Source organism: Deinococcus sp. NW-56 (genome assembly GCF_002953415.1).
Classification (GTDB): Bacteria; Deinococcota; Deinococci; order Deinococcales; family Deinococcaceae; genus Deinococcus.
The window spans coordinates 1-106,785 of record NZ_CP026516.1; the positions used below are offsets into that span (position 1 = coordinate 1).

Sequence of the window (106,785 nt, forward strand, 5' to 3'; positions counted from 1 at the left end):
GTGCGCCTTATCACGCAGGAAATCTGGGCGGACGTGCTGGGGTACGTCCGCAAAAACATCTCGGAAGTCGAGTACCACACCTGGTTCGCGCCCATGAAGAATCTGGGCGTGCAAGGCGGCTCGCTGGTGCTGGGGGTCCGCAACTCCTTCGCGCAGGAATACGTGCGGCGGCAGTACCAGGTGCTGCTGGAAGACGCCCTGCGCGACCTGGGCGCGGAGAATCCACAGGTCACCTTTCAGGTCCTGCCCGCCGTGCAGGAGGCGATGATCCTGCCGCAGGACCCGCCCCCGCCGCGCCCTGGCCCGGCCGGACGCTCGGCGCCGGACCCCGCCCCCGCCGAGAACCGCAAGTCCCTGAACCCCAAGTACACCTTCGAGAATTTCGTGGTCGGCCCCAACAACAACCTCGCGCACGCGGCGGCGCTCGCCGTGGCCGAGTCGCCCGGCAAGGCGTACAACCCCCTCTTCATCTACGGGGACGTCGGCCTGGGCAAGACCCACCTGATGCACGCGGTGGGGCACTACATGGCCGAGCGCTTCCCCGACAAGCGCATCGAATACGTCTCGACCGAGTCCTTTACCAACGACCTGATCAACGCGATTCGCGACGACAAGATGACGCAGTTTCGCAACCGCTACCGCTCGGTGGACCTGCTGCTCGTGGACGACATCCAGTTTCTGGCGGGCAAGGAGCGTACGCAAGAAGAGTTCTTCCACACCTTCAACGCGCTCTACGAGAACCACAAGCAGATCATCCTGAGTTCGGACCGGCCTCCCAAGGACATCCAGACGCTCGAAGGCCGGTTGCGCAGCCGCTTCGAGTGGGGCCTGATCACCGACATCCAGTCCCCCGAGTTCGAGACGCGGGTGGCGATCCTGAAGATGAACGCCGAGCAGAGCCACACGGCCATCCCGCAGGAGGTGCTCGAACTCATCGCGCGGCAGGTCACCAGCAACATCCGCGAGCTGGAGGGGGCACTTGTGCGGGTGGTCGCCTACGCCAGCCTCAACAACGTGCCCCTGTCGCGCGTGGTGGCGGCCAAGGCCCTCAGCAACGTCTTCGCGCCGCAAGAGGTCAAGGTCGAGATGATCGATGTCCTCAAGGCGACGGCCGCCCACTTCGGCCTCTCGGCCGACCAGGTGCGCGGCTCGGGCCGTGCCCGCGAGGTCGTCGTGCCCCGGCAGATTGCCATGTACCTCGTGCGCGACCTGACCGGGCACTCGCTGCCGGAAATCGGGCAGTTCTTCGGCCGCGACCACTCCACCGTCATGCACGCCGTCTCCAAGGTGACCGAACAGATGGGCAAGGACGTAGAGCTGACTGCCGCCGTCCAGACCCTGCGGGGCCAGCTAAAGGATGTGGAAGATGAGCGAAAAGGGGCGTAATCTCATGATCGGTTACGCCCCTTGGCAAATAAGTTCCAAATTTCGTTCCAAAAGGGTGTGCCACCTTTCACGATCTGTGGACAACATTGTGGATAACCCCCAGAACCTGTGGATAAGTCGCCGTTTTCTGTGGATAAAATTGTGGATAAGTGGGGTAGTTTTCCACAGGGGGAAAGAGCCTGTGGAAAACCCCCCGAGTTATCCACAGGTTATCCACAGGTTTTCGAGTTTTCCACAGGTTGCTTGTGGATAACTTTTCCGCGCTGGGCGCACTTCCAGATGAGTTTTCCACAATATCCACAGGCCCTACTACTACTACTACTGGTTTTTAAATTACTAGAAGACAGAAAAAGATAGACCCCTCCAGGGGGAAAGGTGGACGATGAGAGCACACGTCACCAAAAAGATTCTCAGTGAAGGCCTGGGCCTGCTGGAACGGGTCATCCCCAGCCGCAGCAGCAATCCGCTGCTCACGTCCCTGAAGGTCGAGGCGAGCGCCGAGGGCCTGACCCTCAGCGGGACCAACCTCGAAATCGACCTGTCGTGCTTCGTGCCCGCCGAGGTGCAGGAGCCGCAGAACCTCGTGGTGCCCGCGCACCTGTTCGCGCAGATCGTGCGGAACCTGGGGGGTGAACTCGTCGAGCTGGAACTCGCGGGCAACGAACTCGCCGTGCGGGCAGGTGGCAGCGATTTCAAGCTTCAGATCGGGGACTTCGACGCGTACCCGCCGCTGTCGTTCCCGACCCATGCCGACGTGAGCCTCGATGCCGCCGAGCTGTCGCGGGCGCTGGGCAGCGTGCGCTACGCGGCGAGCAACGAAGCCTTTCAGGCCGTCTTCCGGGGCATCAAGCTGGAGCACCGGCAGGAATCGGCCCGCGTGGTCGCCTCGGACGGGTACCGGGTGGCCCTGCGTGACTTTCCAGCCAACGGGGATGGCCGCAACCTGATCATCCCCGCCCGCAGCGCCGACGAGCTGATCCGGGTTCTCAAGGACGGCGAGGCCCGCTTCACCTACGGCGAGGGCATGCTCAGCGTGACGACCGAACGGGTGCGGATGAATCTCAAGCTGCTTGACGGCGAGTTCCCGGACTATGAGCGGGTCATTCCGAAGGACATCCGCCTGCAGGTGACCCTGCCCGCCACCGCCCTCAAGGAGGCCGTGGGCCGCGTGGCTGTCCTGGCCGACAAAAACGCCAACAACCGGGTCGAGTTCCTCGTCTCCGAGGGCAAGTTGCGCCTCGCCGCCGAGGGCGACTACGGCCGCGCCCAGGACACCCTCGACGTGGTGCAGGGCGGGATGGAACCCGCCATGAGCCTCGCGTTCAACGCCCGGCACGTGCTCGATGCCCTGGGGCCAATTGAGGGGGAAGCTGAACTCCTCTTCTCGGGCTCTACAAGCCCCGCCATCTTCCGCGCGAGTGGGGGGGGCGGGTACATGGCGGTCATGGTCACGCTGCGCGTTTAAGGGGCCTCTGCGGGGCGGCACGGGGCATTCCCCGAGTGCCGCCCCGCCCCCACCCGAGTCCCTCGACCCGTCAGCCGTATAGTGTCAGCGATACACCTTCCCCCAGCAGGGGAAGTGCAGGCCAGGAGGTCCCAGCATGAACATCGAGAAAGTGATCGCCCGTGAAGTGCTCGACTCGCGCGGCAACCCGACGGTGGAAGCCGAAGTGCACCTCGACAGCGGCTTTTCAGGCCGCGCCATCGTGCCCTCGGGGGCCAGCACGGGCACCCACGAGGCCCTCGAACTGCGTGACGGCGGCGACCGCTACGGCGGCAAGGGCGTGTTGAAGGCCGTGCAGAACGTGAACGAGGCCCTCGGTCCCGCCGTGGTGGGCCTCGACGCCTCCGAGCAGGGCGCTGTGGACGCCGCGCTGATGGCGGTGGACGGCACCCCCAACAAGGGCCAGATGGGGGGAAACGCGATCCTGGCGGTCAGCCTCGCGACCGCGCGGGCCGCTGCCGCTGAACTCGACGTGCCCCTGTACCGCTACCTCGGCGGCAGCAACGCCAAGACGCTCCCGGTCCCGATGATGAACCTGATCAACGGCGGGGCACACGCCGACAACTCGGTGGACTTTCAGGAGTTCATGGTGATGCCCGTCGGGGCGCCCTCCTTCCGCGAGGCGCTGCGCTACGGCGCCGAAACCTTCCACACGCTGAAAAAGGTGCTCTCGTCGCGCGGCTACAACACCAACGTGGGCGACGAGGGTGGCTTTGCCCCTGACCTGAAAAGCAACGAGGAAGCCCTGCAAGTCCTGCTCGAAGCCATCGAGAAGGCGGGCTACGAGCCGGGCAAGGACATCGCCATCGCGCTGGACCCCGCCGTGACCGAGCTGTACAAGGACGGCCAGTACCACCTGGAAAGTGAGGGGCGTACGCTCTCGACCGCCGAGATGGTGGATTTCTGGGCGGACTGGAGCTCGCGCTACCCCATCGTCTCCATCGAGGACGGTCTCGCGGAAGACGACTGGGACGGCTGGCGGATGCTGACCGAGCGCATCGGGGACCGGGTGCAGCTCGTCGGGGACGACCTGTTCGTGACCAACCCCGAGCGTCTCGCGCGGGGCATCGAGACGAGCGTGGGCAACGCGATTCTGGTGAAGGTCAACCAGATCGGCTCCTTGACCGAGTCGATGGACGCCATCGAACTCGCCAAGCGCAGCCGCTACGGGACCATCATCAGCCACCGCTCCGGCGAGTCGGAAGACGCCTTCATCGCGGACCTCGCCGTCGCCACGAACGCCGGACAGATCAAGACCGGCTCGGCCAGCCGCTCGGACCGCATCGCCAAGTACAACCAGCTTTTGCGGATCGAGGACGCGCTCGGAAGCTCGGCCGTGTACCTCGGCCGCAGGGCGTTGAGGTAACCCGCAGTCCAGCGCTGGGGATCAGGTCTCAGGAAGTGCCCTCCCCTGACGCCTGATCCCCCGACGCTTCACCCCTGGAATTGATTCCAAGCCAGAAAGCAGGCAGCCATGAAACATTTCGACAGAGCCACCAAGATCGTCGCCACCATCGGCCCGGCGAGCCGCGATCCCGAGACGCTGGGGCGGATGATGGACGCGGGCCTGAACGTGGTCCGCATGAACTTCAGCCACGGCGACCCCGAGGACCACCGCCAGACGGTGCAGATGGTGCGCGAACTCGCCGCCGAGCGGGGGTTGACCATCGGCATCCTGCAGGATCTGCAAGGCCCCAAGATCCGGGTGGGCCGTTTCGCGGGGGGTCAGATCACGCTGGAGGCTGGGCAGCGCTTCACGATCACGATGGAGGACGTGGAGGGCAACGAGGAGCGCGTGGGCAGCACCTACAAGGGGCTGGCGCAGGACGTCTACCCCGGCCTGACCCTGCTGCTCGACGACGGCAACCTCGCCCTGCGGGTCGAGCACGTGCGGAACCACGACATCCAGACCACCGTGTTGATCGGCGGCGTCCTGAAGAACAACAAGGGCATCAACGTGCCGGGCGCCGACCTCTCAGTGCCTGCCCTGACCGAAAAGGACGTGCAGGACATGGAGTTCGGCGCCGCGCTGGGCGTGGACTGGGTGGCCCTGTCGTTCGTGCGCTCGCGTGACGACCTGCTGCTCGCCCGGCACTACCTCGCCCGCTTTGGCAGCCGCGCCAAGCTGATGGCGAAGATCGAGAAGCCGCAGGCGGTCGAACGCTTCGAGGACATCCTGCGCGAGGTCGACGGCATCATGGTCGCCCGCGGGGACCTCGGGGTGGAGATGCGCCCCGAGCAGGTGCCCACCATCCAGAAGCGCCTGATCCGCCTGTGCCGCGAGGCCGGGAAGCCCGTGATCACCGCCACCCAGATGCTGGAGAGCATGATCAACCTGCCCCGCCCCACCCGCGCCGAGGCGTCGGACGTGGCGAACGCGATCTACGACGGCACCGACGCCGTGATGCTCTCGGCGGAGTCGGCAGCGGGGCAGTACCCGGTCGAGGCGGTCAGCATGATGGACCGCATCGCCCGCGAGGCCGAGGCCAGCGAACACTACGAACTGCTTCAGCGGCAGATGATCGTGGAAACTGAACTCGCGCAGGACTCCATTGCCTTTGCGGCCTGCTCCATCGGGGAGAAGCTGGAAGCCCCGGCCATCGTGACCTTTACCAGCACGGGGGGCGCGGCGACGCGCGTCGCCAAGTACCGGCCCCGGCTCTCCATCCTGGCCCTGACCCCCAACGAGCAGACCCGCAACCAGCTTGCCCTGACCTGGGGCGTCTCGCCCATGCTCAGCGAGGACCCCCACGACACCGACGACATGGTCCGCATCGCCAACGACGAACTCCGGAAAAGCGGTCTGGCCGACGTGGGCGACCGTTACGTGATCACGGCGGGCGTGCCCTTCGGCGTGCGCGGCACCACCAACATGCTGCGCGTCGAGCGGCTGCGCGAGGAGGACCTGAGTACCCGGGTCTGACCCGTCGCCCCACCGTCATCCCACTGCCCCTGTCAAGCTGAAGCCAGGGGCAGCGGGATTTTTATCCACAGGGCGCGGGTTTTTCCACAGGGAGGGTGTGGATAACTCGGGACGGCTGGCCCTTGCGGCCTAGCCTTGCGGCAGCACCCGCACGAAGCGGTCCTTGCCCTTCTGAAGGACGAGGCCCCCCGCCGGAAGCTCCAGGGCCGCCTGGGGGTCGGTCAGCGTCTCGCCGTCCACCTTCAGGCCCCGGTTCTGGATCAGCTTCTTGGCCGCGCCGTTGCTGGGTTCCAAACCGGCGAGGACGGCCAGCCGCACGGCGCTGTAGTTTCCCTCCTCGCCCGCGAGGTCGGCGGGGACGGGCACGCTGGGGATGTCGTCGGGAATCGCGCCCTTCGCCACCGCCTTGAAGCGGGCTTCGGCGGCGTCCAGATCGGCCTCCGGGTGCAGCCAGCGCACGACCTCGCGGGCGAGTTCGCGGTGGGCGGCGACGGGGTGCCCGGCGAGAAGCTCCTGAATGCGGGCCTCGGGCAGGTCGGTCAGCAGGGTGAAGTAGTTCTCCAGCAGGGGGTCGGGCACCTTCATCAGCCCGGCGAACATGGCGTGCGGCTCGTCGGTCAGGCCGATGTAGTTGTCGAGGCTCTTGGACATCTTCTCGGTGCCGTCCAGCCCCACCAGGAGGGGCAGCGTCATCACGACCTGCGGTTCCTGCTCGTAGTCGCGTTGCAGGGCGCGGCCCACGAGGTTGTTGAACAGTTGGTCGGTGCCGCCGAGTTCCACGTCTGCCCGGAGGGCCACCGAGTCGTAGCCCTGGGTGAGCGGGTAGAGCAGCTCGTGCACGGCGATGGGCACGCCGCCCTCGAAGCGCTTCTTGAAGTCGTCGCGCTCCATGATGCGGGCCACCGTGTAGCGGCTCGCCAGCCGGATCACGTCGGCGTAGCCCATGGGTTCGAGCCACTCGCCGTTGAAGCGCAGCTCCAGCACCTCCGGGTCGCTCCGCAGAATCAGCCTGCACTGGTCGAGGTAGCTTTGCGCGTTGGCGCGGGTTTCTTCCAGCGTGAGGGGCGGGCGCGTCTTGGACTTGCCGGAGGGGTCCCCGATCATGGCGGTGAAGTCCCCGATCAGCATGATGACCCGGTGCCCGAGGTCCTGAAACTGCCGCATCTTGCGCAGGATGACCGCGTGCCCGAGGTGCAGGTCCGGGCGCGTGGGGTCGGCCCCCAGCTTGACGCGCAGCGGCGTGCCCGTTTCCAGGCTGCGGGTGAGCTTGCGGCGCAGGTCGTCCTCGGACACGAGGTCCACGACGCCGCGCTTCAGGACGGCGAGCTGTTCGTCTACGGGCAGGTTCTGGCGAATTTCATTCATGGGGACTCCAAAAGGAAAGGCGGCGCACTCGCTCTGTCGCAGGTGCGCCGCTTCGGGGTTGGATTTCAGGCTGTGACTGACCCTCCCACCTTAGCGGCGGGGTGGATATGCACGTCGGGTCAGACGCCTCATGCGGTGCAGCATAGCAAGCCGCACGGCCTCCCGTACTCTGTCCCCCGTGAAGACGATCCACGAGCTGCGGGCCACCTTTCCCCGCCCCGGTCGCCTGGAGTGGATCGGGCTGCGCGAGGCCCGCCGCGCCCCGGTGCGGAGTGTGCCGGGGGCCGAACTGCACCCCCTCGTCGGCCTGATCGGGGACCACGGCAAGCTGGCCCCGCCCCGGCTGCGGGCGCTGAGCGGCGAGCCGGGCGAGGGGGCGACCCCCAGCCAGACTCCGCCCATTCCCGGTGGCCCCGGACGGCGGCAGGTCACGCTGATTCAGGCCGAGCACCTGCCCGTGATTGGCGCCCTCGCGGGCCTGGAGACCGCCACGCCCGAGCAACTCCGCCGCAACCTCGTCGTGAGCGGTATTCCGCTCCTGGCGCTCAAGGAAGCCCGCTTCCGGGTGGGCGAGGTCGTGCTGGAGGGCACCGGGGAATGCCACCCCTGCTCGCGGATGGAGGAGACGCTGGGGGAGGGCGGTTACAACGCGGTGCGCGGGCACGGCGGGCTGACCGCGCGGGTCATTCAGGGCGGCGTGATCCGGGTGGGCGACGTGGTGGCCCCGCTGTGAGCCACCCCCCGCTGGACGCCCGGCTGGAGGCGGTCCTGTCGCTGATCCGAGCCGACACGCACGCCGATATCGGCTCCGACCACGCCCATCTGCCCATCCGCCTGATTCGGGAGGGCCGCATCGGGCGCGGCGTGATCGTCGAGCTGAATCCCGGTCCCCTGGCCCTCGCCCGGCGCAACGTGGCGAGGGCGCGGCTGGAGGGGGTGCTGGAGGTGCGCGAGGGTGACGGCTTCGGTCCCCTGGCCCCCGGCGAGGTGGAGAGCGCCAGCGTGACCGGCATGGGCGCGGGGACCATCGCGGGCATCCTGCGCCGGGCAGGAGAACGGCGGCCGCCTGCGTTGGTCCTCCAGCCCAACGATTCGCCCGCGCCCATTCGGACCTGGGCACGGGAGCACGGCTACCACCTGCGGGCCGAGCGCCTGATTCCGGGCTACTGGCCCTATCCGGTGCTGCGGCTGGAGCAGGCCGGGGGAGAGGACCCGGCCTATGCTGGGTTGCCCCTCCTCGCCGCCTTGCGCTACGGCCCCCACCTGCTGCGCGAAGGCTCCCCCGTACTACGACGCCAGGTCTGGAACGACGTGGTGCGCCTGACGCCGCTCGCCGCCCCTGGCCGCACCGCCCAGACCGAACTGGACACGGCGCGAGCCGCACTCGACGTGCTGAGCGAATCCGAGCAATAAAAAAGCCGCCTCATCGGGCGGTGATGCTGCAAACTATAGCTCGGTATGCATGGGTGGTCAAGACCCGGCAGGGCAGTCGCGGTGCCGCCTCTGTTGCATCTGTCCCATGACGCACGCCAGCAGGCTGATTTTCGGTTACCGGTGGCCCCTCCGGCCTCTGCTGCTGAGCGGCTGAGGTATACAGTCACCCGCCCTCTAAATTATGTTTTTAACAGAAAATATGCTAAGATATTCGCATGAAGACCGTTCCTCACACCCTGGAATTCGGCACGCATCGGCTGCCCGCCAGCGCGGACGGCCTGCTGCATGCCGCCACTGCCCTGACCGCCCTGGGCGTCCCGATGCCCGCAGACTGGGCGACCTTTGCCGCCGAGCACGACCTCGAAAGCCCCGAGCGCGACTTCGGCGCGGGGCCGGAAGCCACCCTGGACGCGGGCGAGTTCGCCCGGCTCGCCTTCACCCTGGACACCCCTGCGGCGCGGCGCTGGCGCAAGCGGGCACAGACGCTGCTGGCCCGCGCGATGACCGGCGACGTGCGCCTGGCCGCCGAGATCGCCGAGCGCAACGCCAATCCCGAGGCCCGGCGCTGGCTGGCCGCCCGGCTGGAGAGCACCGACGCCCGCCGCGAGCTGATGAGCACGGTCGCCCGCCACGGCGGCGAGGGCCGGGTGTACGGCCAACTCGGCTCCATCAGCAACCGCAGCGTGCTGGGCACCGACTCGGCCACCATCCGCCGCGAGCGAGGCGTGCGGCAGACCCGCGACGGCCTGCGCAGCGACGAACTGCTGCGCCTCGCCTACCTCGACACCGCTACCGCCCGCGCCATCGCCGAGGCGGGTGCCCACGGCAACGAGGCCATCCTTCGCGTTCACGAGGGAGTCGCCCGCCGCGAGCGCGACCTGTGGCGCGACTCGCCCCGCGCGAGCTGAAGTTCCGCTTACCCTCCGTACGCGTCCCTCCCACGGGGCGCGTGTTCTCATTGAGGTGGGGCAGATGGGGCGGGAGGGCTGGTCTAGAATGCCGCGCGTGCCGCCCCTGCGCCTGATACGAATTCCGGTTGAACAGTTAGAAGAACTGTTCAACTCGAGCAGACTGGTACAGCTCCGCAGGAGAGCGAGCAGGAACAGAACGGTTGCCGGGAAAGGAGTTCTCCCCTCGGCGCCTTCCCGAGGGGAGAACGGATTGGACGGCAACCGTATGACTCCCGCCCCGTGCGCCCCCTGGGGGGAAGCGGCATGACCCGGCCGGTGCCCGGCACGCGAGAGGTGGCTCCGGCCCGGCGGGGGGGAGGACCGCCCCGGACCCTGAACCGCGCGGTGCTGTCGGAGGTGCTGCGCTGGTACGCGGCGGGCGTGGCGCTGTTCCTGATCCTGCGGCTGACCGACATCCTCAGCACGAGCGTCGGGGCCTTCCTGACCTATGGAGCCACGCCGGGGCAGGCGCTGGCGGTGTTCGGGGCGCTGGCCCCCCACACGCTGAACGAGGCGCTGGTGCTCTCGGTGCCCTTCGCGGTGCTCCTGGCCTTCGGGCGGATGCAGGGGGACAGCGAACTCAAGGCAGCGGCGGCGGGGGGCGTGCGGCCCCTCTCGCTGGTGTGGCCGCTGGCGCTGCCCTTCGTGCTGGTGGCGGCGCTGGCCTACTGGAATGCGGGATACGTGGCTCCGGCGGGCCTGGCCCGCTTCGATGCGGCGTGGTACACGATCTACGGTGGCCCGCAGCCCACGCCCACCCAGGACAACTACACCTATGCCTCGGAAGACGGCCTCTTCTACGCCGGGCGTGTCCGCAACGAGGTGGGCGGCCCGGTCGCCGCGCTCGACGGGGTGCTGGTGCAGCGCGGCGACGAGACGGTCACGGCCACGGGCGGCACCTGGGACACGGCCGCGCAGACGTGGACGGTCACGGGCGCGTGGATCACCCGCCCCGGCCAGGACCCGCAGCCCGCACCCGGTCCCCTGGTCTTCCGGCAGACCGACCAGCCCCGGCCCCCGGCCCCCCCGCCCAGCAGGTCAGCACGCCCGAGCTGCGGGCGCGGCTGGCGAGCGGCGAGGGCACCCCGGAAGAGCGCCGGGTGGACGCGCACCAGCTCGCCGCGCGGGTGGCCGATCCCCTCACGGCGGTGATTTTCGCGCTGGCGGCGGGGGCGCTGGGGCTGCTGCTGCGCAACCGGGCGGCGGCGTTCGCGGCGGTGGTGGTCTTCGTGGCCCTCTTCTACGCGCTGTGGGCCACCGCACCGCAACTCGCGCGGGTGGGGGCGCTGCCGCCCACGTTCGCGGCGTGGCTGCCCAACCTGTTTTTCCTGCTGGTGGCGGGCGTGCTGGCCTGGAGGCTGCGGTGAAGCGCTTCGAGCGGTACGTGGTCGAGGAGATCCTGCCGCCCCTCGTCGGGGCGCTGCTGGCGATCATCCTGCTGCTGCTCCTGCTGCTGCTCGAAGAGGTCATCGCCCCGCTGCTCGCCAAGGGGGCCAGCGGGCTGCTCGTCGCGCGGCTGGTGGCGCTGAATATCCCGGAGGCGGTCGCGCTGGGGCTGCCCATCGCGCTGATGTTCGCCACCCTGCTGGGCCTTTCGCGCCTCGCCGCCGACTCGGAGATCAAGGCAGCGCTGGCGAGCGGGGTTCCGGCCTCGCGGCTCTTCCGGCCCGTGCTGACGCTGGCGGCAGTGGTGGCGGTGGTGGCGTTCGGACTCAACGAACTGGTGGTCACCCGCGCCCGTGTGCAGGCCCAGGGCGTGCAGCGCGAGATCGTGCTGGACAACCCCCGCGTGATCGGCCTGGGCGACCCCGGTCAACCGGGGCTGGTACTGCGCGACGCTCTCAACCGGGCGATCAGCGTGGGGCAGGCCCTGCCCGGCGGCGAGCTGCGCCACCTGCGAATCGTGACCATGCAGGCTGGACTGCCCCCCCGCGAGGTCATCACCGCCCGTGAGGGCCGCCTGCGCCCCGGCAGCAACGTGCTGGAGCTGACGGAAGGCCGCCGCGTCACCTTCGAGAACGGGCGGCCCGTGACGGTCCTCTCCTTCGCCCAGGGCACCCTGCCCGTGCAGGACGTGCAGGCGAGCTTTGACGGGTCGGGCGCGGCTCTGGCGCCCTTCTACCTCCCGCTGCCCGACCTGCTGGCCCGCACCGGGGCCTACCGCGCCCAGAACGTGCCCGCGCCCGCCGACTTCACGGCACTCTACCGCAAGTTCAGCGAGCCGCTGGCCGCGCTCGCGCTGGCCTTCTTCGCGGTCAGCCTCGCCGTGTACACCTTCCGCAGCGGCCTGAACCTGGGGTTGGTGTGGGCGCTGCTGCTGACCTTCGCCTATTACGCCACCTGGAGCGTGTTCAAGGTGATGGGCGAGAACGGCGCCGTGCCGCCCCTGCTCGCCGCCGCCGCGCCGGACATGATCGCGGTGCTGGCGGGGGGGGTGCTGCTGTGGCGGGCGAACAGGCGGTGAAGGCGTTCAAGGCGTCATTGTGTAGATTCCGAGCATGGGGACGGACATTTACGAACGTTTCGAGATTCGTAGAAATGGAGTCTGGGAGCTCACGGAGCTGCTGCCAGACTTTGACCCCGGCACGGCCACAGAAGATAAGTTCACAGCTTACGGAAACCACCCTGCCTTTGTAGACCGCAACTACGCTTTGTTTTCGGTTTTGGCAGATGTTCGCAACACATTTGGAATCCGACCCATAGTCCATCCGCGTGGCCTACCGGAGGACGCCTCGCCACAAGTCGAGGCCTATTTCGACGGCGACTGCACCGTTTCATGGGTGACGCTGGATGAACTCCAGGACTACGACTGGGATCAAATTATTACCGATAGCCGACGGCCTCACGCCAACCCTGAAAGTCTGCGTGAGGCTGTGGAGCCGTTTCTTAGCCGAAACCTTCCCTATCTGTTGGCACAGGTGGAAGACCCCAGCGATTTTCGGATTGTTTTCAGCTTTGGTTAGAAGCTGACGCGTACATCCACCTTAGTTTGCCTTCGCCTGTGTCGCCTGAATCGCCGTCAGCGCAATCGTGTACACGATGTCGTCCACCAGCGCCCCGCGCGAGAGGTCGTTGACCGGCTTGCGCAGGCCCTGCAGCATCGGCCCGACGGCGACCACCCCCGCCGAGCGCTGCACGGCCTTGTAGGTCGTGTTCCCGGTGTTGAGGTCGGGGAAGATAAAGACGGTGGCCCGGCCCGCGACCGGGCTGTTCGGGGCCTTCTGGCGGCCCACGCTGAGGACAGAAGCGGCGTCGTACTGCAGCGGCCCGTCCACCGGGAGGTCGGGGCGGCGCTCGCGCACGAGGCGGGTGGCCTCCTTGACCTTCTCCACGTCCTCGCCCGTGCCGCTCTCGCCGGTGGAGTAGCTCAGCATGGCGACGCGGGGCGGAATCCCGAAGGCCCGCGCGGAGTCGGCCGACTGGATGGCAATGTCCGCGAGTTCCTCGGCGTTCGGGTTGGGGTTGATGGCCGCGTCCCCGTACACCAGCACCTGCTCGGGCATCAGCATGAAGAAGATGGACGACACCAGCGACGAGCCGGGCGCCGTCTTGATGAGTTGCAGCGCCGGGCGCACCGTGTTGGCGGTGGTGTGGACCGCGCCGGAGACCAGCCCGTCCACCTCGTCGAGCGCCAGCATCATGGTCCCCAGGACCACCGTGTCTTCCAGTTGGGCCTCGGCCTGGGGTGCGGTCAGGCCCTTGTTGCGGCGCAGCTCGACCATCGGTTCGACGTACTGCCGCCGCACGCTCTCGGGGTCGAGCACCTCCAGCCCCTCGGGAAGGGTGAGGCCCTGGCCCTCCGCGACCTGCCGCACCCGCTCGGGGGGGGCGAGCAGCACGGGCCGGGCGATCCCCTTTTCCACGCAGCGAATGGCGGCCCGCACGGTGCGCGGTTCGTCGCCCTCAGGCAGGACGATGCGCTTGTTGGCGGCCCTCGCCTTCTGAATCAGCTCGTAGCGAAAGGCGCTGGGGGGCATCCGGCGGTCGCCCTCGGCCTGCGGGGTCTTCAGGCGGCCTCTGAGCGGCACGGTGTCGAGGCGGTCCGCGATGAAGTCCAGCGTGCGCTCCATCCGTTCGAGGTCGTCGTGCGGCACGCGCGGGTCCAACCGCGAGAGGGCTGAGGCGGTGTGAAAGGAGTTCGTCTCCACCCGCAGCACGGGGAGCGAACTTGTCAGCGCGGCGCGGCACAGCCGCTCGATGGAGGGCTCAGGGCTGCTCCCGGAGGTGTACAGTAGTCCCGCGAGCGGCACCCCACTGAGGTGCGAGAGGGCCGCCGCCATGACCACGTCCTCGCGGTCGCCCGGCGTGACCACCAGGGCCCCGGAGGCGAACAGGCCCGCGTCGGCCATCTTGGGGACCGTGCGGGCGGTGACCACCGTGCTCGTGACCCGGCGCATCCCAGCCTCGCCCTCGTTGAGAATCTCGGCCCCGAGGTGCCGGGCCACGTCCAGGGTGCGCGGCGCACTCAGGGCCGGGGACTGCGCGATCACGCCGAGCAGGGGCAGCTCGCCCCCGGACAGCACCCGGCTCCGCGCCCGCAACTCGGCCAGGAGTCCGCCGAAGTCCAAACTCACGGGCGCAAAGTTCAGCACGTACCCCGCGAGGCCCGAGCCGTCCGAGCGGCGGTAAGCCTGCGCCGCGATCTCCAACTCGTCCGCGAGCGCCCCCGCCGTGACCCCGGCGAGGCTGGAGACGAGGACCACGTCGGCCTCCAGGTTGCGGGCGAGGCTGGCATTCAGCGCCCCGGCGTAGGTGTTGCGCTCGTTCAGCGCGAGGCCTTCCGCGATCAGCACGTCGGCCCCCCCCGGTCCCCCGGCGGCCTGCCGGGAGAGGGCGACCACCTCCTCCATCAGGTCCTCTTCGGCCCCCTGGCTGAGCTGTTCCTCGGCGTGCGCGAGGGCGATGGGGGTGGGCGGCTGGAGGTGGGCGAGGGTGCGGGCGAAGTGCACCGAGTCGTCGGTGGTCGTCTCGTGTGTCTGCGCGATAGGCTTGAGAAAGGCGACCCGCAGGCCTTGCCGTTCCAGGGCGCGGGCGAGGCCCAGGGCGGTGCTGCTCAGGCCCACGCCGTTGCGGGTGGGCGCGACAAAGAGGGTATGCATGGGGGGGCTCCTTCGGGGAAAACGTGGGGGGTGGAACGTGGACCGTGGGAACTTCGGGCGGGGGCAGGCTGCCTACGTTCTACACGCCACGGTCCACGATCCGGGCTGTCTCCCGCGCGATCATTCGTTCTTCGTTGGTGTTCACGACGAGGGCGGGCAGGCTCTCCGGCGTGGTGATGAGGCCGCCCTGTCCGCGCACGGCCCTCGCGTTCGCCTCCGGGTCCAAGCGGAAGCCCAGCAGCCCCAGCCGCTCCAGGGTGGCCGAGCGCACGGCGGCGCTGTTCTCCCCGATGCCGCCCGTGAAGACCAGCCCGTCGAGGCGTCCGAGGGCCACCGCCATCCCCGCGACGGTCTTGGCGAGGCGGTAGACGAAGACCTCCACCGCGAGGCGTGCCCCGGCGTGTCCCCGCCCGGCGGCCTCCTCCAGCTCGCGCATGTCGTTGCTCAGGCCCGAGAGGCCCAGCAGCCCGCTCTCCTTGTTCAGCGCCGCCGTGACCTGGGTGAGACTCAGGCCCGCCTGCCGCGCGATGAAGTCGTGCAGGCCGGGGTCCACGTCGCCGCTGCGGGTGCCCATGACGAGGCCCTCCAGCGGGGTCAGGCCCATGCTGGAGTCTGCGCTGCGCCCGCCCGCGACCGCACACACGCTCGCCCCATTGCCCAGGTGCGCGGTGACGAGGTTCAGGTCTTCCAGGGGCCGCCCCAGCATCCGCGCGGCCTCGCCCGCGACGTAGGCGTGGCTGGTGCCGTGGAAGCCGTAGCGCCGCACCCCATGCTGGCGGTACCACGCCTCCGGCACGGCGTAGCGGTAGGCGACTTCCGGCATGGTCTGGTGAAAAGCGGTGTCGAAGACGGCCACGTGCGGCACGTCCCCGAAGGCCGCCTGCGCCGCCTCGATCCCCGCGATATTGGCCGGATTGTGCAGCGGCGCGAGGGGCACGCAGGCCCGCACCGCGTCCAGCACCTCCGGCGTCAGGAGGGCCGGGGCGCTGAAGCGCTCGCCCCCATGCACGACCCGGTGTCCCACCGCGCCGACCTGCTCGCGCAGGCCCAAAGCGTCCAGTTCGGCCAGCACCACCCCGAAGGCGTCCGGGTAACCTCCACCGGGCAGCGGCACCGTGACGCGCTCCCCCGCGCGGTCCACCCGCACCGAGGCGGCGTCCGTACCCAGCCGCTCGGCGAGGCCCGCGAGGGGTACGTCTGTGGTCTCAGGATCAAGCAGCGCGAACTTCAGGCTGCTCGACCCGCAGTTGACGACAAGGGTCCACATGGGGGGCATTCTGGCCCAGACCGGCAGGGGAGGGCGTCCCGGCTTCCTGGAGGGTGGGCACTCACCGCACCCGCGTCACCCGCCGAACCTCCGCCTCGCCCTCCACATGCTCCAGCCGCAGCACGGGGGCCGCCGGATAATCCGCGTACAGCCCCTCGCCCCACTCGACCACGCTGAGGCGGCTGCCCGCGACGAGGTCTTCGAGGTCCATCTCGTACAGCTCGGCCACGTCCCGCACCCGGTAGGCGTCCACGTGCAGGACGCGCCCAGCCGGGGTGGGATAGGCGTGCATCAGGGCGTAGGTGGGGCTGGTGACGCCCTCCGAGAAGCCGTAGGCCCCCACCAGCCCCCCCGTGAGCGTGGTCTTGCCTGCCCCCAGCTCGCCCTCCAGAAAGAGAAGCGAGCCGGGCGGCAGCGCGTGGGCGAGGGCGGCCCCCAGCGCCCGCTGCTCGGCCGTGCCCCGCAGGAGCCGCGATTCGCCGGATGAGAGGGGCAGATCAGTCATGGGGGCAGGATAGGGGAGGGAAGCCCCACCCCCTCAGCCTGCCCCGGCCAGCCAGCCTCCCACCCGGTCGTCGATGGCTCCGGCGTTGGGACCCCGCGCCAGCCGCCACACGCCCGCGCCCTCCAGCCGGGCCGCCCACGCCGCGCGGTCGTCGGTCAGGCGCAGGGTCAGCCCGCCGAGGTCGTCGGCTTGCGCGAGCAGGGCCGCGACCCCCTGGGCGGCGGCGTCGGCCGGGCCTTCCACGAGCTGCCCGCCCCGCACCCGCCAGGCGTCGTAGGGCAGCTCGGCCCCGGTCGGCTCAGCCGTCTCGGCGGTCGGGGTGCCCCCCAGCAGGCCCGCCGGGAGGGTGAAGGCCGGAACAGCCGGGACGGTCGGGGCAGGCTCCGGCGCGGGCAGGGGCGCTTCCGGCTCCCCGCCGCCGAAGTCGAACACATCGAGCAGCCCGCTCAGGGCGTCCGCGCCGAAGCTGGCGGTGACCTGCTGGGCGGCCTCGTACTCGGCGTGGGCCTCGGCGAGCAGGGCCTCGGCATCTGTCAGGGTCTGGGCGTAGCGCTCGCGGGCCAGGGCGGACATCCGCCCCAGGCGGCGCTGGGCGCGGAGGGTATCGGCCAGCCGTCCCAGCTTCTGGGTGGTCTCGCCCGCGAGGTGCCGCACCGTGTCGTACTCGCGGATCACGTGGTCGGCGCGGGCGTCGAAGTCCTCGCGCTGCTGGGCGGCCTGGGCCATGCGGCGTTCCAGGGCGCTCCACAGGGCCGCCACGTCGGGCGTCTCGCCCCGTTTCAGGGCGTCGCGGGCCGCGGCCAGGCCGGGGGCCAGCTCATCGGCGGCACCGGGCACGTCGCGGGCGGCGCGTTCCAGCTCCGCGAGGTCGCGCTGGAGTTCCAGCCGCCGGGCCGCCACCTCGGGGGCCGCCTGGAGGGCGTCGAGGGTGGCGTGGAGGTCGCGCAGTTCGTCGGTGGCGAGGCCACCCCCGTCCAGGGTCAGGCGGGCCACGCCCAGCGCCACCCGCGCTTCTTCCCGCGCCGGGCTGGGGGGCAGGGCGGCGAGGCCCCCCTCCAGCGCCGCGAGGTCGCTGCGCTGCCGGGTGAGTTCGGCCTCCCGGACCTCCTCCAGCTCGCGCCGCCAGGTGTCCAGGGCTTCGGCGCTGAGGGTGCCCGCCGCCCCCTGAGCACGCAGGGCCTGTAAGCGGGCCTCCAGCTCGGGGCGGGCGCGGCGCAGCGCCTCGGAGTCGCGGGCGAGGTCCGCGAGCTGCCGCGAGGCGTGCTCCTGCTCCAGCGCGAGCACGCGGGCCTGCGCCTCCGGGTCCACGGGCGCGGGCACCTCGCCGGACGGCAGGGGCTGCACCACCGACGACTCGAGCAGCCGCCGCAGGGTGAAGGTGATGGACCGCGCCCGCTCGACCTCGGCAGGCTGGAGGACGCCGCCCTTCTGGGCTTCCTCGACCTGCGCGATCAGGCTCTCCAGGCGGCGCACGTCCTTGCCGCCCATCCCTTGCACGCGGCCAAAGGCGGCCTTGAGTTCAGCGAGGTCCTGCGCCTGCGCGACCAGCCCTTCTTCCAGGCGGCGCTCCATCAGCGCGATCAGGTCCTGCCCCTCGCGCACCAGCGGCGCGAGGTCGGCTCCCGCCGCCTGCTGCTGCCGGGCCACCCCCAGAATGCCGCGCAGGCGCTGGGTTTCCGGCCAGTCGAAGTAGAGGGTAAAGCGCCGGGCGCCCTCCTCCAGCGTGCCCAGATCCTCGCCCGAGGTCGCGGCGGGGGCGCTCGGGGCCGCTTCCATCAGCGCCCCGATCACCTCCGAGACGCGGCGCTTGGCGAGGGCAGCGGGCACCGAGAGTTGCAGGCGCTTGAAGACCTCGCGTTTGAGGATGTCTTCGAGGTCACCCGGCACCAGCGTTTCCGGCGTCTTGCCCCGCGCCTGCGCCCCGTCGGCCAGGATGCGTTCCAGGGCGCGGGGCGAGACGAGGTCGCCCAGCAGCCGCACGGGAAGGCGGTGCAGGGGTTCCTGACGGGCGGCGGTGTCGGGGCTCACAGGGCTTCCTCCCACTCCACGGTGGTCGCGGGCGCGAGTGTGGCCTCACGGCGATTTCCCAGCAGGCCGAACTGCACGCACAGGCCCCGGAAGCCGTAGATCGCCAGCCCCAGCGCGGCGGCCGTGAGCAGTGCCCGTAGGGGCAGCCCGAAGGGCGACGACCACGGCGAAAGCGCCGGAGCCGCCCGCAGCGCGGCCACCCCGATCAGGTCGCCCAGCCAGCCCACGGCCCCCATCACCCCCTCCACGAAGGTGGGCAGCAGCAGCAGCGCCAGCGCCGCCGTGATCGCCCGCCAGAAGGGGTTGCGCCCCCCGAAGGCGAGGTTCAGCAGATACAGCGGCACAGGGGCCAGCAGCGCGAGCAGCAGCAGCAGCCCCGCCCGCAGACCCCCGCCGAAGGTGCCCGTCGCCGCCAGCGAGGCCGCGTCCACCGCCGGAAGCGAGCCGCGTTCCAGCCCGGCCAGCCCCGAGATCAGGGCCTGCACGCTGTCGGGCCGCAAGCCGCGCCGCTCCTGCGCCGCGCCGAGGGCCGCGAGGTAGGCCTCGAAGTCGGGCGCGGTGCGAAGGGTTGCGGGCGCCGCTTCCAGCGCCGTGCGGGCGCGGGCGAGTTGCTCGCGGGCCGTGACCGGGTCGCCGTGGCCGCTGGCACTCAGGGCACGGCCCAGGGCGGCGTAGGCGCGGTCCACGGCGTCCACGTTGGAGGATGCAGGGGCGGCGGGCGTGGGGGTTTCCGCTGGAGCGATGGGCTCCACCGGGGCCGGTGCCGGAGTCGGGGTTGGGTCGCTCGGCTCGGGACTGGGTGTGGTCGCAGGTTCGGTCACCGCTGGGGCCGTCGCCAGCGCCCGCGTCAGTTCGGTGCTGCCCTGGCGGAGGGCCGCCAGCGAAGCCGTCAGGCCCGCCCGGTCCCCGGCGGTGAGCTGGGTCAGCGCCCCCGTGAACTGCTCAGCCCGCAGGCTCCCGGCCCCGGCCTCCTGCACGGCAGTGAACCAGCCTGCCGCCCGCGCCAGCGCGAGGTAGGAGGCGGTGGTGCGCTCGGGCTGAGCCTCGCCCAGAGCGGCGCGGACCTTGGCGGCGGCCGCCCGTTGCAGCCGCCACGCGACCCGCTCGGCCCGGCCCGCCTCGGCGTCGGCTCGCAGGGCCTGGGTGGCGGCGGCACTCAGGCCGAATTCCTGACCGAGCAGCCGCACCTGATTGGTGTTGGGGGTCGTGCCTTCCCCGAACCCATTCAGCGTCTGGGTGTAGAGCGCTCCCCGAGCCAGCCCCCGTGCGAGCAGCACCTGAGCCTGGAGGTCGGCCGGGGTGCGGGCCAGCGCGGCGCGGGCCTGTCCCAGCGCTCCCTCCAGCCCCTCCACCAGCGGACGGTTGCCCAGGGTGGGAGCCAGGCGGTCCAGGGCAGCTTTGGCGCGGTCGAGCTGGGCCAGGGCACGCTCCCCACTTTGCGGACGGGCGGAAGCCGCCGCGTCGAGGCTGCGGGTCAGCTCACGGTAGGCGGCGAGGTCCTGGGCGGCGGCCCCTCCCACATTGGACAGGGCTGCCCCCAGCAGGGCGGCCAGCAGCACGGCCCGCCTCATACCAAATTGCGATGATTCCTTGGAATCATCCGAGCGGACTTGTAAAGCTGCGAAGCAGAGCGAGTGGCAAAAAGGACGGGGTTGCGGCGATGGAAGAACATCCGGCGATTTTCCGGATGGTCTGGAATCAGAGCAGTCCCGTCTCATGCCGCGGCCCCGGCCTCGACCTGTCCGAGTTCGGCGAGCAGCCGCCCGACGTTGACCCCGGCCCCGGCGACGACCGCCACGCAGTAACCCCCCAGCGGGCGCATGCAGACCGTGCGGTCCCCCATGTCGGCCGACATCAGCCGCAGCGAGCGGGCCTGAAACAGCATCGCGGTGGCAGCGACCACGCCGCCCAGCCCCCCCCCCCCGCGCAGCGCCCGCTCTCGCAGGACCTCGCCGTTGGCGCGGCACACGAGCACGCCCTGCACCCCCTGAAGGCGTCCGAGGTCCTGAATCAGGGCCTCCTGCCCCTCAGCGGTGTCCAGCGCGTAGGTGCGCCCGCCCACGGGCGCGGCGTACTCGGGGTCGTCGAACTCGAAGTCGTCGGCGCTGAGGGTGGTGTCCACAGGGTCCTCCCAGGCGGGCGCGGTCCAGGCCTGCTCGGGGCTGTTCTCGGCCCAGGCGGCGGCGGGCGGCAGGAAGAGGGTGGGGGCCTTGGGGTAACGGGCCTGCACCTCGGCGGCCAGCGTCTGCAACTCGGCGCGGGCGCGTTCGGGGGGCAGCAGCCCGGAGAGCCGCGCGAGGAGGGGGCCGCGCAGCACTGCCTGCATCTGCGCCGCCGTCACGGTGTCGGGGCTGAGGCCGCTTTCGCGCAGGGAGGCCCGCAGCATGGTGTCGGCGGCCCGGTCGGACACGATGCCGGACAGGGCGCGCACGATGAGGGTGTACACGGCATTCGTCATGGATAAACCTGCCGGGAGTGTAGGTGGGGGGGGCTTACACTTTTCTTCTTTGCGCCCACGCCCCGGCTCACGGTCCCCGGCCCGCGTCACTCGGGACGGCGCTCCCCAGCCGTTGCCGCATGCCTCGGGCGGCCACTCCATTCCGCGCCGCCCTTTCACGGTTTCTCACTCCGTTCGGCTCAGAAAGGGTTCTGAGCGCCGCTATAGACTGCCCTCCATGACCCTCACCCTTCCCGAGCGCCTCAGCCGCGAACTCGCGGGCCTGCGCGAGCAGGGGCTGCTGATCTCCCCCCGCGTCCTCGAGACCGCCAACCGCGCCCGCACCCGCGTGGACGGGCGGGATGTGGTCAACCTCGCGTCGAACAACTACCTCGGCTTTGCCGACCACCCCGAAATTAAGGCCCGTGCGGAGGAGTACCTGCGCGAGTGGGGCGCTGGGGCCGGAGCGGTGCGGACCATCGCCGGAACGCTCACCATCCACGAGGATTTCGAGCGCCAGCTCGCCGAGTTCAAGCACACCGGAAGTGCGCTGGTGCTCCAGAGCGGCTTTACCACCAACCAGGGCGTGCTGGGCACCCTGCTGCAGCCCGGCGACCTCGTGGTGAGCGACGAACTGAACCACGCCAGCATCATCGACGGCCTGCGGCTGACCAAGGCCACCAAGAAGATCTACCGGCACAGCGACCCCGACGACCTCGACCGGGTGCTGGCCGAGAACCCCACCGACGGCCTGAAGATGGTCGTGACCGACGGCGTGTTCAGCATGGACGGGGATATCGCGCCCCTCGACCGGTTGATCGAGGTGGCCCGCAAGCACGGGGCCGTGACCTACGTGGACGACGCCCACGGCTCGGGCGTGCTGGGCGAGGCCGGACGCGGGACCGTCCACCACTTCGGCTACGAGCACGCCGAGGACGTGATTCAGGTCGGGACGCTCAGCAAGGCCTGGGGCGTCGTGGGCGGCTATGCGGCGGGGCACGCCGACCTGCGGCAACTCCTGATCAACCGGGCGCGGCCCTACCTCTTCTCCACGGCCCACCCGCCCGCCGTCGTGGGCGCCCTCTCGGCGGCGCTGGACCTCGTGCAGCGCGACCCCTCCTTCATGGAGCGGCTGTGGGACAACACCCGCTTCTTCAAGGCCGAACTCGCCCGGCTGGGCTTCGACACGATGGGCAGCCAGACGCCCATCACGCCCGTGTTGTTCGGGGAGCCGGAGGCCGCCTTCGAGGCCAGCCGACGGCTGCTGGACGAAGGGGTCTTTGCGGTCGGTCTGGGGTTCCCGACCGTGCCGCGCGGTCAGGCCCGCATCCGCAACATCGTGACCGCCGAGCACACGCGGGACGACCTGGAGCACGCGCTCGCGGCCTATGAGCGGGTGGGCCGGGCGCTGGGCGTGATCGGCTGACCGGACGGGGCCGGGCCACCCGCCGCCCTGGCTCCCCCTATCATCCCTCCATGACGAGTTCCCGCCCGCCCGTGGGCGACAAGCAGGACCGGGGGCGTGAGGTGCAGGCGATGTTCGCCTCCATCGCGCCCCGCTACGACCTTCTCAACCGGGTGCTGAGCCTCGGCGTGGACCGCGCGTGGCGGCGGGAGGCCGCGCGGGAGGCGCTGGCCCTGTCGCCCCGGCGCATCCTCGACGTGGCGACCGGCACCGGGGACTTCGCGCTGGAGCTGAAGGCCCGTGCCCCGCACGCCGAGGTTGTGGGCAGCGACTTCGTGCCCCAGATGCTGGAGATCGCCCGCGAGAAGGCGAGGGGACGGCATCTGGAACTGCGGCTGGAGGAGGGCGACGCCCTGAACCTGCCCCACCCCGACGGTTCCTTCGACGCCGTGACCTGCGCCTTCGGCTTCCGCAACTTTGCCGACTATGCGCGGGGCCTCTCGGAGATGTGGCGGGTGCTGACGCCGGGCGGGCGGCTGGTCATTCTGGAGTTCCCGCCGCCCCGTCCGGGCCTCTTCGGGGCGCTGTTCCGCTTCTACTTCCGGCAGATTCTCCCGCGCGTCGGTGCACTCGTCAGCGGCAACGCGGGGGCGTATACCTACCTCCCCGAAAGCGTGCTCGCCTTTCCCGACCCCGAGCGCCTCGCGGGGCTGATGCACGCGACGGGTTTCCGCACGCGCTACCGACTGCTGACCTTCGGCATCGCGGCGATCCATGTGGGGGACAAGGGGTAACGGCCCCGACCAACGAAAAAGGCTCCCACCAGGGGAGCCTCTTTTACTTGTACTTTGACTTGCTGCTGCTCAGACCGCGAGGACCTGACGGCCCGCGTAGGTGCCGCAGCTCGGGCAGACGTGGTGCTGGAGCTTCTTGGCGTGGCACTGGGGGCACTCGACGAGGTTGGGGGCGACAAGGGCGTGGTGGCTGCGGCGCATGTCGCGCTTGCTCTTGCTGGTCTTCTTCTTGGGAACGGGATGCTTCGCCATGATCTTTTCTCCTGGGGCCGCACGGCGTCTCCCGCCGGGGCGCTCGGTTCCCGTCTGCCCGCTGGGGCCAGGAACGAGACAACAGCCGGGAGTATAGCATAGGGCGGCTCCTGCTCACCTCTCCTGCGGGATCACGGCCACAGGCTCATGACCAGCAACCCTGCGCCCGCGAGGCCCGCGCCGCCCCCCAGCACGGCGCCGACCAGCCCGCGCAGCCACCTCAGCACCGGCCAGTCCTGCTCGCCCTCCTCGGTCCAGAAGGCATGCAGGCCGGGTTCCCGGTACTCCCGCCAGAACAGCCAGGCCAGCGCCAGACAGCCCAGGCCTGATCTGAAGGTCACGGCGCGGTTCACGCACCGCAGTGTACCGGCGCCCTGTACGGTGGGGACGTGCAAGAGCTGGCCCTGCCCCCGATCTCCCCGGCCACCCTGGAAACGGGGCTGCGGGTGCTCGACCTCACGGGCATTCTGGCCTTCAGTCTGTCGGGAGCGCTCCTGGCGGTGCGCAAACGCTTCGACCTGTTCGGCGTGCTGGTGCTGGGCTGCGTGACGGCGGTGGGCGGCGGCGCGATTCGCGACACGCTGACCGGGCAGGCCCTTCCCCTCTTCCTGCGCGACGAGACGTATCTGTGGGTGGCCCTCGCGGGCGCCGTGACCGCCTTTGCCTTCGGGGAACGGCTGGCCCGCTTCGAGAAGGCCCTCAGCGTGTTCGACTCGGTGGGGTTGAGTCTCTTCGCCGCGTCGGGGGCGCTGGGGGCCATCGCGGCGGGGCTGGGGCCGCTGGGCGTGATTTTTGCGGGTGCACTCAGCGGGGTGGGGGGCGGCATCATCCGCGACCTGATCGCCAACGAGGTTCCGGAGGTGATGTACCGCCGCGACCAGCTCTATGCCACCGCCGCCGCCGCCGGTGCCCTCACCGTGTACCTGCTGTACCCGCACCTCACGCCCTTTCAGGCGCAGCTCAGCGGCGCGGCCGTGGTGCTGCTGCTGCGCTGGCTCTCGCGCCGGGGCTGGGCGCGGCTGCCGGTGCGGCGGTTGCCGGAGGGGTGAGGGGAGGGCAACAATACCCCTCAGTCCGCTTCGCTGACAGCTCCCCTCAAAGGGAGCCTTGAAGCGTACGAAACTGGAGGGACGCTCCTCATGAAAGCCTCCCTTTTAAGGGGAGGTGCCCCCGGAGGGGGCGGAGGGGTAGCGCACGCGACTCTGCTTTAAATCACCCCCCTCCCCCATGCCCTACACTGTCCCCACCATGTCTACACAAGCTGACCGGCCCGCCGGATTCCGTACCCGTGCCGTCCACGCGGGGCACGGCCTCGACCCGGTGACGGGCGCCCACGCGGTGCCCATCTACGCGACCTCCACCTTCGGCTACGGCACGGCCGAGCGCGGGGGGCGGCTCTTCGCGGGCGAGGAAAGCGGCTACTTCTACTCCCGGCTCTCCAACCCCACCGTGACCGCCTTCGAGGAAAAGGTCGCCAGCCTGGAAGGGGCGGGGGCCGCCGTCGCCTTCGGCAGCGGCATGGGCGGGGCGAGTGCCATCGCGCTGACCCTGCTCAAGACGGGGGACGAGGTGGCTTTCGTCGGCCCGCTGTACGGCGGCACAGAAGGGCTGCTGCGCGACATCCTGGGCCGCTTCGGGGTGACCGTCCACGAGGCAGCGGACGTGGAGGCGCTGCGCGGTGTGGTGACGGAGCGCACCCGGCTGGTCTGGCTGGAAACGCCCACCAACCCCACCGTGGGGATCGTGGACCTCGCGGCGGCCTCGGCGGTCGCGCACGCGGCGGGGGCGCTCGTCGTGGTGGACAACACCTTCGCCACGCCGTACCTGACGCGTCCGCTGGAGCATGGGGCCGACCTCGTGATGCACTCGGCCACCAAGTACCTCGGCGGGCACGGGGACGTGGTCGCGGGCGTGGTCGTGGGGTCGGCGGACCTCGTGACCGAGCTGCGGCTGCATGGGCTGCGGCACGTCGGCTCGGTGCTCGGCCCCTTCGAGGCCTACCTGCTGCTGCGCGGCCTCAAGACCCTGCCGCTGCGGATGGAAGCCCACTGCCAGGGCGCGATGGCGCTCGCGCGGGCGCTGGAAGGCCACCCGGCCCTGAAAGCCCTGCACTACCCCGGCCTCCCTTCTCACACCGGCCACGCGGTCGCGGCGCGGCAGATGCGCTCGTTTGGGGGCCTGCTCAGCATCGACCTGGGGACCCAGGAGGCCGCCTTCGCCTTCCTGAACAACCTGAAGCTGTTCACCCAGGCCGTCAGCCTCGGGGATGTGGAGAGCCTCTCGTGCCACCCGGCCAGCACCACCCACCAACTGCTGGGTGAGGAAACGCTGCTGCGTCAGGGCGTCACGCCGGGCCTGGTGCGCCTCTCGGTGGGCATCGAGGACGAGGCCGACCTGATCACGGACGTGCTCGGAGCGCTGGAGCGCGTGCCCGTGGGCGCGGGGGACTGAGGGCCGGGAGGGGCGGGTTCGGCAGCATCGCCTACCGTCCCGGCGGCTTGGGACAGGGTAGAACCCGGCCATGATTCAGCCCGAGCGGGTGGAATGGTTGCGGCGGGGAGAGCCGGGGCGGGGCGGCTTCGTGCTGCTGTGGGTGCAGTCCAGCGTGCGGACGGTGGGCAACCACGCCCTGGAATACGCCGCCCTGGAAGCCCGGCGCCTCGGCGTGCCCCTCGCCGCCGTCTTCGCCCTGAACCCCGCCTACCCCGAGGCGAACGCCCGCCACTTCCAGTACCTGCTGGAGGGGCTGCGCGACCTGCGGGCCGGGCTGGCGGCGCGGGGCATTCCCCTCGCCATCCGAATCGGTGACCCACCCCAGGAGGTCTGGCAGGCCGCACGGGGGGCCAGCCTCGTCGTGACCGACCGGGGGTACCTGCGCCCCGGCCGCCAGTGGCGGGCGAGCCTGGCGGAGCGGCTGGAGGTGCCCTTCGTGCAGATTGAATCCGACGCGGTGGTGCCTGTCCGCCTCGTTTCCTCACGGCAGGAGGTGGGGGCGCGGACCCTGCGGCCCAAGCTGCACCGCGTGCTGGAGCGCTTTCTGGTGCCGGTGGAGGTGCAGGAGGGCGCCCAGGGCCAGCCCGATTGGGATCCCGGTCTGGACGTGTCCGACCCCGCGCTGACCGTGCGGGCGCTCGGCGTGGACAACAGCGTGCCCCCCGGCGAGGAGGAGGGCGGCGAGATGAAGGCTCTCTCCCGGCTGGAGCACTTCGTCACCCGGTTGCTGCCCGGCTACGACTCCGGGCGGCGCGACCCCAACGTGGACGGGGGCAGCCGCCTGAGCGCCTACCTGCACTACGGGCACCTCTCGCCCCTGACGGCGGCTCTTGCCGCGCGGGAACATTCGGACGGCGGCCCCGGCCTCGACACCTTTCTGGAAGAGATGATCGTGCGGCGCGAACTCAGCTTCAATTTCTGCGAGTTCAATCCCGACTACGACCGCTACGAGGGGCTGCCGAGGTGGGCGCGGGAGAACCTGGAGGCCCACGCTGCCGATCCCCGCCCGCACCTCTACACCCGCGAGCAGTTGGACGCGGCGCAGACCCACGACCGCTACTGGAACGCTGCCCACACCGAGATGGTCCGCACCGGCCGGATGCACAACGCCATGCGGATGTACTGGGGCAAGAAGATTCTGGAGTGGAGCGCGACCCCGCAGGAGGCCTACGCCACGACCCTGTGGCTGAACAACCGCTACCAGCTCGACGGCCGCGACGCTAACTCTTACGCCAGCGTGGGCTGGATTTTCGGCCTGCATGACCGCCCCTGGGCACGGCGCCCGATCTTTGGCACGGTGCGCTACCTCGCGGCGAGCGGCCTGAACCGCAAGTTCGACGCCGACGCCTACGCCCGGCGCTGGACTGAGAGCATTTGACGAAAAACTTGTCACCCTGAGCGACAGCGAAGGGTCTCGCCAACGGGGTTGAGGGACGCTTCGCTCGCGCTCATCATGACCATTGTCGTGTCGAGTGCTTTAAAGCATTTGACAGAAAAACGTTGTCACCCTGAGCGCCGCGAAGGGTCTCACAGACGGGACCGAGGGATGCTTCGCTGGCGCTCAGCATGACACTTCTTGTGTCAAATGCTCTAGGGCAAGCGGGCCTCCGGTGAGGCTCGTACACATTTCACTCATGCGCGGGGGCCGGGTGCTATGCTCGGCCCGAACCGCTGGTGTCCGGTTCCCCTGATTGAGGGCAAACAGCAACAGGGCAGCGCAAGGTCTGCTTCTCCTTCCTGGGGGCAGAAGACGAGGTGGAGGTCAGCGAGAGTTTCTGCGGATGCCTCCAGGCCCCGGCACGGGCCTACCCGACCGCTCATGCGGTGAAGCGCGGCGATAAGCTTCTGCGGCGACGCAGGGATAAGGCCGCGCGGTGCGATCAAATCCAACCCAGACACCGCCTGCCCTGGCCTGAGTGCCGGGTGCGGGAGAGGAGTACCCATGTGCGGAATCGTCGGTTATATCGGCAGCAGGCAGGCGCAGGACGTCCTCATCTCCGGTCTCGCCAAGCTGGAATACCGCGGCTACGACAGCGCGGGCGTGGCGGTCGCGGACGGCGGCCAGATTGAAGTGAAGAAGAAGGCCGGGAAGCTCGCCAACCTCAGCGGAGAGCTGGAGCACGCGCCCTTGCCGGGCACCCTGGGCATCGGGCACACCCGCTGGGCCACCCACGGCCTGCCCAACGACACGAACGCGCACCCCCACGCCACCGAGGACGGGCGCATCGTGATCATCCACAACGGGATCATCGAGAACTATCTGTCCCTCAAGGCCGGGCTGATTGAACGCGGCCACACCTTCAAGAGCGAGACGGACTCGGAAGTGCTCGCCCACCTGATCGAGGAAGCCTACGCGGGCGACCTTGAGGCGGCGGTCCGCACGGCCCTCTCGCAGGTGCGCGGCGCTTACGGCATCGTGGTGACACACGTGGACCACCGCGAGATCGTCGCGGCCCGGACGGTCAGCCCGCTGGTGATGGGCGTGGGCGAGGGCGAGATGTTCCTCGCGTCGGACGTGCCCGCGCTGCTGCCCTACACCCGCAACATGGTCTTCCTGCACGACGGCGACATGGTGGTCCTGCACGACGACGGTTACCGGGTCACCGACCTGGCCGGGAACCCCCAGGAGCGCCCCATCGACCGCATCGACTGGGACGCCGAGGCCGCCGAGAAGGGCGGGTTCGACACCTACATGCTCAAGGAGATCTACGAGCAGCCCACCGCCCTGACGAACACCCTGATCGGCCGCCTGCACGACGACACGGGCGAGGTGAACCTCGACATCAACCTCGATCCGTCCTCGTTCAAGCGCATCTCGATCATCGCCTGCGGCACCGCGTACTACGCCGGGCTGGTGGGCGAGTACCTGATCGAGCAGCTCGCCCGCATTCCCGTCGAGGTGGACGTGGCCTCCGAGTACCGCTACCGCAATCCGCTGGTGAGCGAGAACACCCTCGCCATCGTGGTCAGCCAGTCGGGGGAGACCATCGACACCCTCGAAGCCCTGCGCGAGGCCAAGAAGGGCGGCGCCAAGACCCTCGGGGTGATCAACGCCAAGGGCAGCTCCATGACCCGCGAACTCGACGACACGCTGTACATCCACGCCGGGCCGGAGATCGGGGTGGCGAGCACCAAGGCCTACACCTCCATGGTGGGCGCGTTCGTGATGCTCGCGCTGTGGCTGGGCCGCGCCCGCGGCACCCTGACCGATGCGCAGGCGCAGGACCTGCTGCACGCGACCCGCGAACTGCCGCGCCTGGTGGAAGAAGCGCTGAACCCCGCCCGCGTCGCCGAGATCAAGCGGGTGGCCGAGAAGTACGCGCAGGCCCGCGACTACCTCTTCCTGGGACGCGGCGTGAACGCGCCGACCGCCTTCGAGGGGGCGCTGAAGCTCAAGGAGATCAGCTACATCCACGCCGAGGCCTACGCGGCGGGCGAGATGAAGCACGGCCCCATCGCCCTGATCGACTCCAACCTGCCTGTCGTGGTGGTGGCCACCGAGAGCTTCCTGCTCGAAAAGACCATCTCCAACGTGCAGGAGGTCCGTGCCCGCTCCGGCAAGGTGATCGCGCTGCTCTCCGACGGCGACACCGAGAACGCCCAGCACGCCGACGACGTGTTGTACGTGCCCCGCGCCCACGAGATGGTCAGCCCGGTGGTGAACGCGGTCGCCCTGCAACTGCTGGCCTACTTCACGGCGAGCTACCTGGGCAAGGACGTGGACAAGCCGCGCAACCTCGCCAAGAGCGTGACAGTCGAGTAATCCGGTCAGCGAGAACAAGGGGGCAGGGTTCAGGCGGCTCTGCCCCCTTGGCGTCGTGCCCCCGGCCTCCATGAAGGCTGTCTTCTGGCGCGGCTTCAGGACGGCGTCCCCGGACCCCTCAAGATGAACGGGTGACCCGGACCCGCTCCTCCAACCCACCCCAAGGCGAACCCTCCCGGCGGGAGTGGTTCAGTGAATTGATCGGCCGCACGCGCTTCGTGGTGCTGATCGCCGTGATCGCCGTGCTGCTGGTCGCCTTCAGCCTGTTTCTCCAGGGAACCATTCTGGCGCTGAACACCATCTACCAGACCTGGCGCGAGATGTTCGCCCAGGGCATCGACAGCCAGTCGGGTACGCTGGCGGTCGAGTTTCTGGAGGTCGTGGGCACCATGCTCAAGGCGGTGGTGTTCTACCTGATCGGGGTGGGGCTCTACTCGCTGTTCATCAAGCCGCTCAACCTGACCTCGGCGCTGGGGGTCGAGAGCCTCAGTGACCTTGAGCAGAAGGTCGTGTCGGTGGTCATCGTGATTCTGGGCGTGACCTTCCTCGAACACTTCATCCGCTGGGAGGAGCCGGTCGAGACCCTGTACTTCGCGGGGTCGCTCGCGCTGGCGGGCGGAGCGCTGGTCTTTTTCCAGCGGGTGCACAAGGGCAGCGGCAGCGACCTCCAGCAGCCCGGTTCCAAGCTCAAGGCCCGGCGCGACCTGTTCGAGCGCGACAGCGAGCAGCGCCACATCGACGAGGAGGACGTGGCGATCGCCGAGCGGGCCACCGAGGCCAAGGCCGAGGGCAAGGTGCCCGCCGGGGGCGGCGGCGAGTAGGGGAAACCGGGGGAGGGTTAGCCGCCCACCACCCGCAGCAGGTGCCGCTCCATCTGCCTCACGCTCTGGCGGGCGGCCTGGGCGCTGTCCATGCCCAGCGCGTGGACGTACAGCGAGCCCCGGTCGGGCGAGAAGGCCAGCGCGACCGTGCCGGGCAGCAGGCCCGTCAGCGACGCCAGCAGGGTGAGCGGCAGGTCGCCCGTGAGGCGCAGGGGCACCTCCACGATCATCGGGTTGAGCCGGGGCCGGGGCTGCAGCGCCATCAGCGCCATGTGGATGTTGGCCCGCACCAGCTCGGCCAGAAAGGCGAGGATCAGCGACAGCGCCGCCGTGACTCCCCGGACATAGGCGGTCGTTCCCAGCGCCCGGCGAAACAGGGTCAGGACCAGAAAGCCGATGCCCCAGCCCAGCGCCAGGGTCCGCAGGCTGACCTCGCCCAGAAACAGTGCCCACACCAGCCCCAGCAGCAGGTTGAACCCCGCGCCCCTCATGGCCCGCCGCTCCCGCCAGGGGAAGAAGCGGCCGGTTCGGGCGGGCAGAGGAGCGGCGCGGCAGACATGTGGTCAGAATACGGGGTCCCCGGTCCCGCCTCCGTCCTGCAAGTAGGCGGCTCAGGACACCGCGTCGGGCCAGCTCGTCAGCCGGGCGCGGGTCCAGAACTCCAGAAAGCCCTCGACCTGGGCCACGAAATCCTGAAAACTCAGCGATTTGATCAGGTAGGAACTGGCGTGCAGGGTGTAGGCGCGGGTGATGTCGTGGTCGTGGTTGGAGGTCGTCAGCATGACCACCGGGATCTGCACCAGCCGGGGGTCGGCCTTCATCGCCTCCAGCACCTCGAAGCCCGACATGCCCGGCATGTTCACGTCCAGCAGGACCACGTCTGGCAGGGACGTGCCAGAGGTCCGCAGGTATTCCAGGGCCTCCTGCCCGCCCCCCACGGTCGTGACCTCACACAGGTGGGCGTATTCCGCGAAGACCTCTTCGGCGAGGTGGCGGTCCATCAGGCTGTCGTCGACGAGCAGCAGGCGCAGGGGACGGCTCATGGCCGCACCTCCCCCTGAACGCAGGTGGGCCGGATCAGGGTCGGGGGCTTTAGCAGACGCATAGCTGAGGCTCATCTTAGCGGGCCGGGTGGGCGGAGGCAGCCACACTTCTGATTCCAGCGGCTTAAAAAGTCTTGAATCCATTCGGGGGTCACTCCTTAAACACATGAATGAGGCGTCAAGAGCCTGACGGGGGGCGGGCGAGGGGCACAGTCGCGCTAGCCTGCGCCCCATGACTGGCCTGTCTTCCTCTCCCCGGCCCCGTATCCTCGTCGCCAACGACGACGGCATCTTCTCGCCCGGCATCAAGGCGCTGGGGCTGGCGCTGGCCGAGGTGGGCGACGTGGTGGTCGTCGCGCCCGACGTGGAGCAGTCGGCGGTGGGGCACGGCATCACCATCCGGCGCCCGCTGCGCTTCAAGCACACGGCGTCGGCAGGCTTCGGGACCCTGCCCGCCTACCGGGTGGACGGCACGCCCGCCGACTGCGTGGTGCTGGGCGTGCATCTGCTGGGAAGGCCCGACCTGGTGGTCAGCGGGATCAACGTGGGGCCGAACCTGGGCGACGACCTCACGCACTCGGGCACGGTCGCGGCGGCCATCGAGGGGCTGGCGCTGGGGCTGCCTTCCATCGCCTTCAGTGCGCGGGCGAATGCGGACGGCGAATACGGCTTCGCGGCGGGGGCGGCCTACGCCGCGCGGCTGGCCCGCGAGGTGCTCTCAAGGGGATTGCCGCCCCGCGTGCTGCTCAACGTCAACTTTCCGGCGGGGACCCCGCGCGGCGTGCGGGTCACCCGCGTGGGCGAACACCGCTGGGAGGACTCCATCGTGACCCGCCAGGACCCCGAGGGCCGCGAGTACCACTGGGTCGCGGGCCAGAGCACCGCGCCCGACGCCGACGACCCGGCGACCGATTACGGGGCGGTGGAAGCCGGATTCATCAGCGTCACGCCCGTGCGCCTCGACCTGACCGCCCGCGACCTGCTGGACGAGGTGGAAGGCTACGTGCCGGGGGTGTAACCCGGCCCCAGGCTCCGGCGCACCTCGAACGCCCAGGCCCGCACGCCGTCCGGCACCGCCAACGGCGGCCCCTCGCCCGCCCAGCGGCTGGCGACGAGGGCGAGGCCGGGCTGCTCCGGGCTGGTCAGCAGTTCCGCGCCGAGAAAACCCGGTTGCCCCGGCAGGGTGTCCAGCCACGCGGCGAGGGCAAGTCCGGCTTGCTCTCCCTTCGCCTCGGCGTAGTGGACCCGCAGGGGGACGCTCATTCGTACAGGCTCAGCGGATTTTTGGGATTCCAGCGCAGGTAGGTGCCGAAGTGCAGGTGGGTGCCCGTGCTGCGGCCGGTGTTGCCCACCCGGCCGACGACCTGTCCCTGCGCCACCGTCTCGCCCGCCCGCACGAGGTTGGCGCTCAGGTGCGCGTAGCGGGTGATCCAGCCGCCTTCGTGCTCCAGCACGACCGTCCAGCCCCAACCGCGCTTGAAGTCCGCCCGCGACTCGATGACCCGGCCCGAGCGGGCGGCGCGGACCGGCGAGCCGTGCGGGGCGAGGATGTCCACTCCATAGTGCATCTCGCGCTCGCCGTCCATGACGCGCTGGCCGAAATCGCTGCTGATCCCCGCGTACCCCGCCACCGGCCACAGCCACCCGCGCGAGGAGGCGGGCGCCGCACTCACCCGCACCGACGCTGCCCGCACCACCGCGCCGCCCGTTCGGGCTGGGGTCGCCTGGAGACGCGAGGCCACGGTGCGGGGGGGAATCCGGACCGTGGCCCCCACCCGCAGCACCTTGCCGCCCCGGTAGCCCGGATTGGCCCCCAGCAGCCGCGCGAGGCTGATCCCGTAGCGCCGCGCGATCACGCTGAGGTTCTCGCCGCCCCTGACCCGGTGGGTGCGCCCCGCCAGCACCCGGTCGGGAATGCTGAGCACCTGCCCGGCCCGCACGTAGTTCGCGTTACGCAGGGCCGGGTTGGCCGACTTCAGGGCCGAGATGCTCACGCCCGCCCGCCCCGCGATCACCGTGAGGTTGTCGCCCGGCTTGACCCGGTAGCTCCCCGCCTCCGCCATGCCCCCAGGAAGGAGGCCGGGCAGCAGGAGGGCGGCGGCGGCCAGCAGGCTCCGCGCCACCGGGCGACGGGAGCGCCGGATGAGAGTGGGATTCACGTCACTTAGTGTAATGGTGGGATTGAACTGCGGATGTGAACAAACCTGTCGCGCGTTACCTTGCGGATATGTCAGGGCCTCCGTACACTCCGCCCCCCGGTTCCCGGCGGCTGCGCCTGCTGCTTGCCTGGGACGGCTCGGGCTTCGCCGGGTGGCAGTCGCAACCCCACGCCCCCAGTGTGCAGGACACCCTTCACGCCGCCTTCGCCCGACTGGGAGCGGAGGAAGCCGCCCGCCCGGTCGCCGCCGGGCGCACCGACGCAGGAGTCCACGCGGAGGCGATGCCCGCGCACATCGACGTGCCGGAAGGGTTCCGGGTGCCCGCAGAGCGGCTGGCCCGTGCCCTCAACGCCCACCTCCCGGAGAGCGTGGCGGTGCTGGAGGCGGGGGAGGCCCCGCCCGGCTTCCACGCTCGCTTCTCCTGCACCGAGCGGCGCTACATCTACCGGCTGCTCCACTCACCCCAGCGCCACCCGCTGTGGGCGGGCCGCGCCCTGCACGTGCCGGGACCGCTGGACGTGCCCGCCATGAATGCCGCCGCCCTGCCCCTGATCGGCACCCACGACTTCGCCGCCTTCGCCACCCAGGAAGACCGGCAGACGGTGCGCGAGTTGCGGGCGCTCTCGGTGCGGCCCGGTCCCCCCGTTCACGGTGGTCAGATCTGGGAGGTCCATGTCGCGGGCGAGAGCTTCCTGCGGCACATGGTGCGGGGGCTGGTGGGCACGCTGCTGCTCGTCGGCCAGGGCAAGCTGCGCGGGGAGGACCTGCCCGCCATCCTCGCCGGACGCGAGCGGGCGCGGGCGGGGGCGAACGTGCCCGCGCAGGGGCTGACCTTTATGGGGGCAAGTTACGACGCTCCGGCAAGGACGATGTAACGTTCCTCGCGGTAGGAAAGGCCGCGTGGGGTCGCCCGCTGGTCCCACTCCTCCAGCCTCGCTTCTTCCTCCATCCACTCGCAGCGGGTCGCCCAATCCTGCGGGGTCGGCGCCCAGGCCCGCACGGAGACCCGCCACTCGCCCAGGGGCTCCCAGCCCACCGCCCGCAGGCGCCCCGGCACCTGGGGCACCTCCAGCCTCGGCCCCACGTACAGGAACCGGGCACCCGGCGCGGCGAGTTCGGGCAGCCGCAGAATCACGCCCGTCGGCCCCCGCCGCGACACGATCAGGTCGAAGGGGCCGCGCAGGGCCTCCGGCACCGCGCCCTTGCCGTTCCAGAGGTGGAAGTCAGCGTGGGGGGCGTTCTCGCGGGCCTGTTCCAGCAGTTCCGGCACCGCGTCGTAGGCAGCCCAACGGTCAACCTCGCCCCCGAACCGGGCCGCGTCGGGGCCGTGGCCGCAGCCTGCCTCCAGCACTCGCGCCCCCGGTCCCAGCCGCCCTTGCAGCAGCGCGTCGAAGGTCAGTTCGGGGTCGGGGCCGTCCAGCTCGCGGGTCCAGGGATGGCGGTAGCCGCCGGGCTCACGGGCCAGGCGGGCATACCACTCGCGGGAATGGGGACGGTCGGGCATCTGCCCAGGCTAGGGCTGGGAGGCGGGGCGTGCGTCGGCCGAATGGCCGGGGGTGGAGGAGCTTGCCTTCGCCGCCGCATACCCCGCGTCCAGTTCCGGCCCCAGGTCCAGCAGCGCCGTGATTCTCCGCACGACGCTCTCCAGCCAGTCGGCGTCGTCCAGGGTGAGCCTGCGGCCCCGGCGGTATTCCACCCAGTTTTTCAGCACCGGATACCCGCCCAGCGTGTAGGCCCAGACCCGCCCCGGCACCCCGGCCAGTTCCAGCGTCTCCGACAGCACATACACCTCCCGCGCCTCGTCATAGCGGGGCTTCGGGCCGATGCTCAGGTCGCTTTCCTGGGCCTCGGTGTCGCGGCCCGCCCGCACCAGTCGGCCCACCCCGCCCGGCAAGGTGGGCCGCGCCCCCGGATCGAGCAGCGCCGCCACCCGGCGTCCTGCCTCGCTGCTCTGGGCCAGCACCGCCCGTTCCTGCGGCATCGGCACGCGCGGCCAGTCCTCGGCCAGATACTCGGCGTGTTCCTCGCGGTAGGCGGGCGCACTCAGCACCGCCAGCGTGTGATAGAAGACCTGTTCCGCCAGTTCCCACGCCAGCGCATTCGGTTTCCCGTCTGCCCCGCGCACCGCCCCATACCGCGCCAGCACCGGCCCCGGCCTGGGCAGCGGCTCGCACGCCGACCCCGCTTTGGGGGCCGCCACCTTCAGCACCCCCGCCCGCGCCAGATCGTCGTAAAAGTCGGCCAGATTGGGCAGGTACTGGTATTCGGTATCGGACACGAAATGCTTGAAGCGGAGGCGGAGGGGGAAGGCCACAGCATCTGGGTCGAACAGGTGCAAATCCGAGAGGGTGCGTCCGGCAAAGGGTGGACTGTAGCCGCGACGCATCGTTTGCGTTGAATACAAGAAGACGTTTTTGTCGTCAATCTGACGTTTGAAGTTCAGATTTTTACGCTGTACGAGCTTCGATTCTTCCTCGTACCAAATCCACCGCAGATCAAAGGGCCGGTATTGATACGGCGTCGAACGGTCCTCGAAGGCTTGTTTGATGAGTGTCGCTCGCACTGCGCCCGGATCGCTGTATTCATTGGCAGGCGTCATTAAGCGTGGCTGCTGTGTGGCGATTTCGGCATCAGAAAGCTCGGCGTCGTAATAGCGGGTGAATCTCTCAACAAGTTCGGCCTGCGAAAAGCCAGTCACCGCCTCATCCTTGCCTGTATGAACACCGATGAATTGAACGGGGAACACTTCCTCCAACGTCGGCCATTCCCAGTAAGCATCCTCACCCTGAAGGGGTTTCAGGATGTAGCGGTGGGCGCGGCTTGGGGTGAAGGCCGGGGCGTAGGGATTGTCTTCCCCCAGCAGGGCGGCCCTTTTCTGTGCGCCGCTGCCCCGATATTCGCGGTAATGCACCTTGGCACAAGGTGCATCCCGCTCCGTCCCGCTCCGTCCCGCTCCGTCCCGCAACTTGACGAACGTTCCCACCGCCACGCCCACGCGGATGCCGCCGCTGGTGCCGGTGGTAAAGACGCTGCCGTCGCCCGCCTTGTGGGCACGCTGGTTGCCGTGCAGGTCGTCGATATAGATGTGGTCGAAGCGGGTCAGCAGGTGCTGACGCATGACCGGATGGCTGATGCCCGTGAGGTAGCTGCGGTTGGTGATGAAACTGACGACGCCTTCCTGGCCGTGCTCGGCCACCCGCCACTCGGCCAGCCGCAAGAAGCGGATATACAGGTCGTCGAGCAGTTGCTTGCGGACGCCCCAGCTCTCGCGCAGGCAGGCCTTGTAGGGGGCGATCAGGGCCAGTTCCTCGGGGTGGTCGGGCATGTCGGCAAAGCGGGCGTAGGGCGGGTTGCCGATCATGACCATGATTCGCCGGGCCTGCTTGACGCCCTCGGTCCGTTCCTGTTCCTCGGCCAGTTCGGGGTACAGCGTGGCGGGCTTGTTGGGGTTGGGTGCCCAGCCGTTCAGGCTGTTGGTCAGCAGGACGTTGACCCGCTCGTCGTCGCCGCCCGGAGTCTGCCCGAGGGGAGCGCCCGCCTCGGCCAGCAGCAGCGCGAGTTGCAGGTGCGCGATGGCAAAGGGGGCGGGCAGCAGCTCGAAGCCGAAGATGCGCGTCTGGAAGGCTTCCTTGAGCCGTGCGCCGACGCGTCCCCGGCCCTCCTTGTGCAGCTCGGCGTGCAGGAAGCGGCCCAGTTCCAGCAGGTAGCCGCCCGTGCCGGTGGCCGGGTCGAGGATGGTCACGCCGGGGTCCAGCAGGCCCAGGGGGAGGTTGAGGTGCGTTTGCAGCAGCCGGTGAACGTGCCCGATCTGGTAGCGGATGATCTCGGGCGGCGTGTACCAGATGCCCAGGTCTTTCTTGAGGTCGCGGTCGAACGCTTCCAGAAACGGCTCGTAAAAGTAGGTGACCGCCTCGCCGTTCTGGAAACTTTGCAGGAAGGGCTCGGCGTCCACCCGGCGCAGCAGTTCCACCGCGCGGTCCACGGGTGCCCGCAGGTCCAGCCGGGTCAGCTTGCGGGAGGTGTTGACCTCGTCGAGCAGCAGCGTGATGACGGGGATATGCAGGTCGTCGGCGATGTTCTCGCGGGTGACCTGTGCGCCCTTGCCCGCCCGCGCCGCCGTGACCCACCCGGCAAAGAGGCCGTAAAACAGCGCCTGCACCAGGCTGGAGCGGAAGAAGTGGTTCAGCTCCGCCTGTTTCGCGGCCCAGTTCGCCTCGTCGCGGCGCTGCTGTTCGGCGCTGCGCCTTCCCTTCTCGAGTCTCGGCAGGCTGAAGCTGGTGCCCAGCGCGTCCTCCATCGCCTTTCGCAGCGGCGCGAGCGCGTCGTCGTCCTGGCCTTCCAGATTGTCCAGGGCCTGCCGGGCGTAGTAGGCCAGCAGCCCGGCAATCTTCTCCGGGCGGCTCAGGCTGCCCCGCGCCGTGGCCCACACGTTCAGCAGCCCCGCGAGGCCCTCCAGGTGCGCCGCCACCAGCGCGGCAGGTTTGCTGTCCCCTGTCAGCTCGGCGTGGGGAATGGTGTAGCGCCCCAGCTCGGCCGGGCCGTCCAGCACCACGAACTCGTGAAAGTTGGTCAGCAGGGTTGGGGCCTGTGCGGCGTACCGCTGCGCCTGCCCCTGGCCGTGCGCGTTCCTCGCCAGCGGGGTGTCCAGGGCCTCGGCCTCCCCCAGCGCGACATTCTCGGCCCCGCCCCTTTCGCGCAGGGCGAAATCGGGCAGGCCGCCCTCGTCCTTGCCCGGATGGGTGATGACCTCGTAGTCGGGCAGCAGGCTGTCCAGCAGCGCCACCAACAGCGGCAGGTAGGTATTTTCCGGTGTTCCCTTGCCGTGCGCCTTGCGGATGGCCTTGACGTACTCGGAAAACGCCGCTTTGGGGGTGCTGGGAGCCATGTGGGGCCACTATTCCACGCGCCCCACCCGGCCCGCTCCCCAAACCTCTAACCCCGCTTGGTCACCCCGTCTGTCGTCATCAGCACGCCGTACAGCTCCGGGCGGCGGTCGCGGAAAAAGCCCATCCCGGCGCGGAACTTTCTCGCCTCCGCAAGGTCGAGGGTGTGCAGCAGCGGTCCTTCCTCCGTCTCCCCGAACTCGGCCACGATCTCGCCCGTGTAGTCGGAGATAAAGGAATGCCCGTAGTAGGTCTGCGTCAGGTCCCCGACCCGTTCGGTGCCGATGCGGTTGGAGGACCCCACGTAGGTCGAGTTGCTCACCGCGTGCCCGACCATCGCCCGCTGCCACATCTGGTAGTTGTTCGGCGTCTCGACCTCGGCGGGTTCAGAGCCGATGGCGGTGGGGTAGAGCAGGAAGTCCGCGCCCATCAGCATCATCGCGCGGGCGGTCTCGGGGTACCACTGGTCCCAGCAGATGCCCACGCCCACGCGCCCGAAGCGGGTCGGCCAGACCCGGAAGCCGGTGTCCCCGGTGGCGAAGTAGTACTTTTCCTCGTAGCCGGGGCCGTCGGGGATGTGGGTCTTGCGGTAGTTGCCGAGAATGGCCCCGTCCGCGTCGATGCACACCAGCGAGTTGTAGTGCGCCTGCCCCGCCCGCTCGAAGTACGAGAGCGGCAGCACCACCCCGAGTTCCTGCGCCAGGTTCTGGAACCGCCCCACGAAGGGATGGTCGTCGAGCGGATGCGCCAGCCCAAAGTAGTCCTCGCGCTCGACCTGACAGAAGTAGAGATTTTCGAACAGCTCGGGCAGCAGCACGACCTGCGCTCCCTGCCGGGCCGCCTCGCGCACGTGGGCCTCGGCGCGGGTGAGGTTGTCCTCGAGCTGGTCGGTCATGTGCATCTGGATCACGGCCAGATTGACGTTCTGGGTCATGGGTGGTCCTCCTGTGGGGTCATTCCGAGGCGCCGGGCCACTTCCCCGGCAGGCCGGGTCAGGCCGCTGCGGGCGTCCATGTAGGCACGGTACACGGGGTCGAAGGCGTGAATGAGAACGGCGGTCACCCCGTGTTCGTCCACCTGCATCCCCTGAAGGCAGAACCCCGCCCGCAGCTTGGGCAGCAGCACGGCGGTGTTGGTGGCGTGGTGGTGGCTGCGGACGAGCGCGTAGCCCTGCCCCCGCAGGAAGTCCAGCACGACGGGCAGCAGCCGCGAGTACGCGCCCCGGCCCCGGTGCCCCGGCAGCAGCGCCGTGTTCACCATGTACGCGGTGCGGGTGTCCCACTGCCGCGAGAGCTGCCAGCCCACGACCTCGCCCGCGTGGACGACCAGCCAGGCGTAACGGGGCACGTCCAGCGGCGGCAGGGGCGCGGGGGCACGCCAGTCGAAGCTGACAGTCGCGTAGGCGGCGGCCTCCAGCTCGGCGTAGACCGCGCGGAAGATCGGCTCCGGCACGGGGTGGAGGGTGTAGCCGTTCCCCAGGTCCACCCCGGCTCCTGCCTCAGGGGGCAGGGGGAGGTGGGGGGGCATGGGCGCGGCGTGTTCGGCCAGTTCGCCCAGGCCCAGCCGCCGCGCCGCCTCCCCGCTCGCCTGCCGTAAGCCGCTGCGGACGTGCATCGCGTCCCGGTAGGCCGGGTCCAGACTCAAGGTCAGGGCCACGTTCAGGCCCCCCTCGTACAGGTTCAGGCCCTGCACGAAGAACCCCGCCCGCAGTTTGGGGATGATCACGCGGTTGTTCGTCGCCCGGTGGTGGCTGGTCACCAGCGTGTATCCGGCGTCCCGGTACACGTCCAGCACGTGCGGCAGCAGCCGGGTGTAGAGGCCCTGTCCCTGGTGCTCGGGCAGGATTCCCGTGTCGGCCATGTAGACGGTGCGCTCGTCCCGCGCGTGGGCGTGGTGCCAGCCGACCAGCCCGTCCCCGTGGTACAGCCCCCACTGGAATGTCTCCCCCAGTGGCGGTGGGGGCTTGGCGGGTGGGTCGAAGGCGTAGCCCCAACCGCCGCCGAAGATGCGACCCTCCAGCCGGGCGCAGGCGTCGCGGTAGGCGGCGTAGGAGAGGGGGCGGGCCTCGTCCCCGTCCCCCAGCGCGATCACTCCCCGGTCCACAGCGTCCCGGCGGGCTGCTGTTGGGTCAGGCAGTGGAAGGACCCGCCGCCCTCGATGATGTTGCGGCTGGGCAGGCCGATCACCTCCCGGTCCGGGAAGAGGGGCCGCAGCACCTCCAGCGCCCGCTCGTCGTTGGGGTCGTTGTAGAGCGGCACGGCCACGAAGCCGTTGCCGATGTAGAAGTTCGCGTAGGTGGGCGGCAGCCTCCCCTCGGCCCCCTCCAGCCGGGTGGCGGGCAGGGGCAGTTCCACGATGCGGAAGGGTTCGCCGCTGAGGTCGGTCATCTCCCGCAGCTCGGCCAGATTCTTCGCCATAACCGCAAAGTTGGGGTCCGACTCGTCCTCGGCCACGCTCGTCACGATGGTCCGCTCGTCCACGAAGCGGGTGATGGTGTCGATGTGCCCATCGGTGTGGTCGTTTTCCAGGCCGCCGTCGAGCCACAGCAGCTTCTCGACTCCCAGCGTGTCGCGCAGCAGCGCCGCGTACTCGGCTTCCGTCAGACCGGGATTGCGCGTGTCGGTGAGCAGGCACGAGCGGGTGGTCAGGCCCACACCCGCTCCGTTGACCTCGATGCCGCCGCCTTCAAGGACCTCCGGGCGGTCCCAGTGAGGGAGCTTCAGGTGGGCGGCGACGTGTTCGGGAATCCGGTCGTCGTTCTCCCACTCGAACTTGCCGCCCCAGGAGTTGAAGCGCCAGTTCACCAGCGAGACGCGGCCCTGCCCGTCGCGCACGAAAATCGGGCCGTTGTCCCGAATCCATGAGTCGTCCAGCGGAACTCGGTGGTAGGTCACCCTCGCTCCTCCCAGCCGCCCCCGCGCGTCCGTCTCGCTCTCCTCGTCGCGGACCAGCAGGTGCACCGGCTCGAAGCGGGCGATGGTCCGCACCAGCTCGGCGTAATCGCCCCGCACCCCGGCGAGGTGGCCGAACCACAGTTCGTCGTCGGCGGGCCAGCTCATCCACGTCGCGGCGTGTTCGGCCCACTCGGCGGGCATGACAAAGCCCCGCTCGCGCGGGGTGGGGTCAGTGGGGGAGAAGTGCTGCATGGCCGGTATTAAAACAGACCCGGCCTGGGCCGCAGGGTGACGGGGGCCTGGGCGCCCCTGGCTTCAGCGGAAGTTCAGGCCCACCCGCAGGCCCGGAGAGAAGAGGTTCAGGCCCTCGCCCTCGCCGGGCAACAGGAAGCTGTACCCCAGGCTGCCTTCTGCGAACGCCGTGACCGAGCGGGCCACGCGCACTTCCCCATTGATGAGCAGGTGGGGCCGCACCACCGTCAGGATGCCGTTATGACGCTCAATCCCCAGCCCGGCGCCCGCCTGCACCCGGCTCGGGGTGTTGGGCGTCCCCGTCAGCGGAAAGAGCACACTCGCATCCGCCCCGAAGCCCAGGGTGTAGCCCACCAAGCTGCGCACATCCACGCCCGCCCGCAGCGCGTACCGCTCGGCGTCGTAGGTGGCCTGCACGCCCACACCGAAGTCCAGCGGCGTGTCCACCGAGAGCCGCACGCCGTAATAGGTGGTTGGCGCCGCCTGCGCCACGCCGGAAGCCAGGGCCAAGAGGCCGCCGCACATCAGGAGTTTGTTCATCGGCTCAGCATAGGCGGGAAGTCGTCATCAGCAAGGCGCAAACCGGCGGCGTGTTAGAGCCTGTTTGAAAAGTCGGACGAGGTTTCTCATCGCCACGATGAACACGCGGTTTTTGCCCCTCCCCCCTTGTGGGGGAGGTCGGGAGGGGGGTGGACGGCGGTGCCGTCCCAGTGCAGCAGAGGCACTCCCTGGTCCCCTCTGTGAGACCCTTTTCAAACACGCTCTTAGGACTGACCGTCGGTGAAGGTCAGACGCGGCAGCCGCTCGAAGGTCGCTTCCCGCAGCCGCACGGGCAGATACCAGCCGTCGATGGCCGACGTGACCCGCGGCTCCGGCAGCGTCATATGCAGCAGGGCGAGGCGGTCCCCCCGGCGCACCAGCACCGACGCCCTGAGCTCCCCCGCCTGAATGCACTGCACGTCCGGGCGGCAACGGCTGTCCTGCACCCGCAGCACGGTCAGGGTGAACTCACCCAGCCGCCCGGTTTGCCCCGGCTGAAGCTGGAGGGTGGCGGCACCCGCCGTACCCGCGAGGGCCAGCAGAAAGGTGGTCAGGAGGCGGCGCACGACTCGCTCCGCTCAGCCTCAGCCCAGCAGCGGCCCGCCCTCCGTGCACGCGAGCGCCCGGAAGTGCCGGGCCTTGTCGGGCAGGCCCATCGCGTCGTAGCACTCGGCGAGCTTGAGCGCGAAAAACTCGACGGCGCGGCAGTCTTCGCGGCGCTCGGCGGCCTCCAGACACTCGCGGTAGTGCAGCACGGCGAGGTGGTACTGGGCTCCAGCGGCAGCGTGTTCAGCTCGGCAGTGGCTCATCCGGAGGGACACGATGTCGGTGCGAACGCCGTTCATGGGGCTGAGTGTAGACAGCTCGCCGGGCAGATGAATGAAAGATGAAGCGGATTCGGCCATGCAGACGCTGTTCTCTGAACTGGGTCAAATCCCACCAACAGCGAGAATCGCGCTGGGCCAGGGCTTACCCGACGACCCGTGCCCGCACGCTCAGCGCGGGCAAATTCACGTCACTCAGCCGCACTTTCAGAGCAGTACCGGGAGCGGCGGGGGTGCTGACGGGCACGTCGAAGGCGAGTTCCGGAATCAGCAGGGTGGCCTGCGGTCCCCGGCGGTCCACGACGACCGCGTCCCACTCGCGCTCCGGCTGGGCGGCGACAAAGCGCAGGGTGTGGTGCCTTCGGCTGAGGCGCTCGGCCTGCCGGGTGGCGTCGGCGTTCATGCCCGCCTGCGCGACGCGGCCCGCGACCGCCTTGCCGCCCAGGGCCTCGCCCCCGGTGAGGTGCGCCCGCAGTTGCTGGTGCACCACCAGGTCGAGGTAGCGCCGCATCGGGCTGGTCGCCTGCGCGTAGAGGTCGAGGCCCATCCCGTGGTGCGGTCCCGGCGCGGGCTGAAAGCGGGTGCGGGCCAGGGTCTTGCGCCGCGCCCACTGGGCGGGCAGGGTATCGCCGCACACCTCCCGCGTGGGGGCGTCCTGGGTGGCGAAGGGCAGCGCGAGGCTGTGGTCGTCGGCATAGATGGCCGCCCCCCACCCCGCCAGCGTCATGCACTCCTGCACCACGAAGCGCATCTCCGGCTTGGGCAGGGGCAGGACGGCCGCGCCGTGTTCGTCGGCCTTGACCCGCACCTCGGGCAGGTCGATGGAGAGTGCCCCCTCCCCCTCGCGCAGCTCGCGGCTCGCGCGGGCGAGGCGGGCCAGCGAGACGAAGGGTTCCTCGCCCGCCTCCAGCCGTTCCTGGGCCTGGGTGTAGGTCAGCCGGGTGACCCGCACGGTGGTCAGGTGAACGTCCACCGCGTCGGCATTTCCGTCCGCGTCGAGGTCCAGCGCGATGGACAGGGCAGGTGAAGTCTCGTGCAGTCCCAGGCCCGCCCGCTCGACCACCCCGTCCGGCAGCATCCCCACTGTGCGGTCGGGGAGGTAGAGGGTCGCGCCCCGCGCCCGCGCTTCCTGGTCGAGCGGGCTGTCCGCCGGAACGAGCGCGGCCACGTCCGCCACATGGACCCACAGCCGGGTCAGCCCCCCGCCGAGGTCTTCGAGGCCCACCGCGTCGTCGGGGTCGCGGTTGCCCTCGTCGTCGATGGCGAAGGCGGGCAGGTGGGTCAGGTCCAGCCGGGGCTCCGGGGCGAAGTCGGGGACAGGCAGCGCCACGTCTTGCAGCGCGGCCCCCAGGCGGTCGGCGTAGGGCGTCCGCGCCTCATCCCACAGCCCCAGCCGCAGCAGCAGGGCGTGGGCGGCTTCCGGTGTTTCTGGCTGTCCCAGGTCGCGCAGGGTCCGGCTCTTTTCCGCCTTGCCCCGCGCGAGCAACTCCACCTCCGTCCGCTGGGCAGGCGTGAGGTCCGGCAGGGCAGGCGAAGGGCTGGTCATGGGGATGAGGATACGGGGCGGCGGCCTTGGAAGCGGACTGGAAAGCCGAGGTTTCTAAATCCCGAAGTGGGGCGTTGAACTTAGTGCAGACAGTTGGAGCTTGGGAACAGGGACTGGACCCGAAGAGGTTGTTGTTGTCGAAAGATTTTCGGATCGACTTCCTCGCCCCTATATCCAACCTGGAAATCTAGTCTTGACAATCATGGATATGGATGTTTCTATTTCGTCAAAGGAGGAGCGCATGAATGAGCAGGCGAACGAAGGGTTTCGCGCACAGGTGGAGCGTCTGGTGGCCGAGGGCAAACTCACCCCCGAGGAAGGGCAGGAGTTGCTGGGGGAACCGGAGGGCATGGAGGCCGAGGCCGCGCCGGAGCACATGGCCGCCCACTCCACGGCGTCCGGCGAGGACACGCCGCCCGACCTACAACTGGACGTGAGTGGCTTTACCCTGCGTGTCGTGCTCGACTCGGGCGTGGTCAGCCCGCAACTGCACGCCAGCGAGGACGGCAAGCTGCTGCTGGAAGCCCGCCCCGACGGCTGGCGGGTGGCGCGGCGGCCGGGGCAGGAGCACCTGGGCTGGAGTTCGGTCAGCGCGGTGCTGAGCTTGCCCTTTTCCCCCCGGCATGTGCGGGCGCGGGTCAGCGGCGGCAATGTGACCCTGCCCGACCTCGGCGGCGAACTCGTCGCGCAGGTCAGCGGCGGCAACCTCCGGGCAGGCCGGGCGGCGAGTCTGCGGGCGGAGGTCAGCGGCGGCAATCTCACGGCGGCCGAACTGAGCGGCCCCACCCAGGTCAGCGTGAACGGCGGCAACCTCTCGCTGGAGGGTGCTCGCACCCTGAACGCCACCGTCAACGGCGGCCACCTGAAATGGGCCGGATGCCGGACGGGGGGCGAGCACCGGGTGGAAGTCAACGGGGGAGGAGCCACCCTGCGCCTGCTGCCGGGCAGCAGCGTGACCGTGGAGGCCGACGTGACCGTGGGCAGCTTCAAGGCCGATTTCCCGACCGAGCGCCGGGGCAGTTTCATGACCACGCAGCACACCGGACGCCTCGGCTCGGGCGAGGCCCACCTCTCCTGCAGAGCGACGGCGGGGCAGATCAAGGTGGTGACCGAATGAGAGAGAAAGTCCGGCGGATTCTCGACCTCGTGCGGGCGGGCAAGCTCACGCTGGAGGACGCCGCTCCGCTGCTCGCCGCCCTCAGCCCCCGGCTGGCGATGACCGACGCCGACCGCGAACTGATCGCCTCGCTGCTCTCGCGCGGCGAACTCGACAGCGGGCAGGTGGCCGAACACTTGCTGCTGCTGCGCGGGGTCAAGGACGTTCCCCAGCCGCCACAGCCACCACGTCCGCCGCAGTTTTCCGGCAACTGGGTGTGGGACGGGCGCGGGCGCCGTGGCCCCGGCCCGGTGAATATTCCCGTGAACATGGAGGGCCTCATGGACAGCGTGGGTTCCGTGCTGGAACGGGTGGGCGAGGTCGTGGACGCGACCCACGGCCCCGGCCCGGCGCACCGTCAGTCCCCTTCCGCCGCGCCGCGCATCCTGCGGATCGAGGTGGAATCCAGCGAGGGCGACAGCTACAACGCCAACCTCCCGGTCAGCCTCGCGCCCCACCTGGGCAAGCTGATTCCCCGCCACGGCATCGAGGCGCTGGAGCGGGCCGGATTTACCCTCGAAGCCCTGCAGCTCCTGCTGGAGGCCAGCCCCCCGCCCGGCAACCTCATCAGCGCCGAGGACAGCGAGGGCAACAGCGTCACCATCACCCTGAAATGAGGCCGGGGGAGGGAGGCGGGGAAGCCGAACTGGCCCCCGCCTCCCCCCGCGCCCCGTACCCTGACCCCATGCCCAGACCCCTGCCCCTGCCCTTTCCCGACGAGACGGAAGCGCCGCTCGTCACCGAACTGCGGTTTCCCACCAGCGGCGTGACCGTGCGCGGCGTGTTCGATCTCAACGAGTTCGCCACCCTGTCCCCCGAGAATCTGGAGTTCCTGAGGCTGTATATCCGCGTGCGCGGCAACCTCAAGGAAGTCGAGCGGGTGCTGGGCCTGAGCTACCCGACCGTCCGCGCCCGCTTCGACACCCTGCTCCGCGCCATCGGCTACGAACCCGAACCCGCCGACCCCCAGAGCGAGGTGCTGCTGAGCCTGGAGCGCGGCGAGATCACCCCCGACGAGGCGGCGCGGAAGCTGCGGCGTTAAGCTTCGCCGCCCTTCGCGCATAGGCCGCCGCGTGCGGGGCGTGGGTGGGGACGTGGGCGGTGGCGGCGGCGTGCCCGGCGGCGCGGGCAGCGGCTTTCGCGGCCTCGCCCGGAGCTTCCCGCGCCGCCGCGTGTGCGGCAAAGGCGGATTTCCGCGCCTGGGGCACCGTGATCTCACCCCGCGCCCACGCCCGCGCCGCCTCGATCGCCTCACGGGGCCGGGGGTCAGTCGGACAGGCCGCCTCGAACAGTGGCAAGACCCGTGCGGCCTCGTCGGCGGCGGCCAGGGCGAGGGCGCGGTGGGCCGGGTCGGTGGGGAGCGGGACCACGGTCTGGGTTACGCGAGCTGCCGCAGGTCGTCCCACACCAGCCGGACCTCGCGCAGTTCACCGCCGGGGATGGGGACCGTTTTCGCACCGTCCTCGCGTCCACCCTGCCGCACGTACCACTGCCGGGTGGGGTTGACGTCCAGCACCCACAGGGCGAGGGAGCGGTGCCCCTGGGCTGTGAGCTGCTCGGCAACTTCGCTCAGCAGCGCCCGACCCAGCCCCAACCCTTGCGCCTCCCTGAGCGCATAGAGGGTGTACAGCTCGGCGTCTGCGCCCGGATGGTCGCGCGGCGGCCCGGCCGAGGCGAAGGCGACGACCTTTCCCTCCCGCTCCCCGACGAGGACGATCTCCCGCCCCTCCGAGATCGTGTTCTGCCAGTTTGCCTCCCGCCGCTCGCGCATGTGGTCGTCCGTCATCCGGGCCAGGAAGTCGTCCGGCAGCAGCCCGGCGTAGGTCTCACGCCAGCTCGTGACGTGGACCTGGGCCAGCGCGGCTGCGTCAGTGGGCGTGGCGGACCGCAGGCGCAAGGGGAGGGGCGGGGTCATGCCGCAGCCTAGACGACCCCGCCGGGTGGGGGTACCCCCAGGGGCTGGCGGCGGCCCCCGCCGGGCGGGTAGCCTGCCCGCCGTGACATGGAGGGCGCCGGGGTCCCTGGCGAGCAGTCCGGAATTCCGGTTCCGGTACGGCTCGCTGCTGGTCGTGCTCGTCGGGGTGATGGTCACGTCGGTGGTCACGCTGCTGCTGTCGCCGGGCTGGAACTTCTCGGTGTCCGACCGGCTGGGGCTGGGGGGGCTGGCCCTCAAGAACGTGGCCCTCACCGTGTGGCTGTGGCGGCGACCGGACCACTTCACCCGGATCGGCCTGATCGAGCTGGTGCTGGAGGGCCTGGGCGGACTGGTCAAGCTGTGGAGTGCGCTGCTGGTCGAGCAGACGGCCTACGGCCTGGGCGGGTACGTGTACTGGCTCTCGCTGAACTACTTCGTGGCGGCGCTGGTGCTGCGGCCCCGCGCGGCGCTCACGGTCTCGCTGGGCTGGTTCGCGGCGCTGCTGGGCCTCGGGGTGGCGTACGGGCTGACGCCGGGCATTCCCGCCGAGCGCCGTGTTCTGTGGGCCAACGCGCTGCTGCAACTGTACCTGTCGCACCTCACCCTGATCGCCTTCCTGACGGTGCAGGGGCGGCTGCTGCGGCGCTACCTGGGAGCCATCATCCGCGCCGAGCGGCAGGCCCGCTTCGCGCACGTGGACGGCCTGACCGGACTGCCCAACCGCCGCCAGCTCGACGCCTGGCTGGAGGGGGCCGGGCGCGGCACGGGAGCCTGGAGCGTCATCCTTTTCGACCTTGACCATTTCAAGGCGATCAACGATGCCCACGGCCATGTGGTGGGTGACCGGGTCCTGCAGGCGGTTGCGGGGGCGGCCCGCAAGGCCCTCGGTCCCGGCGAGCAACTCGGGCGCTGGGGCGGCGAGGAATTTCTGGTCGTGTTGCCCGGACGGACCCAGGCGCAGGCGGCCGAACTCGCCGCGCGGCTCTCGGAGGCCGTCGCCGGGCAGGAGGTGCCGGGGGTCGGCCGGGTCACCGTGAGCTGCGGCCTCGCCCAGGCCTGGCCCGGCGAGGCAGCCCAGGACGTGCTGCGCCGCGCCGATGCGGCCATGTACCGCGCCAAGGACGAGGGCCGGGCGCGGGTGCGGCTGGCGGGGTAAGGCGGGCTCATACGGTTTCCGTCCAATCCGTTCTCCCACCGGAAGGGCGCCGATGGGAGAACTCCTTTCCCGGCAACCGCTTTGTTCCTGCTCGCTCTCCTGCGGAGCTTTGCAAGTCCGCTCGGGTTGAACAGTTTGTGTCACTGCTGGGCCGGAATCCGTCTCAGCCTTGCCCCCCCTCGCCCCGCCCCTCCCGCCACTGGGCATAGGTCATCCGGTCGATCTGGAAGGTGTCGCGCGTGCGGGTGTAGGTGCCGCGTCCGCCCATGCGCCCGATCAGGTCCAGCGCCGCCGTGTCCACGTACAGACGCTCGGGGTCGGCCAGCGCGTCCGCGTGCAGGTGCAGCCCCAGCACCTCCCCCAGCACGATGCGGGTGCGGCCCACGGTCACCGTCTGGACCTCGCGGCATTCCAGCGCGGCGGGACTCGCGGCCACGCGCGGCACCGCCACCCGCACGCCGGGCGCGAGACTTAGCCCCACCGCCCGCGCCTCGCCCATCCCGTGCGGAAAGTCGGTCGACGTCTCGTTCATGACTTCGGCCAGCGCTGCGCTTACCAGATTCACCGTGAACTCGCCGCCGGAGCCGATGTTGAGCGCCGTGTCCTTGGGCGTTCCGTCCGCGCGGTCGCCGGGGGCAAAGGCCACCACGCCGGGGTCCGAGCCCATCAGGCCGAAAAAGGAGTAGGGTGCGAGATTGACCTCGCCGCCCGGCCCCAGGGTGCTCACCCAGGCGATGGGCCGGGGCACCACGACGGCGGTGAGCAGCTTGTAGCGCTCGGGGGCGGACAGGGCGGCGAAGTCGAAGTGCCGGGTGTCGGGCGTCGGGGCCTCGGGGGTCATGGGGCCAGCCTAGCGGCGCTATCCTGCCCGCGTGCCAGGCGACCCCCTCACCTACCGCGAGGCCTACGCGCGGCTCTCGCGCATCGCCGCCGAACTCGAAACCGGCGAGGCGGACCTCGACCGGGTGCTGCCGCTGCTCGAAGAGGCCCGCGCCGCCTACGCCGCCTGCCGGGAGCGCATCGCGGCGGTGCAGGCGGCCCTCGCGGGCGACTGGGGCGAGGACGAGGCTAGGCCGGAAGAAGAGGACGCTGCCCAGGCCCCCGACCCCGACGACGATCCTTTTTAAGCGGCCTTCCCCGGTCCCGCCGGGTATCCTCCTCTCATGAGTGACGCCCGCCGCGCCCCCCCCGACGCCGCCGGAGCGGCCCCCCGCGTGAGTCCCCTGGTGTACCGGGCCGTCGTCTTCGTGATGGGCCTGCCGCTGCGCCTGCGGGGCGAGCGGGTGGAGGTGCAGGGCCAGGGGCACGTGCCGCCCCCCGGCACCCCGCTGATCGTGGCGGCGAACCACCGCACGGCGCTCGACCCCTTCATCATCGCGGCGAGTCTGCCGCCGGGCCGCTTCCTGCAGTTCATGGCGAAAAAGGAGCTGTTCGTGCCTGTGATCGGCCACATCATCCGCGCCGGGGGGTCTTTTCCAGTGGACCGCAGCACGAACGACCTCGGGGCGGTGCGGACCAGCCTGCGCATCCTGCAAGCGGGGGGCACGCTGGGCATCTTTCCGGAGGGCACGCGCGGCGGCGGCGAACTGCACGGCGGGGTCGCGCTGCTGGCCCTCAAGGGGAAGGCCCCGATCCTGCCTGTCGGCCTGCGGCGCGAGGGCAAGCGCTGGCTCGTGCGCTTCGGCCCCCCCCTGCCGCCCACCGGGGGCATCAAGGCCCTCACCGCCGAGGTGGGCGACCGCCTCGCGGAACTCGCCGGGGAACCGCTGCCCAGCCGGGTGGACGAGGGAGCGCTGTAAAGCCCCCATTCCCCGCCCCCCGGTTTGCCCTATAGTGCCCCCCGACGGAGGCAGGGAAAGCCGGTGGAAGTCCGGCACTGTCGCGCAACGGTAACCCCCACACGGGAGGAAGTCCGAACACCGGCCCCGTCCCGGCCTGCCCCAGGGTAGGGCCGGTTGGCCTGACCTCTCGCGGACTGGAGGAACCGCCCTGGCGCAGCCCAGCGCCCCCCTGGGGGCAGGAAGCCGCCCCCGGACGTGCCGAGACCCCCCATTCCGCCCCCACCGGGGCGGTTTCGTCGTTTCCGGCCCCCACACGCGGAGGAGAGCCCGAGAAGGAGCCCCACCCATGAAGACTCTCCCTGCCAAGACCGTGCTGGCCGTGTCCCTGCTCGCCCTGCTGCCCACCGCAGCAGCGACGACCTACCCCCTCACTCTGACCGACGACCTCGGCCGCAAGGTGACCCTCAAGGCGGAACCGGGGCGCATCATCAGCATGGTGCCCAGCCACTCCGAGACGCTGTGCGCGATCGGCGCGTGCGGCAAGCTCGTCGGGGTGGACAAGTACAGCGACTACCCCCAGCAGGTCGCGCGGCTGCCCAAGGTGGGCGACCTCTTCGCCCCCGACGTGGAAGCGATGGTGGCCCTGAAACCCGACCTCGTGCTGGTGAGCAAATACAGCAAGCTCGACGGGCCGCTGACCCAGGCGGGAATTCCCACCATTGCGCTGGACATGGAGAAGTACGAAGAGGTCTTCTCCAAGACGCTGACCCTGGGCCGCATCGTGAACCGCGAGGCGCAGGCGAAGAACGTGGTGCTGAACCTCCGGCGCGAGATCGCCCGCGTCGAGATTCTGACCAAGAACGCGGTGCGCAAGCCCACGGCCTATTTCGAGATCGACCCCACCCCGTACTCCATCGGACCGAACTCCTTTATGGGCGTGCTGCTGACCAAGGCGGGTGCCCGCAACGTCATCCCCGCCTCGCTGGGCGACTTTCCCAAGGTGGACCCCGAGCTGATCGTGAATGCCAACCCCGAACTGATGCTGGGCCTGACCCGGCAGGCGGCGGCGGCCCGGCCCGGTTGGAGCGGCCTGAGAGCGGTCAAGTCGGGCCGGGTGATCGACATCCCGAAGGACCTCAACACCATCCTCAGCCGCCCCGGTCCCCGGATGGGACAGGCGCTGCGGGGGCTGGCGCGGCTGATTCACCCGGAACTGTTCCGGTGAGGCTGTGGGCTCTGAGCCGTGAGCCTTGAGCGGAGCGCTGCCGTGACGCCGCCGCGTCTCTGGCGGGTGGGGCGCACCGCCGCACTGGTGGCCGCCTTGTGCGCCGCTGTCGTGCTGGCGGTGGGCCTGGGCAGCGTGACCATTCCCCCTGGCGAGGTGCTGGGCGCCCTGGGACGCGGGGTGGCGAGCCTCTGGACGGGCGCGGAGCTGTCCCCGGAGGACGTGATCGTGTGGCAACTGCGGTTGCCGCGCGTGGCGATGGGTGTGCTGGTGGGGGCGTGTCTGGCGGTGTGCGGGGGGGCCTTTCAGGGAGTCTTTCGCAATCCGCTGGCCGATCCCTACCTCCTCGGCGTCGCAAGTGGGGCGGGGTTGGGGGCGACGGTCGCCATCGTCGCGGGGTGGCCGCGCCCGCTGGTGCCGGTGGCCGCGCTGCTCGCGGCGCTCGCGGCGGTCGGCCTGACCCTCACCCTGGCCCGTGAGGGCCGCCGCCTGCCCCCCACCCGCCTGATTCTGGCCGGGGTGGTGGTGGGCAGCATCCTGAGCGCGGTGTCCACCTTCCTGATCCTGCGCGGCGAGGACCGGGCGCGGCAGGTGCTGGCCTACACCCTGGGCGACCTGGGTTTCAGCGGGTGGGGAGACGTGCTGACCGTGCTGCCCTACGCGCTGGCGGGCGGCGGATTGCTGATGCTGCTGGGCCGGGCGCTGGACACCCTGCAACTGGGGGACCTGACCGCCCGGAGTCTGGGCGTTCCGGTGGAGCGGCTGCGGCTGCTTGTCGTGCTGGCCGCGAGCGTGGCGACCGCTGCCGCCGTCGCCTACGTGGGCATCATCGGGTTTGTGGGGCTGGTCGTGCCGCATGTGGTTCGGCTGGCGTGGGGGGCGGGGCACCGGGTGCTGCTGCCCGTCTCCGCGCTCGCGGGGGGGACCCTGCTCGTGCTGGCCGACCTGCTGGCCCGCACCACGCCGCTCTCGCAGGTGGGCGTGGTGACGACGCTGCTGGGGGGGCCGTTCTTCCTGTGGCTGCTGCGGCGGGGGGGCCATGACTAGTTCGGTGGTCGGCACGGGCACCCTGGAGGCCCGCGACCTCCATGTCCGTGCGGGGAGTTTCCCGGCCGTGCAGGGCGTCACGGTGACCTTCCGGGAGAGGGAGTTCAGCGCCGTCATCGGGCCGAACGGGGCGGGCAAAAGCACGCTGCTGCGGGCGCTGCTGGGGCTCGCGTCGGCAGAATCGGGTGAGGTGCGGTTGCTGGGCCGCTCACTCCCGCAGTGGACGCGGACCGAGCGGGCGCGGACGCTGGCCTATCTCGCGCAGGGGGAGGGGCTGCCGGAGGCCGCGCGGGTGCGCGATGTGGTGGCGCTGGGGCGCGGGGCGGGGGAGTGGACCTGGGGCCTGCTGCCGCGCCGTCCCTGGACCGCCGAGGACGAGGCGGCGGTGGACCGCGCCCTGGACCGCACCGACACGGCCCGCTTCGCCGAGCGGCGGGTGGGCGAACTCTCGGGCGGCGAACGCCAGCGCGTGAGCCTCGCCCGTGCCCTGGCCGCACAGCCCCGCTTCCTGCTGCTGGACGAGCCCACCAACCACCTCGACCTCGCCTACGGCCTGGAGATCATCCGGCATGCCCGCTGCGAGGCCGCCGGGGGCCTGGGGGTGGTCGCCGTGCTGCACGACCTCAACCTCGCCGCCCGCGCCGACCGCCTCGTGCTGCTGGCCCAGGGCCGGGTGCTCGCGCAGGGCACCCCCGCCGAGGTGCTCACGCCCGCGCACCTGCATGCCGCCTACGGGCTGCGCGTGCGCGTGCTGCACGACGGGGACCGTCCCCTTATCCTTCCGGAGGATTGATGCCCGCCAAGTACTTCAAGACCAATGGCCACCTGCTGGTCTGTCAGGGCCAGAACTGCCAGGCCAGAGGCTCCGTGCTGCTGCACAAGGCGCTCTGGAACCACCTGGAGCGGCAGGCGCTCGCCTATTACAAGACGGGCGGCACCGTGCGCCTCACCGAGAGCGGCTGCCTGGGGGCCTGCTCGTTCGGCCCTGCCCTCTGCGTCTACCGCGCTTCGGAGGGAGGGCTGGAGGAAGGCTGGTACGCCGCGGTGGATTTCCCGCTGGCGACCCGTATCGCCCAGGCCGTGCAGGACGGGGCGGCGTTGCCGACAGAACGGAAGTACGGGCCGGAGTAGGCCGCCGCCTCTGACCAAGAGCTTCCCGTTTCCAGCAACCGCCCCCGGCTTCATAGGCCGGGGGCGATGCTTGATGTGGATGGAACGCTGGACCCTGTTCAGGCGGCGTGCGGTTCTCCAAGTCTCTCCCGTTACCCCGGCAAGTCGGCCAGCGCGTCGAGGATCAGGAAGTCCGGCCGTCCCACCGTGCCGCTGGACTGCATCGTGGTGCGGACCTCCGGGTCATTCAGAAAACCCTCGAAGGCCTCGCGGCTCTCCCACTCGAACAGGACCCGGACCTGACTCGGGGTGCCCGGCACGGTAAAGACGTGGCTGCGGCGGCTGCCGTGCTTGCGGCGTGCCCTGGCCCCCGCCGTGGCGAAGACGCCGATGAACTGCTCAAGGTCGCTGATCTCGACGGTCGCCCAGATCTGGATCATGACGTTCCCCTTTTCTCCGGCGGGGCAGACCTCAGCCCCGCACCACTTCCAGCAGCTTCTCGCCGTACTTGCGCAGGCGCTCCGGTCCCATGCCGCGCACGGCCTTCAGGTCGTCCATCGTGTAGGGCACCCGGCGGGCGATCTCGGCCAGGGTCGCGTTGCTGGCGATGATGAAGCGGCTGACCTCCTGACGCTTGGCCTCCGCGTTGCGCCACTCACGCAGCCGGGCGTAGATGGCCGCCTGCTCGTCGGTAAGGTCGGCGGCGGGGTCGGGGGCCGCACCTGCCTCGGTGGTCACGGGCAGGTCCGGGGCGAGGTCGGGCGTGGCGGGCACGGGGTCCGGCTGGGGTTCGGGCGCCGCGTCCCCCATGACGGGAGCCTCGTCGGTGGCTGGCTCCTCGGCAGGCTCGGCCTCCGGTCCGGCCAGGGGCGGCTGGACCTCCAGTTCGGGTTCGTCGGGACCAGCGCTCACCGGGATCGGCAGCGGGGCAGGGTCCTCGTGGCCGCTGCCGCTGAAGACGATCTCGGGAGTCCAGACTTCTTCCTCGGGTTCGGCGGGCGTGGGGGCCTGGGGTGCCGGAGCGTCGGGCGTGGGCGCCTCGAAGGTCACGCGGGTGGGGGCGCTGTCGGGCTGCGGCTGGTCCGGGCGGGCGGCGTCCGGCTCGGGACGGTCAGGCGCGGGCGGGCGGCTGGGGCGTGGCGCCTCGGCCCCCACCCCGTCGGTTGACCTCCCCGAACGGTCGCCCCGGTCGCGGCCGAACCGGTCCCGGTTCCGGCGAAAGCGCGACTCGTCCTCGCGCTCGGGGCGGCGGTCTTCCGCCTGTTCCCTTGCCACGGGGGCCGGGGCAGTGGGCGCCCCGCCGCGCAGCAGGGCCAGGGCCGTCTCAGTGTCCTGAAGGCCCGGCGTAAACACCACCCCGCCGTCCACGCTGCGGGTCGCGGCCAGCACGCCGCCGGGAACCCAGGGGGTATCGGGGGCGCTGTCGGGCGGCAGCAGCAGCGCGGTGGGGCCGAAAGGCAGGGCACCGCCCCCCAGCCGCTCGGCCAGGGCACCCACCGTGCGGGCCACTCGCGCCAGCCGCAGCGGGAGGGTCGCCACATCGCGCAGCGCGAGGGCCACGGCGGTGTCCGAGGGAGCCGGGGCGGCGGGCGTGGGCGCCTCCCCCTGTCCGAACAGCAGCGCGAGGTCGGTGTCCCCGAAGCCTGTGAGGGTGACTCCGTGGCGGTAGACCACGTAGGTCGCGCCCTGGGCGAACCAGCCGCCGCCAGGAGCCAGGGTCGCGTCCACGATCACGGGCACGCCTGCCCGCTCGGCGCGGCGCAGCAGCCGCTCGTCGGGTTCGGCCAGCCACACGGCCCGCGCTCCGGTCCAGTCGGCATCCAGCCCGGCGGCGGCCAGCCCGAAGTTCGCCAGCGCCGCGCGGCTCACGCCCAGGCGCTCGTCCACCCGCACGGTGCCCGGCCCCAGCAGCGTTCCGAGTTGCCGGGCCAGCGCGGGTTCGCCCGCCAGGGTCAGGCCCCACCCGGCGCCCTCCAGATCGGCCAGTGCCCCGGCCAGCCGCGCGTGGGGATCGCCGCGCTCGGCGTGCAGGGCCACCAGCCGGGCGTCGGGGCGGGTGGGGGGAGAGGGGAAGTCAGCAGTCATGCCGTCCATTGTGCCGCACCGGACCGCACGCGCGGCCCCCGGATGGAGGGGACCGTAAGGGGGAACGCCGCGCCGCTAGCGCCCGAAGCGCCGGTCCCGCCCCTGAAAGTCGCGCAGCGCCCGCAGGAAGTCCACCCGCCGGAAGCCCGGCCAGTACACGTCGCAGAAGTAGAACTCCGAGTAGACGCTCTGCCACAGCATGAACCCCGAGAGCCGAATCTCGCCGCTGGTGCGGATGATGAAGTCGGGGTCGGGGGTGCCCGCCGTGTACAGGTGGGCGCTGATGTGGTCAGGCTCCAGCTCCGCGATCACGTCCTGCAGGCTGCTGCCCTCCTCCGCCCGGCGCGAGAGGTGGCACTTGATCGCGTCCACGATCTCCTCGCGGCCCCCGTAGCCCACGGCGATGTTCAGGGACATGCCGTCGTACCCGGCCGTCTTTTCCTCCAGCTCGCGCAGGGCGTCGAGGACGTGGGGCGGAAAGGCGTCGTGCTGCCCGATGGCCCGCACCCGCACCCGGTTGGCGTGGATGCGGGGATCGGTGGCGAGGTTCCGGGCCTCGCGCTCCAGCAACCCCAGGATGTGCGCGAGTTCGCCGGGGTCGCGGCTGGTGTTGTCGGTGGAGAGCACCCAGATCGTCGCTGCCGGGATGCCCAGTTCCAGGCACCACTGGAGGACCTCGTGCGCCTTGTCCGCCCCGAAGGAGTGCCCCAGTTCGCGCTGCATCCCGGCGGCGCGGGCGTAGCGGCGGTTGCCGTCCAGAATCAGGCCCAGGTGCCGGGGCAGCTTGCCGTGTTGGCGGACCTCGCGGGCCAGCCGCTGCTCGTAGCCCCACAGCAGCGCCCCCCGCCCCGCGTCCCGGACCTTCTGGACGGTGCGCAGCGCGGTGTGCAGGGCAGGGCGGCTCATGTCGGGGGGCAGTCTAGCGCCTGGGGTCCGGGGGCGGGGTCCCTCCAAAGGGGGAGGTCATACGGGACGGCTCTGATTCCAGAACATCCGGGAAAGCGCCATAGGGTCTTCCGTCGCCGCCCCATCCCGTACTTTGTGCTTCTCGCTCTGCTTGGCAGCTTGACAAGTCCGCTCGGATGATTCCTGGGAGTCATCGCAAGTTGGTCTCAGCCCGGTGCGAACAGCGACTCGGCCCGCCGCCGCCAGAGTTCCAGCGCCTTGTGGTCCAGCCGCGAGAGCGCCTCAGCCGCGACTGGAACCGGGGCCGGGCCGCCCGCCCCCGCGTAGACGGTCAGCCGCACCCGGCGGTGGGTCATGGTGTGGGTGACCTCGCCCAGTTCGCCCGTGACGGCCGCGCCGAGACGGGCGCTCAGGCGGGCCAGCGCGTCGGCTTCCTCCTCGTCCCCGCGCACCTCCTCGGTGGGGAGGCCCATCAGCCCGCCCAGCAGTGAGCCCCCGCGCCGCTCCAGCACGGCCCGCTCCGCGTCTCCGATCAGGAGGGCCACCGCCCGCACCTCGCGCACCGCCGCCCGCACTTTGGGAGCCGGAAAGCCCGCCGGGTCGCCCGAGGCCCGCGCCACGCACCACTCGGCCAGTGGGCACTCCGGGCAGCGCGGCGCCTTCGGGATGCAGACCGTCGCGCCGAGGTCCATCACCGCCTCGTTCCAGGCGCCGGGGCGGGCGGGGTCCAGCAGCTCGTCGGCGCGGGCCTGCACCCAGGGCTCGGTGGGCTGGCGCTCGCCCCACAGCCGCGCGAGCACCCGCCGCACGTTGCCGTCGTTCACCGCCCGCGCTTCCCCCAGCGCGAGGCTGCTGATCGCCGCCGCCGTGTACGGCCCCACCCCCGGCAGCGCCCGCCAGCCCTCGTAACTCTGCGGCCAGCCCTCCCGCGCGATGGTCCCCGCCGCCCGGTGCAGGTTGCGGGCACGGGCGTAGTAGCCGCAGCCCTCCCAGGCCTTGAGCACCGCTTCGACCGGCGCGGCGGCCAGCGCTTCCACCGTCGGGAAAGCCGCCAGGAAGCGCTCAAAATACATCCGGCCACGAGCAACCTGCGTCTGCTGAAGCAGCACCTCCGACACCCACACCCGGTAAGGGTCGCGCCGACCTTCCGGCCCTACCCGCCACGGCAGGTCGCGGCCCCGCCCGCCAAACCAGGTCAGGAGCGCGGGGCGCAGGGCAGGGAAGTCGGCGGGAGCGGGCGTCACCGGGGGAGGATAGCGGCGCCGCGCCCGTCCAAAGGCGGCGGGAGGCGCACTCCGGGCCGGGCCTTGAGCTGGGCTTGAGCGAACTCGGCCTGTGGCAAAAGCTGCTGCCCAGTCCGCTTGCGGCGGGCACAGTGATTCCATGATCGCCTTCCATCCCCAGATGTTCGTGCGGGTCGAGCAGCTCGAAGGCCCGCGCTCCCCGGTGCCGCGCCCGCTGGACAGCGGCTTTCAGGAGGGGCGCCTGTACCGGGTTCTCGGCGTGTACAACCCCTCGGAGACCTCGGACGCCTACTTCATCCTCGCCAACGACCGCGAGGAGCTGTGGTTCATCTGCCAGCGGCACCTGCGCTTCGCGGGCCTGCACGACACGGCGGCCCACCACCTGCCTGGCCCCGACCCCGTACTGGGCAGCGCGGCCGACTGAGCGCGGGGTGACTCAGGCTGGGGAGGATGAATTTCATTCAGGCCCTCGCGCTCGGATTGGTCGTCTCCGGGATGGCCGTGCTCTACGCCCAGACCATGCAGTGACGGCTGTTCCCCAAAGCGGAGACGGGCGCCCCCGCAGGAACGCCCGCCTTCTTCCCCTTCCGACCGCTACTGCAAGCCCTTCACGTAGGTATGAATGGCCTCGATGCGCTCCGGGGTGGCTTCCTCCCCGTTCAGGCCCGACTCCGCGAACCGGGGCATGACGGGCGCGAGGGTGCGGCCTCCGGGAGCCTGACCGTGCAGGACGGCGGCATTGAAGTCGGGTTCCGACCACGCGGCGCTCTCGGCCAGGCTGGGGCCGACCCCGCCCTGCGCCTGACCCCCGTGGCAGCCCGCGCAACTGCTGGCATACAGGGCCTGCCCGTTGACGGTGGTCTCGCCCGCAGCGGCGGTGACGATGGCGCCCCCGCCCGTCTCGTGCGCCACGCCCACTCCGGCGCGGTACGACCCGATGCCGATGGCGGCGGCGAGCGCGGCGAACACCACCACGGCCGTGATCTCCCGGCGGGTAAAGCCTCGGTCGCCCGACATCAGTAGAGCCTCCAGCCAGGAACGAGTTGCATGTTGGCGAACATCCGCGCCAGCACCGGGCCGTACATCAGAATCACGAGTACCAGCGACACCGCCCACAGCGCCATCAGCGGCTCGGTGGCCTTGACCAGCTTGCCCGCCGTGGCGAGGCTGGTTCCGGCGGGGCTGATCGGCTCGGAGTAGGGAATGGGCGCGGCCGTCTCCCCGTTGTCCACCCGCTTGGACAGCAGCATCCGGAACAGCACGTAGAAGTACAGAATCGCGCTGACGAGCAGAATCACGCCGCTGATCGCGGTCAGCAGGGTGGGCAGGGCGATGGGCAGGTCCCCGAAGGTGTCGGCCGCCGCCGCGCTGATCTGCGAGCGCCGGGGCACCCCGTACAGCCCCTGCCAGTGCATGCCGAGCGCGAAGACCATCATGCCGATAAACCACGTCCATACCGCCGCCGAGGCGATCTTCATGGAGGGCAGCCGCTTGCCGGTCAGGTGCGGAATCAGCCACAGGGCGATGCCCATGAAGCTGAGGGTGGTCGCCGTCCCCACCGTGATGTGGAAGTGCCCCGGAATCCAGGCCGTGTTGTGGACCACACCCGAGAAGGTCGAGCTGGCGTTCACGACGCCGCCCGCGCCCCCGGCGATAAAGGAGATCATCGCCAGCACCTGGGCGCTGAAAATCGCGTTGCCCCAGGGCAGCTTGCCGACCCAGCCAAAGAGGCCCCGGCCGCCGCGGGCGCGGGCCGCGTCTTCGAGCGCCGCCCCCACGCTGAAGGCGGTCAGCAGGCTGGGCACCGCGATCAGGAAGGTCAGGAACATGTGGATGTTCTTCCAGAGGTTGGAGATGTTGGGGTCGGCGTACTGGTGGTGAATGCCCACCGGCACGCTGTTGAGCAGGAAGATCACGAAGACCAGCCGGGTCAGCGGCTCGGACACGAGGCGCCCGCCCGCGTGCCGGGGCAAGAAGGCGTACCACGAGATGTAGGCCGGAAGCACCCAGAAGTACACGATCGCGTGCCCGGTCCACCAGAACAGCGTCTTGGAGATCAGCGGGTCCACGCCGCCCACCAGCCCCAGCGACCAGGGAATCAGCAGCCCGACGACCTCGATCACGATGCCCAGCGACGCGACTGCCCACATCATCCAGGTCGCCACGCTCATAAAGGCGACGAGGGGCGTGACCTTGCCGGGGTTCTCGCGCTTCCAGCGCAGCCACATGTTCACGACCTGCCCGACCACGAACAGGCTGGAGCCCACCATGATCGCCGCGCCGATGTAAAAGAGGGCGTCGCCCTGCATGGGCGGGTAGAAGGTGTACAGCAGCGTGGCCCCGTTGGTGAGCAGCGGCACGGCGGCCATCAGCAGCCCCAGGGTCATCACGACGTACGTGAACCAGGCGAACTTCATGTTGATGCGCATCCCGAGGTCGCGCACCGGGAGGTACAGCATCCAGCCGGAGATGAAGAACTGGGTGAACACCAGCGCGTTCAGCACCCCGTGCAGCGAGAGGCCCTGGTAGTAGGACCCCAGCAGGTTGCGGATGATCGGCCACTCGTAGACGTTGATGCCGCCGTAGTTCAGCGCTTGCAGCGGCCCGATCATCACCCCGATGAACAGGGCGAGAAAGGCGGTCACGATGTAGTACTGGGTGACCTTTTTCAGGGAAGCGAGGTAGGCCGCGTCGCCCACGGCCGGGACCTCGCGGATGGGATGGACCAGCGGCGTGGCCCGTGGGGGAGAGATCGTCACAGGGTTACTCCGTTCCGTCCTGGGTTCGGGCCTGGGTCTGGGGTGCCTCCACGATCACCGTGTTGATCATGTTGTGGTGGCCGGTGCCGCAGTACTCGTTGCAGATCAGGCTGAGGGTGCCGGGGCGCCGGAAGGTCGTGGTGAAGCTCGCCACCTGCCCCGGAATCGCGGTCGCGTTGATGTTGGTGCCTTCGACCTGATAACCGTGCATCACGTCGGCGGAGGTGATGTGGATGGTCACCGGGCGTCCGGCGGGCACGCGCAGCGCGGCGGGCTGGAAGGCGAAGGCGCGGGCGACCACAAAGGCTTCGAGCGTGCCGTCGGGGTTCTCGCGCAGGCCCGGCTCGCCGAAGGGCGTAGCGGCGAGGTTACGCGGGTCGAGGCGGCCATTGTCCACCCCGGTGATGTGGTGGCCGCCGCCGCCGGTGCCCTCGATGACGGTGTAGGTGCCGCTGATAAAGCTGGCGATGGCCGAGACAAAGAGCAGCAGCACCATCACGACGGCAATGCCGAACCAGATGTTCTCGTAGCGCTCCAGGGTGTGGTGTTCGAGCCGGGGGGAGGGAACAGGGGCGCGGGCCATCTCAGCCCCGTCCCTGCTGAATGCCGAGCACCAGCATCCACAGCCAGATCAGCGTGAGCATCAGCACGGCGATCACCATCAGGGTGCCGATGGGGGCCGCGCCGGGCCGGGAGTGAGGCTCGTGGGCGGCGTCCTGCGCCGGGGGGGTGCGGTCGGGGGGGGTGGGGGGGGGCGTCATGCAGTTTGCTCCTGGGTACGGGCCGGGGAGGTTGCGGCGTAGTCGCGCAGCAGGTCGGTCACGGTGACCATGCCGACCACCTCGCCGCGCTCCCCCACCACCGGCATGCCGCCGATCCGCCGCTGCAGCAGGGTGCGGGCCACGTCGCGGGCATCGGCGCCTGGGGTGGTGGTGATCACGCTGCGGCGCATCACGTCGGAGACGCGAATCCCGGCAAGCTGGGTGGTCGCTTCCCACATGCTCAGGGTGGTCACGCGGCCGGGCATGGTCTCGCGCAGGTCGCGGTCGGTCACGATGCCGACCAGCGCCCCGCCGTCCACCACGGGCAGGCGGCGAATCCCGTGCTGGCGAAGGAGGTGGGCCGCGTCCGGAACACTCAGGTCCGGCGCGGCGCAAACGGGGGGATGGGCCATCAGTTCCGAAACAAGCAAGGCAAAAACCTCCTTCCCTGGAGGTTCTCGCCGGGGCATTACGGGGTCATTACCGGATCTGGCTGCCCACGGGCCAGCCCCAGCCGGGTAGCCGAAACCTGGCAGGAGGCCAAGTCTGGACCCAGGCGCAGACGCGCGCCCCCTCAGTGCACCTCCGGTCCCCGCAGGGCACTCAGCAGGGGAGCGCGGCGCTGCTGCTCGGCCTCCTCGGCTTCGCGGCACAGCAGTTCTCCGGCCTTGAGGCGCTCGGCCAGCAGCACGGTGTCGGGCATGGGCGTATCGCCCACCTCGTCGCGCAGGAAGCGGCGGTAGCGGCGGTAATGCTCGACCGCCTCGAAGCGCCCCCGCGTCTGGGCGAGGCAGGTCATCAGCCGCTGGTGGTGGTCTTCCCCGATGTAGGGGTCGGACCCCACCGCCTGCCCCAGCGCCTGAACGGCGAGCGGGCACTCCCGGCGCAGGCAGTGCAGGGTGGACAGCGCCACGTAAGCCCTGACCCGCAGCGAGCGCCAGTACAGCCGCGCTTCCTCGACCCAGTCGGCGCGGATCTGCGGCAGGTACTCGCCGTCCACGCAGGACAGCGCCCGGCGCAGGGCCTCCTCGCGTTCCGCATCGTCCTTGGCGTGGACGGCGGCTTCCATACCCGATTGCAGGATCGCGGTGTCGCTCGCGGCCAGCAGTTCGGGGTGCAGCAGGTAGCGCCCGCGCACCTCGGCCACCGCGTCGGGGCGGCCCAGGGCCGTCCGCAGGCGGTGCAGGGCCACCCGGAAGCGGTTGGCGGCCGCCGGGCCGTCGTCCAGGCCCCACAGGTCGGCGAGCAGGTCGGCGCGGTAGGCTCCGTCGGGGTGGGCGTGGAGGTACCACAGCAGTTCTTCGGCGCTGCGGGCGGGCCAGGACAGCGGCTGTCCGTTCACGGTGACCAGCGCGTCACCGAGCGTGCGCAGGTGCAGGGCAGGGGGGGCAGAACGTGGGCTCGTCATCTCTCGTGACTCCCTTCACGAACAGGATGCGCCTCGTGGGGAAGGCAGGTGTCCCGGTTGGGTCGGCACAGCGGGAGGGATGGACCTGACCTGACTGTACCACCGCTCGCAATCTTGCGTGGGCCGGCGTACTCGCGCAGCATGGCCGCATGAGAGACCTGCACCCCGCCCGCCCGGAGTTCCTCGACCTGTTTCCGGCCGAGGCCCGCGTGACCCGCCTCGCCGGGGGCTTCACCTGGGCGGAGGGGCCGACCTATGTGCCTTCGCGCCGCGCCGTCATCTTCAGCGACGTGCGCCAGAACCGCACCTGGCGCTGGACGGACGCGGGCAGGCTAGAGGCGGAATTGCACCCCAGCGACCACCAGAACGGGCACTGCCTAGACGCGGCGGGGCGACTCGTCGCCTGCTCGCATGGCCAGCGGGCACTGCTGCGGCAGGAGCCCGGCGGGGAGTGGACCGTGCTGGCCGACCGCTTCGAGGGCCGCAAGCTGAACAGTCCTAACGACGTGGCCCTGCATCCGGACGGCAGCCTGTGGTTCACCGACCCCACCTACGGCATCGACAAGCCCGAGGAGGGCTACGGCGGCGAACGCGAGCAGTCCGGCAATTTCGTCTACCGCCTCGCGCCGGACGGCACCCTGACCGCACCCATCCGCGACCGGAAGATGCCCAACGGCCTCGCCTTCCCGTCGCCCGACCTCCTGCTGCTGGCCGACACGGGCAAGGACGACGGCCATATCCACGCCTACCGCGTGACCCCGGACGGCGAGGCCACCCACGACCGCATCTGGGCCACCGTCCGCCCCGGCAAGACCGACGGCCTGCGGGTCGACGAGGCCGGGCGCGTCTGGAGCAGCGCGGGGGACGGGGTGCATGTGCTGTCGCCCCAGGGGGAGGAACTCGGCCGCATCGCTGTGCCCGAGACCGTCGCCAACCTGTGCTTCGGGGGACCAGAAGGAACAAACCTCTACATGACGGCGAGCACCGGGCTGTACCACATCCCCACGCGGGTGCGCGGCCTGGGTTGACACGGTCCTTCAACGCGAGAGGGACGGAGCCACGCGCCCCGTCCCCCCAGTCCCGGCTCGCCTCAGCGCAACCGGGCCTTGTCGTGCAGCTTCCTGGCGATTTCCATGATCTCGCCCATGTCCCACTCGGGAGAGAAGGCCCCCGAGTCGTGGCCGCCGTCCACGTTGGGACCGCCTTCGATGGAGGTGTACTCGTCCACGAAAACCTCCGAGCCGTCTTCCGGGTGGGTGCCCTGCCAGATCGTGCTGAGCTGGGTGAAGTCGGTGTCGCTGAAGCGGTAGAGCTTGCGGTGGATGCCCTGGTCGATGATCCGCTTGGACTCGGGAATCAGGGCCGTGGGGATGTTGGGCATGGGCAGCATCTTTTCCATGTTCACGCCCGTCAGCGACTCCAGCGCCTTGGCGTAGGCGATCTGGTGCACGCCCCCGCGCACCAGCAGGTAACCCACCAGCGCCTTGGCAGTGGGGTCGTCCACCATCTCGTAGACGCGCAGCTTGTTGTGCCGCGCCGCGCCCTCCAGGAAGAAGTTGTGGGTCAGGTCCAGCATCAGGTTGCCGCTGGAGTACACGTAGTCGCCGCTCCAGGCCTTGCCGTGCGAGTCCGCGATCATCGCGCCCGGCCCCGCCGCGATGAAGTGCTTGGCGTAGCGCACGTCCTGGGCAAAAGAGAAGGGGTGGGTGGTGGGGTCCACCGGGGCCTCCTGATCCTTCACGTCCGGCCCGGCGAGCAGGCTGTTGATGGTGGCGGCGACCAGTTCGATGTGCCCCAGTTCCTCGGCGGCGATGTTGGCGATCAGCTCGTAGTAGGGCCGCAGCGTGTCCTTGCCCCGGAAATTGAACGACTGGGTCATGTAGTTCATCAGGGTGGACATCTCGCCGAATCGTCCGCCCATCAACTCCTGCACGGCGGCGGCGCCGTTGGGGTTGGCTTCCTTGGGAAGCGGGAGATCGAACTGCAACTTGTCGATGCGTAGGAACATGGGAACCCTCCTGGGGCTGTGGGGCACAGGGGCGGACACGCTGGGCTGACCCATCTATCTCACGGGGCGAGCTCTGCCGCAGGCGTGAGCCACCCCACCATGTAAAGGCCAGCACAAGGAGGGATGCTTCGCCAGGGGGAGGCTCGGGCAATCCGCCTTAACCCAGCTATCAGCGGCGCGGTCCCGGCGCGGGGATACTGTGCCGCCGACGACAGGAGGTTGGATATGGGCATGTTGGACGGCAAGGTGGCCTTTATCACGGGCGCGGCGAGCGGCATCGGAGCAGGCACGGCGCGGCGGTTCGCGCAGGAGGGCGCCCGCGTGATCCTCGCGGACGTGCAGGACAAAGAGGGGCAGCAGGTGCTGGATGAGATCACCGGGGCGGGGGGACAGGCCCTCTACGTCCACTGCGACGTGTCGGACGCCGACTCGGTGCGGGAGGCGGTGGAGGCGGGGGTGCAGGCCTTCGGGCGGCTCGACATCGTGTTCGCCAACGCCGGGATCAATGGGGTGTGGGCGCCCATCGACGAGCTTCAGCCCGAGGAGTGGGAGAAGACCATCGCCATCAATCTGCGGGGCACCTACCTCACGGTCCACTTCACGGTGCCGCACCTCAAGCGGGCGGGTGGCGGCAGCATCATCGTGACGAGCAGCGTGAACGGCAACCGCACCTTCTCCAGCCCCGGCGCGAGCGCCTACAGCACCTCCAAGGCGGGGCAGGTGGCCTTTACCAAGATGATCGCGCTGGAACTCGGCCGCGAGAACATCCGCTGCAACGCCGTCTGTCCGGGGCTGATCCACACCAACATCGAGCAGCGCACCGAGCACCGCGACACCGAGAAGCTCGGCATCGAGGTCGAGCTTCCCGAGGGCAGCCCCGCGCTCAACGAGGGCGAGGGCGAACCGGTGGACGTGGCGGACACCTGCCTCTTCCTCGCCTCGGACCTCAGCCGCCACGTCTCGGGCGTCGAGATCTACGTGGACGGCGGGGCGTCCTTGCTGCGCTGATTCCCCCCGCTCCCCTCCGTCTGGAATCCTCCCCGCTCGGGCGACGGAGGGTTCCAGGTTTTGCCTGAAAGGACCGACATGGGCCTGATCGTCGTTTCCAACCGTGAACCCTACGCGCCGAAGAAGGGCGAAGGCGGGCAGCTCACCTGGGTGCCCTCCATCGGGGGTCTGACCGCTGCGCTCGACCCGGTGCTGCGGCGCGTGGGCGGCACCTGGATCGCCTGGGGGGAAGGGCAGCCGGAGGTGGAGGAGGTGGCGCTGCCCCAAGGCGGCCCCCGCTACCGCCTGAAGCGCGTCCCGCTCTCCGAGGCCGAGGTCCGCGACTACTACCACGGCTTTTCCAACCGGGCGCTGTGGCCGATGAGCCACTACTTCATCGAGCGGACAAAGTACCTCTCGGCCCAGTGGGGGGCGTATGTGGAGGTCAACCGCCGCTTCGCGGGGGCGGTGCTGGAGGGCGGGGAGCCGGGCGACCCGGTCTGGGTCCACGACTACCAGCTCGCGCTGGTGCCCCGGCTGATCCGGGACTCGCGGCCCGAGGCCCGCATCGGCTTTTTCTGGCATATCCCCTGGCCGTCCTCCGAGGTCTTCCGCACCCTGCCCTGGGACCGCGAACTGCTGGAAGGCCTGCTGGGGGCCGACCTGATCGGGATGCACACGCCCGACTACGTGCGCCACTTCCTCTCGGCCTGCCGCCGGGTGCTGGGGGCGGAGACCCAGGGCGACACGGTGCACTGGCAGGGCCGCGCCGTGCGGGTGGTGGACCGCCCCATCGGGATCGAGGTGGACGAGTACGGGGCGCTGGCCTCCAGCCCGGAGGTCGAGGAGGCCGCCGACCGCATCCGCCGCACCCTGCAAACCCAGTTGCTGCTGGGGGTGGACCGTCTGGACTACACCAAGGGGATTCCCGAGCGGCTGGAAGCCTTTGGCGATTTCCTCGACCGCCACCCCGAGGCGCGGGGCCGGGTGACCCTCCTCCAGATCGCGGTGCCCAGCCGCGAGCAGGTCGAGTCCTACCGCCAACTGCGCTCGCGGGTGGAGGGGCTGGTGGGGCGTATCAACGGCAAGCACACGCAGGGGGGCTGGGCGCCCATCCAGTATGTCTACCGGGGCGTGGGGCGCGAAGAACTCGTCGCCCACTACCGCGCCGCCGACGTGATGCTGGTCACGCCCCTGCGCGACGGCCTGAACCTCGTCGCCAAGGAGTTCCTGGCCTGCTCGCGCGACGGGGTGCTGGTGCTCTCGCGCTTCGCCGGGGCCGCCGACGAACTCCCCGAAGCCGTGCAGGTCAACCCCTACAACCCCACCGGGCTGGCCGAGGCGCTCAATCAGGCCCTCGGCATGTCGCTGGAGGAGAAAAAGGCCCGCCTGACCCGCTTGCAGGAGCGGCTGCGCGGCAGCGACCTGCGGGCCTGGGCGGACGGCTTCGTGGCGGAGTTGACCGGCGCATGAACGTGCCCCCCGATCTGCTGACCCTGGGCGAGCGTCCCCTCCTCGTCCTGGCCGACTACGACGGCACCCTCGCCCCGATCGTCCCCCGCCCGGAGGAGGCGTGGCCGGAGCCGGGAGCGCGGGAGGCGCTGGAACGCCTGCTCGCGGGGGGACGGCACCGCGCCGCCGTCGTGACCGGGCGCCTGGCCGAACAGGTCCACGCGTTCCTGACCCTCCCCGACCTCCCCGTCGTCGGCCTGCACGGGATGGAGTGGCCCGGCGAGGAGATCGACCCCGCCGACGCCGGGGCCATGCGGCACCTCGCCGCGCACCTGCCCGCCGTGCCCGGCCTGCGGGCCGAGGACAAGGGCTGGACCCTGGCCGTTCACTACCGCGAGGTAGCGGGAGATCGGCAGCCCGACGTGGAGGTCGCCCTCGCCGCGATCCCCCTCCCCCCCGGCTGGGAGGCCATCGCTGGGAAGAAGGTCCGCGAGTTCCGCCCCGGCGGCTTCGGCAAGGGCCGCGCGGCGGGGCGGCTGGCGCAGATGCACCCGGAGCACCTTCCCGTCTTCCTGGGCGACGACGTGACCGACGAGGAAGGCTTCGTGCGCCTGCGGGCGCTGGGCGGCGTGACGGTCAAGGTGGGAGGGGGCGACACCGCCGCCGAGTACCGGGTGGACAGCCCCGCCGACGTGGTGGCGCTGCTGCGGGCCTGGGTGGGCGCCTAGCCCTGGGCGCCGACGACCGCCTGCACCCGACCCACCTGCCCGGAGGTCAGCCGCACCTTCATGCCGTGCGGGTGGGTGGGCGACTTGGTGAGCAGCGCCGCGACTACCCCGCGCGTGAGCTTGCCCGTGGGCTGGTCCTGCTTCTGCACGATGTCCACGGTGAGGCCGGGGCGAATCTGGGAACGGGACGGGGGCATGGGGGGAGGATAGGGGAGAGTGGGTGCCCGCCCTACCCAACTACCACCCGTTTGCCTCGAAGGTTCGCCTGGCGGCTTCCGTCTCGAAGGAAGAACCCCACCCCCCAGCCGCTCCAGATGTCCGGCACCGCGTACAGGCACACGCCCAACTGATCGCCCATGCTGAATGCCGCGCCCCGGCAGCTCACGCGCCCGCGTTCCACGCTCGCCCCCCACGCCAGCGTGAACGACCCGGCCGACGAGGGCGCCCCGTGGTCCCCCTCCACCGCCGCCCGCACCCGCTCGGGCGTGGCTTCCTGCACGTCGTACCGCATTCGGAACCACCGATACCCCACGTCCTGCACCAGCACCACGCGGCCCCAGCCCGAGCCGCTCAGCAACTCCGTAGAGAGGGACAGCCACCACGCCCGCACGCTGGGCGGCACGTTCTCCCACCCGTCGGGCCGGGAGTCGGCGGCCCAGATGCAGGAGAGGTGGGCGTCGGCCGGGGGCGTCACCCGTGCCAGCGCCCACTTGAGTTCGGGAGAGGACAGCGGAAGGTCGAGGGGAGTGATGTAGCCTCACAGCTCGGAGCATGGGTTGTCTGCCCGTACTCAAACCTCCAGCGCCAGCTTGTCCACGTCGTTCAGTAGCGGTGTCCCCGCCGGGTACTCCCCGGTAAAGCACGCCCCGCACAGGCCGGAGCCGCCGATGGCCTCCCGCAGCCCGCGCTCGCTGATAAATGCGAGGGTGTCCGCGCCGATGAGCGCCCGGATTTCCTCGACGCTGTGGGTGCTGGCGACGAGTTCCTTGCGGGCAGCGGTGTCGATGCCGTAGAAGCACGGGTGCGTGATGGGTGGGCTGGACACCCGGAAGTGGACCTCGGTGGCCCCCGCTTCACGCAGCAGATTCACGATCTGGCGGCTGGTGGTGCCGCGCACGATGGAGTCGTCCACCAGCACGACCCGGCGGCCCCGCACCGCGCTGGTGGGCGAGAGCTTCATCTTGACCTTCAGCTCCCGCGCCTCCTGGGTGGGGGCGATAAAGGTGCGGCCCGCGTAGGGGTTCTTGTACAGGCCGTAGTCAAAGGGGATGCCGCTCTCGCGGGCGTACCCGATCGCCGCGCCGATGCCGGAGTCGGGAACGGGGACCACGATGTCGGCCTCGATGGGCTTCTCGCGGGCAAGCTGGGCGCCCATTCGGATGCGGCTCTCGTGAATGTCCACCCCGTCCAGAGCGCCGTCGCTGCGGGCGAAGTAGATCCACTCGAAGGAACAGGGGGTGGGCCGCTTGGGTTCCACCATCAGCGAGTGCAGCCCGTCGCGGTCGAACCACACCAGCTCGCCGGGCTGCACGTCGCGGATCAGGCGGGCACCGACGGCGTAGAGGGCACACGGCTCGGAGGCCAGCACCCACGCGCCGTCGTCGCGCTGCCCGATCACCAGCGGCCGGACCCCGTGCGGGTCGCGGAAGCCGAGAAGCTGGGTGCGGCTCATCAGCACGCAGGCGTAGCCGCCCTTGAGCTCCTTCATCGCACTCGCCGTCGCCTCCACGAGGTCCATGTGCGACTCGCGGGCGATCAGATTGAGCATGACCTCACTGTCGTTGGTGGTCTGGAACAGCGCCCCTTCCATCAGCATCCCGCTGCGCACCTCGCGGGCGTTCACGAAGTTGCCGTTGTGGGCGAGGCCCAGGATGCCCTTGTTGGTGCGGGTGGTGAGCGGCTGCGCGTTGAAGCGCAGGTTCGACCCAGTGGTCGAGTAGCGCACGTGCCCGATGCTCACGCGGGCGTTGGGCAGGCGCAGGCCGTCGAGCCGCCGCTCGTCGAAGACCTGGGTGACCAGCCCCAGGTCCTTGTCCACATGAAAGCGGTCGCCGTCGCTGACGCACATGCCCGCCGCCTCCTGCCCCCGGTGTTGCAGGGCGAAGAGGCCCAGGTAGGTCAGCCACGCGAGATCGTTGGGGTGGGGCGAGTACAGCCCGAACACACCGCACTCGTCCTGCGGCTTGTCGGTCGCCGGGTCGAAGATCATCCCAGAATCTCCCGCAGGGGGGTTTCATGGGCGGTGCGCAGCGTCTCAAGGTTCACGCTCAACTGTACGTTCGCCCCACTCACCGCAATGGTCACCCGGTCACTCCCCGGCAGGCTCTCGCCCAGCGCCGTGAAGGGCACGCCGAGGCCCTCCAGCACGTCCTGGGCCTCCTGCTCGTGGCCCACTGGGACTGCCACGATCACCCGGCTGTGGGCCTCCCCGAACAGCAGGGCGTCGGGGCGCACCCCTTCGGGCGCGGCCAGCGTGACCTTCAGGCCCTGCCCGCCCGCAATCGCCATCTCCGCCAGGGCCACCGCCAGTCCGCCCTCCGAGGCGTCGTGCGCGGTCGTGGTCAGGCCCGCGCGAATCAGGGCCAGCGTGCCCGCGATGACCTTCGCCTCCAGCCCCAGGTCGAGGTCCGGCACCCGCCCGGCCTCCAGCCCATGCACGGTTTCGAGGTACTGCGAGGCCCCGAGGGTGGTCGCGTGCTCACCCAGTAGGTAGAGGACGTGCGGCCCCGGCTTCAGGTCCAGCGTGGCCCGCACGGTCACGTCGGGGAGCACGCCCACCATGCCGATCGTCGGCGTGGGGTGGATGGCGACCTTGTGATCGCCTTCTGCATACTGGTTGTAGAGGCTGACATTGCCGCCCGTGACCGGGGTATTCAACGCCCGGCACGCGTCCGCGATGCCCTGCACCGCTTGCTGAAGCTGGTAGTACACGCCCGGCTCGTGCGGGTTGCCGAAGTTGAGGTTGTCGGTGATCGCCAGCGGCGTCGCCCCCACGCAGGCGAGGTTGCGGGCGGCCTCCGCGACGGCGGCGGCGGCCCCCGCATACGGGTCCAGATACACGAAGCGCGGATTGCAGTCCGAGGTCGCGGCCACGCCCATGCCGCTCCCCTTGACCCGCAGCACGGCGGCGTCGGCCGCGCCGGGCACGACCACCGTGTTCGTCATGACCTGATGGTCGTAGCGCTCGAAGATGGGCCGCTTGGAGGCAATCGTGGGGTGCGAGAGCAGGTCCACCAACACCGCGCCGAGGTCGCCGGGCACGGGCACGCCACTCAGGTCGCGCTCGCGCTTGGCCCGGATGTCCGGGGACTCCACGCCCTTGCGGGTGTACTTGGGCGCCTCGTTGAGCAGGGCGACGGGCAGGTCGCACACCACCTCGCCGCGCCAGGTCAGGCGGTAGCGGTCGTGGGCCTCTACCTCCCCGATAGTCACCACATCGAGTTCCCACTTGGCGAGCAGGTCGAGCAGTTCCTGTTCCCGGCCCGGCACGGGGACCAGGATCATGCGCTCCTGCGACTCCGAGAGGCACAGCTCCATCGGCACCATGCCCTCTTCGCGGGTGGGCACGAGGTCGAGGTCCATCGTGATGCCGAGGCCCGCACGGTAGGCCATCTCGCAGGTGCTGGACACCAGCCCCGCCGCCCCCATGTCCTGCACGCCCGCCACCAGCCCGGCCTGAATCGCCTCCAGGGTGGCCTCCAGCAGCAGTTTTTCCATGAATGGGTCGCCCACCTGCACGGCGGGGCGGTCCGCCTGACTCGCCGCGCTGAGGTCCGCCGACGAAAACACCGCGCCGCCCAGCCCGTCGCGCCCGGTCTTGGAGCCGACGTACACGATCTGGTTGCCGACCTCGCCCATCGTCCCTTTCGCGAGGTCCTCGTGGCGCAGCAGGCCCAGGGCCATCACGTTGACGAGCGGGTTCTCCTGGTACGACGGGTGAAAGGTCACCTCGCCGCCCACGGTGGGCACCCCGATCGCGTTGCCGTAGTGGGAGATGCCCTCCACCACGCCGTTCACCAGAAAGCGGGTGCGGGGGGAGTCGGGGTTGCCGAACCGGAGGGAGTCCAGCACCGCGAAGGGCCGCGCCCCCATCGCGAAGATGTCGCGCAGGATGCCGCCCACGCCCGTCGCCGCGCCCTGCACGGGTTCGACGGCGGAGGGATGGTTGTGGCTTTCCATCTTGAAGGCCACGCCCCACCCTTCGCCGATGTCCACCACGCCCGCGTTCTCGCCGGGGCCTTGCAGCACCTGCGGCCCGGTCGTGGGAAAGGCGGAAAAGAGGGGCCGCGAGTTCTTGTACCCGCAGTGTTCGGACCACATCGCGCCCACGATGGCGGCCTCCAGCGCGTTCGGCTCGCGCCCGATGCCCGACACGAGGAGGTCGTATTCGCCCTCGGTCAGGCCGAAGGTGGCGGCCTGGGAGCGGAGAGAGTTCACCTGCGTCACTTAACCAGCGCCCCTTTCAGGCTCTCGAAAATCCCCAGACCGTCCTCGCTCCCCAGCAGCGCCTCCACCGCCCGCTCGGGGTGGGGCATCATGCCCAGCACGTTGCCGCCCTCGTTCACGATTCCGGCGATGTCGTTCAGCGAGCCGTTGGGGTTGTCCACGTAGCGGAACACGACGCGGCCCTCGGCCTCCAGCCGGGCGACCGTCTCCGGGTCGGCGTAGTAGTTGCCCTCGCCGTGCGCGATGGGAATCTCGATAATCTGATTTGCCTCATAGGCGCCCGTGAAGGCCGTGTGCGCGTTCTCCACCCGCAGGTGCACCGGGGCGCAGTGGAAGTGTAGGTCGCGGTTGCGCGACAGCGCTCCGGGGAGCAGCCCCGCTTCGGTCAGCACCTGAAAGCCGTTGCACACCCCCAGCACGAAGCCGCCGCGCTCGGCGTGGGCCTTGACCGCCGCCATGATCGGGCTGCGGGCGGCGATGGCGCCCGAGCGGAGGTGGTCGCCGTAGGAAAAGCCACCCGGCAGGAACACCAGCTCGGTGCCCTCCGGCAGCCCCGCTTCGGTGTGCCATACGAACTGCGCGTCGGAGTCCAGGGTCAGGCGGGCGGCGTGCAGGGCGTCGGCGTCGCAGTTGGAGCCGGGGAATTGAATAACGGCAGTCCTCATAGGCGCTCCAGCTCGGTTACGGTGCGTTCGCCGCCCGCTGTGCCGGTGTTCACGGTCGAGGCGGGTTCGAATAGCATGACCCAGACTTCTTCCGTCTCCGCGACCGGCTGATGTTCCACGCCGCGCGGCACGATCAGGAATTCCCCCTCACGCACCCGCACCTCGCGGTCGCGAAAGCCCATTCGCAGCGTTCCCCGCACAACGAGGAACAGTTCGTCCTCATGCTCGTGGGCGTGCCAGATGAACTCGTCCCGGAACTTGGCGAGCTTGACCTGCTGGCCGTTCAGCTCTCCCACGAGCTTGGGACTCCACGCCTCGGCGAAGAGGCCGAACTTCTGCTCCAGATTGACGGGCTGGGGGGTGGTCATGCCTCCTCCAGCTCCCAGCGGGCATCCTCCATGATGGGGTTGCTCAGCACGTCCCGCGTGATGCCCGCGAGCTGCGCTTCGACCTCGGGGCGCTCGCCCGTCAGGGTCAGTTCGATCAGCTTGCCCACGCGCACGCCGGAGACGTTGGTGTGGTCGAGGTGCGACAGCGCCCGCTCGACGGTGCGGCCCTGCGGGTCGAGGATGGACGGCTTGAGGGTGACGAAGACTTTGGCTTGGTACTGGGGCATGGGAACTCCGTGGGGGTGCGGGGACAGGTTCAGGCGGGGGCCGTCACGCGGCGCAGCATCTCGGCGTAGGCATCCTCGACGCCGCCCAGATCGCGGCGGAAGCGGTCCTTGTCGAGCTTTTCTCCGGTCGCCGCGTCCCAGAAGCGGCAGGTGTCGGGGCTGATCTCGTCGGCCAGCACGACCTGACCGTCGTGGGTGCGGCCGAATTCCAACTTGAAGTCGATCAAGCGGATGCCCCGCGCGGCGAAATAGGGCACCAGAAAGTCACGGACCTTCAGGCTCAGCTCGCGCAGGCGCCGCAGTTCCTCCTCGGTCGCCCAGCCCAGCGCCACCGCCGTGTCGGTGTTGATCAGGGGATCGCCCAGCGCGTCGGACTTGTAGCAGTATTCGACAACCGGGCGCGAGAGCTGCGTGCCTTCCTCCAGCCCTAGCCGCTTGCAGAAGCTCCCGGCGGCCACGTTCCGCACGATCACCTCAACGGGGATGATCTCGACCGCCCGCACCCGCTGTTCCCGGTCGCTCAACTTCTCCAGAAAGTGCGTCGGAATCCCGGCCCCCTCCAGCAGGGGGTAGAGGTGCGCCGTGATCGCGTTGTTGATCTCGCCCTTGCCCCCGATCTGGGCGCGTTTGACACCGTTGAAGGCGGTCGCGTCGTCCTTGTACTCCACGACGTACTCATGCGGGTTCGCGGTCGCGTAGACCCGTTTGGCCTTGCCCTCGTAGCGCTGCTCAAGTTTCATGCCGGGACTCCAAAAAAAGAAGCGAGCGGCTCCCGGCCATCGGGAAAACGCTCGTGGGATGGGCGTGGCTGGACCTGTGGGTGGTCATTCGGGGGCCTCCATCGCCGCCTCTCGGGCGGGCTTACCGCGCCGGGGGAGGACACGGGGCGTCTCGCGGGACGCGGGTGGAAGGGAAGAGGAGAGGGAACGCAGCCGGGAGGGGCTGCCGTGCTCCACCTTAACACCGTGTTAAGCCGTGTGGGTCAGCCGTCCCCGCCGCGCGGACGCGGCACAATGCCCCCATGAACCGTACCGAGGCCACCCTGATCGCCACCGGACTCAAGTTCGCCGTCGTCAGCACGCGCTGGAACCACTTCATCGTGGACCGGCTGGTGGAGGGGGCGCAGACCGCCTTCGTGCAGCACGGCGGGGACAGCGCCGACCTCGACCATTACCTCGTGCCCGGCTCCTTCGAGGTGCCGCTCGTGGCGCGGCGGCTGGCCGAGAGCGGGCGATACGACGCGGTGATCTGCCTGGGGGCCGTCATCAAGGGGGCGACCGACCACTACGACTTCGTGGCGGGCGCGGCCACGAACGGCATCCTGAACTCGATGCTGCACACGGGCGTGCCCATCGCCTTCGGGGTGCTCACCACCGACACCACCGAACAGGCGATCGAGCGGGCTGGGACGAAGGCGGGGAACAAGGGCGGCGAGGCCGTCCTCGCCATGATCGAGACCGTCAACCTGCTGCGCCAGATTCCCGAGCGGGGCTGACTCCGGGCGGCGGGAGAGTGGCCCGCACGAAGCGTTCGCGTCCGGTGAGGTCGGGGAGTACCTCGGCCTCCCACCCCTGCGCCCACAGTTCCCCGGCCAGCGTGGGGGCATTGCGGGGGTCGAGTTCGAGGAGCAGGACACCCCCCGGTGCAAGCGCGGCCCCCGCCTGCGCCGCGAGGGGCCGCGCCACGTCCAGCCCGTCCGCTCCCGCATACAGGGCGAGGTCGGGGTCGTGCCTCACCTCCGGGTCAGCCTCGGCGCGGTCTCCGTCGGGGAGGTAGGGCGGGTTACTGAGCACGAGGTCGAAGGGGCCGGGCCGCCCGGCGAGCAGGCTCCCCTCCACAAAGGCCACGTCCAGCCCGTTCAGCGCGGCATTTTCGCGGGCCAGGGCCAGCGCCTCTGGGCTGAGGTCGGTCGCGGTGACGCTGGCGTCGGGGCGGGCCGTCTTCAGCCCCAGCGCGAGGGCACCCGTTCCCGTGCCCACGTCCACCACGCGGGGAGCGGGGACACCGCGCAGGGCCTCCAGCGCGAGGTGCAGCAGCAACTCGGTTTCCGGCCTCGGGACGAGCGCCCGCCCGTCTGTCCGCAGCCGCACGCCGCCCCACTCGACCTCGCCCAGCAGGTGCTGGAGGGGCACCCGCGCGGCCCGCTCCTCCACCAGCGCCCGCAGCCGCGCGGTGTCAGCGTCCGGCACCGCCTCCCCCGCACGGGTCAGCAGCGCGGCTCCGGTCAGGCCCAGCGCGTGCAGCACGAGGGCGCGGGCGTCCGCCTCGGGGGAGGGGACGCCCGCCGCCCGCAGCCGCTCTCGGGCCTCGGTGAGCAGGGTGCGGAGGGGAGGCATGGGCTAGGGGCGCCGCCTCACGCCCCGTAGCTTCTGGGCTTGATGATGAGGCGCCGCGCCGAGCCCTCGCCCACCGATTCGGTGGTCACGTCGGGGTGCTCCTTGAGGGCGATGTGCAGCACGCGGCGGTCGGCGGCGGGCATGGGCTGGAGTTCATGCGGCTCGCCGCTCTTGGCGACCTGCACGGCGAGGCGCTCGGCCAGCCGGGTCAGTGTGTCGGCCTGCCGCTTGCGGAAGCCGCCCACATCCACCCGCACCCGCAGGTCGGTGCGGCCCGCCTGCTTGGCGAGCACCGTGTACGCCAGCACCTCGATGGCCCCCAGCGTGCGCCCGTCTCGGCCCGCGAGCCGGGCGGCGTTCTCGCCCGTGATCTCCACCTCCAGGGCGCCTTCGCCCTCGCGCACACTCACGGAGAGGCCGGGGTCGATGCGGGCGGCGAGGCCGGTCAGAAAGCGGTCGAGCACCGCGCGGGGGTCCTCGTCGGGGTCAGGCACCAAGGCGGGGCCAGCGGCCACCTCCGGCGCGGGCGGCGGCGCCTCGGTCTCGTCCGCGCCCGCGATGCCCAGCCCGGCGAGGTAGTCGTCGAGGTTCGTGCGGTTGTCCATGAGAACAGTGTACAGAGCAGGGGGCAGAAGCCGCCGCCTCTGCCCCCCTGCCCATCCGCCGCGCTCAGCCCCCCGCGTTCTTCTCCACCAGATACGCCCGCTCGATCACGTCCGGCGTGCCGGGCATGCCCGGCTGGATGCGGGTGAGGCGGTCGAGCACGTCCAGCCCCTCCACCACGCGCCCGAAGACGGTGTGCCGCCCGTCGAGGTGCGGGGTCGGCCCGAAGGTGATGAAAAACTGTGAGCCGTTGGTGCCCGGCCCCGCGTTCGCCATGCTCAGCACACCCTTGCCGTCGTGGCGATGATGGCTGAACTCGTCCTCGAACTTGTAGCCTGGGCCGCCCGTACCCGTACCGGTGGGGTCGCCGCCCTGCGCCATGAAGCCGTCGATGACGCGGTGAAACTTGATGCCGTCGTAGTAGTGGTGGCGAATCAGGTACGCGAAGGAGTTCACGGTGACGGGCGCATCGTCCGCGAAGAGGTCGATCACGAGGCGGCCCTTGCTCGTTTCCAGCACGGCGCGGTAGGCCTTGCCCGGCTCGATGCCGTCGCCGAGTTCAGGCACCTGCGAGAAGCGGGTCTGGCGCTCGCTCGACAGCTCCGGGGTGGGGGAGAAGCCCTCGGCCTGGTAGGTCTGGTCGCTGGTCATGGGGAGCATTGTAGCTCTCGGGGGTCAGCCGTCAGCCGACCACCCACTCTCCCCCGCGCATCAGCGCCTCGCGCTCTCCGTCCGCCGTCACACCGTCCACGTCGGTCCCCGCCGTGCCGATCATCCAGTCCACGTGGATCAGCGAATCGTTGCCGCCCGCCGCGAGCAGGGCCTCGGGGTTCTCGCCGTGCTGCACGTTGGTGGGGTAGCAGCGCCCCAGGGCGATGTGCGAGGCCGCGTTCTCGTCGAAGAGGGTGTTCAGGAAGAGGGTGCCCGTCCGCGACACGGGAGCACTCGCTGGGACCAGGGCGATTTCCCCCAGCCGGGCCGCGCCTTCGTCCGTCTCGATCAGGCCGCGCAGGGTCTCCTCGCCCTTCTCGGCGCTGACCTCGACCGCGCGGCCGCCCTCGAAGCGCACCCGGATGCCCTCGATCAGTTGCCCACGGGCCGAGAGCGGCTTGGAGGCGACCGCCACGCCGTCCACCCGCTCGCGGTGCGGAGCGGTGAAGACCTCGTCGGTGGGGAGGTTGGGCACGCCCCGCACGCCGTTTTTGGCCGTCTCCGCGCCGCCCTGCCAGATGTGGTTCTCCGCCAGCCCCACGGTGAGGTCGGTCCCCAGCTCGGAGCGCAGGTGAATCGCCGCGTACTGCTTCTCGTTGAGGAGGGCGGTCAGGCGCTCCAGCCGCCCCAGGTGCGCGTCCCAGGCCGCGACCGGATCGGGCTGGTCGGCCCGCGTGACGGCAAAGATGTCGTCCCACAGCCGGGCGACGGCCTCGGCCTCGGGCAGCTCGGGGTAGACGCGGGCGGCCCAGGCGGGGGTGCTCATCGCGGCGACGGTCCAGTTGACCTGAAAGCCGCCGGTGGCCTCCGAGACGGCCTTCATCGCCTGCGCCACCCGCTTGGAGCGCCGGGCGATGCGGCTGGGGTCCACCCCCGCGAGCAGCGAGGGGTCCTCGCCCACGATGCCGATGGAGGCGTAGCCGTCCGCGACCATCGCCTCGCGCTGCGCCGCGTGCCAGTCGGGCAGGAAATCCACCGCCTCGTCGCTGCCGTCCTCGAACAGCGCCAGGCCGAGGTGCGCGTCGTTGTAGTTCACACGCACGTCGAGCGCCCCAGCCCGGTACGCCGCCCGCGTCACCAGCCGCACCAGGGGCGCGGCCTCGATGGGGGCCTGCACCAGCAGCTTGCCGCCCTGGGGCAGATTCACGCCCGTCCGCACGAGGAGGTCGGCGTAGCGGGCGAGCTTGTCGTCGAACGAGAGGGTCATGGGCGTCACTCTACGGTCCCCGGCAGCCGCAGGGTGAAGTCGTCGGCCATCTGGGGGGTGCGCGGTGCGACCCCTTCCGTGACCCGCCAGTACACGCCCTTCTCCCGCGCGAGCAGCCCCAGCCCCACGAGTTCGCGGCGCAGGGTGAAAAAGTCGGGATGATACTCCGCGAGCGCGTCGCTGACCTCGCGCTCGGTGTAGGTGCGCCCCGGCTCGAAGAGGGCGGCGAGTTCGTGCAGGATCACGTCGCGTTTCTTGCGCTGGGCGGGAATGCGGGTGAGCTTGCCGTCCCGCAGGAAGGCCCGCAGCACCCGCGCCCGGTAGGGGTCTTCGGGGGTGGGCGGGGCCGCCTCGCCGCGCACGAGGGCGCTCAGCGTGAGGTCGAGGGCGGGGCGGTGGGTTCCAAAGAGGCGGTGGTGCCCGTCCTGCCGCACGGTCATCAGCCCGGCTTCGGTGAGTTGCGAGAGGTGGTGGCTGACCGTCGCGGGCGCGAGGTTCATCAGCCGGGCCAGCGTCTCGCCGGACAGGGCCTCTTCCCAGGCCAGCCGCAGCAGGGTCACTCGGGCCGGATGGGACAGGGCGCGGAAAAGGGCCGCCTGATCGTTCGCGGACGCCCTCACCGCGCCACCTCGCGGGGCCAGGGCCGCTCCCCGTGGGCGTGGAAGTGACACGCGGCGTAGATTTCCAGCGCAGCCCGCAGAGTCTCCAGCCGGGCCTGTGCTTTCGCCGTCCCTGCCCGGTCCCCCTCTGCCCGTGCCAGCCGGACATCCCGCTCGGCGTTCGTGCGCAGGCCGTCCAGAATGCAGCGGTATTGCGCGTTCATCTGCTCCTGACTCATTTCGACCTCCTTCGAAACAGATCTTAGGTTGTTCGAAGAACGTCGAAATGATTCGAATGGCCTACCGCTCGCCGTGCGGGGGCAGAGGGCTCACCTGTTCCCTCACCAGCCCTCGATCTGCCGTCCGGCCTCGAACGCCGCTATTCCCGCCGCCACCGCCAGATTCAGGCTGCGGCCCCCGCCGGGTTGCGGCAGCCTCAGCGTGGGGAGGCCCTCCCGCAGCCAGCTCGGTAGCCCGCGTGACTCGGGGCCGAACAGCAGGTGGTCGCCGCGCCGAAAGCCCGCCCGCGTGTGCAGCGTGGTGGCGTGGGTGGAAAAGGCCCAGACCCGCGCGTCAGGGGGCAGGCTGGCCTGATACGCGGTCCAGTTCGCGTGCTCGTGGAGCGTCACGCCCTCCAGGTAGTCCATCACCGCGCGGCGGAATTCGCAGTCGTGCAGGTGGAAGCCGAAGGGCCGGATCAGGTGCAGCTCGGCCCCCAGCACGGCGCAGGTGCGGGCCACGTTGCCGACGTTCCCGGCCTTCTCTGGTTCGTACAGGACGACGTGCAGGAGGGGGCCAACCCTGGGAAGTTCAGTCACGGTCGCGCACCAGCAGCGCGGTCACGCGCACCTGCACATGGTCGGGGGCCAGCCCCTCGGAGGTCTTGAAGCTCACGCCGACCTCCGTTTCGGGGAGGCCCAGCAGCCCCGCCACCGTGCGGGCGATCTCGGCCCGCAGCGGCCCCAGCTTGGGGCGGTCGAGGGTAACGACCAGGGCCACATTTGCCGGGCGGTACTTCCACTCCCGCACCAGGGTGAGGCTGTCCCGGAGGATCACCCGCGAGTCCAGTCCCGCGTGCTCGGCGGCGGTGTCCGGGTAGTAGTGCCCGATATCCCCCAGCGCGAGGCCCGAGAGCAGGGCGTCCGCGACCGCGTGCAGCACGGCGTCGCCGTCCGAGTGGGCGACTGCGCCGCGTTCGGCGTGCGGAATGGGCACGCCGCCGAGGACCAGGGGGCGGCCTTCTTCCAGTCGGTGCGCGTCCTCGCCGTAGCCGATGCGGTAGGGAAGGGGGGAGGTCATGGGGGGAGGATAGCGGGGAGCAGTCAGTCGTCAGCCCTCCACCTCTCCGGCTCCCCGAGTCCCGTCCCGCAGCGCCGCCGCAAAAGCCGCCGCGTCCTCCGGGTAGACCTCCACGGTCAGCTCGACGCCGGAAGCCGTGTACGCCTCCTCGCCCCGCGCGGTGTCGAAGGTGCCCAGCAAGTGATACAGCACGCTGAGGTGCTCGAAGGGGACCCGCACGGTCAGCGGCTGCCGGGGCCGCACCTCCAGCCGGGGCGCGGTGCGGAGGCACTCGGCGGCGGTGCCCCCGTAGGCGCGGACCAGTCCGCCCGTGCCCAGCTTGACGCCGCCGTAGAAGCGCACCACGACGACCATCACGTGGTCTACCCCCTGTCCCTCGATGGCCCGCAGGATGGGAGCGCCCGCCGTCCCGCCCGGCTCGCCGTCGTCGCTGAAGCGGTAGGCGGGGCCGATGCGGTAGGCCCAGCAGTGGTGGGTGGCACCGGGGTAACGCTCCCGCAGGGCGGCCAGGTGCGCCAGCGCCTCCTCCGGGGTGTCCGCCCGGTGGGCGAAGGCCAGGAACTCGCTGTTCTCGATCACCGCGTCGTGACGGTGCTCCCCGGCGAGGGTGGTGAAGGGGGCGGGCAGCGCGGTCACAGCAGGCCGCGCTCCACGAGGTGCCGCCGCGCGTGCCACAGGGTCAGGCTGCTGGGGCCGTCGTGAATCTCGCCCGCCTCCAGCATCCGGTAGACCTCGGGGAGGGGCAGGGTCACCCGCTCAATCACCTCGCCGTCCTCGTGCGCGGTGTCGCCTAGCCGCACGCCCAGCGCCAGCATCGAATAGAACACCACCCCGCTGATGCTGGGTTGTGGGTAGAAGCCGGGGAGGGGGACCCACTCCCCCGCCACGCCGCCGACCTCCTCCGCGAGTTCGCGGGCGGCGGCCTCCAGCAGGTCCTCGCCGCGCTCGACGCCCCCGGCCACGACCTCCCAGACGGTCGCCCCCAGCGGATAGCGGAACTGCCGGATCAGCACGGCCTCGCCCTCCGGGGTCACGGGCAGCACGAAGGTGGCGCGGGGACCACGCGGGCGGTACTGGTAGCGCACTTCCGCGCCCGAGGGAGTCTGCACCCGGTCTTCCAGGACCACCCGGAATCCGTCCACGAGCACCCGCGAGGAGAGCGTCTTCCAGGGCTGTACCCCGCCGGGCACGAGCGCGGCCCAGTTGGGATGTTCCGGCGGTGGGGGGGTCATGCGGGCAGGCTACCGCAGAGCGCCTCCCGCTAGACTGCCGGGGTGATCGTCAAGTACGGCGGCAACGCCATGAAGAGTGAGGCACTGCGCCGCGCCGTTGCCCACGAAATCGCCGCCCTCCGCGCCGAGGTGCCCGTCGTGGTGGTGCACGGGGGCGGCCCGGTCATTGAGCGCGAACTGGGCGCACGGGGGATTGCCTCCGAGTTCCGGGGGGGGCTGCGGGTGACTTCGCCGGAGGCGATGGACGTGGTCGAGATGGCGCTCTGTCAGCTCAACAAGCAGCTCAGTCAGGAGGTCGGGGCCGCCGTGGGACTGATGGGCCGTGACGCGGGGCTGCTGCGGGCTGAGGTGCTTGACCCCGCGCTGGGACGGGTGGGCCGCGTGACCGGGGTGAATGGGGCGCTGCTGCGGACCCTGATCGGCGCCGGACTCACGCCAGTGGTGGGCTGCGTGGCGGTCGGGCCGGACGGCGAAGCGCTGAACGTCAACGCGGACACAGCGGCTGGGGCGGTCGCCGGAGCGCTGGGCGAGGGCATCGTCTTTCTCACCGACGTGGACGGCATCTACCGCGCCTACCCCGACCCGCAGAGCCTCGCCGGACACCTCACCCGCGCCGAGGCGGAAGCGGGCATCGCGGAAGGCTGGATCGCGGGCGGCATGATCCCCAAGGTGCGGGCGGCGCTGGACGCGCTGGACGCCGGGGCACCTTTCGCCGTGATCGCCAGCGGCATGCGGGGGGGGGTGCTCGCGGCGGCCGCGCGGGGCGAGGCGGGGACGCGGCTGACGCCCTGAGGGGCCTTTAGCGCACCCGGCTGAAAACCAGCGTGTCGCGCAGCTCGGCGGGATTGTCCGCCGCCACGTCGTCATTTTTCAGCGTCGCGTCGAGCGTGTACCCCAGGGCGCGGGGAATGCAGGCACTGCGCCCGTTGCGGGCGTCCGTGCGGATTTCGAGGCGGCGAAACCCCAGGCCACCGTCCTCCTGCGGGCGCAGGGCGAAGTCGGTCAAGGCCCCGGCCACCTCGGTCGCGTAGCCCTGTCCGGCGTGCCCGGTGGCGATCCAGTACCCGATCTCGCCCTTGGGAACGCGCCAGTCCAGCGCGTGGTAGCCGCTGCTGCCGACAAAGTCGCGCCCGTCCGCGCTCCAGACATGCAGCCGCAGATTTTCGCCCGCCGCGTAGTCCGCCGCCGCGCGGGTCAGGTTCTCCACCGTCCCGGCGAGGTCGAGGGGGTCCTGCGCCCAGACCATCCAGCGCTGCAATTCGGGCAGGGAGGCTTGAATCGCGGCGTGAAGGGCGGGGGCGTCGTCGGGGTGGGGCGGGCGCAGGAGCAGACGGGGGGTGCGGAGTTCGCTGGGGAGAAGCGGAGGCTTCACGGAATCAGCGCCTCCAGTCGCCCCAGCCGGTCCCGCAACGTGCCTACATCGGGCGCGACGAGGTTCACGTGCCCCACCTTGCGCCCCGGCCGCGTGGCCTTGTGGTAGAGGTGAATCCGCGTGCCCGGCAGCGCGTCAATGGCCGCCCAGTCGGGTTCTCGCCCGTCTGGGGTGCCCACCACATTCACCATCGCCGTGGGGTGGAGGGGCGCCCAGTCGGTCAGCGGCAACCCCAGCACCGCCCGCACCTGCGCCCCGAACTGGCTGACCCCGCCCCCGTCCTGGGTGAGGTGCCCGGAGTTGTGGACGCGTGGGGCGACCTCGTTGGCGAGCAGCTCGCCGCCCGGCAGCGCGAAGAATTCCAGGGTCAGCAGCCCTTCCAGGCCCCAGGATTGCGCGACCGCCCCAGCCAGGGCGCGGGCCTGTTCCTCCGTCCCGGCGGGCAGGGCGGCGGGCCATACGCTCGTCCGCAGAATCCCGTCCCGGTGCACGTTCTCCACGAGCGGCCCGAACGCCACCTCGCCTGCCGCATTGCGGGCCACCGCGAGGCTGACCTCACGCTCGAAGGGCACCAGCCCCTCCAGCACGCAGGGCACGCCCCCCAGCTCGGCCCACGCCGCCCGCAGCTCCTCCTCGCTCCCCACCCGGCGCTGCCCCTTGCCGTCGTAGCCGAGTTCGGAGGTCTTCAGCAGGCCACGTCCGCCCACCCCTGCGAGTGCCCCGGCGAGATCAGCCTCCCCCTGCACCTCCACGAAGGGCGCGGTGGGCACCCCCGCTGCCCGCAGCGCCTCCTTCTCGCGGGCGCGGTGCTTGGAGCGGGCCAGCAGGGCACCGCCGGGCCGCACGGGAACGCGGCCCTCCAGCGCGGCGAGGGACTCGACGGGTACATTCTCGAACTCCAGCGTCACCGCGTCGCAGGCCGCCAGCCGCTCCAGCCCGGCGGGGTCGGTGTAGGGGGCCAGCAGGTGCTCGGCGCACAGGCGGGCGGGGGCCTGGGGGTCGGGTTCCAGCACGACGCAGCGCACGCCCAGCGGTAAGGCGGCCAGGGCCAGCATCTGCGCGAGCTGCCCGCCGCCCAAGATACCGAGGGTCCGGCCCGGAGCGCTCACTGTGCCCCTGCCTGCGGGTGTCCCTCAAAGAAGGGATCGTCCAGCACCGCCTGGGTCTGGGCCGCGCGGAAGGCGTCCAGCCGTGCCCGCACCTCGGGGTCGGTGGTGGCGAGCAGCCCTGCGGCGAAGAGGGCCGCATTTTTCGCCCCCGCCTCCCCGATGGCGAAGGTGGCGACCGGAACCCCGGCGGGCATCTGCACGATGCTCAGCAGGCTGTCCTGGCCCGACATGGCCCGGCTCTGCACCGGCACCCCCAGCACGGGCACCCGCGTGAAGGCCGCCAGCATCCCCGGCAGGTGCGCCGCGCCCCCCGCCCCCGCGATGATGCAACTCAGGTTCAGGCGCTCGGCCCGCGCCGCGTAGGAGGCCAGCAGCCCCGGCGTGCGGTGCGCCGAGAGCACCCGGACCTCGTAGGGCACCCCCAGCCGGGCGAGCAACTCCAGCGCCCCCTCCATCGTCCCGAAGTCGCTGCGCGACCCCATCACCACGCCCACGCGGGGCCGCCCCGTCTCGCCTGTCGCCGGAAGGTCCGTCACGGCCCGCATCCTACCCGCTGGGCCGGAGGCGGCACTCCGCTTCGTCGCCGCGTGTCCTGGGCGGCCACTCCACCCCGTGCCGCCTCCCTCCTGGCTTCTCACTCCGTTCGGCCCAGAACGCAGGCTTCTGGGCAGGCCCTATCCTGCCCCATGCGCGTACAGGACCTGAACTGGGAGGGCGTGGAAGCCTTCCTCCGCCGCGATGACCGCGCCGTGCTCCCGCTGGGCTGCACCGAGCAGCACGCCCGCCTCAGCCTCGCCACCGACACCTTGCTCGCCGAGCGGGTGAGCGTGGAGGCCGCCGAACCGCTGGGCATTCCCGTCTTCCCGACCTTGCCCTACGGCATCACGCCGACCTTCACGGCGTACCCCGGCACCGTCAGCCTGCGGGTGGGCACCTACCTCGCCCTGCTGGACGACCTACTCTCCGGGCTGTACGCGCAGGGGTTCCGGCGCCTGCTCATCGTGAACGGGCACGGCGGCAACAGCCCCGGCCAGGGCTGGCTGGGCGAGTGGCTGGCGCGGCACCCGGGCGCGCGGGTGCAGTGGCACAACTGGTGGAACGCCCCGCGCACCTGGGCGGCGGTGCAGGCGACCGACCCCCTCGCCAGCCACGCGAGCTGGATGGAGAACTTCCCCTGGACCCGGCTGGAGGAGGTGAGCAGCCCCGCCGAACGCAAGCCGATGGTGGACCTCGCCCGGATGCGGCAGCTTCCCCCGGCGGAGGTGCGGACGCTGCTAGGGGATGGCAACTTCGGCGGCTTCCCCCAGCGCCCCGACGCCGAGATGGAGGCGATCTGGCAGGAGGCAGTGCAGGAGACGCGGGACCTGTTGGAAGGTGGCTGGGCCTCCTGACGGGCGCTACCCTCCCCCCATGACGCCCGACTCACCCGATTACGACTGGTTATATGGCCGCACCCGCGCGGGCCGTGAGCGGGGACCGGGGGGAGCGCGGGCGCTGCTCGAGCGCCTGGGCCGCCCCGACGCCGCCTTCGGAAGCGTGCGGGTCGTCGGCACCGATGGCAAGGGCAGCACCTGCGCGATGCTGGAGGCCGGGCTGCTGGCCGCCGGGGTCCACGTGGGCCGCTTCACCAGCCCGCACCTCCAGCGCTACGAGGAACGCGTCCGGGTGGGAGGAGAGGAGATGGACCCCGCCCGCACCGCCGCCTTTATCGAATGGGCGAAGGTCCACGTGCCGGACGCGGCCTTCTTCGACCTCACCCTGGCGCTGGCGTGTCAGGTTTTCGCCCAAGACGGGGTGGAGATCGCCGTGATGGAAGCTGGAGTGGGCGGGGCCTCGGACGCGACGGCGGCGCTGACGGACGTGCGGGCGGTGGCGCTGACGAACGTGGCCCTCGACCACGTCGCCACCCTGGGGCCGACCCTGGCGGACATCGCCCGCGACAAGGCGGGAGCGGCCCGGCCCGGCGTGCCCCTGCTGAGCACCGCGACGGGCGGGGCGCTGGCGGTCGTGTGCGAGGTGGCAGGGGGAGTTGGCGCCCCCCTCTTCACTCCGGACACCCACCCCGACCTGTTCACCCTGCCGCATCCGCCTCGCCTGCCCGGACCGCACCAGCACGCCAACGCGGCTCTCGCGGCGGCCACCCTGCGAACGCTGGGCCACCCGGAGGGCGTCGAGGCTGCCCTGAGGGCCACCTTCCCCGCCCGGCTGGAACGCTTCGAGGTGGGAGGCAAAACCATCTGGGTAGATGGGGCGCACAACCCCCACGCGGCCCGGGCGCTCGCGGCCAGCCTGCCGGGAGGCGCGGACGTGCTCCTCTTCGGCGGCCTCGCCCGCAAGGACACGGCGGCCACGCTGGAGCCGTTGCTGGAGCTGGCCCCACAGCGCGTCTTCACGTCCCCCGGCGACCCGGCTGCCCCGCCAGAGGAACTGGGTGCCCGCTACGGCGGCGCGGCCGTGCCCGACGTGGGAGAAGCCCTGGCCCTGGCCCTGGCGCAGACGCCCCCCGGCGGCACCCTGCTGGTGGCGGGGAGCCTGTATCTGGCGGGAGCGGTGCGGGGCCTGCTTGACAGGAGAGGAGCGGGCCGCTAGACTCCTTTCCGCTCTGGGTCGTTAGCTCAATTGGCAGAGCAGCTGACTCTTAATCAGCGGGTTGTAGGTTCGATTCCTACACGACCCACCAGACCGGAAGCCCCGCACGGAGCGGGGCTTTTTCTATGCCTCGGCGGGGCGGGGCTGGGTCACTCGCGTCAGCGGCCCCGGGGCCTCCTCAGGCCCTGTGGAGCGAGCAGGGCGAGAGACCGCGCCGGACAGCGGCCTGCGTGGAGTGGATGGGGGGCTGCCGTGCCCGGGGAGACACCGACCCCTGCGGTCAGTCTGCGGCTAGGCTCAGGGTTCGGCGGCCAGCCTGACGAGCGGGCACGGGCAGCGTCCTGGCATACCACGTCATCACCGGGCGGGCGTCGAGCGCGAAGGTGTAGCCCAGGCGCTCCCAGAATCTGGCGCCGCGCGGGTTGTCGCCCAGCACGCTCGCCAGCACGCGGGTGATGCCGGGGGGCACCCGGCCTTCCAGGTCGCGCACGGCCCGCTCGCCCAGCCCCTGCGACTGCCGGTCTTCGCGGATCAGCAGCAGGTTGATGGTGAGGTCGCCCGGTTCCGGATAGTCCAGCTTGTAGTCCAGGCTGCCCACGAACTCGCCCGCGTCGTCGTGCAGCAGCTCCAGGCGGCGCCGGGGATCAAGCAGGGCGATCTCGACGTCCCGCGTGACCTCGGCGGGAGTGGGGACGCGGGTGCCGAGCAGGGCGAAATAGCCGGGGGCCGCGGCGTACAGGGCATGCAGCAGCGGCGCGTGCTGGAGGGCAAGGGGAGTGGCGTTCAAGGTGGATGCCTCCCGTCCGGTGGGCGGGACCAGAGTGGAGCAGGGGAACCGGACAGGTCGCAGCATACGCCCGCTCTGCCTCCCCGAAGCGTGAAATGCCCTCCAGACCCCGCTTGAGCCTCGCTTCACCCGCCGGGGGAGGGGGGTGCGCTACCCTGCCGGGATGACCTCCGGTTTCTACGCCCGGCGACTCCAGGCCCCCGGCGCCGTCCTCGCGCCGATGGCCGGGTACAGCGACGCGCCCCTGCGCCAGCTCGCCGCCGAGCAGGGAGCGCTGTGGACCGTCAGCGAGATGATCAGCTCGCGCGGTCTGGTGCTGGGCGGCGAGTCCGAGAAACTCACCCTGGGCCGCCCCTACCCCGGCGAGCAGAACCGGGTGGTGCAGCTCTTCGGCGCCGAGCCGGACATTCTGGCCGAAGCGGTGCGCCGCGCCGAGGCGTGGTTCACCCCCGCTGCCATCGACCTCAACATGGGCTGCCCGGTCCCCAAGGTGCGTGGACGCGGTGGGGCCTGTCTGCTCCAGACGCCCGAGGTCGCCTACGACCTGATCACCGCCATGCGCGGCGCGACCCGGCTGGACGTGAGCGCCAAGATTCGCCTGGGCTGGGACGAGAACCGCAGCGTGGAGATCGCGCAGGGCCTCGCGGCGGCGGGAGTCAGCCTGATCACCGTGCATGGCCGCACCAGCGCCCAGCGCTATACCGGCGAGGCCGACTGGGAGGCCATCGCGCGGGTGGCGGCGGCGGTTCCGGTGCCGGTGGTGGGCAGCGGGGACGTCCTGTCGGCGGCGCAGGCCCGCGCCCGGCGGCGGGAAGCGGGGGTGGCCGCCGTGATGATCGGGCGCGGGGCGGTGGGCAATCCCTGGCTCTTCCGGGCGCTGGCGACGGGCGACGACGCCCTCCCGCCCGCCGCCGAGCGTGCCCGCACCGCCCTGCGGCACGCCGAGCTGCACGTCGCCTTCTACGGCCTCGACCGCTTCGGCCTCGCCAGCGTGCGCCCGCTGCGGAAGGTCTTGCCCCGCTACCTCCCCGATTACCCCGAGCTGCGTGACGCGCTCGTGCAGGTGGATACGGTGGCGGACGTGGCGGCGGCGCTCTCGCCCCTGCTGGACGGGTCCTCATGGTCGCCCGCGCCCGTGGGGGTCAGCGCGTATGCTGGGAGGCGTTCATGAACGTCCGCGAGTACTACACCTACCTGTCCGGCGCACGCGAGGAGTTGCAGAACTTTCTGCGGGCCTTGCCGGAGGCCGAGCTGAACCGCCCGCTGATCGAGGGCGGCGACCGCTTCCGGTCCATCAAGGACCTGCTGCTGCATGTCGTGGACGTGGAGGACCACTGGATTCACGACGTGGCGCGGGGCGGGCAGGGGGTGTCCTCCCGCTACCCCCACGACTGGGTGCGCCCCCAGGCCGAGGGCTACGCGCTGAGCTGGATTCTGCAGTACGGGAGCGAGGTGCAGGAGCGCACCCGCGCCTTTCTGGCGACCGAGCCGGATCTGGAACGCCGGGTGGCGCTGATTCAGGACGATCCCGGAAGCGAGACGGTCACGCTCGACGCCCTGCTGTGCCACGTCCTGACCCACGAGGTGCGCCACACCGCCCAGATCGCCCTGCTGATCCGGATGCTGGGACACACCCCACCGTGGCTGGATTTCCTGCGTTTCGTGCGGCCCCAGCCTGCCCCGGCCCAGGGCTGAACCCGCCCCGAGTGCGGCCCCCGTCCCGGCTGCCCGGGGGGCTTGCCCTTATACTGCCCAGGTTATGCGGACGGTGACGGTAGGCACGCGCGGCAGCACACTCGCGCTCGCGCAGACGCGGTGGGTGGTGGCCCGCCTGAAGGAGGAGTGGCCGGAGACGGACTTCCGCATCCAGACCATCAGTACCCAGGGGGACCGCAACCGCGGCAGCCTGGAAGCGATGGCCCAGAAGGGCAACCGGGGCTTCTGGGTCAAGGAGATCGAGGAGGCCCTCCTCGGCAGCCGCATCGACATCGCGGTGCATTCCCTCAAGGACCTGCCCACCGAGCAGCCCGAGGGCCTGGAGGTGTCCTCCATCCCCAAGCGGGTGGACGCCCGCGACGTCTTGATCGGCAAGGAGGGCATGAAGCGCCTCGCGGACCTGCCCGAGGGTGCCCGCGTGGGCACGAGCAGCATCCGCCGCAAGGCCTTCCTGCGGGCCTACCGCCCCGACCTGCAGGTCATCGACCTGCGCGGCAATATCGACACCCGGCTCGCGGCGCTGGGCACCCCCGACTACGACGCGATCATCCTCGCGGCGGCGGGCCTGATCCGCACCGAGATGCGCCACCGCATCGACGAGTTCGTGGAGCCCGACCTGCTGTTGCCCGCGCCGGGGCAGGGCGCCCTGGCGCTGGAAACCCGCGCCGACGACGACCTCACCATCGAGGTGGCCTACGCGATCCACGACCACCTCACCGACGACCGGGTGACCGCCGAGCGCGAGTTCCTGGCCGGGCTGGGGGCAGGCTGCATGGCCCCGGTGGGCGCCCACGCGACCGTGGGGGGCGGCGTGCTGACCCTGGAAGGCTGGGTGGGCGCGGTGGACGGCTCGAAGGTGATCCGCGCGACCAGCTCCGGCGACCCCGCCGAGTGTGCCGACCTGGGGGCCGAACTCGCCGCCGACATGCTCGCGCAGGGGGCGGCGGCCCTGATCGACGCCGCCCGGCCCTGAGGCCCCGCCTTTGAAAACGTGGCCCCGCGTCCTGACCGTCGCCCTGCTCGCGGCAGCGGTGTGGTTCGGCATCGGCGTGTGGCAGCGTACCCGCGCGGGAGTGGACTTTGAGGCGGCGGCCCGCGCCGAGTTGCCTCTCACGCTGGTGATCTTCGTGGTTGCCGCCGGGTGGGTCCTCGTCTCCGACCGGGTGCGGGGCCGCAAGTGAGCCTGGCGGGGCGCCGCCTCGCGGTCATCCACACCGGCGGCACCATCGCCAGCCGCCCCGATCCGGGCGGGCCGGGCCTGACCCCGCAGGAGGCGCCCGCCGTGCCGGGGCTGCCGGGGGTCATGGTCACCGCCCACCAGCCCTTTCGCCTGCCGAGCCCCCACGTCACGCCGGGGCACATGCTGGAGCTGGCCCGGCTGATCGAGCGGCTGGCCCCGGACGCCGACGGCATCGTCGTCACCCACGGCACCGACACGCTGGAGGAGACGGCCTTTTTCCTGCACCTCGCGCTGACGACCGACACGCCGGTCCTGCTGACGGGTTCGATGCGCCACGCCGAGGAGGTGTCCTGGGACGGTCCCGGCAACCTGCTGGACGCGGCGCACGTCGCCCTGCATCCAGACTCGCATGGCCGGGGGCCGCTGGTCGTCTTCGGCGGCGACCTATTCGACGCCCGCACGGTTACGAAGGTTCACACCAGCGCGGTGGACGCCTTCGGGGGCTATCCCGGTCCCATCGGGCGCATCGACCGAACGGGGGAGACGGCCCACCTGCGCTTCTTCGCCCGGCCGGAAGCGCGGCCGGTGTACGCGCCCGCACGGGTGGAGGCCCGCGTGGAGATTCTCTACGCCTACGCGGGCTGGCAGGGCGAGGGCTACGCCGAGGCCGCTGCCCGCGCCGACGGGCTGGTGATTGCGGCGCTGGGCACCGGCAACCTGCCCGCCGAACTGCTGCCCCTCGTCGCCGCGAGTGCCGGGGCCGGGCAGCCCGTCGTGATCGCCACCCGCACCCACGCCGGGCCGATTCTGCCCGTGTACGGTTATCCCGGCGGCGGGGCGACCCTGGTGGCCGCCGGGGCGATTCCCGCGAGCTTCCTCAACGCGCACAAGGCCCGGCTGCTGCTCCTGCTGCTGCTCAGCCTGGACTATGGGCTGGAGGAGATCCGTGGGGTCTTCGGGGAGGGACAGTTCTGAGGAACGGGCGTGGCGGTCCGCCTCACAGGTTCCACCCACCCGCCACCTCCAGCTCCTGCCCAGTCACGTAATCGCTGGCCCGCACGAAGTACAGCGCCGCGTCCACGAGTTCCTCCACCGTGCCCACCCGTCCGGCGGGAATCTCGCGCAGGGGCTGACTCACCGAGGTTTCGATCACCCCCGGCGAGACGACATTCACGCTGACGCCCGTGCCCGCCAGCACCTTGCCCAGCGCGTGCGAGAGGTGCAGCACCCCCGCCTTCGCCACCGCATAGGGCACGATCCCCGGCCGCGCGACGAGGTGCCGGGCGCCCGCGTACCCCAGATTCACGATGCGCCCGAAGCCTGCCGCCTGCATCAGCGGGGCGGCGGCCTGACAGGTGGCGAAGGTGGCGGTCAGGTTGCTGCCCAGCATGTCGGCCCACTCGGCGTCGGTGGTCTCCAGCAGCGGCTTGTGGACATAGTTGCCCACGTTGTTCACGAGCACGGCGAGGCCCCGGCCGGGGAAGGCCCCGTGCGCCGCCGCCACCAACGCCCGTGCCTGCACCGGGTCGGTGAGGTCGGCCTGGAGGGTGGTCGCGGGCACCCCTTTTTCCTCGCACAGCCGGGCCGTTTCCCCGGCATCCGCCTGACTGCCCCGGTAGTGGACGGCCACCGCGTAGCCTTCCCCCGCGAGCGCGACCGCCAGTGCCTGCCCGATGCCCCGCGCCGCGCCGGTGACGAGGGCGGTGCCCTTTCCTCCGGCCTCCGTCACCGGGCCTCCCGCCAGGCCAGCTCCACCAGCGTCCGGGTGTAGCTGTTCAGCGGCAGGGTCAGGGCTTCCTCCAGCGTGGCCCACGACCAGTCCACGATCTCCTCGTTCGGGGTGACCGTCAGCGAGGCCGTGCGGGCGAAGAAGTCCACCAGCAGCAGGTGCGCGGGCTTGTGGAACTCGGGGCTGAGAACGGCCTCCTGGGTCTGGGCGTAGCGCACGTCGGTGAGGTCCAGGCCCGTCTCCTCCCGGAACTCCCGGATCACCGCCGCCTCCAGCGTCTCGCCCCAGTCCACCTTGCCGCCGGGCACGCCCCACAGGCCGCGCCATTTGGTCGTCTCGACGAGCAGCACGCGCTCTCCCGGTCCCCACACCAGCGCCCCCACGCACACGACAGGTCTGTCCATGAGGAGCAGGGTACGGTGCGGGTGGAGGGGACGGGGCAGAATCAAAGGGATGGACTGGCCTTCCCTGCTGATCCTTTTCCCGGCTGTTGCTTTGGGGCTCCTGCTCGCGCAGCGTATCGAGCGGCGGCGTGACGACCTGTCCGCCCTGCGGTTGCTGGCAGAACTGCTGGGCCTGTACCTGCTCGTCGGGGTGGCGCTGGCCGCCGCGTGGCTCCTCTTTGGTGGTGGGGACGAATTCCCCAGCCCCCTTTCCCCAGCCCCCTGGCTTTCGCCCTGATCGGGATTCCGGCGCTGTCGCGGTGGGCGGAGGCGCCAGCCCTTCGGGCGCTGAATCTGCCCCTCCGCTGGACGGTGCTGGGCGCAGTCCTGCTTCTTCCGCTGCTGGGACTGATCGGCGGAGCCGCGCTGCTGCGTCCGCACTTGAGGGATGACGTGGGCGAGCTGCTGCTGGTGATGGTGGGGCTGGCCGCTTCCCTCGGCCTGCTGGCGTTGCTGTGGCGTTGGCTGGAGCGGGTCTGGGTTCTCCCGGCGAAGTCGCCCCCCAACACCGCGCCGTCCCCCACGGACCCGCCGCCGATCTTCCGCAAGGGACACGCGGGCAGGGAGAAAGGCGAGGGTCCCCGCTAGGCTGCGGGCATGTTCTGGCTGGAAGTCCTGACCCTTGCCGTCCTCGTCGGCCTGTCTCTCTGGACTTCGGGCTGGCTGAAACGGCATCCGGAGCTGACGCTGCGGCAGGTGCTGGGGCGCCTGGCCGTGGGCGTGCTGGCCCTTGTGGCCGGGGTGGTAGCCCTGTGGACCCGCGTGCCGGGCCTGCGGGAGGATCAGGAAGGCGGTCTGGTCGGTGGGGGCAGCTTCCTGCTGATCAGTCTGTTGCGGGAAGTTCCGGCGGTGCGGGCACTCCCCACGTCGCGGCGCTGGAGCCTCTATACCCTGGCCGCGTGGTCGATCCCGGTCATGGTCACGCTGGCCCTGGGCGTCCTGACCCCGGACGCGCCGGGCGAGGCGATGCTGGATTTTCTCCTGCCTTCGAGCCTGGTTCTGCTGATCCTGACGCCCGCGGCTCTGCTGATCGCGTGGCTGTGGCACCGCTGCGGGCGCGGGCGCGGCCTGATCCTCCCCGGTCCCGACGAGCGCTCCCCCGACCGCTGACCCCTACCGCGCCCGCCGATGCCGCAGCACCCGGCGTTCCAGCGCCGCGACCGCGAGGTACAGGGCCACGCCCAGCCCGACGAGCAGGGCGATGGCCGCGAACTGCCGGGGCGTGTCGTAGTAGGCGCGGGCCTGGTTGACCGCGAAGCCCAGCCCCGGCTGGTTGCTCACGAACTCCCACACGACCGCGCCAATCAGCGCCAGCGAGAGCGCCAGCCGCAGCCCCCCCAGCATGACCGGCAGGGCCGAGGGGAGTTCCAGCCGCGTCAGCCGCTGCCAGCCCGAAGCCCGCAGGGTGGAGAACAGCTCGTGGTCGGTGCGCCGCACCTCGCGCACCCCAACGATGGTGGCGACCATGACGGGATACAGGGCGCTCAGGGCGCTCACGAGCACCGCCGGAAAACGCCCGAACCCGAACCACGTGATCAGCAGTGGGGCCAGCACCGCGATGGGAGTGCTCTGCGCCGCGACCACGAAGGGGCTGAGCAGCCGTTCGAGCGTGCGGGATTTGCCCAGGGGATAGCCGATGAGGGCACCAGCCAGCGACCCCAGCAGCGCCCCCAGCAGCGTGACCCCGGCAGTCGCGCCCGCGAAGGACAGGAACTCCCCCGGCGTGCTCAGCAGTTCCGCCCACACCTGCCCTGGCGAGGGGAGCAGCAGGGGCTGGCCCAGCGCCCGCGCCACCAGCTCCCACGCGGCCAGCCCCACCACGATCGCCCCGACCGGCGCCAGCGCTCCCAGGTCCAGCCGTGCCGGGGGATCGGTTCGCAGCCGGGTGGAGTCACCCGTGCCCAGCAGGTTGCGAAGCCGCGCCTCCAGGCCGTCGGTGTAGGCGGTCACCCGGCCTTCTCCCCGCGTGTCCAGTTCCTCAACCACCCGGCCGTCACGCAACACGACCACCCGGTCGGCCAGCCACACGGCCTCGCGGATGGAGTGGGTCACCAGCACGGTGGTCCGTCCGGTCTTGTCGTGGAGGTGGCGCAGTTCGGCGTTGAAGCGCTCGCGCACCAGGGCGTCCAGCGCGGCGAAGGGTTCGTCCAGCAGCAGCACGTCGCTGCTCTGGGCCAGTGCCCGCGCCAGCGCCACCCGCGCCCGCATCCCGCCCGAGAGCTGCGCCGGGTAGTAGCCCGCGTAGCCCTCCAGCCCGACGAGTTTCAGCGCTTCCCCGGCCTCCAGTCCCCCGCCCGCCCCGAGGTCGTGGGGCAGGGCCACGTTCCGCAGCGCCGTGCGCCACGGCAGCAGGCGGTCATCCTGAAACATCAGCGCGGGGGGCTTGGCGACCTCCACCCGGCCCGACCCGGCCCGCAGTAGGCCCGCGAGCACCCGCAGCAGCGTGCTCTTGCCGCTGCCCGACGGCCCTATGACCGCCAGGAACTCGCCGTGGGGCACCTCCAGCGTCACGTCCTCCAGTACGGTCTGGCCGCCCAGCCGCACCGTCACGCTCGTCAGGCGGATGGCGGTCTGGCCGTCACCCGTTCCTACCTCTCCCGGAGCGCTCATGCGGCGGGCCTCCCGCGCGTGTTCACCAGCACCACGCCCGCGATCGCCACCGCGCCCCCCAGCAGCGTGAGCAGGGTCGGGACCTCCCCCAGCCACAGCCACGCGATGAGCACGGCGAACACGGGCGAGACGTACAGGAAGGAGGTCGCCGCGCTCGCCCCCACCCGTGAGAGCGCGAAAGTCCACGTCAGGTAAGCCAGCGCCGCCGGAAAGAGGCCGATGTAGATCACGGCCAGGTGCGCCTCCAGCGGTGCCCGCGCGAGTTCTCCCCCGAAGCCCGGCAGGAAGACGAGCAGCGGCAGCGTCCCCGCGATCAGGCTCCAGACCGTGAAGGGGAGAGGCCCCATCCGCGCCAGCAGCGGCTTCTGAAACACGAAATACAGGCTGGTGAAGAGGGCCGCTGCCAGAATCAGCCCTGCCCCCCGCGCGAAGCCCACCTCCTCGCCCTGCCCCAGCACGATCAGCCCCACCCCGCCCAGGCTGACCAGGGTGCCCAGCCAGCCCAGCACGTTCAGCCGCTCGCCCGAAAAGCGGGTCGCCAGCAGCGCCGTGATGACTGGCCCCGCCGCGATGATCAGGCTGGCCGTTCCGGCGGGCACGCTGACCTCGCCGTAGTTCAGGCAGACGTGGTAGAGGGTGATCCCCAGCAGACTCAGGCCAAACAGCGGCCCCAGGTCCGCGCGGCGGGGCGGCGGAATCCGCGCAACGAGGGCATACACGATCAGCGCGGCGGCGGCCACCAGAAAGCGGTAGAGGGTGAGGTGCCCCGGCGAGAAGGCCCTGAGCCCCGCCCGGATGCCCGCGAAGGCCGACGCCCAGAACACGATGGTGACCAGAATCGCGCCCAGCGAGAGGGGGTCGAGACGGCCCACCTGGGGCACCCGCGTCGTCATGACGGCCAGCCTAGAGCATTGGACAGAATGACGGCCTCTGGGCAAAAGAACCCAGGTGCCTCCCCAAACGCCCAGTGCTCTTCTCAAATTTGCTCGCTTCGCTCGGCCCACGAATGCGGAAACCTACCGCATTCTTAGGGTCAATGCTCTCGCGCGGCCCCAGCCCGACCGTGAGCGGCCCGTCAAGGCGGGCACATCCGCTCCCGGCTGCCCAGCCCGGAGCATGGGCAGAGAAGTCTGACCCCAGGAGGTCCCAGCATGGATGACCGCAACAACAGCAAGACCGATCCCGGCACCCACGGCGCGTCTTATATGGGCGCGGACAACACGCCCGACACCAACACCAACCTCGATCCGACTGTGCCCGGCGGTCCCCAGACCGGCGCCGACCGCGAGGCCGCCGAGGACGTGGCCGACCAGTACGCGCAGGGCAGCCTTTCCGGCGGCCTGGCCGCCACCCCCGACCCCACCCGCCAGAACGACAACAGCGGGATGCTTCAGCCTGGCCTGACCCCCCGCGACGAGGACGCGGACGGCGCCGACGTGATCGGCCAGAGCGGGAACGACCGCAACGACGAGCGTTAATCCGCTTCCAGGCAGCACCTTAAATGTGAGTTGGGCATGGATTAACTCAGGCTGGGGGACGCCGGGCCTAGACTGCCCGCACGGAGGAAGAACGATGAGTGCGAACATGGACAACAGCGGCAGCAAGGAAGGCAGCAAGAGCATGGACCAGGGCCGCCTGATCAGCAGCGCGGCGGGCGCGGCCCTGATGATTCTCGGCCTGCGGAAAAAGGGCCTGATGGGCCTGCTGATGGCGGGTGCGGGCGGCTACCTCGCCTACCGCGGCGCGACGGGCAATGACCCCGTGATGAACGCGGCGGGCCTCAGCGGAAACGCGAGTGCGGCCAAGCCCATCTTCGTGGAGCACAGCGTGGTGATCGACCGCCCCGCCGATCAGGTGTACGCCTACTGGCGCCAGCTCGAGAACCTGCCCCGGATCATGAGCCACCTCGAGAGTGTCACCGTGCTCGACGAGCGCCGCAGCCGCTGGGTCGCCAAGGCCCCGCTGGGCACCCACGTCGAGTGGGAAGCCGAGATCGTCAACGACAAGCCCGGCGAGCGCATCGGCTGGCACTCGCTGCCCGGCGCGACCGTGGACAACGCGGGCAGCGTGCAGTTCGAGAGCCTTCCCAACGGCGGCACCCGCATCCATGTGGCGCTGTCCTACCGTCCGCCCGCCGGGGCGCTGGGCGCGGCCGTCGCCAAGCTGTTCGGCGAGGAACCCAGCCAGCAGATCGCGGATGACCTTCAGAACTTCAAGCAGACCTTCGAGGGGGCGAACCCGGTCAACTGAGCTTCGGCATGAAGAAGGGCGGCTTCCCGGTGTGGGGGCCGCCCTCCTTTCGTCTGGGCCGTTTACCAGTTCAGGTCGTAGTTGGTAAAGGGGCGGCTCTGGGAAACCATGGTGCCCTCAAGGCGGTTCCAGCCCTTCTTGACGGTGAAGCCGAAGAGCGAGGCGTCGGAGGTCGCGTAGATCAGGCCGCGTGTGCTCCGCGCCGTGCGGGGTTCACCCGCGTCGAACTTCTTGTTGCTGTTGAGGTCCACGTAGGCGAGCACCTCGTACACGCCCGCTTTGGCCGTGTCGGGCAGCGAGATGGTGTACACCCGCTTCTGGGGGTTGAAGGTGCCGATGTCGAGCTGGTCGACCGCGTTGTTCTCGTAGCCTGTCCCCGTTAGACCGACGAGCGCGATGCGGACGTCGCCGTTCTGGGGTTGGGTACCGCGAATCTCGCCGGTCACGTCGCCGCGCGGCACGCCGAGTGCCCCGCAAGACGCCAGCGCGAGGGGAAGGCCGAGGGCCAGGGCCGCCTTGTTGATGGATGGCATGGCCGGAGCGCAAGTGGGCCGGACCGCCGTGGGGTACGAGGGGGCTAAACCTCCGGTGAAGGTCCGCCTTCCCGAACGTCCTGCGCCCCCGCCTCCACCACGGTCAGGGAGCGCAGGGTCGCCCCCTGGTGCCAGCCGTACTGCGGGTCACGCAGCCCCAGTGCCTCCGCGACAGCTCGGGCGGTGCTCTGGTCGGGTTCTCCCTCCAGGCAGAACAGCAGGAACTTGCGCCCGCCGGGGCCGATGCGGATAAACAGGTTCTCGCCGAGTTCAAGCTGCTGGGTACGGCCCAGCTTCTCGGCGCGGCCCTGCGCGTACCGCAGCGCGTCGCGGATGCGGACGGTGACGGTGGGGTGGCTCATGGGGTGGCCTCCTTCGGGGGTGGGCGCAGGCCGTCCAGCAGCAGCCCGGCGTAGCGGTCGGCCACCTCGCGGGGACTCAGGCGTCCGCCGGGGCGGTACCACGTATAGGTCCAGTTCACCGCCGAGAGAATCAGGTTGGCGGTCATCTTCACGTCCAGATCGGCGCGGAAGACGCCCTCCCGCATCCCCTGCGCCACCAGCCCCCGGTAGAAGGCTTCGGTCGTGTCGCGCCACGCCGTGACCCGTGCGTAGGCGTCGGGGGAGAGGTGCTTCCACTCGTGGAAGAAGACGGTCGCGCTCTCCAGGTTGCCCGCGACCACCGTGAGGTGCCGGGCCATCGCTTCCCGCAGCCGCTCGTCGGCAGGGCGGGGGTCGGTCTGGAGGTCCATCAGGGCGGCCTCGAACTGCCGGGCGGCCTGCTCCACGATCTCAATCAGCAGGGCTTCTTTGCCGCTGATGTGCGCGTACAGGCTGCCCCCCTGCATCCCCAGCTCGGCGGCGAGGTCGCGCATGCTGGCCCCATGGTAGCCCCGCTCGGAAAAGAGGCGGCTGGCGACCTCGTGAATCTGCTCGCGGCGCGACTTGGCCGGGCCGGGGGAGGCCGAACCTGGGGGGAGAGGGGAGGGGGCAGGGGGGTCCGTCATGGGGGGACGCGGCGGCGTGCGGGCAGGGTAGCACGGTCCTCCGGGAGGGCAGGGTGCTAGAACGGACGGCATGACCTCCACCCCCTCTCTTCCCGAGCAGGCGGCCCCAGCGGGGGTGCGCTCCGCCGTGCGGACGGTGCCCGCCTACCCCTTCACCCCGCTCGACGTGCCCATCAAGCTCGACCAGAACGAGAATGCCTACGACTTCCCGGCTGAGCTGAAGGCCGAGGCCACCGCCCGGATGCTCGCCCGCCCCTGGAACCGCTACCCGGACCTCGGGGCGGAGGGGATTCGTGCCCGCCTCGCCGCGCTGACCGGGTGGGATGAGGCGGGCGTGGTCCTGACCCCCGGCAGCAATGTGCTGATCAAGCTGCTGACCGAACTCGCGGGCATCGGGCAGACGGTCCTGACGGTCAGCCCCACCTTCGCCGTCTACACCCTGGAGGCGCGGATGCTGGGCGCCCGGCTGGTGCAGGTGCCGCTGAACCCCGACTTCTCGCTGCCGGTGGCCGGGCTGGTCGAGGCCCTGCGGACCCAGCCTCCCGGCTTGCTGTATCTCACCCAGCCGCACGCCCCGACCGGGCACGTGGACCCTGCCCAGGCCGTGCGCGAGGTCGTGGAGGCGGCCGGGAAGGACTGGATCGTCGTGCTGGATGAGGCTTACGGCGAATACAGCGGCACGGATTACCGCTCGCTGGTCCGGGAGGGAGGCAACCGCCTCAGCCTGCGGACCTTCAGCAAGGGCTGGGGGCTGGCAGGCATCCGGCTGGGGTACGCGCTGACCAGCCCGGCGCTGGCGACCGAGCTGCGCAAGCTCGTGCCCGCCTTCAACGTCGGCGTGCTGGCCGAGGCCGCGCTGGAAGTCGCCCTGGAGAACCCCGGCTACGTGGCCGAACGCGCCGCCGAGGTCCGCCGTGAGCGCGAGCGGGTCTTCGCGGCCCTGCGCGAGCACCCGGTCTGGGAGCCCCTCCCCAGCGAAGCGAACTTCTACCTGCTGCGAACGCCCGACGCGGAAGCCGCCTACCGCCACCTCCTCTCCTGCGGCATCGTGGTGCGCCGTCAGGACTCGCTGCCGGGGCTGGCGGGCTGCCTGCGGGTGGCGGTGGGCACGCCCGCCGAGAACGACGCGCTGCTCGCGGCGGCGCGGGCCTACGTTTCTTCGGGCGAGTAAGCCCGTCCGCGAGGGCGGTCACGCTGGGGCAAGGGCGCACGCGCTAGCCTCGGCGCGACCGCCCTCCCCCTATGGATTCCTTTACCCCACCCCCCAACTTTGCGCCGCGCTCGCCCCTAGTGCGCGAGTGCACGGCGTGCGGGGCGTGCTGCTCGGCGCCGGACATCCACGCCCTCCGTAAGCCGCTGGGGGTACCGTGCGTCCACCTGCGGCCCGACTGCCTGTGCGCGGTCTACGCCGCCCGGCCCGTCGTGTGCCGGGGCTACCAGCCCGACTGGGTGTGCGGGGAGGTCGCGCCGTTGCCCACGCTGGAGGCGCGGATGCGGCGCTTTCTGGAGATTTATGGGCTGGAGGACGAAGCCCGGCTCTAGAACAGCACCGCCCCCAGGGCCGCGCACGTCCCTACCACCGCCCACGCGGGCCAGCGCCCGGCGGTGAGGGCGGCGTACGCAAGCAGCGCCAGCGCGAGGTGACGCGGTTCCCGGATGCCCGCCGTGAAGACGGGGTGGTACAGGGCGGCGAGCAGCAGGCCCACGACCCCGGCATTCAGCCCCGCCAGCGCGGAGCGGGCAGCGGGCCGGGCAGAGAGGGCCGCCCAGAAGGGCAGCGCCCCCGCCATCAGCAGGCCCCCCGCCAGGAAGATGCCACAAGTGGCAATCAAAGCCCCCACCCATGCGGGCAGGGCCGTCTGCGCCGCGCCGAGATAGGTGGCGAAGGTGAAGAGCGGCCCCGGCACCGCGTTCGCCGCCCCGTATCCGGCGAGGAAGGTGGACGGTGTGACGTACTCCGGCACGAACCCCGCCTCCAGCAGCGGCAGAACCACGTGCCCGCCCCCGAAGACGAGCGCCCCCGCCCGAAAGGTGGTCCCGAACAGCGCCCACCCCGGCCCCAGCGCGGCCAGCAACGGCAGAGCCAACAACAGGCCCCCGCACAGCGCGAGCAGCCCCGCTCCCACCCGCCGCGAGACGGGCACCGGGGGCAACGCCGCCTCTGCTCCCGCGCCGGGCAGCAGGCGCCAGCCCACCAACGCACAGCCCACCAGGGCCGCCACCTGCATTCCAGCGACAGGCCACACCACCAGCAGAGCCGCCACCCCCAGCGCGAGCGCCGCCCGCACCCGGTCACTCCCCACCAGACTCCCCCACATGCCCGCGACCGCCTGCGCGACCACGGCGACCGCCGCGACCTTCAGCCCGGTCAGCCACCCGGCCTCCGCGCCGTTCCCGAAACGGGCCACGCCCAGCGCAAAGGCCACCAGCAGCAGCGCACTCGGCAGGGTGAAGCCCACCCACGCGGCCAGCAGGCCCCATCCGCCCGCCCGCAGCAGCCCCAGCGCCATGCCGACCTGACTGCTCGCCGGACCCGGCAGGAACTGCGCGAGCGCCACGAGGTCGGCATAGGCCCGCTCGGTCAGCCAGCCCCGGCGCTCCACGAACTCCCCCCGGAAGTACCCCAGGTGGGCGACCGGCCCCCCGAAGCTGGTCAGCCCCAGCCGCAGAAAGACGAGAAAGACCTCCAGCGTTCGCATCTGGAGGTCAGCTTAGAGCGAGAGGGTCAATCGTCGGCCGCTTGCCCTTCCTTCTTGGGCACTTCCGGGTTTTCCACGAACTCGGTGGGGTCGAAGCGGTCGAAGCCGATTTCCTTCTCGTAGTCCTGAATCTTGGCGTGCAATCGGCGCACGTCGCCCTCGACGGCCCCATAGTCGAAGGTATCGAAGATGGCGGTGGTCTTGTGGTTGCCGCCCTCGAAGTCGGGCACCTCGCGGGTCTTCTTGATGCCCTCTTCCAGCGCCTTGCGGCTCTCGATGCCGAGGTTGCGGAAGGCCACCTGCATCACGTCGCGCTGAAAGTCGCGCGGGCCGTAGATTCCGGCGCGGTAGACGGTTTCCGCGAAGTCCTGCCAGTCGGGCACGAGAGCCGAGGCGGGCATAGAAAACTGCCCGATCACGTTCTTGATCGCGTCCAGCGTGCGCTCGGGGTAGTAGTAGAGGTACATCCGCACGCCTTCGAGGAAGAAGTTGTAGTGCGCCGCCTCGTCCACCGCGATGGTCTGCGCGACCTTGGCGAGCACGGGGTCGGAAAAACCCGCGTACTGCGGCTTCTCGCTCTTGCCCTGGGCGATTTTCATCATGTTCAGGTAGTTGAGCTGGGTGGCCCGCTCCTGAAACACGGTGTACACGATGTTGTGAATCGCGTCGGGAAAGGGGAGTTCCCAGGTCTGCGAGCGCAGGCGCTCCTTGTATTCCTCGATCCACTGAGGCGACCGCTGGCCGCTGAACAGCACGGCGTTCTCCCAGGCGTCGGCGTGCTTTTCCTCCTCGCTGCCCCAGCGCAGTTGGAAGTGGCTGCGCCCATGCGAGCGCCGCACGAGGTTCACGAGGCTGGAGGTGAAGTCGGGCGCGTACTGCTCGACGGCGAAAAAGCCCTGGATGACCTTGACGATCTCCGGTGGCAGGTCCTGACGCAGCTTGAGCCACTCGAAGGAGCGGTCGGGGTTCCAGTTGCGCGTCTCCTGGCTGCGGGCGGTGTACCAGCGGTAGAGGCCCAGGAAGCCGCGCTCGATCAGGCGGTCCTTCTCGGCGTTGCTGAGCAGCCCCGCCGGGGTGCGGGGGCGCTCGTTGAGCATGTTGGGGGGCAGGATGTCGGCCATCGGAAACACTCCTTATGAGGCGGCACGTGCGGCAGTCCGCCGGAGGGGTAGGGAAGGGGGACGTTACCCTGATAGGCTACGTTCCCTCACCTGACGGAGCCGTGAACTGGGACGCGGTTTAACTTGAACTTCGCCCCTCTGCGGCCTCTCGCCCGGCACGGAACGGAGGCAGCAATGGTCCTGACCCTGACCGTCCTCGCCACGCTTCTGGGCGGTGCCTCCGCCCCTGGTTCCACACTCGCTCCCCCCCCCGCCCTGGCCGCGTCGGGTCCGGTGCGCGGACTCGTGCTGGCGGCGGCTCCCGACGGGCGGCTGGTCCTCGCGGTGATGACCGACGCCGGGCGCTTCAGCAGCGGGCGGGGCACCTTCACCGGGCGGCACCTGCGGGTCTGGCGGGAGCAGGGAGCCACCTGGGAGGCGCTGGGCGGCGTCCTGAACTACGACCAGCCGCGCCCGGTCTCTAGCCTCAACCTCGCGCTGGACCGGGCCGGGACCCCGGTGCTGGTCTGGAACGAGAATTACGGCGACAACGACGTGGTGGTCTTCCGGGCCTATCGGGACGGGGCCTGGACCGACTGGCGCACCCGCTACCTGGGCGACGACCTGCCCTATGCGGCCCGGACGCGGGCGGTCGCCGCGTGGGAGGGCGAACCCGTGCTGGCCTGGGGCGAGACGCTGCGGACCCCCTATGGCAGCCGCCTGACCGTGCGAGCCTGGGACCCGGCGGCGCGAACCTGGACCCGCAGCGAACCCTTCAACAATGGCCTGGTCTTCGCCCGCACCCCGGCCCTGGCCCTGGACCGCGCGGGGCGGGCGACCGTGGCCTGGCTTCAGGGGGACGTGCTGGCGAGTTGACGTGTTCGTCAAACGCTGGACCGGCACCCGTTGGGAGGCCCTCGGGGCCAGCCTCAACCGCCGCCCGCGCACCTACGTGGCCTCCACCCAGTTGGCCCTGGACGCGCAGGAACGCCCGGTCGTCGCCTGGCTGGAGGACGCGGGGGGCGAGGATGCCCTGTATGTCTCGCGCTGGACCGGGCAGGGCTGGCAGGCCCTGGGCGGGCGGCTGGGCACCCGCGCGGCCTCGGCCCCGGCGCTGGCGCTGGACCGGGTGGGGCGGCCCCTCGTCGCCTGGGTGGAGGAAGGGGGCGGGGTGGGACAGGTCTTCGCCGCGCACTGGACCGGGCGAGACTGGCAGGTGCGCGGGCCGCTGAACCGCGACCCCCGGCGGGACGCCCGCTCGCCCTCGCTGGCGGTGAACGCTGTGGGCGCGGCGGTGCTCGCTTGGCGGGAGGCTGTGGGCGGGGTCTACCGGGTGCAACTGGAGCGGCTGAAGTTCTGAAGGGTCGGCGCAACAATCTCAGCCCACCCGCCTACACTCTGGGCATGACCTCCCGCCAGAGCCTCGTCGGTCAGCCCGCGCCGGACTTCACGCTGCCCTCCACGTCGGGGCAGGCCGTGACCCTCAGCTCCTACCGGGGGCATCAGCATGTCGTGCTGGTCTTCTATCCCCTGGATTTCAGTCCGGTGTGCTCCATGCAACTGCCCGAGTATTCCGGGCGGCAGGACGACTTCGCGGAGGCAGGGGCGGTCGTGCTGGGCGTCAACCGCGACAGCGTGTACACCCACAAGGCCTGGGCCGCCGAGTACGGCATCGAGGTGCCGCTGCTGGCCGACCTTAACCTGAACGTGGCCCGGCAGTACGGCGTGGCGATTGACGAGCGTGGGGTCACGGGGCGGGCCGTCTTTCTGATCGATAAGGGAGGAGTGGTGCGCTTTGAGCATGTGGAGGCGCAGACCGGGGACTACACGGTGCGGCCGGAAGTGGTGCTGAGGAAGATTCGGGAACTGACGTGACAGCCTGCATCTTCTGCGCCATTGTCGCTGGGGAAGCCGAAGCCAGCCGGGTCGCAGAGAACGAGCTGTGCGTGGCCTTCTTGGATATTGGTCCCTTCACGACCGGGCACACCCTGATCGTCCCGAAGCGGCACGCGGTCACGTTCACTGACCTGACCCCACAGGAAGCGGGCGCGTTGGCCGAGCTGGGTCAGCGGGTGGCCCGCGCCCTCCAGACCAGCGGCCTCCCCTGTGACGGCCTCAACCTCTGGATGGCGAATGGCGAGGTGGCTGGACAGGACGTGTTTCATGCACATCTGCATGTCATCCCGCGCCTGAGCGGTGATGGCCTGAAGATGGCGGTGCGACCGGCGCACCCCTCCCGCGCGGCGCTGGACAAGGTGGCGGCCACGCTCCGTTCCGCCCTGCAACCCTAACCCCACTGCGCCACACGGCGGATGCCCCGGCCCCCGGCCCCGCACTAGCCTGGGGGAATGCCGGACGCGCCCCCCTCTCCTCCTTCTTCCCCCTTACGCGGCGGGTCGCTGGCCGTGCTGCGGGGCTACCTGGGGCCGCTGAAATGGCAGGTCGCGGGCCTCGCGGCGCTGCTGCTCTCCGCGACGGGCCTGAGCCTCACGCTGCCGCAACTGCTCGCCCGTTTCGTGGACACGGTGCGGCTGGGGGCCGGGGCCGACGTGGGGCGGCTGGTGCAGCTCGCGGGCTTTTACCTCGCGCTGGCGGTGGGGGTGCAACTGCTGAACGCGGGGGCCACGTATCTGGGGGCGCGGGTGGGCTGGACCGCCACCAACCGGCTGCGGGTGGACCTGCTGCGGCACATGCTCTCGCTCGACATGCGCGAGCACAAGGAGCGCACCCCCGGCGAGATGATCGAGCGCATCGACGGCGACGTGACCGCCCTGAGCAACTTCTTCTCGCAGTTCGCGGTGCGGGTGTTCGGGGCGGCGCTGCTCCTCACGGGCGCGGTCGTGATGTTCTACCTGACCGACTGGCGGGTGGGGCTGGGCGTGACCGCCTTCGTGCTGGTCACCCTCGTCGCCATGAACCGCGTCCGCAAGCTGGGCGTGGAACCCACCCGGCTGGAGCGCGAGGGCAGTGCCCGGCTCTTCGGCTACGTGGAGGAACGCCTCGCCGGGCTGGAAGACGTGCGCTCGCTGGGCGCGGGCGGACACCACCTGCGCGGCTTCCTGCGGGTGCAGGGCGACTTCTTCCGGCGGGCCACCTACTCGTGGCAGCGGCGCAGCGTGGTGTGGTGGCTGAGCATGGTGCTGTTCGCGGTGGGCTACGTGGGCATCCTGGCCTCGGCCATCGGCCTCTATGCGGCGGGGGCGATCACGCTGGGCACCGCCTTCCTGATGTACCAGTACATGAGCATGGTGGAAGAACCCATCGACCAGCTCACCCAGCAGCTTCAGGACCTCCAGAAGGCCGGGGCCAGCCTGGGCCGCATTTCCGAACTGCTCGCCCTGCGCTCGGGGCTGCCGGAGGGGGACCGCGAGCTGCCGGACGGCCCGCTGGACCTGCGCTTCGAGGACGTGACGTTCTGCTACGACCCGGAGGACCCCACGGCTCCCGCCGTCTTGCAAGGCGTGTCCTTCCACCTCCCCGCCGGGCAGACGCTGGGGCTGCTGGGCCGCACCGGAAGCGGCAAGACCACGCTGACCCGGCTGGTCTCGCGCCTCTACGACCCCACCGAGGGACAGGTGCGGCTGGGCGGAGTGGGCACCCGCGACGTGCGGCTGGAGAGCCTGCGCTCGCGGGTCGCCGTCGTGACCCAGGAC

At 70.7% G+C, this 106,785-nt stretch carries 123 protein-coding genes, 1 tRNA gene and 1 riboswitch (1 of these 125 only partly in view); of the genes, 57 read left to right on the forward strand and 67 right to left on the reverse strand.

The annotated features are described in order from the left end of the window. Positions 1 to 9 precede the first annotated feature (9 nt). The 4 genes from dnaA to pyk all read left to right on the forward strand — a co-directional run bounded on the left by dnaA (position 10) and on the right by pyk (position 5,813). Positions 10 to 1,386: a chromosomal replication initiator protein DnaA gene (gene dnaA, locus C3K08_RS00005; protein ID WP_104992093.1), complete on the forward strand. Its 1,377-nt coding sequence runs from the start codon at positions 10 to 12 to the stop codon at positions 1,384 to 1,386. Positions 1,387 to 1,768: 382 nt separating this feature from the next. Beyond that, on the forward strand, positions 1,769 to 2,851 hold the full coding sequence (dnaN, locus tag C3K08_RS00010) for a DNA polymerase III subunit beta (protein ID WP_104989467.1): 1,083 nt from the start codon (positions 1,769 to 1,771) through the stop codon (positions 2,849 to 2,851). A gap of 136 nt (positions 2,852 to 2,987) precedes the next feature. Continuing rightward, the gene (eno, locus tag C3K08_RS00015) at positions 2,988 to 4,256 is read left to right on the forward strand and encodes a phosphopyruvate hydratase (protein ID WP_104989468.1); all 1,269 of its coding nucleotides are present in this window, start codon (positions 2,988 to 2,990) and stop codon (positions 4,254 to 4,256) included. A 108-nt stretch (positions 4,257 to 4,364) separates the two neighbouring features. Next, complete coding sequence (pyk, locus tag C3K08_RS00020) at positions 4,365 to 5,813, forward strand: pyruvate kinase (protein ID WP_104989469.1); 1,449 nt, start codon at positions 4,365 to 4,367, stop codon at positions 5,811 to 5,813. A 129-nt stretch (positions 5,814 to 5,942) separates the two neighbouring features. Here pyk and tyrS read toward each other — a convergent pair whose 3' ends face one another. Continuing rightward, entirely contained in the window at positions 5,943 to 7,178 is a 1,236-nt protein-coding gene (gene tyrS, locus C3K08_RS00025) for a tyrosine--tRNA ligase (protein ID WP_104989470.1), read from the reverse strand. Positions 7,179 to 7,356: 178 nt separating this feature from the next. Between tyrS and C3K08_RS00030 the strand changes: the two genes are divergently transcribed. The 7 genes from C3K08_RS00030 to C3K08_RS17735 all read left to right on the forward strand — a co-directional run bounded on the left by C3K08_RS00030 (position 7,357) and on the right by C3K08_RS17735 (position 12,525). Further along, a complete protein-coding gene (locus C3K08_RS00030) occupies positions 7,357 to 7,911 on the forward strand; it encodes an MOSC domain-containing protein (RefSeq protein ID WP_234009097.1) in 555 nt (184 codons plus the stop codon). Then, entirely contained in the window at positions 7,908 to 8,591 is a 684-nt protein-coding gene (locus C3K08_RS00035) for a tRNA (adenine(22)-N(1))-methyltransferase TrmK (protein ID WP_104989472.1), read from the forward strand. Before C3K08_RS00030 ends, C3K08_RS00035 begins: the two co-directional genes overlap by 4 nt. Positions 8,592 to 8,827: 236 nt before the next feature. Then, positions 8,828 to 9,520: a DNA damage response protein DdrC gene (ddrC, locus tag C3K08_RS00040; protein WP_104989473.1), complete on the forward strand. Its 693-nt coding sequence runs from the start codon at positions 8,828 to 8,830 to the stop codon at positions 9,518 to 9,520. A 306-nt stretch (positions 9,521 to 9,826) separates the two neighbouring features. Beyond that, positions 9,827 to 10,714, forward strand: a complete 888-nt coding sequence (locus C3K08_RS00045) for an LptF/LptG family permease (protein WP_369848343.1) — start codon at positions 9,827 to 9,829, stop codon at positions 10,712 to 10,714. Beyond that, positions 10,627 to 10,929: an LptF/LptG family permease gene (locus tag C3K08_RS18850; protein WP_369848567.1), complete on the forward strand. Its 303-nt coding sequence runs from the start codon at positions 10,627 to 10,629 to the stop codon at positions 10,927 to 10,929. Before C3K08_RS00045 ends, C3K08_RS18850 begins: the two co-directional genes overlap by 88 nt. Further along, positions 10,926 to 12,026 (forward strand): LptF/LptG family permease, encoded by a 1,101-nt coding sequence (locus tag C3K08_RS00050; RefSeq protein WP_104989474.1) that lies wholly within the window; start codon positions 10,926 to 10,928, stop codon positions 12,024 to 12,026. The genes C3K08_RS18850 and C3K08_RS00050 overlap by 4 nt, the downstream gene beginning before the upstream one ends. Before the next feature lie 34 nt (positions 12,027 to 12,060). Beyond that, positions 12,061 to 12,525, forward strand: a complete 465-nt coding sequence (locus C3K08_RS17735; protein ID WP_158679795.1) for a hypothetical protein — start codon at positions 12,061 to 12,063, stop codon at positions 12,523 to 12,525. A 21-nt stretch (positions 12,526 to 12,546) separates the two neighbouring features. Here C3K08_RS17735 and pta read toward each other — a convergent pair whose 3' ends face one another. From pta to C3K08_RS00080, 6 genes are all read right to left on the reverse strand, one after another. Beyond that, positions 12,547 to 14,661: a phosphate acetyltransferase gene (gene pta / locus C3K08_RS00055; protein ID WP_104989475.1), complete on the reverse strand. Its 2,115-nt coding sequence runs from the start codon at positions 14,659 to 14,661 to the stop codon at positions 12,547 to 12,549. Positions 14,662 to 14,740: 79 nt separating this feature from the next. Then, positions 14,741 to 15,928, reverse strand: coding sequence for an acetate kinase (locus tag C3K08_RS00060; RefSeq protein ID WP_104989476.1), 1,188 nt, complete (start codon positions 15,926 to 15,928; stop codon positions 14,741 to 14,743). Between the two features lie 61 nt (positions 15,929 to 15,989). Then, the gene (gene tsaE / locus C3K08_RS00065) at positions 15,990 to 16,433 is read right to left on the reverse strand and encodes a tRNA (adenosine(37)-N6)-threonylcarbamoyltransferase complex ATPase subunit type 1 TsaE (protein WP_104989477.1); all 444 of its coding nucleotides are present in this window, start codon (positions 16,431 to 16,433) and stop codon (positions 15,990 to 15,992) included. Between the two features lie 33 nt (positions 16,434 to 16,466). Then, a complete protein-coding gene (locus C3K08_RS00070; protein WP_104989478.1) occupies positions 16,467 to 18,461 on the reverse strand; it encodes a hypothetical protein in 1,995 nt (664 codons plus the stop codon). After that, positions 18,458 to 20,032, reverse strand: a complete 1,575-nt coding sequence (locus C3K08_RS00075) for a hypothetical protein (protein ID WP_104991831.1) — start codon at positions 20,030 to 20,032, stop codon at positions 18,458 to 18,460. Before C3K08_RS00075 ends, C3K08_RS00070 begins: the two co-directional genes overlap by 4 nt. Before the next feature lie 143 nt (positions 20,033 to 20,175). Further along, complete coding sequence (locus C3K08_RS00080) at positions 20,176 to 20,919, reverse strand: roadblock/LC7 domain-containing protein (RefSeq protein ID WP_104989479.1); 744 nt, start codon at positions 20,917 to 20,919, stop codon at positions 20,176 to 20,178. Between the two features lie 217 nt (positions 20,920 to 21,136). Here C3K08_RS00080 and C3K08_RS00085 point away from each other — a divergent pair, with 217 nt between their 5' ends. Both C3K08_RS00085 and ubiE read left to right on the forward strand, forming a co-directional pair. Then, positions 21,137 to 22,324: a glycine C-acetyltransferase gene (locus C3K08_RS00085; protein WP_104989480.1), complete on the forward strand. Its 1,188-nt coding sequence runs from the start codon at positions 21,137 to 21,139 to the stop codon at positions 22,322 to 22,324. 50 nt (positions 22,325 to 22,374) lie between these two features. After that, complete coding sequence (gene ubiE, locus C3K08_RS00090; protein WP_104989481.1) at positions 22,375 to 23,097, forward strand: bifunctional demethylmenaquinone methyltransferase/2-methoxy-6-polyprenyl-1,4-benzoquinol methylase UbiE; 723 nt, start codon at positions 22,375 to 22,377, stop codon at positions 23,095 to 23,097. Positions 23,098 to 23,166: 69 nt separating this feature from the next. Here the strand turns inward: ubiE and rpmF are convergent, their stop codons facing one another. Together rpmF and C3K08_RS00100 are read right to left on the reverse strand one after the other, a co-directional pair. Next, entirely contained in the window at positions 23,167 to 23,349 is a 183-nt protein-coding gene (rpmF, locus tag C3K08_RS00095; protein ID WP_104989482.1) for a 50S ribosomal protein L32, read from the reverse strand. Positions 23,350 to 23,480: 131 nt separating this feature from the next. Then, on the reverse strand, positions 23,481 to 23,690 hold the full coding sequence (locus tag C3K08_RS00100; RefSeq protein ID WP_158679796.1) for a hypothetical protein: 210 nt from the start codon (positions 23,688 to 23,690) through the stop codon (positions 23,481 to 23,483). A 48-nt stretch (positions 23,691 to 23,738) separates the two neighbouring features. Here C3K08_RS00100 and C3K08_RS00105 point away from each other — a divergent pair, with 48 nt between their 5' ends. The 5 genes from C3K08_RS00105 to C3K08_RS00125 all read left to right on the forward strand — a co-directional run bounded on the left by C3K08_RS00105 (position 23,739) and on the right by C3K08_RS00125 (position 30,426). After that, entirely contained in the window at positions 23,739 to 24,398 is a 660-nt protein-coding gene (locus tag C3K08_RS00105; RefSeq protein WP_199776949.1) for a trimeric intracellular cation channel family protein, read from the forward strand. 199 nt (positions 24,399 to 24,597) lie between these two features. Then, the gene (locus C3K08_RS00110; protein WP_104989484.1) at positions 24,598 to 25,800 is read left to right on the forward strand and encodes a PLP-dependent aspartate aminotransferase family protein; all 1,203 of its coding nucleotides are present in this window, start codon (positions 24,598 to 24,600) and stop codon (positions 25,798 to 25,800) included. A 70-nt stretch (positions 25,801 to 25,870) separates the two neighbouring features. Continuing rightward, the gene (locus tag C3K08_RS00115; protein WP_234009098.1) at positions 25,871 to 27,220 is read left to right on the forward strand and encodes a deoxyribodipyrimidine photo-lyase; all 1,350 of its coding nucleotides are present in this window, start codon (positions 25,871 to 25,873) and stop codon (positions 27,218 to 27,220) included. A gap of 564 nt (positions 27,221 to 27,784) precedes the next feature. Then, on the forward strand, positions 27,785 to 29,605 hold the full coding sequence (gene glmS, locus C3K08_RS00120; RefSeq protein WP_104989485.1) for a glutamine--fructose-6-phosphate transaminase (isomerizing): 1,821 nt from the start codon (positions 27,785 to 27,787) through the stop codon (positions 29,603 to 29,605). Between the two features lie 131 nt (positions 29,606 to 29,736). Continuing rightward, entirely contained in the window at positions 29,737 to 30,426 is a 690-nt protein-coding gene (locus C3K08_RS00125; RefSeq protein WP_104989486.1) for a YqhA family protein, read from the forward strand. Between the two features lie 17 nt (positions 30,427 to 30,443). Here C3K08_RS00125 and C3K08_RS00130 read toward each other — a convergent pair whose 3' ends face one another. Both C3K08_RS00130 and C3K08_RS00135 read right to left on the reverse strand, forming a co-directional pair. Continuing rightward, positions 30,444 to 30,917, reverse strand: a complete 474-nt coding sequence (locus tag C3K08_RS00130; protein WP_104989487.1) for a Na+/H+ antiporter subunit E — start codon at positions 30,915 to 30,917, stop codon at positions 30,444 to 30,446. A gap of 120 nt (positions 30,918 to 31,037) precedes the next feature. Then, positions 31,038 to 31,469 carry a response regulator gene (locus C3K08_RS00135; RefSeq protein ID WP_104989488.1) on the reverse strand — a complete coding sequence of 144 codons (432 nt, stop codon included), beginning with the start codon at positions 31,467 to 31,469 and terminating at the stop codon, positions 31,038 to 31,040. A 232-nt stretch (positions 31,470 to 31,701) separates the two neighbouring features. Here C3K08_RS00135 and surE point away from each other — a divergent pair, with 232 nt between their 5' ends. After that, positions 31,702 to 32,487, forward strand: coding sequence for a 5'/3'-nucleotidase SurE (surE, locus tag C3K08_RS00140; RefSeq protein WP_104989489.1), 786 nt, complete (start codon positions 31,702 to 31,704; stop codon positions 32,485 to 32,487). Here the strand turns inward: surE and C3K08_RS00145 are convergent. Together C3K08_RS00145 and C3K08_RS00150 are read right to left on the reverse strand one after the other, a co-directional pair. Further along, entirely contained in the window at positions 32,469 to 32,732 is a 264-nt protein-coding gene (locus C3K08_RS00145) for an antibiotic biosynthesis monooxygenase (protein WP_104989490.1), read from the reverse strand. The genes surE and C3K08_RS00145 overlap by 19 nt on opposite strands. Next, positions 32,729 to 33,628 (reverse strand): M23 family metallopeptidase, encoded by a 900-nt coding sequence (locus C3K08_RS00150; protein WP_234009099.1) that lies wholly within the window; start codon positions 33,626 to 33,628, stop codon positions 32,729 to 32,731. The genes C3K08_RS00145 and C3K08_RS00150 overlap by 4 nt, the downstream gene beginning before the upstream one ends. Before the next feature lie 68 nt (positions 33,629 to 33,696). Here C3K08_RS00150 and truA point away from each other — a divergent pair, with 68 nt between their 5' ends. Then, positions 33,697 to 34,503: a tRNA pseudouridine(38-40) synthase TruA gene (gene truA, locus C3K08_RS00155; RefSeq protein WP_104989491.1), complete on the forward strand. Its 807-nt coding sequence runs from the start codon at positions 33,697 to 33,699 to the stop codon at positions 34,501 to 34,503. On the opposite strand, the gene C3K08_RS00160 is transcribed toward truA, so the two are convergent. The 9 genes from C3K08_RS00160 to C3K08_RS00200 all read right to left on the reverse strand — a co-directional run bounded on the left by C3K08_RS00160 (position 34,476) and on the right by C3K08_RS00200 (position 44,567). Beyond that, complete coding sequence (locus C3K08_RS00160; RefSeq protein WP_104989492.1) at positions 34,476 to 35,132, reverse strand: bifunctional 2-polyprenyl-6-hydroxyphenol methylase/3-demethylubiquinol 3-O-methyltransferase UbiG; 657 nt, start codon at positions 35,130 to 35,132, stop codon at positions 34,476 to 34,478. The genes truA and C3K08_RS00160 overlap by 28 nt on opposite strands. A 9-nt stretch (positions 35,133 to 35,141) precedes the next feature. Beyond that, on the reverse strand, positions 35,142 to 38,513 hold the full coding sequence (locus tag C3K08_RS00165) for a type ISP restriction/modification enzyme (RefSeq protein WP_104989493.1): 3,372 nt from the start codon (positions 38,511 to 38,513) through the stop codon (positions 35,142 to 35,144). A 47-nt stretch (positions 38,514 to 38,560) separates the two neighbouring features. Beyond that, positions 38,561 to 39,445 (reverse strand): N-carbamoylputrescine amidase, encoded by an 885-nt coding sequence (aguB, locus tag C3K08_RS00170; protein WP_104989494.1) that lies wholly within the window; start codon positions 39,443 to 39,445, stop codon positions 38,561 to 38,563. Then, the gene (locus C3K08_RS00175) at positions 39,442 to 40,614 is read right to left on the reverse strand and encodes a GNAT family N-acetyltransferase (RefSeq protein ID WP_104989495.1); all 1,173 of its coding nucleotides are present in this window, start codon (positions 40,612 to 40,614) and stop codon (positions 39,442 to 39,444) included. Before C3K08_RS00175 ends, aguB begins: the two co-directional genes overlap by 4 nt. Next, complete coding sequence (locus C3K08_RS00180; protein WP_104989496.1) at positions 40,599 to 41,657, reverse strand: agmatine/peptidylarginine deiminase; 1,059 nt, start codon at positions 41,655 to 41,657, stop codon at positions 40,599 to 40,601. Before C3K08_RS00180 ends, C3K08_RS00175 begins: the two co-directional genes overlap by 16 nt. A gap of 63 nt (positions 41,658 to 41,720) precedes the next feature. Beyond that, entirely contained in the window at positions 41,721 to 42,197 is a 477-nt protein-coding gene (locus tag C3K08_RS00185) for a hypothetical protein (RefSeq protein ID WP_104989497.1), read from the reverse strand. 224 nt (positions 42,198 to 42,421) lie between these two features. Further along, positions 42,422 to 42,763, reverse strand: a complete 342-nt coding sequence (locus C3K08_RS00190; RefSeq protein WP_104989498.1) for a hypothetical protein — start codon at positions 42,761 to 42,763, stop codon at positions 42,422 to 42,424. 18 nt (positions 42,764 to 42,781) lie between these two features. After that, positions 42,782 to 43,042 carry a hypothetical protein gene (locus C3K08_RS00195; RefSeq protein ID WP_104989499.1) on the reverse strand — a complete coding sequence of 87 codons (261 nt, stop codon included), beginning with the start codon at positions 43,040 to 43,042 and terminating at the stop codon, positions 42,782 to 42,784. Positions 43,043 to 43,166: 124 nt separating this feature from the next. Further along, the gene (locus C3K08_RS00200) at positions 43,167 to 44,567 is read right to left on the reverse strand and encodes a ribonuclease R family protein (protein WP_104989500.1); all 1,401 of its coding nucleotides are present in this window, start codon (positions 44,565 to 44,567) and stop codon (positions 43,167 to 43,169) included. Positions 44,568 to 44,808: 241 nt separating this feature from the next. Here C3K08_RS00200 and C3K08_RS00205 point away from each other — a divergent pair, with 241 nt between their 5' ends. The 3 genes from C3K08_RS00205 (at position 44,809) to C3K08_RS00215 (ending at position 46,765) form a co-directional block, all read left to right on the forward strand. Further along, complete coding sequence (locus C3K08_RS00205; RefSeq protein WP_104989501.1) at positions 44,809 to 45,684, forward strand: hypothetical protein; 876 nt, start codon at positions 44,809 to 44,811, stop codon at positions 45,682 to 45,684. Beyond that, entirely contained in the window at positions 45,681 to 46,340 is a 660-nt protein-coding gene (locus C3K08_RS00210) for a hypothetical protein (protein ID WP_104989502.1), read from the forward strand. Before C3K08_RS00205 ends, C3K08_RS00210 begins: the two co-directional genes overlap by 4 nt. 68 nt (positions 46,341 to 46,408) lie before the next feature. Beyond that, positions 46,409 to 46,765, forward strand: coding sequence for a DUF2089 domain-containing protein (locus tag C3K08_RS00215; protein ID WP_104989503.1), 357 nt, complete (start codon positions 46,409 to 46,411; stop codon positions 46,763 to 46,765). Here the strand turns inward: C3K08_RS00215 and C3K08_RS17740 are convergent. Beyond that, positions 46,728 to 47,093, reverse strand: a complete 366-nt coding sequence (locus tag C3K08_RS17740; protein ID WP_158679797.1) for a putative immunity protein — start codon at positions 47,091 to 47,093, stop codon at positions 46,728 to 46,730. The two genes, C3K08_RS00215 and C3K08_RS17740, sit on opposite strands and share 38 nt — an antisense overlap. Before the next feature lie 8 nt (positions 47,094 to 47,101). Continuing rightward, the gene (locus C3K08_RS00220; RefSeq protein WP_104989504.1) at positions 47,102 to 47,638 is read right to left on the reverse strand and encodes a GNAT family N-acetyltransferase; all 537 of its coding nucleotides are present in this window, start codon (positions 47,636 to 47,638) and stop codon (positions 47,102 to 47,104) included. Between the two features lie 82 nt (positions 47,639 to 47,720). Between C3K08_RS00220 and C3K08_RS00225 the strand changes: the two genes are divergently transcribed. Continuing rightward, complete coding sequence (locus tag C3K08_RS00225; protein ID WP_158679798.1) at positions 47,721 to 48,794, forward strand: GGDEF domain-containing protein; 1,074 nt, start codon at positions 47,721 to 47,723, stop codon at positions 48,792 to 48,794. Positions 48,795 to 48,957: 163 nt separating this feature from the next. Here the strand turns inward: C3K08_RS00225 and C3K08_RS00230 are convergent, their stop codons facing one another. Further along, positions 48,958 to 49,635: a flavin reductase family protein gene (locus C3K08_RS00230; RefSeq protein WP_104989506.1), complete on the reverse strand. Its 678-nt coding sequence runs from the start codon at positions 49,633 to 49,635 to the stop codon at positions 48,958 to 48,960. Between the two features lie 31 nt (positions 49,636 to 49,666). Between C3K08_RS00230 and xseB the strand changes: the two genes are divergently transcribed. The 6 genes from xseB to C3K08_RS00260 all read left to right on the forward strand — a co-directional run bounded on the left by xseB (position 49,667) and on the right by C3K08_RS00260 (position 53,978). Then, positions 49,667 to 49,921, forward strand: coding sequence for an exodeoxyribonuclease VII small subunit (xseB, locus tag C3K08_RS00235; protein ID WP_104989507.1), 255 nt, complete (start codon positions 49,667 to 49,669; stop codon positions 49,919 to 49,921). Positions 49,922 to 49,957: 36 nt separating this feature from the next. Further along, entirely contained in the window at positions 49,958 to 50,593 is a 636-nt protein-coding gene (locus C3K08_RS00240; protein WP_104989508.1) for a 1-acyl-sn-glycerol-3-phosphate acyltransferase, read from the forward strand. A gap of 54 nt (positions 50,594 to 50,647) precedes the next feature. After that, positions 50,648 to 50,715: riboswitch (cobalamin riboswitch) on the forward strand. Positions 50,716 to 50,921: 206 nt separating this feature from the next. Beyond that, a complete protein-coding gene (locus C3K08_RS00245) occupies positions 50,922 to 51,800 on the forward strand; it encodes an ABC transporter substrate-binding protein (RefSeq protein ID WP_104989509.1) in 879 nt (292 codons plus the stop codon). A 42-nt stretch (positions 51,801 to 51,842) separates the two neighbouring features. Continuing rightward, positions 51,843 to 52,847: an iron ABC transporter permease gene (locus C3K08_RS00250; protein WP_234009100.1), complete on the forward strand. Its 1,005-nt coding sequence runs from the start codon at positions 51,843 to 51,845 to the stop codon at positions 52,845 to 52,847. After that, positions 52,840 to 53,640: an ABC transporter ATP-binding protein gene (locus tag C3K08_RS00255; protein WP_104989511.1), complete on the forward strand. Its 801-nt coding sequence runs from the start codon at positions 52,840 to 52,842 to the stop codon at positions 53,638 to 53,640. Before C3K08_RS00250 ends, C3K08_RS00255 begins: the two co-directional genes overlap by 8 nt. Continuing rightward, the gene (locus C3K08_RS00260) at positions 53,640 to 53,978 is read left to right on the forward strand and encodes a ferredoxin (RefSeq protein ID WP_104989512.1); all 339 of its coding nucleotides are present in this window, start codon (positions 53,640 to 53,642) and stop codon (positions 53,976 to 53,978) included. The genes C3K08_RS00255 and C3K08_RS00260 overlap by 1 nt, the downstream gene beginning before the upstream one ends. 131 nt (positions 53,979 to 54,109) lie before the next feature. On the opposite strand, the gene C3K08_RS00265 is transcribed toward C3K08_RS00260, so the two are convergent. The 4 genes from C3K08_RS00265 to mutY form a co-directional block, all read right to left on the reverse strand. Then, positions 54,110 to 54,397: an antibiotic biosynthesis monooxygenase gene (locus C3K08_RS00265; RefSeq protein ID WP_104989513.1), complete on the reverse strand. Its 288-nt coding sequence runs from the start codon at positions 54,395 to 54,397 to the stop codon at positions 54,110 to 54,112. 31 nt (positions 54,398 to 54,428) lie between these two features. Continuing rightward, complete coding sequence (locus tag C3K08_RS00270; RefSeq protein ID WP_104989514.1) at positions 54,429 to 56,042, reverse strand: HRDC domain-containing protein; 1,614 nt, start codon at positions 56,040 to 56,042, stop codon at positions 54,429 to 54,431. Positions 56,043 to 56,117: 75 nt separating this feature from the next. Beyond that, the gene (locus C3K08_RS00275) at positions 56,118 to 56,948 is read right to left on the reverse strand and encodes an isoprenyl transferase (protein WP_199776950.1); all 831 of its coding nucleotides are present in this window, start codon (positions 56,946 to 56,948) and stop codon (positions 56,118 to 56,120) included. Positions 56,949 to 57,154: 206 nt separating this feature from the next. Next, positions 57,155 to 58,192, reverse strand: a complete 1,038-nt coding sequence (gene mutY, locus C3K08_RS00280) for an A/G-specific adenine glycosylase (protein WP_234009101.1) — start codon at positions 58,190 to 58,192, stop codon at positions 57,155 to 57,157. A 139-nt stretch (positions 58,193 to 58,331) separates the two neighbouring features. On the opposite strand from mutY, the gene C3K08_RS00285 reads away from it, so the two are divergent. Continuing rightward, entirely contained in the window at positions 58,332 to 58,616 is a 285-nt protein-coding gene (locus tag C3K08_RS00285; protein ID WP_104989517.1) for a hypothetical protein, read from the forward strand. Between the two features lie 170 nt (positions 58,617 to 58,786). Here the strand turns inward: C3K08_RS00285 and C3K08_RS00290 are convergent, their stop codons facing one another. The 6 genes from C3K08_RS00290 to C3K08_RS00310 all read right to left on the reverse strand — a co-directional run bounded on the left by C3K08_RS00290 (position 58,787) and on the right by C3K08_RS00310 (position 63,120). Next, entirely contained in the window at positions 58,787 to 59,209 is a 423-nt protein-coding gene (locus C3K08_RS00290) for a c-type cytochrome (RefSeq protein ID WP_104989518.1), read from the reverse strand. Next, positions 59,209 to 60,951, reverse strand: a complete 1,743-nt coding sequence (locus C3K08_RS00295) for a b(o/a)3-type cytochrome-c oxidase subunit 1 (protein ID WP_104989519.1) — start codon at positions 60,949 to 60,951, stop codon at positions 59,209 to 59,211. The genes C3K08_RS00290 and C3K08_RS00295 overlap by 1 nt, the downstream gene beginning before the upstream one ends. Before the next feature lie 4 nt (positions 60,952 to 60,955). Beyond that, positions 60,956 to 61,534: a cytochrome c oxidase subunit II gene (locus C3K08_RS00300; protein ID WP_104989520.1), complete on the reverse strand. Its 579-nt coding sequence runs from the start codon at positions 61,532 to 61,534 to the stop codon at positions 60,956 to 60,958. A gap of 1 nt (position 61,535) precedes the next feature. After that, entirely contained in the window at positions 61,536 to 61,712 is a 177-nt protein-coding gene (locus C3K08_RS17745; protein WP_158679799.1) for a hypothetical protein, read from the reverse strand. Then, a complete protein-coding gene (locus C3K08_RS00305) occupies positions 61,709 to 62,143 on the reverse strand; it encodes a CBS domain-containing protein (protein WP_199776951.1) in 435 nt (144 codons plus the stop codon). Before C3K08_RS00305 ends, C3K08_RS17745 begins: the two co-directional genes overlap by 4 nt. 143 nt (positions 62,144 to 62,286) lie before the next feature. Beyond that, positions 62,287 to 63,120 (reverse strand): BTAD domain-containing putative transcriptional regulator, encoded by an 834-nt coding sequence (locus tag C3K08_RS00310; protein ID WP_104989522.1) that lies wholly within the window; start codon positions 63,118 to 63,120, stop codon positions 62,287 to 62,289. 149 nt (positions 63,121 to 63,269) lie between these two features. Between C3K08_RS00310 and C3K08_RS00315 the strand changes: the two genes are divergently transcribed. Next, on the forward strand, positions 63,270 to 64,148 hold the full coding sequence (locus C3K08_RS00315; RefSeq protein ID WP_104989523.1) for an SMP-30/gluconolactonase/LRE family protein: 879 nt from the start codon (positions 63,270 to 63,272) through the stop codon (positions 64,146 to 64,148). Between the two features lie 62 nt (positions 64,149 to 64,210). Here the strand turns inward: C3K08_RS00315 and C3K08_RS00320 are convergent, their stop codons facing one another. Further along, positions 64,211 to 65,128: a manganese catalase family protein gene (locus C3K08_RS00320; protein ID WP_104989524.1), complete on the reverse strand. Its 918-nt coding sequence runs from the start codon at positions 65,126 to 65,128 to the stop codon at positions 64,211 to 64,213. Between the two features lie 225 nt (positions 65,129 to 65,353). Here C3K08_RS00320 and C3K08_RS00325 point away from each other — a divergent pair, with 225 nt between their 5' ends. Genes C3K08_RS00325 through otsB form a run of 3 tightly spaced genes read left to right on the forward strand, consistent with a single transcriptional unit; the run spans position 65,354 to position 68,295 of the window. Continuing rightward, positions 65,354 to 66,136, forward strand: a complete 783-nt coding sequence (locus C3K08_RS00325) for an SDR family NAD(P)-dependent oxidoreductase (RefSeq protein ID WP_104989525.1) — start codon at positions 65,354 to 65,356, stop codon at positions 66,134 to 66,136. A gap of 60 nt (positions 66,137 to 66,196) precedes the next feature. Continuing rightward, positions 66,197 to 67,588 (forward strand): trehalose-6-phosphate synthase, encoded by a 1,392-nt coding sequence (locus C3K08_RS00330; protein WP_234009102.1) that lies wholly within the window; start codon positions 66,197 to 66,199, stop codon positions 67,586 to 67,588. Next, positions 67,585 to 68,295, forward strand: coding sequence for a trehalose-phosphatase (otsB, locus tag C3K08_RS00335; RefSeq protein ID WP_104989527.1), 711 nt, complete (start codon positions 67,585 to 67,587; stop codon positions 68,293 to 68,295). Before C3K08_RS00330 ends, otsB begins: the two co-directional genes overlap by 4 nt. On the opposite strand, the gene C3K08_RS00340 is transcribed toward otsB, so the two are convergent. The 8 genes from C3K08_RS00340 to purC form a co-directional block, all read right to left on the reverse strand. Continuing rightward, positions 68,292 to 68,492 (reverse strand): YwbE family protein, encoded by a 201-nt coding sequence (locus C3K08_RS00340; protein WP_104989528.1) that lies wholly within the window; start codon positions 68,490 to 68,492, stop codon positions 68,292 to 68,294. The two genes, otsB and C3K08_RS00340, sit on opposite strands and share 4 nt — an antisense overlap. Before the next feature lie 32 nt (positions 68,493 to 68,524). Beyond that, positions 68,525 to 68,989: a hypothetical protein gene (locus C3K08_RS00345; RefSeq protein WP_104989529.1), complete on the reverse strand. Its 465-nt coding sequence runs from the start codon at positions 68,987 to 68,989 to the stop codon at positions 68,525 to 68,527. Positions 68,990 to 69,085: 96 nt separating this feature from the next. Further along, positions 69,086 to 70,504 (reverse strand): amidophosphoribosyltransferase, encoded by a 1,419-nt coding sequence (gene purF, locus C3K08_RS00350; RefSeq protein WP_104989530.1) that lies wholly within the window; start codon positions 70,502 to 70,504, stop codon positions 69,086 to 69,088. Next, entirely contained in the window at positions 70,501 to 72,741 is a 2,241-nt protein-coding gene (purL, locus tag C3K08_RS00355; protein WP_199776952.1) for a phosphoribosylformylglycinamidine synthase subunit PurL, read from the reverse strand. Before purL ends, purF begins: the two co-directional genes overlap by 4 nt. Then, positions 72,738 to 73,406, reverse strand: coding sequence for a phosphoribosylformylglycinamidine synthase subunit PurQ (gene purQ, locus C3K08_RS00360; protein WP_104989531.1), 669 nt, complete (start codon positions 73,404 to 73,406; stop codon positions 72,738 to 72,740). The genes purL and purQ overlap by 4 nt, the downstream gene beginning before the upstream one ends. After that, complete coding sequence (locus tag C3K08_RS00365) at positions 73,403 to 73,774, reverse strand: cupin domain-containing protein (RefSeq protein WP_104989532.1); 372 nt, start codon at positions 73,772 to 73,774, stop codon at positions 73,403 to 73,405. Before C3K08_RS00365 ends, purQ begins: the two co-directional genes overlap by 4 nt. After that, positions 73,771 to 74,022 (reverse strand): phosphoribosylformylglycinamidine synthase subunit PurS, encoded by a 252-nt coding sequence (purS, locus tag C3K08_RS00370; RefSeq protein WP_104989533.1) that lies wholly within the window; start codon positions 74,020 to 74,022, stop codon positions 73,771 to 73,773. Before purS ends, C3K08_RS00365 begins: the two co-directional genes overlap by 4 nt. A 29-nt stretch (positions 74,023 to 74,051) precedes the next feature. Continuing rightward, complete coding sequence (gene purC / locus C3K08_RS00375) at positions 74,052 to 74,762, reverse strand: phosphoribosylaminoimidazolesuccinocarboxamide synthase (RefSeq protein ID WP_104989534.1); 711 nt, start codon at positions 74,760 to 74,762, stop codon at positions 74,052 to 74,054. 281 nt (positions 74,763 to 75,043) lie between these two features. Here purC and ribH point away from each other — a divergent pair, with 281 nt between their 5' ends. Then, positions 75,044 to 75,517 (forward strand): 6,7-dimethyl-8-ribityllumazine synthase, encoded by a 474-nt coding sequence (gene ribH, locus C3K08_RS00380; protein ID WP_104989535.1) that lies wholly within the window; start codon positions 75,044 to 75,046, stop codon positions 75,515 to 75,517. On the opposite strand, the gene prmC is transcribed toward ribH, so the two are convergent. From prmC to C3K08_RS00430, 10 genes are all read right to left on the reverse strand, one after another. Next, positions 75,483 to 76,358: a peptide chain release factor N(5)-glutamine methyltransferase gene (gene prmC / locus C3K08_RS00385; protein WP_104989536.1), complete on the reverse strand. Its 876-nt coding sequence runs from the start codon at positions 76,356 to 76,358 to the stop codon at positions 75,483 to 75,485. The two genes, ribH and prmC, sit on opposite strands and share 35 nt — an antisense overlap. Positions 76,359 to 76,375: 17 nt before the next feature. Next, a complete protein-coding gene (locus C3K08_RS00390) occupies positions 76,376 to 76,963 on the reverse strand; it encodes a protein jag (RefSeq protein WP_104989537.1) in 588 nt (195 codons plus the stop codon). A 64-nt stretch (positions 76,964 to 77,027) separates the two neighbouring features. Then, positions 77,028 to 77,612, reverse strand: a complete 585-nt coding sequence (locus tag C3K08_RS00395) for a peptidylprolyl isomerase (protein ID WP_199776953.1) — start codon at positions 77,610 to 77,612, stop codon at positions 77,028 to 77,030. A gap of 31 nt (positions 77,613 to 77,643) precedes the next feature. Further along, entirely contained in the window at positions 77,644 to 78,879 is a 1,236-nt protein-coding gene (locus tag C3K08_RS00400) for an aminopeptidase (RefSeq protein WP_104989539.1), read from the reverse strand. A gap of 5 nt (positions 78,880 to 78,884) precedes the next feature. Further along, positions 78,885 to 79,499, reverse strand: coding sequence for a DUF2087 domain-containing protein (locus C3K08_RS00405; RefSeq protein ID WP_158679800.1), 615 nt, complete (start codon positions 79,497 to 79,499; stop codon positions 78,885 to 78,887). Beyond that, positions 79,496 to 79,717 carry a hypothetical protein gene (locus C3K08_RS00410; protein ID WP_234009103.1) on the reverse strand — a complete coding sequence of 74 codons (222 nt, stop codon included), beginning with the start codon at positions 79,715 to 79,717 and terminating at the stop codon, positions 79,496 to 79,498. Before C3K08_RS00410 ends, C3K08_RS00405 begins: the two co-directional genes overlap by 4 nt. Positions 79,718 to 79,819: 102 nt before the next feature. Further along, a complete protein-coding gene (locus C3K08_RS00415) occupies positions 79,820 to 80,296 on the reverse strand; it encodes a tRNA (cytidine(34)-2'-O)-methyltransferase (protein WP_104989540.1) in 477 nt (158 codons plus the stop codon). Next, positions 80,289 to 80,777, reverse strand: coding sequence for a 2-C-methyl-D-erythritol 2,4-cyclodiphosphate synthase (gene ispF / locus C3K08_RS00420; protein ID WP_104989541.1), 489 nt, complete (start codon positions 80,775 to 80,777; stop codon positions 80,289 to 80,291). Before ispF ends, C3K08_RS00415 begins: the two co-directional genes overlap by 8 nt. A gap of 30 nt (positions 80,778 to 80,807) precedes the next feature. Then, the gene (locus C3K08_RS00425) at positions 80,808 to 81,413 is read right to left on the reverse strand and encodes a YigZ family protein (RefSeq protein ID WP_104989542.1); all 606 of its coding nucleotides are present in this window, start codon (positions 81,411 to 81,413) and stop codon (positions 80,808 to 80,810) included. Continuing rightward, on the reverse strand, positions 81,410 to 82,009 hold the full coding sequence (locus C3K08_RS00430) for an NUDIX domain-containing protein (RefSeq protein WP_104989543.1): 600 nt from the start codon (positions 82,007 to 82,009) through the stop codon (positions 81,410 to 81,412). The genes C3K08_RS00425 and C3K08_RS00430 overlap by 4 nt, the downstream gene beginning before the upstream one ends. A 42-nt stretch (positions 82,010 to 82,051) precedes the next feature. Between C3K08_RS00430 and argB the strand changes: the two genes are divergently transcribed. Further along, a complete protein-coding gene (argB, locus tag C3K08_RS00435) occupies positions 82,052 to 82,801 on the forward strand; it encodes an acetylglutamate kinase (protein ID WP_104989544.1) in 750 nt (249 codons plus the stop codon). 7 nt (positions 82,802 to 82,808) lie between these two features. On the opposite strand, the gene C3K08_RS00440 is transcribed toward argB, so the two are convergent. From C3K08_RS00440 to purE, 3 genes are read right to left on the reverse strand one after another with little or no spacing between them, the layout of a single operon-like run. Further along, the gene (locus tag C3K08_RS00440; RefSeq protein ID WP_104989545.1) at positions 82,809 to 83,381 is read right to left on the reverse strand and encodes a GNAT family N-acetyltransferase; all 573 of its coding nucleotides are present in this window, start codon (positions 83,379 to 83,381) and stop codon (positions 82,809 to 82,811) included. Next, a complete protein-coding gene (gene purK / locus C3K08_RS00445; protein WP_234009236.1) occupies positions 83,378 to 84,436 on the reverse strand; it encodes a 5-(carboxyamino)imidazole ribonucleotide synthase in 1,059 nt (352 codons plus the stop codon). The genes C3K08_RS00440 and purK overlap by 4 nt, the downstream gene beginning before the upstream one ends. A gap of 50 nt (positions 84,437 to 84,486) precedes the next feature. After that, the gene (gene purE / locus C3K08_RS00450; RefSeq protein WP_199776954.1) at positions 84,487 to 85,035 is read right to left on the reverse strand and encodes a 5-(carboxyamino)imidazole ribonucleotide mutase; all 549 of its coding nucleotides are present in this window, start codon (positions 85,033 to 85,035) and stop codon (positions 84,487 to 84,489) included. A gap of 141 nt (positions 85,036 to 85,176) precedes the next feature. Between purE and C3K08_RS00455 the strand changes: the two genes are divergently transcribed. The 3 genes from C3K08_RS00455 (at position 85,177) to C3K08_RS00465 (ending at position 87,170) form a co-directional block, all read left to right on the forward strand. Next, positions 85,177 to 85,881: a creatininase family protein gene (locus C3K08_RS00455; protein WP_104989548.1), complete on the forward strand. Its 705-nt coding sequence runs from the start codon at positions 85,177 to 85,179 to the stop codon at positions 85,879 to 85,881. A 19-nt stretch (positions 85,882 to 85,900) separates the two neighbouring features. Next, complete coding sequence (locus tag C3K08_RS00460; RefSeq protein ID WP_104989549.1) at positions 85,901 to 87,079, forward strand: glutamate ligase domain-containing protein; 1,179 nt, start codon at positions 85,901 to 85,903, stop codon at positions 87,077 to 87,079. 15 nt (positions 87,080 to 87,094) lie between these two features. Further along, positions 87,095 to 87,170, forward strand: a tRNA-Lys gene (locus tag C3K08_RS00465). Between the two features lie 189 nt (positions 87,171 to 87,359). On the opposite strand, the gene C3K08_RS00470 is transcribed toward C3K08_RS00465, so the two are convergent. Then, on the reverse strand, positions 87,360 to 87,866 hold the full coding sequence (locus tag C3K08_RS00470; RefSeq protein ID WP_104989550.1) for a GNAT family N-acetyltransferase: 507 nt from the start codon (positions 87,864 to 87,866) through the stop codon (positions 87,360 to 87,362). A 163-nt stretch (positions 87,867 to 88,029) separates the two neighbouring features. Here C3K08_RS00470 and C3K08_RS00475 point away from each other — a divergent pair, with 163 nt between their 5' ends. From C3K08_RS00475 to C3K08_RS00495, 5 genes are all read left to right on the forward strand, one after another. After that, a complete protein-coding gene (locus tag C3K08_RS00475; protein WP_104989551.1) occupies positions 88,030 to 89,037 on the forward strand; it encodes a tRNA-dihydrouridine synthase in 1,008 nt (335 codons plus the stop codon). Beyond that, on the forward strand, positions 89,034 to 89,561 hold the full coding sequence (locus C3K08_RS00480) for a DinB family protein (RefSeq protein ID WP_104989552.1): 528 nt from the start codon (positions 89,034 to 89,036) through the stop codon (positions 89,559 to 89,561). The genes C3K08_RS00475 and C3K08_RS00480 overlap by 4 nt, the downstream gene beginning before the upstream one ends. Before the next feature lie 64 nt (positions 89,562 to 89,625). Continuing rightward, on the forward strand, positions 89,626 to 90,555 hold the full coding sequence (hemC, locus tag C3K08_RS00485; RefSeq protein WP_104989553.1) for a hydroxymethylbilane synthase: 930 nt from the start codon (positions 89,626 to 89,628) through the stop codon (positions 90,553 to 90,555). Between the two features lie 10 nt (positions 90,556 to 90,565). Then, a complete protein-coding gene (locus tag C3K08_RS00490; protein ID WP_104989554.1) occupies positions 90,566 to 90,763 on the forward strand; it encodes a hypothetical protein in 198 nt (65 codons plus the stop codon). Beyond that, positions 90,760 to 91,737: an asparaginase gene (locus tag C3K08_RS00495; RefSeq protein WP_234009104.1), complete on the forward strand. Its 978-nt coding sequence runs from the start codon at positions 90,760 to 90,762 to the stop codon at positions 91,735 to 91,737. The genes C3K08_RS00490 and C3K08_RS00495 overlap by 4 nt, the downstream gene beginning before the upstream one ends. A gap of 22 nt (positions 91,738 to 91,759) precedes the next feature. Here the strand turns inward: C3K08_RS00495 and tmpR are convergent, their stop codons facing one another. Both tmpR and C3K08_RS00505 read right to left on the reverse strand, forming a co-directional pair. Next, on the reverse strand, positions 91,760 to 92,491 hold the full coding sequence (gene tmpR / locus C3K08_RS00500; protein ID WP_104989556.1) for a bifunctional dihydropteridine reductase/dihydrofolate reductase TmpR: 732 nt from the start codon (positions 92,489 to 92,491) through the stop codon (positions 91,760 to 91,762). Beyond that, positions 92,488 to 92,895, reverse strand: coding sequence for an NUDIX domain-containing protein (locus C3K08_RS00505; protein ID WP_104989557.1), 408 nt, complete (start codon positions 92,893 to 92,895; stop codon positions 92,488 to 92,490). The genes tmpR and C3K08_RS00505 overlap by 4 nt, the downstream gene beginning before the upstream one ends. Before the next feature lie 49 nt (positions 92,896 to 92,944). On the opposite strand from C3K08_RS00505, the gene C3K08_RS00510 reads away from it, so the two are divergent. The 3 genes from C3K08_RS00510 (at position 92,945) to C3K08_RS00520 (ending at position 94,044) form a co-directional block, all read left to right on the forward strand. Further along, positions 92,945 to 93,172, forward strand: a complete 228-nt coding sequence (locus C3K08_RS00510; protein ID WP_104989558.1) for a hypothetical protein — start codon at positions 92,945 to 92,947, stop codon at positions 93,170 to 93,172. A 74-nt stretch (positions 93,173 to 93,246) separates the two neighbouring features. Further along, entirely contained in the window at positions 93,247 to 93,522 is a 276-nt protein-coding gene (locus C3K08_RS00515; RefSeq protein WP_104989559.1) for a hypothetical protein, read from the forward strand. A gap of 9 nt (positions 93,523 to 93,531) precedes the next feature. Next, a complete protein-coding gene (locus tag C3K08_RS00520; RefSeq protein WP_104989560.1) occupies positions 93,532 to 94,044 on the forward strand; it encodes a hypothetical protein in 513 nt (170 codons plus the stop codon). Between the two features lie 3 nt (positions 94,045 to 94,047). Here the strand turns inward: C3K08_RS00520 and C3K08_RS00525 are convergent, their stop codons facing one another. Beyond that, the gene (locus C3K08_RS00525) at positions 94,048 to 95,544 is read right to left on the reverse strand and encodes an ABC transporter permease subunit (RefSeq protein WP_104989561.1); all 1,497 of its coding nucleotides are present in this window, start codon (positions 95,542 to 95,544) and stop codon (positions 94,048 to 94,050) included. Next, positions 95,541 to 96,437, reverse strand: a complete 897-nt coding sequence (locus tag C3K08_RS00530) for a DMT family transporter (RefSeq protein WP_104989562.1) — start codon at positions 96,435 to 96,437, stop codon at positions 95,541 to 95,543. The genes C3K08_RS00525 and C3K08_RS00530 overlap by 4 nt, the downstream gene beginning before the upstream one ends. Positions 96,438 to 96,695: 258 nt before the next feature. Here C3K08_RS00530 and C3K08_RS00535 point away from each other — a divergent pair, with 258 nt between their 5' ends. Beyond that, positions 96,696 to 97,022 carry a hypothetical protein gene (locus tag C3K08_RS00535; RefSeq protein ID WP_104989563.1) on the forward strand — a complete coding sequence of 109 codons (327 nt, stop codon included), beginning with the start codon at positions 96,696 to 96,698 and terminating at the stop codon, positions 97,020 to 97,022. Positions 97,023 to 97,116: 94 nt separating this feature from the next. Beyond that, positions 97,117 to 97,794: an SRPBCC family protein gene (locus tag C3K08_RS00540; RefSeq protein WP_104989564.1), complete on the forward strand. Its 678-nt coding sequence runs from the start codon at positions 97,117 to 97,119 to the stop codon at positions 97,792 to 97,794. A gap of 62 nt (positions 97,795 to 97,856) precedes the next feature. Here the strand turns inward: C3K08_RS00540 and C3K08_RS00545 are convergent, their stop codons facing one another. The 3 genes from C3K08_RS00545 to C3K08_RS00555 are packed head-to-tail and all read right to left on the reverse strand — an operon-like array spanning position 97,857 to position 99,333. Then, positions 97,857 to 98,327, reverse strand: coding sequence for a hypothetical protein (locus tag C3K08_RS00545; RefSeq protein ID WP_104989565.1), 471 nt, complete (start codon positions 98,325 to 98,327; stop codon positions 97,857 to 97,859). Between the two features lie 44 nt (positions 98,328 to 98,371). Beyond that, positions 98,372 to 98,689 (reverse strand): hypothetical protein, encoded by a 318-nt coding sequence (locus tag C3K08_RS00550; RefSeq protein WP_104989566.1) that lies wholly within the window; start codon positions 98,687 to 98,689, stop codon positions 98,372 to 98,374. Continuing rightward, a complete protein-coding gene (locus tag C3K08_RS00555; protein ID WP_104989567.1) occupies positions 98,686 to 99,333 on the reverse strand; it encodes a TetR/AcrR family transcriptional regulator in 648 nt (215 codons plus the stop codon). Before C3K08_RS00555 ends, C3K08_RS00550 begins: the two co-directional genes overlap by 4 nt. 70 nt (positions 99,334 to 99,403) lie before the next feature. On the opposite strand from C3K08_RS00555, the gene C3K08_RS00560 reads away from it, so the two are divergent. Beyond that, entirely contained in the window at positions 99,404 to 100,504 is a 1,101-nt protein-coding gene (locus C3K08_RS00560; RefSeq protein ID WP_104989568.1) for a histidinol-phosphate transaminase, read from the forward strand. Positions 100,505 to 100,575: 71 nt separating this feature from the next. Further along, complete coding sequence (locus tag C3K08_RS00565; RefSeq protein ID WP_104989569.1) at positions 100,576 to 100,875, forward strand: YkgJ family cysteine cluster protein; 300 nt, start codon at positions 100,576 to 100,578, stop codon at positions 100,873 to 100,875. Here C3K08_RS00565 and chrA read toward each other — a convergent pair. Together chrA and C3K08_RS00575 are read right to left on the reverse strand one after the other, a co-directional pair. Then, entirely contained in the window at positions 100,872 to 102,032 is a 1,161-nt protein-coding gene (gene chrA / locus C3K08_RS00570; RefSeq protein ID WP_104989570.1) for a chromate efflux transporter, read from the reverse strand. The two genes, C3K08_RS00565 and chrA, sit on opposite strands and share 4 nt — an antisense overlap. 26 nt (positions 102,033 to 102,058) lie before the next feature. Then, positions 102,059 to 103,153, reverse strand: coding sequence for an acyl-ACP desaturase (locus C3K08_RS00575; protein WP_104989571.1), 1,095 nt, complete (start codon positions 103,151 to 103,153; stop codon positions 102,059 to 102,061). A gap of 174 nt (positions 103,154 to 103,327) precedes the next feature. Here C3K08_RS00575 and C3K08_RS18200 point away from each other — a divergent pair, with 174 nt between their 5' ends. The 5 genes in view from C3K08_RS18200 to C3K08_RS00595 are tightly spaced (at most 57 nt apart) and all read left to right on the forward strand, a layout consistent with a single transcriptional unit that may run on beyond the window. After that, positions 103,328 to 104,008, forward strand: a complete 681-nt coding sequence (locus C3K08_RS18200) for a hypothetical protein (protein ID WP_199776955.1) — start codon at positions 103,328 to 103,330, stop codon at positions 104,006 to 104,008. Position 104,009: 1 nt separating this feature from the next. After that, entirely contained in the window at positions 104,010 to 104,492 is a 483-nt protein-coding gene (locus C3K08_RS18205; RefSeq protein WP_199776956.1) for a hypothetical protein, read from the forward strand. A 44-nt stretch (positions 104,493 to 104,536) separates the two neighbouring features. Continuing rightward, complete coding sequence (locus C3K08_RS00585; protein WP_104989572.1) at positions 104,537 to 105,007, forward strand: peroxiredoxin; 471 nt, start codon at positions 104,537 to 104,539, stop codon at positions 105,005 to 105,007. Then, positions 105,004 to 105,423 (forward strand): HIT family protein, encoded by a 420-nt coding sequence (locus C3K08_RS00590; RefSeq protein ID WP_104989573.1) that lies wholly within the window; start codon positions 105,004 to 105,006, stop codon positions 105,421 to 105,423. The genes C3K08_RS00585 and C3K08_RS00590 overlap by 4 nt, the downstream gene beginning before the upstream one ends. 57 nt (positions 105,424 to 105,480) lie before the next feature. Beyond that, positions 105,481 to 106,785 carry the 5' portion of an ABC transporter ATP-binding protein gene (locus tag C3K08_RS00595; RefSeq protein ID WP_104989574.1) on the forward strand. Its footprint extends 489 nt past the window's final position, so 1,305 of the gene's 1,794 nt are visible here — the first part of the coding sequence; it begins with the start codon at positions 105,481 to 105,483; its stop codon lies beyond the right edge, outside the window.

Excerpts from the sequence above, each read along its gene's own strand:
- C3K08_RS00560 (WP_104989568.1), top strand. The coding sequence starts at position 99,404 with ATGACCTCCACCCCCTCTCTTCCCGAGCAGGCGGCCCCAGCGGGGGTG.
- C3K08_RS00530 (WP_104989562.1), bottom strand. The coding sequence starts at position 96,437 with ATGACGACGCGGGTGCCCCAGGTGGGCCGTCTCGACCCCCTCTCGCTG.
- ubiE (WP_104989481.1), top strand. The coding sequence starts at position 22,375 with ATGACGAGTTCCCGCCCGCCCGTGGGCGACAAGCAGGACCGGGGGCGT.
- C3K08_RS00455 (WP_104989548.1), top strand. The coding sequence starts at position 85,177 with ATGCGCGTACAGGACCTGAACTGGGAGGGCGTGGAAGCCTTCCTCCGC.
- C3K08_RS00585 (WP_104989572.1), top strand. The coding sequence starts at position 104,537 with ATGACCTCCCGCCAGAGCCTCGTCGGTCAGCCCGCGCCGGACTTCACG.
- C3K08_RS00505 (WP_104989557.1), bottom strand. The coding sequence starts at position 92,895 with ATGGACAGACCTGTCGTGTGCGTGGGGGCGCTGGTGTGGGGACCGGGA.
- tsaE (WP_104989477.1), bottom strand. The coding sequence starts at position 16,433 with ATGACTGATCTGCCCCTCTCATCCGGCGAATCGCGGCTCCTGCGGGGC.
- C3K08_RS00045 (WP_369848343.1), top strand. The coding sequence starts at position 9,827 with ATGACCCGGCCGGTGCCCGGCACGCGAGAGGTGGCTCCGGCCCGGCGG.
- C3K08_RS00480 (WP_104989552.1), top strand. The coding sequence starts at position 89,034 with ATGAACGTCCGCGAGTACTACACCTACCTGTCCGGCGCACGCGAGGAG.
- purC (WP_104989534.1), bottom strand. The coding sequence starts at position 74,762 with ATGAAACTTGAGCAGCGCTACGAGGGCAAGGCCAAACGGGTCTACGCG.
- C3K08_RS00205 (WP_104989501.1), top strand. The coding sequence starts at position 44,809 with ATGAATGAGCAGGCGAACGAAGGGTTTCGCGCACAGGTGGAGCGTCTG.
- C3K08_RS00210 (WP_104989502.1), top strand. The coding sequence starts at position 45,681 with ATGAGAGAGAAAGTCCGGCGGATTCTCGACCTCGTGCGGGCGGGCAAG.
- C3K08_RS00285 (WP_104989517.1), top strand. The coding sequence starts at position 58,332 with ATGATCGCCTTCCATCCCCAGATGTTCGTGCGGGTCGAGCAGCTCGAA.
- C3K08_RS00165 (WP_104989493.1), bottom strand. The coding sequence starts at position 38,513 with ATGGCTCCCAGCACCCCCAAAGCGGCGTTTTCCGAGTACGTCAAGGCC.
- prmC (WP_104989536.1), bottom strand. The coding sequence starts at position 76,358 with ATGCCTCCCCTCCGCACCCTGCTCACCGAGGCCCGAGAGCGGCTGCGG.
- C3K08_RS00545 (WP_104989565.1), bottom strand. The coding sequence starts at position 98,327 with ATGCCATCCATCAACAAGGCGGCCCTGGCCCTCGGCCTTCCCCTCGCG.
- C3K08_RS00185 (WP_104989497.1), bottom strand. The coding sequence starts at position 42,197 with ATGAACAAACTCCTGATGTGCGGCGGCCTCTTGGCCCTGGCTTCCGGC.
- ddrC (WP_104989473.1), top strand. The coding sequence starts at position 8,828 with ATGAAGACCGTTCCTCACACCCTGGAATTCGGCACGCATCGGCTGCCC.
- C3K08_RS18200 (WP_199776955.1), top strand. The coding sequence starts at position 103,328 with ATGGTCCTGACCCTGACCGTCCTCGCCACGCTTCTGGGCGGTGCCTCC.
- rpmF (WP_104989482.1), bottom strand. The coding sequence starts at position 23,349 with ATGGCGAAGCATCCCGTTCCCAAGAAGAAGACCAGCAAGAGCAAGCGC.
- truA (WP_104989491.1), top strand. The coding sequence starts at position 33,697 with ATGTCAGGGCCTCCGTACACTCCGCCCCCCGGTTCCCGGCGGCTGCGC.
- hemC (WP_104989553.1), top strand. The coding sequence starts at position 89,626 with ATGCGGACGGTGACGGTAGGCACGCGCGGCAGCACACTCGCGCTCGCG.
- C3K08_RS00315 (WP_104989523.1), top strand. The coding sequence starts at position 63,270 with ATGAGAGACCTGCACCCCGCCCGCCCGGAGTTCCTCGACCTGTTTCCG.
- C3K08_RS00540 (WP_104989564.1), top strand. The coding sequence starts at position 97,117 with ATGAGTGCGAACATGGACAACAGCGGCAGCAAGGAAGGCAGCAAGAGC.
- C3K08_RS00340 (WP_104989528.1), bottom strand. The coding sequence starts at position 68,492 with ATGCCCCCGTCCCGTTCCCAGATTCGCCCCGGCCTCACCGTGGACATC.
- C3K08_RS00310 (WP_104989522.1), bottom strand. The coding sequence starts at position 63,120 with ATGACGAGCCCACGTTCTGCCCCCCCTGCCCTGCACCTGCGCACGCTC.
- C3K08_RS00075 (WP_104991831.1), bottom strand. The coding sequence starts at position 20,032 with ATGAGGCGGGCCGTGCTGCTGGCCGCCCTGCTGGGGGCAGCCCTGTCC.
- surE (WP_104989489.1), top strand. The coding sequence starts at position 31,702 with ATGACTGGCCTGTCTTCCTCTCCCCGGCCCCGTATCCTCGTCGCCAAC.
- purK (WP_234009236.1), bottom strand. The coding sequence starts at position 84,436 with ATGCTGGCCCTGGCCGCCTTACCGCTGGGCGTGCGCTGCGTCGTGCTG.
- C3K08_RS00145 (WP_104989490.1), bottom strand. The coding sequence starts at position 32,732 with ATGAGCGTCCCCCTGCGGGTCCACTACGCCGAGGCGAAGGGAGAGCAA.
- purF (WP_104989530.1), bottom strand. The coding sequence starts at position 70,504 with ATGATCTTCGACCCGGCGACCGACAAGCCGCAGGACGAGTGCGGTGTG.
- otsB (WP_104989527.1), top strand. The coding sequence starts at position 67,585 with ATGAACGTGCCCCCCGATCTGCTGACCCTGGGCGAGCGTCCCCTCCTC.
- C3K08_RS00555 (WP_104989567.1), bottom strand. The coding sequence starts at position 99,333 with ATGACGGACCCCCCTGCCCCCTCCCCTCTCCCCCCAGGTTCGGCCTCC.
- C3K08_RS00365 (WP_104989532.1), bottom strand. The coding sequence starts at position 73,774 with ATGACCACCCCCCAGCCCGTCAATCTGGAGCAGAAGTTCGGCCTCTTC.
- C3K08_RS00160 (WP_104989492.1), bottom strand. The coding sequence starts at position 35,132 with ATGCCCGACCGTCCCCATTCCCGCGAGTGGTATGCCCGCCTGGCCCGT.
- C3K08_RS00290 (WP_104989518.1), bottom strand. The coding sequence starts at position 59,209 with ATGTCGGGCGACCGAGGCTTTACCCGCCGGGAGATCACGGCCGTGGTG.
- tyrS (WP_104989470.1), bottom strand. The coding sequence starts at position 7,178 with ATGAATGAAATTCGCCAGAACCTGCCCGTAGACGAACAGCTCGCCGTC.
- C3K08_RS00395 (WP_199776953.1), bottom strand. The coding sequence starts at position 77,612 with ATGACCAGCGACCAGACCTACCAGGCCGAGGGCTTCTCCCCCACCCCG.
- C3K08_RS00575 (WP_104989571.1), bottom strand. The coding sequence starts at position 103,153 with ATGGCCGACATCCTGCCCCCCAACATGCTCAACGAGCGCCCCCGCACC.
- C3K08_RS00135 (WP_104989488.1), bottom strand. The coding sequence starts at position 31,469 with ATGAGCCGTCCCCTGCGCCTGCTGCTCGTCGACGACAGCCTGATGGAC.
- C3K08_RS00400 (WP_104989539.1), bottom strand. The coding sequence starts at position 78,879 with ATGACCCTCTCGTTCGACGACAAGCTCGCCCGCTACGCCGACCTCCTC.
- C3K08_RS00080 (WP_104989479.1), bottom strand. The coding sequence starts at position 20,919 with ATGACGAATGCCGTGTACACCCTCATCGTGCGCGCCCTGTCCGGCATC.
- chrA (WP_104989570.1), bottom strand. The coding sequence starts at position 102,032 with ATGCGAACGCTGGAGGTCTTTCTCGTCTTTCTGCGGCTGGGGCTGACC.
- C3K08_RS00520 (WP_104989560.1), top strand. The coding sequence starts at position 93,532 with ATGTTCTGGCTGGAAGTCCTGACCCTTGCCGTCCTCGTCGGCCTGTCT.
- purS (WP_104989533.1), bottom strand. The coding sequence starts at position 74,022 with ATGCCCCAGTACCAAGCCAAAGTCTTCGTCACCCTCAAGCCGTCCATC.
- C3K08_RS00230 (WP_104989506.1), bottom strand. The coding sequence starts at position 49,635 with ATGACCCCCGAGGCCCCGACGCCCGACACCCGGCACTTCGACTTCGCC.
- dnaN (WP_104989467.1), top strand. The coding sequence starts at position 1,769 with ATGAGAGCACACGTCACCAAAAAGATTCTCAGTGAAGGCCTGGGCCTG.
- C3K08_RS00255 (WP_104989511.1), top strand. The coding sequence starts at position 52,840 with ATGACTAGTTCGGTGGTCGGCACGGGCACCCTGGAGGCCCGCGACCTC.
- C3K08_RS00195 (WP_104989499.1), bottom strand. The coding sequence starts at position 43,042 with ATGAACGGCGTTCGCACCGACATCGTGTCCCTCCGGATGAGCCACTGC.
- C3K08_RS00200 (WP_104989500.1), bottom strand. The coding sequence starts at position 44,567 with ATGACCAGCCCTTCGCCTGCCCTGCCGGACCTCACGCCTGCCCAGCGG.
- C3K08_RS00535 (WP_104989563.1), top strand. The coding sequence starts at position 96,696 with ATGGATGACCGCAACAACAGCAAGACCGATCCCGGCACCCACGGCGCG.
- C3K08_RS00085 (WP_104989480.1), top strand. The coding sequence starts at position 21,137 with ATGACCCTCACCCTTCCCGAGCGCCTCAGCCGCGAACTCGCGGGCCTG.
- C3K08_RS00110 (WP_104989484.1), top strand. The coding sequence starts at position 24,598 with ATGTCTACACAAGCTGACCGGCCCGCCGGATTCCGTACCCGTGCCGTC.
- C3K08_RS00270 (WP_104989514.1), bottom strand. The coding sequence starts at position 56,042 with ATGACTGCTGACTTCCCCTCTCCCCCCACCCGCCCCGACGCCCGGCTG.
- C3K08_RS00180 (WP_104989496.1), bottom strand. The coding sequence starts at position 41,657 with ATGCAGCACTTCTCCCCCACTGACCCCACCCCGCGCGAGCGGGGCTTT.
- C3K08_RS00550 (WP_104989566.1), bottom strand. The coding sequence starts at position 98,689 with ATGAGCCACCCCACCGTCACCGTCCGCATCCGCGACGCGCTGCGGTAC.
- C3K08_RS00265 (WP_104989513.1), bottom strand. The coding sequence starts at position 54,397 with ATGATCCAGATCTGGGCGACCGTCGAGATCAGCGACCTTGAGCAGTTC.
- ispF (WP_104989541.1), bottom strand. The coding sequence starts at position 80,777 with ATGACCTCCCCCCTTCCCTACCGCATCGGCTACGGCGAGGACGCGCAC.
- C3K08_RS00565 (WP_104989569.1), top strand. The coding sequence starts at position 100,576 with ATGGATTCCTTTACCCCACCCCCCAACTTTGCGCCGCGCTCGCCCCTA.
- C3K08_RS17745 (WP_158679799.1), bottom strand. The coding sequence starts at position 61,712 with ATGACGCCCCCCCCCACCCCCCCCGACCGCACCCCCCCGGCGCAGGAC.
- C3K08_RS00410 (WP_234009103.1), bottom strand. The coding sequence starts at position 79,717 with ATGAGTCAGGAGCAGATGAACGCGCAATACCGCTGCATTCTGGACGGC.
- C3K08_RS00245 (WP_104989509.1), top strand. The coding sequence starts at position 50,922 with ATGAAGACTCTCCCTGCCAAGACCGTGCTGGCCGTGTCCCTGCTCGCC.
- C3K08_RS00320 (WP_104989524.1), bottom strand. The coding sequence starts at position 65,128 with ATGTTCCTACGCATCGACAAGTTGCAGTTCGATCTCCCGCTTCCCAAG.
- C3K08_RS00325 (WP_104989525.1), top strand. The coding sequence starts at position 65,354 with ATGGGCATGTTGGACGGCAAGGTGGCCTTTATCACGGGCGCGGCGAGC.
- C3K08_RS00220 (WP_104989504.1), bottom strand. The coding sequence starts at position 47,638 with ATGACCCCGCCCCTCCCCTTGCGCCTGCGGTCCGCCACGCCCACTGAC.
- purQ (WP_104989531.1), bottom strand. The coding sequence starts at position 73,406 with ATGAGGACTGCCGTTATTCAATTCCCCGGCTCCAACTGCGACGCCGAC.
- aguB (WP_104989494.1), bottom strand. The coding sequence starts at position 39,445 with ATGACCCAGAACGTCAATCTGGCCGTGATCCAGATGCACATGACCGAC.
- C3K08_RS00460 (WP_104989549.1), top strand. The coding sequence starts at position 85,901 with ATGACGCCCGACTCACCCGATTACGACTGGTTATATGGCCGCACCCGC.
- C3K08_RS00510 (WP_104989558.1), top strand. The coding sequence starts at position 92,945 with ATGGACTGGCCTTCCCTGCTGATCCTTTTCCCGGCTGTTGCTTTGGGG.
- C3K08_RS00260 (WP_104989512.1), top strand. The coding sequence starts at position 53,640 with ATGCCCGCCAAGTACTTCAAGACCAATGGCCACCTGCTGGTCTGTCAG.
- C3K08_RS00060 (WP_104989476.1), bottom strand. The coding sequence starts at position 15,928 with ATGTGGACCCTTGTCGTCAACTGCGGGTCGAGCAGCCTGAAGTTCGCG.
- pyk (WP_104989469.1), top strand. The coding sequence starts at position 4,365 with ATGAAACATTTCGACAGAGCCACCAAGATCGTCGCCACCATCGGCCCG.
- C3K08_RS00475 (WP_104989551.1), top strand. The coding sequence starts at position 88,030 with ATGACCTCCGGTTTCTACGCCCGGCGACTCCAGGCCCCCGGCGCCGTC.
- C3K08_RS00115 (WP_234009098.1), top strand. The coding sequence starts at position 25,871 with ATGATTCAGCCCGAGCGGGTGGAATGGTTGCGGCGGGGAGAGCCGGGG.
- C3K08_RS00300 (WP_104989520.1), bottom strand. The coding sequence starts at position 61,534 with ATGGCCCGCGCCCCTGTTCCCTCCCCCCGGCTCGAACACCACACCCTG.
- C3K08_RS00525 (WP_104989561.1), bottom strand. The coding sequence starts at position 95,544 with ATGAGCGCTCCGGGAGAGGTAGGAACGGGTGACGGCCAGACCGCCATC.
- C3K08_RS00275 (WP_199776950.1), bottom strand. The coding sequence starts at position 56,948 with ATGAGCCGCCCTGCCCTGCACACCGCGCTGCGCACCGTCCAGAAGGTC.
- C3K08_RS00240 (WP_104989508.1), top strand. The coding sequence starts at position 49,958 with ATGAGTGACGCCCGCCGCGCCCCCCCCGACGCCGCCGGAGCGGCCCCC.
- purE (WP_199776954.1), bottom strand. The coding sequence starts at position 85,035 with ATGCGGGCCGTGACGGACCTTCCGGCGACAGGCGAGACGGGGCGGCCC.
- C3K08_RS00215 (WP_104989503.1), top strand. The coding sequence starts at position 46,409 with ATGCCCAGACCCCTGCCCCTGCCCTTTCCCGACGAGACGGAAGCGCCG.
- pta (WP_104989475.1), bottom strand. The coding sequence starts at position 14,661 with ATGCATACCCTCTTTGTCGCGCCCACCCGCAACGGCGTGGGCCTGAGC.
- C3K08_RS17735 (WP_158679795.1), top strand. The coding sequence starts at position 12,061 with ATGGGGACGGACATTTACGAACGTTTCGAGATTCGTAGAAATGGAGTC.
- ribH (WP_104989535.1), top strand. The coding sequence starts at position 75,044 with ATGAACCGTACCGAGGCCACCCTGATCGCCACCGGACTCAAGTTCGCC.
- C3K08_RS00430 (WP_104989543.1), bottom strand. The coding sequence starts at position 82,009 with ATGACCCCCCCACCGCCGGAACATCCCAACTGGGCCGCGCTCGTGCCC.
- C3K08_RS00390 (WP_104989537.1), bottom strand. The coding sequence starts at position 76,963 with ATGGACAACCGCACGAACCTCGACGACTACCTCGCCGGGCTGGGCATC.
- C3K08_RS00130 (WP_104989487.1), bottom strand. The coding sequence starts at position 30,917 with ATGAGGGGCGCGGGGTTCAACCTGCTGCTGGGGCTGGTGTGGGCACTG.
- glmS (WP_104989485.1), top strand. The coding sequence starts at position 27,785 with ATGTGCGGAATCGTCGGTTATATCGGCAGCAGGCAGGCGCAGGACGTC.
- eno (WP_104989468.1), top strand. The coding sequence starts at position 2,988 with ATGAACATCGAGAAAGTGATCGCCCGTGAAGTGCTCGACTCGCGCGGC.